General features: G+C 45.1%; 86 protein-coding genes, 1 tRNA gene, 1 other RNA gene and 1 other annotated feature. Of the genes, 56 read left to right on the top strand and 32 right to left on the bottom strand.

Annotation, left to right across the window (positions count from 1 at the left end; all coding sequences use genetic code 11):
• Positions 1-139: 139 nt before the first annotated feature.
• The 5 genes from AB6D07_RS07540 to rpsU form a co-directional block, all read right to left on the bottom strand.
• Positions 140-215 (bottom strand) — tRNA-Ile (locus AB6D07_RS07540).
• Between the two features lie 163 nt (positions 216-378).
• Positions 379-2,223, bottom strand: coding sequence for an RNA polymerase sigma factor RpoD (gene rpoD, locus AB6D07_RS07545; protein WP_009847799.1), 1,845 nt, complete (start codon positions 2,221-2,223; stop codon positions 379-381).
• A gap of 99 nt (positions 2,224-2,322) precedes the next feature.
• Positions 2,323-4,074 carry a DNA primase gene (gene dnaG / locus AB6D07_RS07550; RefSeq protein WP_017102947.1) on the bottom strand — a complete coding sequence of 584 codons (1,752 nt, stop codon included), beginning with the start codon at positions 4,072-4,074 and terminating at the stop codon, positions 2,323-2,325.
• A 119-nt stretch (positions 4,075-4,193) separates the two neighbouring features.
• Positions 4,194-4,637, bottom strand: a complete 444-nt coding sequence (locus AB6D07_RS07555) for a GatB/YqeY domain-containing protein (protein ID WP_009847797.1) — start codon at positions 4,635-4,637, stop codon at positions 4,194-4,196.
• 25 nt (positions 4,638-4,662) lie between these two features.
• A complete protein-coding gene (rpsU, locus tag AB6D07_RS07560) occupies positions 4,663-4,878 on the bottom strand; it encodes a 30S ribosomal protein S21 (protein ID WP_004396009.1) in 216 nt (71 codons plus the stop codon).
• A gap of 258 nt (positions 4,879-5,136) precedes the next feature.
• Between rpsU and tsaD the strand changes: the two genes are divergently transcribed.
• Together tsaD and AB6D07_RS07570 are read left to right on the top strand one after the other, a co-directional pair.
• Positions 5,137-6,153 carry a tRNA (adenosine(37)-N6)-threonylcarbamoyltransferase complex transferase subunit TsaD gene (gene tsaD / locus AB6D07_RS07565; RefSeq protein WP_009847795.1) on the top strand — a complete coding sequence of 339 codons (1,017 nt, stop codon included), beginning with the start codon at positions 5,137-5,139 and terminating at the stop codon, positions 6,151-6,153.
• 124 nt (positions 6,154-6,277) lie between these two features.
• Positions 6,278-7,093 (top strand): alpha/beta fold hydrolase, encoded by an 816-nt coding sequence (locus AB6D07_RS07570; RefSeq protein ID WP_012603182.1) that lies wholly within the window; start codon positions 6,278-6,280, stop codon positions 7,091-7,093.
• Between the two features lie 91 nt (positions 7,094-7,184).
• Here the strand turns inward: AB6D07_RS07570 and plsY are convergent, their stop codons facing one another.
• Entirely contained in the window at positions 7,185-7,781 is a 597-nt protein-coding gene (gene plsY, locus AB6D07_RS07575; RefSeq protein WP_009847793.1) for a glycerol-3-phosphate 1-O-acyltransferase PlsY, read from the bottom strand.
• A gap of 138 nt (positions 7,782-7,919) precedes the next feature.
• On the opposite strand from plsY, the gene folB reads away from it, so the two are divergent.
• The 3 genes from folB to AB6D07_RS07590 are packed head-to-tail and all read left to right on the top strand — an operon-like array spanning position 7,920 to position 9,577.
• Positions 7,920-8,279 (top strand): dihydroneopterin aldolase, encoded by a 360-nt coding sequence (gene folB, locus AB6D07_RS07580; protein ID WP_004735969.1) that lies wholly within the window; start codon positions 7,920-7,922, stop codon positions 8,277-8,279.
• Positions 8,276-8,758, top strand: a complete 483-nt coding sequence (gene folK / locus AB6D07_RS07585) for a 2-amino-4-hydroxy-6-hydroxymethyldihydropteridine diphosphokinase (protein ID WP_017102948.1) — start codon at positions 8,276-8,278, stop codon at positions 8,756-8,758. The genes folB and folK overlap by 4 nt, the downstream gene beginning before the upstream one ends.
• 15 nt (positions 8,759-8,773) lie before the next feature.
• Complete coding sequence (locus tag AB6D07_RS07590) at positions 8,774-9,577, top strand: undecaprenyl-diphosphate phosphatase (RefSeq protein ID WP_004735967.1); 804 nt, start codon at positions 8,774-8,776, stop codon at positions 9,575-9,577.
• A 100-nt stretch (positions 9,578-9,677) separates the two neighbouring features.
• Here AB6D07_RS07590 and AB6D07_RS07595 read toward each other — a convergent pair whose 3' ends face one another.
• Positions 9,678-10,994 carry a multifunctional CCA addition/repair protein gene (locus tag AB6D07_RS07595; protein WP_017102949.1) on the bottom strand — a complete coding sequence of 439 codons (1,317 nt, stop codon included), beginning with the start codon at positions 10,992-10,994 and terminating at the stop codon, positions 9,678-9,680.
• A gap of 36 nt (positions 10,995-11,030) precedes the next feature.
• Here AB6D07_RS07595 and AB6D07_RS07600 point away from each other — a divergent pair, with 36 nt between their 5' ends.
• Together AB6D07_RS07600 and AB6D07_RS07605 are read left to right on the top strand one after the other, a co-directional pair.
• The gene (locus AB6D07_RS07600) at positions 11,031-12,719 is read left to right on the top strand and encodes an AAA family ATPase (protein WP_372091252.1); all 1,689 of its coding nucleotides are present in this window, start codon (positions 11,031-11,033) and stop codon (positions 12,717-12,719) included.
• Positions 12,719-13,675, top strand: a complete 957-nt coding sequence (locus AB6D07_RS07605; RefSeq protein ID WP_372091251.1) for a general secretion pathway protein GspB — start codon at positions 12,719-12,721, stop codon at positions 13,673-13,675. Before AB6D07_RS07600 ends, AB6D07_RS07605 begins: the two co-directional genes overlap by 1 nt.
• A 169-nt stretch (positions 13,676-13,844) precedes the next feature.
• On the opposite strand, the gene AB6D07_RS07610 is transcribed toward AB6D07_RS07605, so the two are convergent.
• From AB6D07_RS07610 to AB6D07_RS07620, 3 genes are all read right to left on the bottom strand, one after another.
• Positions 13,845-14,456, bottom strand: a complete 612-nt coding sequence (locus AB6D07_RS07610; protein WP_017100421.1) for a TIGR04211 family SH3 domain-containing protein — start codon at positions 14,454-14,456, stop codon at positions 13,845-13,847.
• 205 nt (positions 14,457-14,661) lie between these two features.
• Entirely contained in the window at positions 14,662-15,924 is a 1,263-nt protein-coding gene (locus tag AB6D07_RS07615; protein ID WP_012603189.1) for an inorganic phosphate transporter, read from the bottom strand.
• Positions 15,925-16,052: 128 nt separating this feature from the next.
• Positions 16,053-16,733 (bottom strand): TIGR00153 family protein, encoded by a 681-nt coding sequence (locus AB6D07_RS07620; protein ID WP_010434644.1) that lies wholly within the window; start codon positions 16,731-16,733, stop codon positions 16,053-16,055.
• Between the two features lie 207 nt (positions 16,734-16,940).
• Here AB6D07_RS07620 and AB6D07_RS07625 point away from each other — a divergent pair, with 207 nt between their 5' ends.
• A complete protein-coding gene (locus AB6D07_RS07625; protein WP_017102953.1) occupies positions 16,941-18,458 on the top strand; it encodes an inorganic triphosphatase in 1,518 nt (505 codons plus the stop codon).
• A gap of 39 nt (positions 18,459-18,497) precedes the next feature.
• Here AB6D07_RS07625 and AB6D07_RS07630 read toward each other — a convergent pair whose 3' ends face one another.
• Positions 18,498-19,247, bottom strand: a complete 750-nt coding sequence (locus tag AB6D07_RS07630) for a potassium channel family protein (RefSeq protein ID WP_017102954.1) — start codon at positions 19,245-19,247, stop codon at positions 18,498-18,500.
• A 97-nt stretch (positions 19,248-19,344) separates the two neighbouring features.
• Between AB6D07_RS07630 and AB6D07_RS07635 the strand changes: the two genes are divergently transcribed.
• The 3 genes from AB6D07_RS07635 to hldE all read left to right on the top strand — a co-directional run bounded on the left by AB6D07_RS07635 (position 19,345) and on the right by hldE (position 25,301).
• A complete protein-coding gene (locus AB6D07_RS07635; protein WP_012603193.1) occupies positions 19,345-20,601 on the top strand; it encodes a methyl-accepting chemotaxis protein in 1,257 nt (418 codons plus the stop codon).
• A 254-nt stretch (positions 20,602-20,855) separates the two neighbouring features.
• Positions 20,856-23,705: a bifunctional [glutamate--ammonia ligase]-adenylyl-L-tyrosine phosphorylase/[glutamate--ammonia-ligase] adenylyltransferase gene (gene glnE, locus AB6D07_RS07640; RefSeq protein WP_017102955.1), complete on the top strand. Its 2,850-nt coding sequence runs from the start codon at positions 20,856-20,858 to the stop codon at positions 23,703-23,705.
• 165 nt (positions 23,706-23,870) lie between these two features.
• Positions 23,871-25,301: a bifunctional D-glycero-beta-D-manno-heptose-7-phosphate kinase/D-glycero-beta-D-manno-heptose 1-phosphate adenylyltransferase HldE gene (hldE, locus tag AB6D07_RS07645; protein WP_009848977.1), complete on the top strand. Its 1,431-nt coding sequence runs from the start codon at positions 23,871-23,873 to the stop codon at positions 25,299-25,301.
• Between the two features lie 159 nt (positions 25,302-25,460).
• On the opposite strand, the gene tolC is transcribed toward hldE, so the two are convergent.
• Positions 25,461-26,771, bottom strand: a complete 1,311-nt coding sequence (gene tolC / locus AB6D07_RS07650) for an outer membrane channel protein TolC (protein WP_017102956.1) — start codon at positions 26,769-26,771, stop codon at positions 25,461-25,463.
• A gap of 226 nt (positions 26,772-26,997) precedes the next feature.
• Here tolC and nudF point away from each other — a divergent pair, with 226 nt between their 5' ends.
• The 6 genes from nudF (at position 26,998) to parC (ending at position 33,943) form a co-directional block, all read left to right on the top strand.
• Entirely contained in the window at positions 26,998-27,627 is a 630-nt protein-coding gene (nudF, locus tag AB6D07_RS07655; protein ID WP_009848961.1) for an ADP-ribose diphosphatase, read from the top strand.
• 4 nt (positions 27,628-27,631) lie between these two features.
• Positions 27,632-28,072, top strand: a complete 441-nt coding sequence (locus tag AB6D07_RS07660; RefSeq protein ID WP_017102957.1) for a DUF1249 family protein — start codon at positions 27,632-27,634, stop codon at positions 28,070-28,072.
• Between the two features lie 59 nt (positions 28,073-28,131).
• On the top strand, positions 28,132-28,956 hold the full coding sequence (cpdA, locus tag AB6D07_RS07665; RefSeq protein ID WP_009848963.1) for a 3',5'-cyclic-AMP phosphodiesterase: 825 nt from the start codon (positions 28,132-28,134) through the stop codon (positions 28,954-28,956).
• The gene (gene yqiA / locus AB6D07_RS07670) at positions 28,956-29,561 is read left to right on the top strand and encodes an esterase YqiA (RefSeq protein WP_017102958.1); all 606 of its coding nucleotides are present in this window, start codon (positions 28,956-28,958) and stop codon (positions 29,559-29,561) included. The genes cpdA and yqiA overlap by 1 nt, the downstream gene beginning before the upstream one ends.
• A gap of 239 nt (positions 29,562-29,800) precedes the next feature.
• Positions 29,801-31,681, top strand: coding sequence for a DNA topoisomerase IV subunit B (gene parE, locus AB6D07_RS07675; RefSeq protein WP_017102959.1), 1,881 nt, complete (start codon positions 29,801-29,803; stop codon positions 31,679-31,681).
• A 3-nt stretch (positions 31,682-31,684) separates the two neighbouring features.
• Positions 31,685-33,943: a DNA topoisomerase IV subunit A gene (parC, locus tag AB6D07_RS07680; RefSeq protein ID WP_009848966.1), complete on the top strand. Its 2,259-nt coding sequence runs from the start codon at positions 31,685-31,687 to the stop codon at positions 33,941-33,943.
• 137 nt (positions 33,944-34,080) lie between these two features.
• On the opposite strand, the gene degS is transcribed toward parC, so the two are convergent.
• The 3 genes from degS to zapG form a co-directional block, all read right to left on the bottom strand.
• On the bottom strand, positions 34,081-35,145 hold the full coding sequence (gene degS, locus AB6D07_RS07685) for an outer membrane-stress sensor serine endopeptidase DegS (RefSeq protein WP_009848967.1): 1,065 nt from the start codon (positions 35,143-35,145) through the stop codon (positions 34,081-34,083).
• A gap of 158 nt (positions 35,146-35,303) precedes the next feature.
• Positions 35,304-36,659 (bottom strand): DegQ family serine endoprotease, encoded by a 1,356-nt coding sequence (locus AB6D07_RS07690; protein WP_009848968.1) that lies wholly within the window; start codon positions 36,657-36,659, stop codon positions 35,304-35,306.
• A gap of 126 nt (positions 36,660-36,785) precedes the next feature.
• Positions 36,786-37,241 (bottom strand): Z-ring associated protein ZapG, encoded by a 456-nt coding sequence (gene zapG, locus AB6D07_RS07695; RefSeq protein WP_009848969.1) that lies wholly within the window; start codon positions 37,239-37,241, stop codon positions 36,786-36,788.
• 219 nt (positions 37,242-37,460) lie between these two features.
• On the opposite strand from zapG, the gene zapE reads away from it, so the two are divergent.
• The 8 genes from zapE (at position 37,461) to sspB (ending at position 43,800) form a co-directional block, all read left to right on the top strand.
• The gene (gene zapE, locus AB6D07_RS07700; protein WP_017102961.1) at positions 37,461-38,564 is read left to right on the top strand and encodes a cell division protein ZapE; all 1,104 of its coding nucleotides are present in this window, start codon (positions 37,461-37,463) and stop codon (positions 38,562-38,564) included.
• 247 nt (positions 38,565-38,811) lie between these two features.
• On the top strand, positions 38,812-39,240 hold the full coding sequence (gene rplM, locus AB6D07_RS07705; RefSeq protein WP_010434689.1) for a 50S ribosomal protein L13: 429 nt from the start codon (positions 38,812-38,814) through the stop codon (positions 39,238-39,240).
• 13 nt (positions 39,241-39,253) lie between these two features.
• On the top strand, positions 39,254-39,646 hold the full coding sequence (rpsI, locus tag AB6D07_RS07710) for a 30S ribosomal protein S9 (protein ID WP_004740758.1): 393 nt from the start codon (positions 39,254-39,256) through the stop codon (positions 39,644-39,646).
• A gap of 330 nt (positions 39,647-39,976) precedes the next feature.
• The gene (gene petA / locus AB6D07_RS07715) at positions 39,977-40,567 is read left to right on the top strand and encodes a ubiquinol-cytochrome c reductase iron-sulfur subunit (RefSeq protein ID WP_010434692.1); all 591 of its coding nucleotides are present in this window, start codon (positions 39,977-39,979) and stop codon (positions 40,565-40,567) included.
• Positions 40,567-41,832: a cytochrome bc complex cytochrome b subunit gene (locus AB6D07_RS07720; RefSeq protein WP_009848941.1), complete on the top strand. Its 1,266-nt coding sequence runs from the start codon at positions 40,567-40,569 to the stop codon at positions 41,830-41,832. Before petA ends, AB6D07_RS07720 begins: the two co-directional genes overlap by 1 nt.
• On the top strand, positions 41,829-42,566 hold the full coding sequence (locus tag AB6D07_RS07725; protein WP_009848942.1) for a cytochrome c1: 738 nt from the start codon (positions 41,829-41,831) through the stop codon (positions 42,564-42,566). Before AB6D07_RS07720 ends, AB6D07_RS07725 begins: the two co-directional genes overlap by 4 nt.
• Before the next feature lie 97 nt (positions 42,567-42,663).
• Entirely contained in the window at positions 42,664-43,299 is a 636-nt protein-coding gene (gene sspA, locus AB6D07_RS07730; protein WP_009848943.1) for a stringent starvation protein SspA, read from the top strand.
• 6 nt (positions 43,300-43,305) lie between these two features.
• Entirely contained in the window at positions 43,306-43,800 is a 495-nt protein-coding gene (sspB, locus tag AB6D07_RS07735; protein ID WP_012603204.1) for a ClpXP protease specificity-enhancing factor, read from the top strand.
• 164 nt (positions 43,801-43,964) lie between these two features.
• Here the strand turns inward: sspB and AB6D07_RS07740 are convergent, their stop codons facing one another.
• Genes AB6D07_RS07740 through AB6D07_RS07755 form a run of 4 tightly spaced genes read right to left on the bottom strand, consistent with a single transcriptional unit; the run spans position 43,965 to position 47,382 of the window.
• A complete protein-coding gene (locus AB6D07_RS07740) occupies positions 43,965-44,570 on the bottom strand; it encodes a BON domain-containing protein (protein WP_017098300.1) in 606 nt (201 codons plus the stop codon).
• 16 nt (positions 44,571-44,586) lie between these two features.
• Complete coding sequence (locus AB6D07_RS07745) at positions 44,587-45,177, bottom strand: phosphoheptose isomerase (protein WP_004729817.1); 591 nt, start codon at positions 45,175-45,177, stop codon at positions 44,587-44,589.
• A 2-nt stretch (positions 45,178-45,179) separates the two neighbouring features.
• Complete coding sequence (locus tag AB6D07_RS07750) at positions 45,180-45,578, bottom strand: YraN family protein (RefSeq protein ID WP_017102962.1); 399 nt, start codon at positions 45,576-45,578, stop codon at positions 45,180-45,182.
• Positions 45,565-47,382, bottom strand: coding sequence for a penicillin-binding protein activator (locus AB6D07_RS07755; protein ID WP_017102963.1), 1,818 nt, complete (start codon positions 47,380-47,382; stop codon positions 45,565-45,567). Before AB6D07_RS07755 ends, AB6D07_RS07750 begins: the two co-directional genes overlap by 14 nt.
• A gap of 61 nt (positions 47,383-47,443) precedes the next feature.
• Here AB6D07_RS07755 and rsmI point away from each other — a divergent pair, with 61 nt between their 5' ends.
• From rsmI to AB6D07_RS07865, 22 genes are all read left to right on the top strand, one after another.
• Positions 47,444-48,310 (top strand): 16S rRNA (cytidine(1402)-2'-O)-methyltransferase, encoded by an 867-nt coding sequence (gene rsmI, locus AB6D07_RS07760; RefSeq protein ID WP_009848948.1) that lies wholly within the window; start codon positions 47,444-47,446, stop codon positions 48,308-48,310.
• Between the two features lie 195 nt (positions 48,311-48,505).
• An RNA gene (gene rnpB, locus AB6D07_RS07765) (RNase P RNA component class A) lies at positions 48,506-48,945 on the top strand.
• A 228-nt stretch (positions 48,946-49,173) separates the two neighbouring features.
• Complete coding sequence (gene rsmH / locus AB6D07_RS07770) at positions 49,174-50,124, top strand: 16S rRNA (cytosine(1402)-N(4))-methyltransferase RsmH (RefSeq protein ID WP_009848949.1); 951 nt, start codon at positions 49,174-49,176, stop codon at positions 50,122-50,124.
• 3 nt (positions 50,125-50,127) lie between these two features.
• Entirely contained in the window at positions 50,128-50,445 is a 318-nt protein-coding gene (ftsL, locus tag AB6D07_RS07775) for a cell division protein FtsL (protein ID WP_009848950.1), read from the top strand.
• Entirely contained in the window at positions 50,442-52,199 is a 1,758-nt protein-coding gene (locus AB6D07_RS07780) for a penicillin-binding transpeptidase domain-containing protein (protein WP_009848951.1), read from the top strand. The genes ftsL and AB6D07_RS07780 overlap by 4 nt, the downstream gene beginning before the upstream one ends.
• An 18-nt stretch (positions 52,200-52,217) precedes the next feature.
• On the top strand, positions 52,218-53,702 hold the full coding sequence (murE, locus tag AB6D07_RS07785; protein WP_017102964.1) for a UDP-N-acetylmuramoyl-L-alanyl-D-glutamate--2,6-diaminopimelate ligase: 1,485 nt from the start codon (positions 52,218-52,220) through the stop codon (positions 53,700-53,702).
• On the top strand, positions 53,702-55,075 hold the full coding sequence (gene murF, locus AB6D07_RS07790; protein WP_017102965.1) for a UDP-N-acetylmuramoyl-tripeptide--D-alanyl-D-alanine ligase: 1,374 nt from the start codon (positions 53,702-53,704) through the stop codon (positions 55,073-55,075). The genes murE and murF overlap by 1 nt, the downstream gene beginning before the upstream one ends.
• Positions 55,072-56,154: a phospho-N-acetylmuramoyl-pentapeptide-transferase gene (gene mraY / locus AB6D07_RS07795; protein WP_009848954.1), complete on the top strand. Its 1,083-nt coding sequence runs from the start codon at positions 55,072-55,074 to the stop codon at positions 56,152-56,154. Before murF ends, mraY begins: the two co-directional genes overlap by 4 nt.
• Before the next feature lie 58 nt (positions 56,155-56,212).
• Positions 56,213-57,529: a UDP-N-acetylmuramoyl-L-alanine--D-glutamate ligase gene (gene murD, locus AB6D07_RS07800; protein WP_017102966.1), complete on the top strand. Its 1,317-nt coding sequence runs from the start codon at positions 56,213-56,215 to the stop codon at positions 57,527-57,529.
• A gap of 22 nt (positions 57,530-57,551) precedes the next feature.
• Positions 57,552-58,748 carry a cell division protein FtsW gene (gene ftsW, locus AB6D07_RS07805; RefSeq protein WP_009848956.1) on the top strand — a complete coding sequence of 399 codons (1,197 nt, stop codon included), beginning with the start codon at positions 57,552-57,554 and terminating at the stop codon, positions 58,746-58,748.
• A gap of 13 nt (positions 58,749-58,761) precedes the next feature.
• Positions 58,762-59,823 (top strand): undecaprenyldiphospho-muramoylpentapeptide beta-N-acetylglucosaminyltransferase, encoded by a 1,062-nt coding sequence (murG, locus tag AB6D07_RS07810; RefSeq protein WP_372091249.1) that lies wholly within the window; start codon positions 58,762-58,764, stop codon positions 59,821-59,823.
• A 13-nt stretch (positions 59,824-59,836) separates the two neighbouring features.
• Positions 59,837-61,297: a UDP-N-acetylmuramate--L-alanine ligase gene (gene murC, locus AB6D07_RS07815; protein ID WP_012603213.1), complete on the top strand. Its 1,461-nt coding sequence runs from the start codon at positions 59,837-59,839 to the stop codon at positions 61,295-61,297.
• A gap of 191 nt (positions 61,298-61,488) precedes the next feature.
• Positions 61,489-62,268: a cell division protein FtsQ/DivIB gene (locus AB6D07_RS07820; RefSeq protein WP_372091247.1), complete on the top strand. Its 780-nt coding sequence runs from the start codon at positions 61,489-61,491 to the stop codon at positions 62,266-62,268.
• Positions 62,261-63,529 (top strand): cell division protein FtsA, encoded by a 1,269-nt coding sequence (gene ftsA, locus AB6D07_RS07825; RefSeq protein ID WP_004729844.1) that lies wholly within the window; start codon positions 62,261-62,263, stop codon positions 63,527-63,529. Before AB6D07_RS07820 ends, ftsA begins: the two co-directional genes overlap by 8 nt.
• A gap of 31 nt (positions 63,530-63,560) precedes the next feature.
• A complete protein-coding gene (gene ftsZ / locus AB6D07_RS07830) occupies positions 63,561-64,790 on the top strand; it encodes a cell division protein FtsZ (protein ID WP_012603216.1) in 1,230 nt (409 codons plus the stop codon).
• A 96-nt stretch (positions 64,791-64,886) separates the two neighbouring features.
• Positions 64,887-65,804, top strand: coding sequence for a UDP-3-O-acyl-N-acetylglucosamine deacetylase (gene lpxC, locus AB6D07_RS07835; RefSeq protein ID WP_009848388.1), 918 nt, complete (start codon positions 64,887-64,889; stop codon positions 65,802-65,804).
• Between the two features lie 388 nt (positions 65,805-66,192).
• Entirely contained in the window at positions 66,193-68,919 is a 2,727-nt protein-coding gene (secA, locus tag AB6D07_RS07840; RefSeq protein WP_009848389.1) for a preprotein translocase subunit SecA, read from the top strand.
• A 354-nt stretch (positions 68,920-69,273) separates the two neighbouring features.
• Entirely contained in the window at positions 69,274-69,672 is a 399-nt protein-coding gene (gene mutT, locus AB6D07_RS07845) for an 8-oxo-dGTP diphosphatase MutT (protein WP_017102969.1), read from the top strand.
• A 92-nt stretch (positions 69,673-69,764) separates the two neighbouring features.
• Positions 69,765-70,589 carry a 4-hydroxy-tetrahydrodipicolinate reductase gene (dapB, locus tag AB6D07_RS07850; protein ID WP_020477212.1) on the top strand — a complete coding sequence of 275 codons (825 nt, stop codon included), beginning with the start codon at positions 69,765-69,767 and terminating at the stop codon, positions 70,587-70,589.
• A gap of 503 nt (positions 70,590-71,092) precedes the next feature.
• Positions 71,093-72,265, top strand: coding sequence for a glutamine-hydrolyzing carbamoyl-phosphate synthase small subunit (gene carA, locus AB6D07_RS07855; RefSeq protein ID WP_017102970.1), 1,173 nt, complete (start codon positions 71,093-71,095; stop codon positions 72,263-72,265).
• A 16-nt stretch (positions 72,266-72,281) separates the two neighbouring features.
• The gene (gene carB, locus AB6D07_RS07860; RefSeq protein ID WP_017102971.1) at positions 72,282-75,512 is read left to right on the top strand and encodes a carbamoyl-phosphate synthase large subunit; all 3,231 of its coding nucleotides are present in this window, start codon (positions 72,282-72,284) and stop codon (positions 75,510-75,512) included.
• 195 nt (positions 75,513-75,707) lie between these two features.
• Positions 75,708-76,487 carry a TSUP family transporter gene (locus AB6D07_RS07865; RefSeq protein WP_009848394.1) on the top strand — a complete coding sequence of 260 codons (780 nt, stop codon included), beginning with the start codon at positions 75,708-75,710 and terminating at the stop codon, positions 76,485-76,487.
• Here the strand turns inward: AB6D07_RS07865 and AB6D07_RS07870 are convergent.
• From AB6D07_RS07870 to gltB (AB6D07_RS07915), 10 genes are all read right to left on the bottom strand, one after another.
• A complete protein-coding gene (locus tag AB6D07_RS07870) occupies positions 76,438-77,283 on the bottom strand; it encodes a LysR family transcriptional regulator (RefSeq protein ID WP_017102972.1) in 846 nt (281 codons plus the stop codon). The genes AB6D07_RS07865 and AB6D07_RS07870 overlap by 50 nt on opposite strands.
• Before the next feature lie 203 nt (positions 77,284-77,486).
• On the bottom strand, positions 77,487-78,104 hold the full coding sequence (locus tag AB6D07_RS07875; protein WP_017102973.1) for a TRIC cation channel family protein: 618 nt from the start codon (positions 78,102-78,104) through the stop codon (positions 77,487-77,489).
• 74 nt (positions 78,105-78,178) lie between these two features.
• The gene (gene btuF, locus AB6D07_RS07880; protein ID WP_017102974.1) at positions 78,179-79,048 is read right to left on the bottom strand and encodes a vitamin B12 ABC transporter substrate-binding protein BtuF; all 870 of its coding nucleotides are present in this window, start codon (positions 79,046-79,048) and stop codon (positions 78,179-78,181) included.
• 1 nt (position 79,049) lies between these two features.
• Positions 79,050-80,003, bottom strand: a complete 954-nt coding sequence (locus AB6D07_RS07885; protein ID WP_017102975.1) for a cobalamin biosynthesis family protein — start codon at positions 80,001-80,003, stop codon at positions 79,050-79,052.
• A 10-nt stretch (positions 80,004-80,013) separates the two neighbouring features.
• Positions 80,014-80,709, bottom strand: coding sequence for a 5'-methylthioadenosine/S-adenosylhomocysteine nucleosidase (mtnN, locus tag AB6D07_RS07890; protein WP_017100512.1), 696 nt, complete (start codon positions 80,707-80,709; stop codon positions 80,014-80,016).
• A 127-nt stretch (positions 80,710-80,836) separates the two neighbouring features.
• Positions 80,837-81,265 (bottom strand): DUF1499 domain-containing protein, encoded by a 429-nt coding sequence (locus AB6D07_RS07895; RefSeq protein ID WP_017102976.1) that lies wholly within the window; start codon positions 81,263-81,265, stop codon positions 80,837-80,839.
• Positions 81,266-81,452: 187 nt separating this feature from the next.
• Positions 81,453-82,865, bottom strand: coding sequence for an FAD-dependent oxidoreductase (locus AB6D07_RS07900; RefSeq protein WP_009848402.1), 1,413 nt, complete (start codon positions 82,863-82,865; stop codon positions 81,453-81,455).
• A 16-nt stretch (positions 82,866-82,881) separates the two neighbouring features.
• A complete protein-coding gene (gene gltB / locus AB6D07_RS07905; protein ID WP_029222923.1) occupies positions 82,882-87,345 on the bottom strand; it encodes a glutamate synthase large subunit in 4,464 nt (1,487 codons plus the stop codon).
• Positions 87,346-87,775: 430 nt separating this feature from the next.
• On the bottom strand, positions 87,776-89,245 hold the full coding sequence (locus AB6D07_RS07910) for a glutamate synthase subunit beta (protein WP_017098322.1): 1,470 nt from the start codon (positions 89,243-89,245) through the stop codon (positions 87,776-87,778).
• A complete protein-coding gene (gene gltB / locus AB6D07_RS07915) occupies positions 89,245-93,792 on the bottom strand; it encodes a glutamate synthase large subunit (RefSeq protein WP_017102979.1) in 4,548 nt (1,515 codons plus the stop codon). The genes AB6D07_RS07910 and gltB (AB6D07_RS07915) overlap by 1 nt, the downstream gene beginning before the upstream one ends.
• Before the next feature lie 529 nt (positions 93,793-94,321).
• Between gltB (AB6D07_RS07915) and AB6D07_RS07920 the strand changes: the two genes are divergently transcribed.
• The 4 genes from AB6D07_RS07920 to AB6D07_RS07935 all read left to right on the top strand — a co-directional run bounded on the left by AB6D07_RS07920 (position 94,322) and on the right by AB6D07_RS07935 (position 100,188).
• A complete protein-coding gene (locus AB6D07_RS07920; RefSeq protein WP_017102980.1) occupies positions 94,322-95,275 on the top strand; it encodes a TIGR01212 family radical SAM protein in 954 nt (317 codons plus the stop codon).
• Positions 95,276-95,367: 92 nt separating this feature from the next.
• Entirely contained in the window at positions 95,368-97,119 is a 1,752-nt protein-coding gene (locus tag AB6D07_RS07925; protein WP_012603234.1) for a diguanylate cyclase, read from the top strand.
• A 230-nt stretch (positions 97,120-97,349) separates the two neighbouring features.
• Entirely contained in the window at positions 97,350-99,737 is a 2,388-nt protein-coding gene (gene arcB, locus AB6D07_RS07930; protein ID WP_009848408.1) for an aerobic respiration two-component sensor histidine kinase ArcB, read from the top strand.
• Positions 99,738-99,744: 7 nt separating this feature from the next.
• Complete coding sequence (locus AB6D07_RS07935; protein ID WP_012603236.1) at positions 99,745-100,188, top strand: hypothetical protein; 444 nt, start codon at positions 99,745-99,747, stop codon at positions 100,186-100,188.
• A 186-nt stretch (positions 100,189-100,374) separates the two neighbouring features.
• On the opposite strand, the gene arcA is transcribed toward AB6D07_RS07935, so the two are convergent.
• Positions 100,375-101,091, bottom strand: coding sequence for a two-component system response regulator ArcA (gene arcA / locus AB6D07_RS07940; protein WP_004741534.1), 717 nt, complete (start codon positions 101,089-101,091; stop codon positions 100,375-100,377).
• Positions 101,092-101,667: 576 nt separating this feature from the next.
• On the opposite strand from arcA, the gene AB6D07_RS07945 reads away from it, so the two are divergent.
• Entirely contained in the window at positions 101,668-102,153 is a 486-nt protein-coding gene (locus AB6D07_RS07945; protein WP_017098326.1) for a putative 4-hydroxy-4-methyl-2-oxoglutarate aldolase, read from the top strand.
• Between the two features lie 29 nt (positions 102,154-102,182).
• On the opposite strand, the gene AB6D07_RS07950 is transcribed toward AB6D07_RS07945, so the two are convergent.
• Positions 102,183-102,659 carry a hypothetical protein gene (locus AB6D07_RS07950; RefSeq protein ID WP_017102981.1) on the bottom strand — a complete coding sequence of 159 codons (477 nt, stop codon included), beginning with the start codon at positions 102,657-102,659 and terminating at the stop codon, positions 102,183-102,185.
• A gap of 317 nt (positions 102,660-102,976) precedes the next feature.
• Positions 102,977-103,095 (top strand) — a sequence feature (Thr leader region).
• A 29-nt stretch (positions 103,096-103,124) separates the two neighbouring features.
• On the opposite strand from AB6D07_RS07950, the gene thrA reads away from it, so the two are divergent.
• Genes thrA through thrC form a run of 3 tightly spaced genes read left to right on the top strand, consistent with a single transcriptional unit; the run spans position 103,125 to position 107,838 of the window.
• Positions 103,125-105,584 (top strand): bifunctional aspartate kinase/homoserine dehydrogenase I, encoded by a 2,460-nt coding sequence (gene thrA / locus AB6D07_RS07955; RefSeq protein WP_012603240.1) that lies wholly within the window; start codon positions 103,125-103,127, stop codon positions 105,582-105,584.
• 17 nt (positions 105,585-105,601) lie between these two features.
• Complete coding sequence (thrB, locus tag AB6D07_RS07960; RefSeq protein ID WP_009848413.1) at positions 105,602-106,558, top strand: homoserine kinase; 957 nt, start codon at positions 105,602-105,604, stop codon at positions 106,556-106,558.
• Positions 106,555-107,838 (top strand): threonine synthase, encoded by a 1,284-nt coding sequence (gene thrC, locus AB6D07_RS07965; RefSeq protein ID WP_017102983.1) that lies wholly within the window; start codon positions 106,555-106,557, stop codon positions 107,836-107,838. The genes thrB and thrC overlap by 4 nt, the downstream gene beginning before the upstream one ends.
• Positions 107,839-107,916: 78 nt before the next feature.
• Here the strand turns inward: thrC and grcA are convergent, their stop codons facing one another.
• Positions 107,917-108,294, bottom strand: a complete 378-nt coding sequence (grcA, locus tag AB6D07_RS07970; protein WP_009848415.1) for an autonomous glycyl radical cofactor GrcA — start codon at positions 108,292-108,294, stop codon at positions 107,917-107,919.
• Between the two features lie 326 nt (positions 108,295-108,620).
• On the opposite strand from grcA, the gene nfo reads away from it, so the two are divergent.
• Positions 108,621-109,529: a deoxyribonuclease IV gene (gene nfo / locus AB6D07_RS07975; RefSeq protein ID WP_017102984.1), complete on the top strand. Its 909-nt coding sequence runs from the start codon at positions 108,621-108,623 to the stop codon at positions 109,527-109,529.
• The last annotated feature ends 363 nt before the right edge of the window (positions 109,530-109,892 follow it).

A 109,892-nucleotide genomic window follows, 5' to 3' on the forward strand; every position in this document is an offset into this window, starting at 1 on the left:
ATGGGTTCTGTGGTGATTAGGTGGAGTGTTTCACTGGCGCTAATGGAATCGTGCTTACAGGAAGTAATCGAAGACCGGATATGGAAAGGACTAGAAAAGATAAAGGCCCATGAATTTCTTCATGAGCCTTATCGGAATTTGGTGGCCCCTCCCAGATTTGAACTGGGGACCGAACGATTATGAGTCGTGCGCTCTAACCACTGAGCTAAGGGGCCGTAGGGCATAGATTATAGGGGAAGCATTCATTGGTGTCTAGACACTATGAGGGGCAATTCCGCTTACATCTTAGCCACTTAAATCATACAGGTACAAAAAAGGTGAGCCAACGCTCACCTTTTTTATTTTATGCTTAAAAGCTAACCACACTAAAGCGTGTAATTACTCGTCTAGGAAGCTGCGTAGAGTTTCTGAGCGGCTTGGGTGACGAAGTTTACGCAGTGCTTTTGCTTCGATTTGACGGATACGTTCACGAGTAACGTCGAACTGCTTACCCACTTCTTCTAGAGTGTGGTCAGTGTTCATGTCGATACCGAAACGCATACGCAGTACTTTCGCTTCACGAGGAGTTAGGCCTGCAAGAACGTCTTTAGTTGCGCCGCGCAGGCTTGTTGCCGTTGCAGAGTCTAAAGGCAGTTCTAGCGTTGTATCCTCGATGAAATCACCTAGGTGCGAATCTTCGTCGTCACCGATTGGTGTCTCCATTGAGATAGGCTCTTTAGCGATTTTCAGTACTTTACGGATCTTGTCTTCAGGCATTTGCATGCGCTCAGCCAACTCTTCCGGAAGCGGTTCACGACCCATCTCTTGTAGCATTTGACGAGAGATACGGTTTAGTTTGTTGATCGTTTCGATCATGTGAACCGGAATACGGATAGTACGAGCTTGGTCGGCAATCGAACGAGTGATTGCTTGACGGATCCACCACGTAGCGTAAGTAGAGAACTTGTAACCACGACGGTATTCAAACTTATCTACCGCTTTCATCAGACCGATGTTACCTTCTTGGATTAGATCCAGGAATTGTAGACCACGGTTCGTGTACTTCTTAGCAATCGAGATTACTAGACGTAAGTTCGCTTCAACCATCTCTTTCTTCGCACGACGAGCTTTCGCTTCACCGATAGACATACGACGGCTGATATCTTTAATGCTTTGAACAGTAAGAGACGTTTCACGTTCGATGATATCCAGCTTTTGGATAGAGCGACGGATGTCGTGTTCGTTACGTTTGATCTTTTCTGCGTATGGCTTGTCTGAAGCAAGAACTTCGTCCAACCATGCTTCGCTAGATTCATTGCCAGTAAATAGAGCAATGAAAGATTTCTTCGGCATTTTGCCGTACTCAACCGTTTGACGCATGATTAGGCGTTCTTGAGTACGTACGCGATCCATTGAAGTACGCAGTTCGTTTACTAGGTAATCAAACTGTTTTGGCGTCAGACGGAATTCTTTGAACACGTCTTGCATCATTGTTGTTGCAAGCGTTGCTTTCGGGCTTTCGTGGCCGTATTCATTGATTGCTAGTTGACGGTTTTGGTAGCTAGTGCGAAGTGCTGTGAACTTCTCAAGAGCAAGCTCAGGATCAATACCTGTATCTTCCTCTTCTTCTTCCTCGTCGTCTTCTGCTTCTTCTTTGTCTTCGTCTTCTAGATCAGTTTTAGCAAGTTCTGAACCGATGTGAGTCGCCGTTGGCGCAGCTGTGCCATCGTCGTCTGGGTCAACAAAGCCATTGATTAGATCTGTTAAACGAATCTCTTCAGCGAGTACGCGGTCAAACTGTTCCAAGATGTATGGAATAGTGCCTGGGTACTCAGCTACAGATAATTGAACAGTATTGATACCATCTTCAATACGCTTCGCAATGTCGATCTCGCCTTCACGAGTCAGTAGTTCAACTGTACCCATTTCACGCATGTACATACGAACTGGGTCAGTTGTACGGCCAATCTCGCTTTCTACGCTTGAAAGCGCAGCAGCAGCAGCTTCAGCTGCATCTTCATCTATATTGGCATCGTCATCATTAAGTGCTAGATCATCAGCGTCAGGTGCAGTTTCTACTACCTTGATACCCATGTCGTTGATCATTTGAATGATGTCTTCTACCTGTTCAGAATCCACGATTTCTGCAGGTAGGTGGTCGTTTACTTCGGCGTAGGTCAGATAGCCTTGTTCCTTGCCTTTAATAACAAGTAATTTAAGCTGTGACTGCGGATTTTGATCCATAGATGATATCCAACTTCAGGTCTGGTGAAGGACGTTGCATTCTCAAATGCAAACCAATTATGTTAACAAATTTATTAAATGCTGACTAATCAAACAGGGTTACGCTTTTAGATCTAGCATTAAAGCTAGTAGCTCCCTTTTTTCTTCGGCTGATAAACCGACACTTCTTGCTTTGGCCTGCAGGTTTTCAATTTGTTTTTCAACGCACTGGGCAAGGATATTGTCCAATGAGTCTAAAAATATGTCTTCTTGATTGTCTTCGTCGAGGGGGATTTCCCAGCTCGCGAGACGAGACAGAAGCGCCTCATGTTTATTGTGTCGCCAATGCTCTAATAATTGGCCTGTGTTGATATGGGGATGCGCATGGCATTTATCAAGTACTTCGACGAATAAACTTAGTCCAGGCAACTGTAAGCCTTTGACACTTGATAAATCCGGTACCATATCAGCATAGCTCGGATTTTGGATAAGCAAAGCGATAACTTCTCGCATTGGAGTGCGTTTTAGTTCTTTATGCGGTTGAGGTGTCGGGTTCTTAGTATGAACACGAGCTCGTCTCAGTTGGTTATCAAAACCAGTACGCTCATCCAATAATTTTTCGAGCAGTTCTTGGAAATAACTGTCAGGGATTTTGTTAATCAAGGCGCTTGCGTGTGCTCGCAGTGCCGACTTCCCTTCCGTTGTTCCCAGGTTCAACTTGTGTATCTCAATAAGATTATCGAACAAGTAAGTAGAAAGCGGTGTCGCATTCTGTACCAGTTGTTCGAAGGCCTCTTGGCCATTCTCTCTTATATAGCTATCTGGGTCTTCACCGTCGGGTAAAAATAGAAACTTGAGCGTGTTACCTGTTTTCAGGTATTCAAGCGCATTTTCGAGTGCGCGCCACGCCGCTTCTTTACCTGCTCGGTCACCATCGTAACAACAAACCACTGTGCTGGTTTGGCGGAACAACATTTGAACGTGGTCACCGGTTGTCGAGGTGCCCAGTGATGCCACTGAGTAATCAACACCATATTGCGCTAATGCCACGACATCCATGTAACCTTCAACCACAAGTATTTGCGGCGGCTCACGGTAGGCTTGCAGCACTTCATAAAGGCCGTAAAGCTCTTTGCCTTTATGGAAGATAGGCGTTTCTGGTGAGTTCAGGTATTTCGGTGTGCCGTCTTCTAAGACACGACCACCAAAACCAATCACTCGACCTCGACGATCGCGAATCGGGAACATGACACGTCCACGGAATCGATCGTATCGGTTGCCTTTATCATTCTCGATTAACATGCCGCCAGTCACGAGCATGTCTTGGGCTTCTTTTTGTTGGCCAAAGTTCTTACGAACCAAGTCCCATTCATCAGCGACGTAGCCAATGCCAAACTTCTGTACGATTTCCCCAGACAGTCCACGATTCTTTAGGTAATCAATCGCAGGTTTGTTAGCTGAGATTTTTAGCTGAGAGCGGTAAAAATTACTGATGCCGCCCATCAAATCGTAGAGGTTACGTTTTTGTTCGCTGTTAGCTCTTGGCGCCGTGGATATTTCACCGCTGCGCTGTTCTCTAGGAACATCAAGTCCTAAAAATGAGGCCAGCTCTTCAATCGCTTCAACAAAATCGAGACGTTCGAACTCCATAATGAAGTCGATAGCATTGCCGTGTACGCCACAACCAAAGCAGTGATAAAACTGTTTTTCTTGGCTTACGCTGAAAGAAGGGGTCTTTTCGTTGTGAAATGGGCAACAAGCACCATAGTTTTTGCCTTTTTTCTTAAGTTTAACGCGTGCGTCCACAATATCGACAATGTCGAGACGCGCTAGGAGATCATCGATGAAACTACGCGGGATGTGTCCTGCCATAAAACCTTAGAAAAATGCACTAACTGAGAGTGTGGATAATAATAGTTTGAATAGGTTACAGATACAAACAAGCCGTGCGTTCCGAAGGATTGCACGGCTTGTTGCAATTTGATTTGGGATTAAGCGAGTTTAGAACGAACTAAACCACTAACTTTACCCATATCTGCACGCCCTTGAATTTGTGGTTTCAAGATAGCCATTACTTTACCCATGTCTTGCATGCCCGCAGGTTGAGCTTCTGCAATTGCGCTATCAAGTAGTGCAATAACTTCTTCTTCAGTTAGCGGTTGAGGCATAAAGCCTTCAAGTACCGTAATTTCTGCTTTTTCCACGTCAGCAAGATCTTGACGATTTGCCGATTCATATTGAGCAACAGAATCGCGACGTTGCTTAACCATTTTAACTAATATAGCAATAATGTCGTCGTCGTTCAGAGTGATCCGTTCGTCAACTTCACGTTGCTTAATTGCTGAAAGAGCTAAGCGGATAGTGCCAAGGCGCGGTTTGTCCTTGGCTTTCATCGCTAATTTTTGCTCTTCTTTGAGTTGTTCAATAAGAGCCATAACTCAGTCCTTATGGATTAAGTTATTAGTACAGACGAACGCGACGTGCGTTTTCGCGAGCTAGCTTTTTAGCGTGACGCTTTTGAGCTGCTGCTTTAGCGCGTTTGCGAACTGTAGTTGGCTTTTCGTAATGCTCACGACGACGCACTTCAGAAAGGATACCTGCTTTTTCACAAGAGCGCTTGAAACGACGTAGTGCAACGTCGAACGGTTCGTTTTCACGTACTTTAACTATTGGCATATGCCTTTCACCTCAGGGGTTATTCATTATCGCTGGTTATTCAGTACCAAATCAGAGAAGTTACCCATCGAGCTAACTCTCTATTCGCGTTTGGTCATTAACCAGCTTGATCAAAAATGGTGCGGAATTTTAATCCGATCACAGTGGCTTTGTAAAGCACTTTGTCGATTATAGTCTGTACAATATTTGTTTGAAGAGCTTAGGCAGGGTAATATTGCGCTAATTTCCCATTTTAGACGAAAGCGTGCCGAGAAAATTATGCGCATTATTGGTATTGAAACCTCTTGTGATGAAACAGGAATCGCAATTTATGATGATGAGCAAGGGCTGCTTTCTCATCAGTTATACAGCCAAGTAAAGCTGCACGCCGATTACGGTGGTGTGGTACCTGAGCTAGCGTCGCGTGACCACGTAAAAAAAACCATTCCACTGATTAAAGCGGCATTGGCAGAAGCGAACCTAACGTCGAAAGATATTGATGGCGTGGCTTACACGGCTGGCCCTGGTTTGGTTGGTGCATTGCTTGTGGGCGCAACGATTGGTCGCAGTATTGCTTATGCGTGGGGCGTGCCTGCTGTGCCAGTGCACCATATGGAAGGTCACCTTCTTGCGCCAATGCTAGAAGACAATCCTCCACCATTCCCATTTGTTGCTCTGCTGGTGTCTGGCGGTCATACCATGATGGTAGAAGTGAAAGGCATTGGTGAATACCGAATTCTTGGTGAATCGATTGATGATGCGGCGGGTGAAGCGTTTGATAAAACCGCGAAGCTAATGGGCTTAGATTACCCGGGTGGTCCACTGCTATCTCGACTCGCAGAAAAAGGCACGCCAGGTCGTTTTAAGTTCCCACGTCCAATGACCGATCGTCCGGGTCTAGATATGAGCTTTTCGGGCTTGAAAACGTTCGCGGCAAATACCATTCGTGCTAATGACAATGATGACCAAACTCGTGCTGACATCGCTTATGCGTTCCAAGAAGCGGTTTGTGCGACCTTGGTAATCAAGTGTAAGCGTGCGTTGGTAGAGACGGGTATGAAACGTATCGTGATTGCTGGCGGTGTGAGTGCCAACAAACAACTACGAGTTGAGCTTGAAGCATTAGCCAAGAAAATCGGTGGAGAGGTGTACTACCCACGCACTGAGTTCTGTACAGATAACGGTGCGATGATCGCTTATGCGGGCATGCAGCGCCTGAAGAATGGTGAAACGGCTGATTTATCTGTCCATGCCACACCGCGTTGGCCAATTGACCAGCTAGAGCCGATTGTTTAATCATAACCAATCGCCAAATAAACCATAGTATTTCGATAAACGGTCGCTGAGTGCGGCCGTTTTTATATCCTAGCTTACCGACTGTATGTCGATAAATAATTGCTGATAGAGATTAGGGAAGAAAATGAACAAGTTCACAGTAGACAATCAATCGATGGCGTACCTAGATGAAGGTCAAGGCCCTGTTGTTGTATTAGGCCACAGCTACCTTTGGGACAGTGCAATGTGGAAGCCGCAGATCGATGCATTAAAAACTCAGTATCGCTGTATTGTTCCAGAGCTTTGGTCTCATGGTGAATCACAAGCCGCGCCGAGCTCGATGCGCAACTTAAAAGATTACGCTCAACACATTTTGGATCTACTTGATCATTTAGAAATCGAAGAATTTTCCGTAGTAGGTTTATCGGTTGGCGGTATGTGGGGAACCGAGTTAGCGGAACTTGCACCTGCACGTATTAAATCTTTAGTTCTAATGGATACCTTTGTTGGTTTAGAACCAGAAGTTGCTCATGCTAAATACTTCAGCATGTTAGACACCATTACTCAAACCAAGATGGTTCCTCAACCGATTGTTGAAGCGGTTGTTCCATTGTTCTTTGCAAATGATGCTCAAACAAACACGCCAACTTTAGTGGAAGGCTTTACTCAGAAATTATCGGCTCTTAAGGGTGAGAACGCTGAAGAAGTGGCTCGAATCGGTCGAATGGTCTTTGGACGTCGCGATATGATTGAAGCAGTAGAGAGCTTTGCACTGCCGGTTTTGATCGCTGTAGGGCAAGAAGACAAACCACGTCCGGCACTTGAGTCGTACCTAATGAACGATTGTATTACGGGCAGTGAGTTAGTGGTGATTCCTGGTGCTGGTCATATTAGTTCGCTAGAGCAACCAGAGTTTGTGAACACAATGCTGAAGACGTTTTTAGATAAACATCTGCTGTAAGCTTTAGATATTGAATAGTATTGCTCGACAGAGATTTACGTTGGTTTAAACGTATCTCAATTTAAAAATGGATCGGCTTAGACATGACAGTTTAAGCCGATTTTTTTTGCCCGAGTTTTGGTTCGCTGCCATCGAGTAGGCGGCGGATATTCTGATGGTGACGTAGGACGATCAAACAACACAACATGGCCACAGGCAGTGTGTATTGAGGTTTGACTAACCAAGCGTAGAAAGGTGCGAGCAACACAGTAACCAGTGCAGCTAAAGAAGAATAACGAAACAAAAATGCCACAACTAACCAGGTCGCCATGATCATGCCCGTTAGATCGAATCCAATTGGGGCGATAGCTCCGAGTGCGGTTGCGACGCCTTTACCACCTTTAAAGTGGAAGAATATTGGATACATATGACCAAGGCAGGCTGCGATCGCCACAACACCTAAAATGATGGGATCGATCTTGAGGTAGTAGCCAAGCCAAACAGGAATGGTGCCTTTAAGCATGTCACAAAGCAGGACGGCCGCAGCGGCGCCTTTGCCACCCACGCGAAGCACATTGGTGGCTCCGGGGTTATTGGACCCCACAGTTCTTGGGTCAGGAAGTCTTAAGACTCGGCATATCAAGACCGCACTAGAGATTGAACCTAGTAAATAGGCAGCAATAATCATGATGAGTGCCAATGGGGTCATGTTTTTCCTTAAACAGTTATAAGTCTAACGATGGGAAAATAATGCTCAATCTAAGAGTAATTGATATCATATCTGGAATTACGCAAATAATACGTTTTTTTCCCCGGTATGGGTATCCGACCTCTAAAAGGACAAGTCATGGCACTGGATAAAGTTTTCATTGAACAGCTAGAAGTAATTACAACGATCGGTGTTTACGATTGGGAACAAGAGATTAAACAAAAACTTGTGCTTGATATTGAAATGGCTCATGACAATCGCCCAGCAGGTAAGAGTGATGATGTTGTCGATGCTTTGGATTACTCGACAGTCAGCACTGCCGTACTTGACCACATTGCGAATGGCCGATTCCTATTGGTTGAGCGTGTGGCAGAAGAAGTCGCTGAATTGATTATGACTCAGTTCTCAGTGCCTTGGATTAAAATTCGTCTAGCGAAGCCTGGCGCAGTACCACAAGCAAAAGCCGTGGGTGTGATCATCGAAAGAGGTCAAGCATGACAATAGCCTATGTTGGTGTTGGCACGAACATAGACCGCGACAAGCATGCAAGGGTGGCATGGACAGAGCTTCAATCATTAGGGACTAACCTTAAATGCTCTAAGATCTATCACTGTGAGCCTGTGGGGTTTAAAAGCCACTCGTTTTATAACTTTGTGATTGAGATCGACACATCACTCTCATTGACTGAATTTTCACAGCAGCTCCGTAAAATTGAGTTTAAATGGGGTCGCCCTCAAGATGCCCATAAGCTTCAAGATCGAAAGCTCGATCTTGATATTGTGCTGTTTGGAGAGGTGGTTTCTGAGAGCGATCCAGAATTACCACGCAGTGATATCTATAAATATCCTTTTGTAACACAACCACTTTATGATCTTTGTCCTGCGAGAGTGATCCCGCAAGATGGAAGAACCGTCAGTAAAATATGGCAGAAGATGCAGCAATTAGATACGCTCTCTGTCGTTGATATAACACTATAATTTTTAAGGTAAGTAATGAGTTATTTTGAAGCGTTTATGTTGGCGTTGGTGCAAGGTTTTACTGAGTTTTTACCTATTTCCAGTTCTGCACACTTAATCCTTCCTTCGGCTGTTTTAGGTTGGGAAGATCAAGGTTTGGCTTTTGATGTGGCGGTCCATGTCGGTACTCTGGCTGCCGTCGTTATCTATTTCCGCAAAGAAGTGGTCTCTCTGTTGAGCGCATTTTTTGGTTCAGTTTTTAAAGGCGATCGCAGTAAAGAAGCAAAGCTCGCGTGGATGATCATTCTCGCGACGATTCCTGCGTGTATCTTTGGTTTGTTGATGAAAGATATTGTTGAGCTTTACTTGCGCAGTGCGTGGGTGATTGCAACGACCACGATTATCTTTGGTCTGTTGCTATGGTGGGTGGATAAGAACTCAAGCCTGCGTGATGACGAATACCAAGCGGGTTGGAAAAAGGCGCTGTTTATTGGTCTTGCTCAAGCAATGGCTATCATCCCTGGTACGTCTCGTTCTGGCGCGACGATTACCGCAGCACTTTACCTTGGTTTCACACGTGAAGCGGCGGCTCGATTCTCTTTCTTGATGTCTATCCCAATCATCACTCTGGCTGGTGGTTATTTGGGCCTGAAGTTAGTGACCAGTGGTGATCCAATCCATGTTGGTACTTTGCTAACGGGAATCGTGGTTTCTTTCATTAGTGCTTATATCTGTATTCACTTCTTCTTGAAGCTTATCTCTCGTATGGGTATGACGCCGTTCGTTATCTACCGCCTGATTTTAGGTTTTGGTCTATTTGCTTTCTTGATGATGCAGTAGCGCTCGACTTACGAAGACAAATGTTTCGTCCTACAGATTGAAACGGAAAAACCCGCTTAGTCGCGGGTTTTTTAATGCATGGTAACCAGTGTTATTACGATCAATTATCAGCGAGTTCTAATAGGGCAATCTCAATCGCGGCAGCTCTGCGCTTCTCTTGTTCTTCTCGAATGTCTTTACCTTGAAAACCATCGGCAATAATCGCTTTAACTTCGACTTGAAGTGCTGCTTGGTAAGCCACTTCAAAACGCGCTTTTTGAGGATACGGCTGATTTTCTAATCCTTTTCGGCCTGCGTGATCGGCCTGGCAGCAAAGCAGTATATCGTCGAGTCTATCTGGCTTACGCCAAACATCGAACTTGTTGAGAACCTTGAGGAAGGTGGTTGGCTTTAGCTCGCCTGCACGATGGATATTGGAATGCTGCTCGCACACTAACAACGCGAGGTCTCTGAATTCATTAGGCACTCTGACTCTTTCACACAGCTTCTTGATGATCTTCAAGCCAGTATGACAATGCATTTTGTGGCTTGGCCACTCGCTTTCTGGTGTGACGCCTTTACCTAAGTCATGCACTTGAGCGGCAAAGCGTACTGGTAACGATGGGCTTAGTAGTGCAGCTTGTTGAGCCACCATTAGCGTGTGAATGCCCGTGTCGATCTCAGGGTGCCATTTTTCAGGTTGAGGGACGCCAAATAGAGCGTCAATCTCAGGTAATACGACTGCCAATGCACCACACTCTTTCAATACAGAAAGGAACACTTCAGGGTGGGGAGTGCTAAGAGATTTATGCCATTCCTGCCAAACTCGTTCGGCAGTGAGGTGTGCCAGTTCACCGGATTGCACTATCTCACTCATCATCACCATGGTTTCAGGTGCAACCGTAAAGTTGAGGTGATGGAGTTTAGCGGCGAAGCGAGCCACACGCAGCACACGAAGAGGATCTTCAATAAAAGCGTCCGAGACATGCCTTAGAATGCGGTCAGAGAGATCTTTTTGGCCATGATAAGGATCGTAAAGTTGGCCTTTGTCATCTTGAGCGATGGCGTTGATCGTTAGATCGCGGCGCATCAGATCTTCTTCCAAACTCACGTCTGGAGCGAAGTAACACTCGAAGCCTGTGTAACCTGAACCTGATTTTCTCTCAGTACGAGCCAGTGCGTGCTCTTCTTTGGTTTTTGGGTGTAAGAATACAGGGAAATCTTTTCCGACAGCTGTAAAGCCAAGGCTTTCCATCTCTTGAGGGGTACTTCCTACCACGACCCAATCTCTATCATAACTGTCAATATTGAGCAGCTTATCGCGTACCGCTCCACCGACTAGATAGCGCTGTAGTCCATTGTCTTTTGGTAGGCTATCGTATATTTGCAACTTATCACCTCGAAATGTTTTATCACTGCTGGACTTTACTGCGAGCAATGGTACTTTCCATTAATCGTAATTATAGGGCAGCACATGTATAAGGAATATTTTGGCTTCGTTGAGATGCCATTTTCGATTGTACCAAATTCTCGCTATTTGTTTTTGAGTCAGCGTCACCAAGAAGCGATGCAGAACCTACAAGCCGGTTTAGGCGAAGGTGGGGGCTTTGCGATGCTTACTGGTGAGGTCGGTACAGGAAAAACAACGGTCGCCAAAGCGATGTTGTCATCACTCGATCATCAGACTCAAGCTGGCCTTATACTCAACCCTACGTTTTCCAATTCAGATTTACTTGAAGCTATCTGCGATGAGTTTGAGGTCGAATACCCTGAACAAGCGTCGTTGAAACAGCTGAGTCAGGCAATTCATCACTTCCTGCTTGATAGCCATGCTGAAGGCATTCAAACCTTATTGGTGATAGATGAAGCCCAACACCTTGCAGCTGATGTGTTGGAGCAGCTACGCCTTCTGACCAATTTAGAAACCGATAGTCGTAAGCTATTAAAGGTGCTGTTGGTTGGACAACCTGAATTACAGCAACACTTACAAACCACACAGCTACGTCAACTCGCGCAGCGGATTACAGGTCGCTATCACTTATTACCTCTTAATATCGAAGAAACGGGTAAGTACATCGCGTTTCGTTTGGAAACGGCTGGTGGTGAGCAGATGTTGTTTTCGAATCGTTCAATCAAGCTTATCTCCCCATATACCCATGGTATTCCGAGGCTCATTAACTTGGTGTGTGATAAAGCGCTGCAATTGGCTTTCCATGATGGTGATAAATCACCGAGTAATGAAACGGTTAACCGAGCTTGTCAGCAGATCATGGCCTTTCAGGCTGATGTGTATCACGTCGAGAAAACTCGTGCTACTCATGTAGCCCCAAAATTACTCCAATACGCGGGGATTGCCACATTAAGTGTCGGCCTTGCAATCGCGACCTTTAACTTCGCCCCAACCTATATTAGTTCATGGATGCCTGCAGATACTTCCAGTGAAGTGAAAACGGAAGTAGCGGCGAATACTCAACGATCATTTGTGGCTGAAACACCGATATTGGATGATAAATCTATACCGGTTCAAGATCTCAAGACTTCGAAGTTTGCACTACCACAAGATGTTCAGAATCACTTAAAGCAAGGGAATAATCAAACGCTTGCAATTAGGGACCTATACACGCTTTGGGGGTATGAATCTTCGCTTCGTGATTGGCTATGTTTGAGTGAACAACAAAGTGTATTTGTATGTGAGCAACATCAAGCCAATTTAGAATATTTGATTGAATTTGGAGTTCCCGTGGTTCTTAATCTGGAATTAGGTCAAGAACCTGTGTTTGCTGTACTTTATGGCGCGTCTGAGGAGTCTGTTGAGCTCCTAGTCAACGAAAAGCTATTGGTGATGCCTAAGCGGACCTTAAAGCAAATTTGGCAAGGTGATTATGTCGCGATTTGGAAACAGCCGCTAAGAGAGACCCTGAAAGAGGGTTATCAAGGTGAGGCGGTTGCTTTACTTGATCTATTGCTTTCAGAAGTCTTGGGTGAAGACGTATCGGGCAGTGATGTATTTGACTATGAATTGAAAATGAAAATCGAAGCGTTTCAAACTTGGCAGGGTATGTCTGTTGATGGCATCGCAGGTAAGCGCACCTTAGCAAGGTTGCAGAGATTAGCTCAACTCGACTCGCCTAAGTTGATGTCATTAGAAGGAGGCGAAAGCTAATGTCACGTATTATGCACGAGCTTAAACAGTCTTCTAATCATAAACCTAGCTTTAAAGGTTACCAAAACCATCACGTGCCTAGCTCTGTTAGAGGGATTAGCAACAAACGAGGTTCATCGTTAACAATGGGACTGATCCTTGTCTTGGTGCCTTCATTATTGGTGGGCGGCGTTCTGGCTTATCAGTCGTATAATCAACAGCAGCAAGGCTCGGCTAGCCCCGTTTCCTCCGGAGTTCTGCCTGAATCAAAGCTTCAATCAGACCTTGAGCCTCAAATTGCCGGTGCTGGCATTGCCAGTGTGGATGCAGTGTCAGTGAATGCAGTGTCAGTGAATGCAGACGATGAAGCATTATTCTCTGTTCGCTCGGCCCCGGTAAGCCAGTTTTTGAAAGCACTACCGCGTCAAGAGATACATGCAAAGATGGGCACCGACATCGGTAATATCGCTAGTGGCTCAAAAGCGATCATGGAAAATGTAGATAATAGTAATCAAGCAGCAACGAATTTAGAGCCATTATCTATTGAACCGTCAGTTAAACCTGGAACGAATAATGATAATGCCACGCTGCAATCGGACCGTGATTTACTGAAAGGGTTAGACCTCACCGAGTTGTCACCCGATTTAGCGTTGAAGCTTGAATCAATGATGGGAGAGCCGTCGGTTTCACCTGAACCGATGGATTCTAGACCTGTGGGGGATATGGATTCTCAGGTCATCGGTTTAGAAACACATGGCAATAGATTGGCTGGTGTATTACCTAAATTAGACTTACAAACTCACATGTACTCGAGTAGCGAAACTAAGCGTTGGGTAAAAGTGAATGGACACGAAGTTGCTCAAGGGGAATGGATCGAGCGGGGTATTCAGTTGCTTGAGATTAAACCACAATCGGTAATCATTGAATTCAATCAGCAGAAAATAGAAATCCCAGCTTTGTATGAGTGGAAAGGTTAGTACTATCGATATTACTACTTACTGTGATTGATGTTAGCGCTGTAATAGGTATTAGCGCTGTGACTTGAATGATAAATCCAGACAAATAAAAAGGAGCACTTCGGTGCTCCTTTTTGATCTTCGATACTGAACCTACTAGCGATACTGAACCTACTAGCAAATGCGAGGCTTACGCCCAGCCGTTTGGTGACTTTCTACGACGAGGCATGATGTGTGGCAGAACAAGGCCAAGAAGTAGACCAATACCAGCAACACCACCACCGTACATGAAGTACTTCAATAGTAAGTCATCTTTTTGAGTATCTAGCTTAGCGCGTAGTTCACGGTTCTCTGTTTGAGAGCTCGTTAGCTGTTGGCTAATCTCACTGTAGTTCTGCTCTAGTTCAGCAATCTGCTTGTTACGAGAGTCTAGAGAGCTTGCGAGACCTGCTTTTTCGCTATCAGCACTTTGGCGAGCATTTGCCAGCTTGCCTTTTACTTCAGAGAGTTCTTTCTCTAGCTTAGGCATGCGCAGTGCCATACTTTCTTTCGTGCTTACGAACTTACTCTCAACCCAACCTTTGCGTCCTCGGTTATCTTGAACCTGAGTGTAACCCGTGCTCTTGTTCGTTTGCAGGTAGGTGATTTTCTCACCGGCATCAATACTACCTATGATACGGAAAGTATTGTTTGGGCCAGAGTGCATATAAGTAAATAGTTTGTCAGCAATATAACGGTCTTGAGCAAAGGCAGCTGGAGCCGCAAGCATTGCGAACAAAACTAAGCTAATCAGTTTTTTCACAGTAAATCCTTTAACGATTCAAATTGGGTAGGCGTATGAGTCAGCCTCAATGAGCAAATAATATTTAGTTTTTTTATATGGTGCAACAAAGAAGGGAGGCAAAGCCTCCCTTTCTGTGCGTTTGAGTCAATAATGACATGGTATTTACATATCTTTACTGAAGCTCACCGTTTTCTGACGCTAATATTGACTAGCGTCAGGGCTATTACATAGTAAACATAGCCTGAATTGCGTAGAAGAATACAACAGCAAGTAGAGCACCTGCAGGTAACGTCACAATCCAAGAAGCTACGATGTTACGCACAACGCCTAAGTTTAGAGCTGCGATACCACGAGCAAAGCCTACACCTAATACCGCACCAACTAATGTTTGCGTGGTTGAAATCGGAAGGCCAGTACCAGAAGCAAGTACAACCGTACACGCGGTCGCTAGTTGAGCTGCAAAGCCACGGCTAGGAGTTAGTTCTGTAATACCAGTACCAACGGTTGCCATTACTTTATGACCCATTGTTGCAAGACCAACAACGATACCAATACCACCTAGTGGAAGAATCCACCATGCGATAGTACTCTTGCCTGAGATTTCGCCCATGTGCTCAACTGTTGAAACAACCGCTGATAGTGGACCAATCGCGTTGGCAACATCGTTTGAACCGTGTGCGAATGCCATTGCACAAGCTGTGATAACCATTAGTACGCTGAAGATACCTTCTACGCCAGTAAAACCGTGGTCTTCTTCGCGGTTAGCAAACTTCTTCTGAATGTATAAGTAACCGCCAATCATGACGACAGCAGAAACACCTGCAGCCCATAACCATGCTTCAGTACCGGTTAGATGAAGGCCTACGTGCTTAAGACCTTTCTTGATCGTTACAAGTGCAATGACCATTGTAGTAATGAACATGTATACCGGTACAAAACGCTTCGCATTGAATAGCGGGTTTTCTGTATCGAATATCAGTCGCTGGGCACTGACAAATATGAGATAGGCGAAGATACCGGAAATCAATGGTGTGACAATCCAACTTCCCACAATGCCTTGGACACTGTTCCAATCTACAGCTTCAGTACCCACAGACACACAAGCAAAACCGATGATTGCACCGATGATTGAGTGAGTCGTTGATACTGGCCAGCCCATGTATGAAGCTAGAAGTAGCCATGTACCAGCAGCGAGTAGTGCAGACATCATACCGTACACAAGTACGTCAGGTTGATCTGCAAACAGAGATGTTTCGATAACACCTTTACGGATCGTGTCTGTTACTTCGCCGCCCGCAAGGTAAGCACCTGCGAATTCAAAGATCATTGCGATAATGATCGCTTGTTTAACGGTTAGAGCTTTAGAGCCTACTGAGGTGCCCATTGCGTTCGCAACGTCATTTGCACCAATACCAATAGCCATCAAGAAACCGAAAGCTGCTGCAACAATAATCAGGACAGTGCCGTAGTTAGCAAGGATATCCATCGTAATACCTAGTTGTTTGATAACAAGCGGAACAAATTTAGACGCAAAAAACCGCTCAGCGAGAGAAATACTCAGCGCATAAGTGGTTTGTTCAAAAAATGCTCTTCGTTATATGGTTAACGTATGATTTAAGATCGAGAAAGCATTACTTCAAGACGAGCGCCTACACGCTGTGCTTGATCTGCAATACCACCAACCCATTCAAGAATTTTGTATAAGAACATGATATCAACTGGATTCAGATCGCCTTCAATTGCCATTAGTTGTTGGCGTAGTTCGATCTGCATCGCATCCGTGTCATCTTCAATTACATCTAATTGATGAATCATTTCGGCAACGAGTGTTACTTCACGGCCTTTAAAGCCAGTTTCAAGTAATTCGTCTAATTCATTGATTACGTTTTGTGCTTGGTTCGCTGCATCTAGACAGCGTTTAACGTAAGCGATGAAGTTTTCTTGCATTGGAGCAGGAATGACAAGTTGACGACCATATACACGGCCAGCAATGTCTTTCGCTAGGTTTGCGAGTTTGTCTTGTTGCGTTAATAGCTCCAACATATCGGTGCGATCAACTGGCATAAACAAACCACGAGGAAGTTTAAGGCGAATTTCACGTTTTAGTACGTCAGCTTCTTTCTCAAGGTGAGAAATTTGAGCTCGAATTTCTGATGCTTTTTCCCAGTCACCTTTTGAAGAAACTTCAAAGAAATTAACTAGGTGAGAACAACATTCGTTCACGCATACTACGTGACGCTGCAAAGGTTTAATTGGGGACTTTGCAAATAACCCCATAATTGTATTTACTGGCATGGTCATCCAACCTAATAAATAATAACCTTAAAACAACATACACCATATTCATGGTGAAATGTTAAGCGATGGCTACAAAGTCGCGCATGTTAACCTAATCAATCTCTCATTAAAACTGTTTTAGATCATCATAAGGGCGATATTTCTGACTTGCCGACTTTTCAAATTGGCAATATCCTGTCCCTATCTTCACAGAAAGGTATAACTATGGAAACCGAGATAGAACTGAAGTTTTTTGTTTCTCCTGAATTTTCAGAGACTTTACGCAATAAAATTGCTGAAACTAAAGTACTTCAGCACAGTTGTCGTGAGCTAGGTAACATCTACTTTGACACCGCTGACAACTGGCTACGTAAGCACGATACAGGCTTACGCATTCGACGCTTTGATGACGTATTTGTACAAACCGTAAAGACTGCTGGTCGTGTGGTTGCTGGCCTGCACCAAAGGCCTGAATACAATGCAGAGCACGACAGCAACGAACCTAAGCTAGCCTTGCACCCAGAGGATATCTGGCCAGCAGGTAAAGACATCGAAACGCTGCAAGCTGAGCTGACTCCTCTGTTCTCTACTAACTTCACGCGTGAGCAGTGGTTGATTGGTATGCCTGATGGTAGCCAAGTCGAGGTCGCATTCGATCAAGGCTTTGTTGAATCAGGCGACCTGCAAGAACCGATTTGCGAAGTTGAATTGGAACTTAAATCCGGTCAGACGGATGCACTATTTACATTGTCTCGCCAATTCTGCGAACAAGGTGGTATGCGTTTGGGTAACCTAAGCAAAGCAGCTAAGGGTTACCGCCTTGCTCAAGGTTATCAAGGAGATGAAGTCACTCCTTTGACCTTAGTTGATACTGACAAAAGTGATACCGTTGAATCGTGTTTCATTCAATCTTTAGAGCATGCTCTCGCTCATTGGCACTATCACGAGCAGATCTTCACCGAGCGCCAATCGATTGAAGCGCTGCATGAGATCAGTCACTCGCTGAGTTTTATTCGTCAAACCTTCACTATCTACGGTGGCATTGTCCCAAGACGCGCGAGTGCTATTTTACGTCAAGAGTTGAAATGGCTTGAGCAAGAGCTCGACTGGCTGAAAAGCTATGATCACTTCGAAGACTTGCTGGAAGATAAAGGACACGTACTACGTAAACTCGATGCGCGTAAGTTCTTAGTCGCTGAGCTTAAAGAGATGCAAGAGCAACTGCCAGATCGTGAAGATCTGCTTACCTTGCTGAGCTCTGCTCGTTACACCGGTTTATTGTTGGATCTGAGCCGTTGGATCTTGTCTCGTGGCTGGCAGCCTTTCTTAGATGAGAAAGCGCGTGAGCAAATGGGTCGTGGTATCGAATGGTTTTCCGTGCAGCAACTCGATCGCACATGGGCAGACTTGATGGAAGCTTTCCCGCCAGAGCGAGTGATGACCAGCCAAGCGTATATTGAGCAGCAATACCGTTTGATGCGTAATCTGTATTCTGGTGTTGGTTTCGCGAGTTTATATGATGACGCTGAGCGAAACAGTTTCCGCTTGCCATGGGCCGATATGGTGCAAGGCATTGATGACTTGTTGGCACTTAAAACACTGGAGCCTTTGACTGAGAAGTTAGAAGGCGATGAGAAGGTTCAGCTAGAGCGTTGGTTAGCTCGTCAAGAGGTGTCTATTCTGCATGCGATGGAACAGACACGCCAAATAAGTGTAGAAGTTGAGCCGTATTGGCAAGACTGAGTTTCATAACAACATGAAATTGAAAATAGGGCTTCGGCCCTATTTTTTTGTTTGTTGTTCCAGATTTTCTAGTCGTTCGAGAATTTTCTGTTGTTGCTCAATGATCTTCTCAAGGTGCTTCTCTTTGTTTTCAGCTCGTTGATTGTCATGGCGAGTTGGAGAGGTGATCAAAGAAGTAATCAACCCTGAAATCATACCAAAAACACCCACACCACAAATGATCACCAGAGAAGCGACTAACTTGCCTGAGCTCGTCACTGGATAATGATCGCCGTACCCCACGGTACTAATCGTTACGAAAGCCCACCATAAAGCATCTTGGCCAGTGGTAATATTGGCATTGGGATCCTTGTGCTCTAGCAGCAGTATTGTTCCTGCACCTATGGTCAGGAGAATAACCAATAGCAAAATAATTGAGGCGAGTGTCGTTTCTTTTCGATTGCTAAACAGCTCCCTGAAAACACGTTTTCCTGACCGAAGAACGAGAATCACGCGCAAGATCTGAAAAATGCGAGCGAATCGAAGTGGCTCGACCATAGGGATGCTTGCCAAGAAATCGATCCAGTGTACTTTTAGATATTCTTTCTTATTTTGTGATCTGAATAGATCAATAGTGAGCTGAAAAAGAAAAACGCTACAGATTATAAAGTCCAGGCCGATAAGAACTTGTTTCGATTCTTTATCAATCGGTGCAAACAATAAGCCTGAGATCACAAATAACGCTAAGAAAGAGAGAATCAGTGATAATAAGCTCATCGGCTTAGTGGTGTCTTTGATACTATTTAACATTCATACGAGGCTCAAAATAAATCGCGAACTTTGACTGACATAGCCATCTCGCGGATATAGAAGCCATCAATATATAAGAGTTAATGGAGAACTGACAATGACTAAACTGTCATTCAAGCCGTGGGAAAGGATTATCTCGGACATCCGTCTCGTTCCAAAAATGATCATGCTGATGGTTTTCAGCACTATCTTGATTATTTCGAAGCAGCTATGGGACGCAAGTGCGTTTTACGATTCATTACTTGCAGTCACTAACAATGCACAAGTTGCACAGCAGCATTACGAGACTTACCTAGTTCAAGTGGCTTGGCAAACAGCCTTGATGATCATTGTGTTTGTGGTTCTTCTATTGGCGGCAGCGCGCGTTATGCTTCGCCAAACTCAATACCTCAATGACGCCATTAAAACGATGGCCGATAAGAACCTATCAGTGCCTATTCATATGGATTGTAAAGATGAATACGGTGATGTGGCACGAGAACTCGAAAAAACTCGAGTCCAGTTGAATGACATGATCAAAACTCAGGTGGCCTCTTCTGATGAGTTGTTTGCCCTGACGGAAGTGATGACCATCAGCATGTCCGAAACCAAAGATTCAGCTCAGGAAGAATTTAACGAAATCGACCAACTAGCGACAGCAATGAGCGAGATGACGTCTACTGTGCAAACTGTGGCTGAGCACGCGCAAAGTGCTTCTTCTCTTACTGAGCAAGCATCAGGTCAAGCACTAACAGGTCAGAAGTTCGTTCAAGGTTCTGTTTCTAAGATGAGTGAGCTTTCTTCGGACATCGCAGCCTCTGCAGCAGCGGTAAACCAAGTAGAAGAGCGCGTAGACTCGATTGGCAGTGTGGTTGGTACTATCCAAGGCATTTCAGAGCAAACCAACCTATTGGCTTTGAACGCAGCGATTGAAGCCGCGCGTGCCGGTGAAGCGGGACGTGGTTTTGCGGTTGTTGCCGATGAGGTTCGTAACCTTGCGCAACGTACTCAGCAAGCGACAGTAGAAATTCAAGATATGATCAGCCATCTACAAAGCAGTGCTAACTCGGCTGTAGAGCTGATGGAAAAGAGTGTTGTTGAAGCGGCTGAAGGCGTAGACCTAGTGACTAACGCTGGTTCTGAGCTTGATGGCATCGTAAGTCAGGTAAACCAGATTAATGATATGAACTTCCAGATCGCGACTGCTGCGGGCCAACAAACTAGTGTGGCGGAAGAGATGAGTGTCAATCTGACCAATGTTCGTGAGCTTGTTGAAGCCTCCGTAGTGGTGGTGGGTGAGCTTCTCGAGACTTCTGAGATCATGGAAAGCAACGCACAAGAGCTAGACGGTAAGATTAAGCAGTTTAAGGTTTAACCCCCAGTTCTCGGTCTTGAGCTCTAGTTCGTAAGATCTAAAGGTCTATTCCTAGAGGTTTGGCCACAGAAACTTGTTATTAGAGATAAAGGCTTTACTTGATAAGTTCACTGATAAAACGCCCACATTGCTAATGTGGGCGTTTTTTATTGGCAGAACTTTGGTATAACTAATCATTAGTTTTTAGAACTCGTTATTGAAGAACTGAACCGACAAGCCAATTGTTCGGTGCGCAGCTTACACAAGGAAGAAACATGCCATTGCCTTCTCTACTCGTCACTCATTCCCAGTCTGCTTTTGAGCAATTATTAGAGCATCAAAGTGACGCCATTAACACTTGGCCTGAGTCACTGATTGCCGAGCTCAAGCGTGTATTAGGCTTGAGCTGTTTTGTTGGTGATTGTTTACAGCGTGACTCGATTTTATCCAGCACCTTGCCAGAGATGCTGAGATGCCAAGAGCGTGCGGAAGGGTATCGTAAGCGTTTGGCCGAGTTACTTGCTGGTTGTGTTGATGAAATGAGCGGTCAACGTGTGCTGCGTCAATTCCGTAATCGAGAGATGACCTACATTGCTTGGCGTGACTTTATGGGCTCATGGGATCTAGAACAGAGCTTAAATCATTTGTCGATGCTAGCAGAGGCGATGATTTTCGAGACCTATCAATGGCAGTACGATATTTGTTGTAAAGAGTGGGGCACACCTTGTAACGAGGAAGGTGAAGCGCAGCCGATGTTGATCATAGGTATGGGCAAGTTAGGTGGCGGTGAGTTGAATTTCTCTTCCGATATCGATCTAATTTTTACTTACCCTGAGAATGGTGAAACCCAAGGTGCAAGAAGAAGTATCGCCAACGCGCAGTTCTTCACGCGTTTGGGGCAACGTATTATCAAGGCGCTTGATCAGCAAACCTTTGACGGATTCTGTTATCGAGTCGACATGCGCTTGCGTCCATTCGGGGAGAGCGGCCCTTTGGTCATGAGCTATGCTGCTCTTGAAGATTACTACCAAGAACAAGGCCGTGACTGGGAACGCTACGCAATGGTTAAGGCGCGTGTGATGGGCAGCGAAATGTATCCTGAGTATCAAGAGCTCCGCCAGATGCTGCGTCCGTTTGTTTTTCGTCGTTACATTGATTTCAGTGCCATTCAATCTTTGCGTCGAATGAAGTCGATGATCAGTAGCGAAGTGCGACGTCGTGGCTTATCAAACAACATTAAGCTTGGCTCTGGTGGTATTCGTGAAGTCGAGTTTATTGCTCAAGTCTTTCAACTGATTCGTGGTGGACGTGAACCGAGCCTTCGTGGTCGAGGTTTGTTGGAGACGTTAAGTGCGATTGAATCTCTTCATTTATTAGAAGCAGAAGAAGTCGGTCACTTGCGTGAGGCATACCTGTTTTTACGCCGCCTTGAGAACCTATTACAAGCGATGGCTGACAAGCAAACTCAAACCTTACCTGATGGCGATTTCGAACAATTGCAACTTGCTGTCGCCATGCAGTTTGCAGATTGGGATGGTTTGATTGATGCGACCCGTGTTCATATGGCGAATGTCCACACCGTATTCGAAGACCTAATTGGGGTTGATGAAGATGATGCTAACCCAATCGCGAGTCACTTTAGTGAGTTGTGGGATATGGCTCATAAGCAAGATGTGATTGAGCAGGTTCTAGAGCATGACATCGCGATTGCTAACCCGCAGCAAGCGGCGAAAACCATTATCCAATTCAAAGCTGATTTGGCTAAGAAAACCCTTGGCCCTCGTGGACGTGAAGTACTCAATCGATTAATGCCCAAAGTGTTTCAAGCGCTCTACACCGCCAAGGATGCTGAATTTGGTTTGTCTCGAGTGCTGCATCTGTTGCAAAAAATCGTTACGCGCACCACGTATCTTGAGCTATTGGATGAGCACCCAGCGGCCCTCACTCAACTCGTTCGCTTATGTACAGCGAGCCCGATGATCTCGGAGCAGTTGGGTCGTTACCCAATTCTGCTAGATGAACTTATTGATCCGCAGCAACTCTATAATCCCGTGCCTTTAGAGTCTTACAAGACCGAGTTACGTGATTATCTAGCCCGTATTCCTGAAGATGACATGGAACAACAGATGGAGGGGCTGCGTCAGTTTAAGCAGACTTGTATCTTGAGAATTGCAGCCGCTGATATTGCGGGCGTTTTGCCTGTTATGAAGGTAAGCGACCATCTAACCTATTTAGCAGAAGCGATTGTTGAGGCCGGCATTAATCAAGCTTGGTTACAAGTGACAGCCAAGTTTGGGGAGCCTACCCACGTTAAAGATCGTGAAGGCCGTGGCTTCGCCGTGGTTGGTTACGGCAAAGTCGGCGGTTGGGAGCTTGGTTATAACTCCGATCTCGATATCGTATTCATGCACGATTGCCCGGTACACATCTATACTGATGGTAAAAAAGAGATCGACGGACGCCAATTTTATCTGAGATTGGCGCAGCGCATTATTCATATTTTCTCGACCAGAACTGCTTCTGGTATTTTGTACGAGGTCGACACTCGCTTGCGCCCTTCAGGTGTCTCTGGTCTATTAGTGAGTCCAACCGATGCTTTTGACGAGTATCAGCACAATGATGCGTGGACTTGGGAGCACCAAGCTTTGACTCGCGCTCGTATGATTTATGGTGATGACTTATTGGCTTCGGCATTTAACAAGACTCGCCATGAGATTTTGTGTTTGACTCGAGATGAAGCTGTACTTAAAAAATCTGTGGTCGATATGCGTGAAAAAATGCGTGGGCACCTCGGTGGAAAAAAAACCGATCGATTCATGCTGAAACAAGATGCGGGTGGTATCACCGATATTGAGTTTTTGGCGCAATATTTAGTACTTCGATACAGTAATGAAAAACCTAAGTTGACTCGTTGGTGTGACAATGTACGAATCTTTGAAAGTCTGTTGTCACAAGGAATTATGGACGAACAGCAAGGCATGGCATTAACTAGTGCCTATACAGCATTAAGAGATGAAATCCATCACCGCAACCTACTCAACCTTGATGCGGACGTGGCGATTGATAAATTTAAAATGGAAAGGGAACATGTTGTTCAAGCATGGAAGCAATGGATGGAAGCGTAACGGAACTATTTCTTAACGGTTACGTCATTATCATTTAGTGATCGCTTATCGACTTCTTAGCTACTAGAGTATCTATCGAGTTAGGCTTTCACTCATTTTTCTATGGTTTAGCCACTGTAATCAGTGTGCTAGACTCTAGCCAGATTCGATTTTTGGAGATCCACAATGAAACCAATTCTACCTGACTACAGCCAATCAGGCGTTCTTGTTGTCGGTGATGTAATGCTTGACCGTTACTGGTATGGCCCTACTGGCCGTATTTCACCAGAAGCACCTGTGCCCGTTGTTAAAGTAGAAAATAACGAAGAGCGCCCTGGTGGTGCTGCCAACGTAGCAATGAATATTGCCTCTCTTGGTGGTCATGCTCATATCGTTGGTTTGACTGGAAAAGATGAGCCAGCTGAGGTGTTGAAAAATACCTTGGGTGCATTAAAGGTTAAGTGTGATTTTGTTGAGTTGGACGATTACCCGACCATCACAAAATTGCGTGTCATGAGCCGTGGACAGCAGTTGATTCGTCTTGATTTTGAAGACAAATTTGAGAACACGGATCCTGAGCTTGTTTTATCTCGCATGGAGCAAGCACTGCCTAATGTACGCTCGGTAATCTTATCTGATTATGCGAAAGGTGCTTTGGAGCATGTGCAGAGCTTTATTCAAAAAGCGCGCGCAGCGAACGTTCCGGTGTTTATCGATCCTAAAGGTGCAGATTTTGAACGCTACCGTGGTGCGACATTACTTACGCCAAACATGGCGGAGTTTGAGCTGGTTGCCGGAAAGGTTAAGTCTGAAGATGAAATGATCGAAAAAGGGCTCGCGTTAATCGAAGAGTTTGATTTTGAAGCCTTGTTAGTGACTCGTAGTGAGCATGGCATGACATTGCTCCGCAAAGGCGTAGAACCATTCCACTTACCGACCCAAGCGAAAGAAGTGTATGACGTTACTGGTGCTGGTGATACGGTTATTTCAGTATTAGCAGCTTCAGTTGCTGCAGGTAAGCCACTTGATGAGGCGTGTGCATTAGCAAATGCTGCAGCTGGCGTGGTAGTCGGCAAGCTAGGTACATCGACGTTGTCTACGATTGAGTTAGCGGAAGCGATTCATGGTAGCCAAGATACTGACTACGGTGTGATCTCTGAAGCTGCCCTAGTTGAAGCGGTGAAACGTGCTCGTGCGAAAGGCGAGAAAGTCGTTATGACTAATGGCTGCTTTGATATTCTGCATGCGGGACATGTCTCTTACATGAACCATGCTGCTGAGTTGGGTGATCGTTTGATCGTTGCTGTGAATACGGATGAATCAGTGAAACGCTTAAAAGGCCCCGGTCGTCCTGTGAACCCAACCGATCGTCGTATGGCGGTACTGGCTGGTTTAGGTGCGGTTGATTGGGTTGTTCCGTTTTCTGAAGATACACCGCAACGTTTGATCTCTGAAGTTCTTCCAAGCATTCTTGTGAAAGGTGGTGATTACAAACCTGAAGAGATTGCTGGTGGTGCAGAAGTGATTGCGGCTGGCGGTGAAGTTAAAGTACTTAACTTTGAAGATGGTTGCTCTACGACTGAAATCATTAAAGCGATTAAAGGTGGTCGAGGCTAACTCTTAGTCTTCTAGCTTTCTCGTCTCAAGGCTTAACCTTTGGGTTAAGCTGAGATCAACAGATAATAAAAATGCCGCTCATTGAGCGGCATTTTTGTAGCGGTAATCTAGTCACTTTATTAAAGACTCTGGTTAGAGTATTTAACTAGGATTTAAGCATTACTTACTTGCGACTTTTAGACCTGCGTTTACATCAACAATGTCTTGTTCGCTTAGCGTGCCAACAGCTTGACGAAGCTGAAGTACACTTAGGATGTAGTTGTAACGAGCATCTGAAAGGTTCTTGTTGGCATCGTATAGACGACGAGTTGAATCTAGTACGTCAACGATAGTACGAGTACCTACATCAAAACCTGCTTCTGTAGCTTCTAGAGCCGACTGAGCAGAAACAACAGACTGTTCGTAAGCGCGTAGCGCACCAATTGAGGCACTGATGTTGTTGTTGAATGCACGAACGTCTTTCACAACGCTACGGTAAGTTGCCTCTAGGTCTTCACTTGCTGCAACGTAGTTGTATTCAGCCTGTTTAGTCAAAGAAGTTGTACTACCACCTGTGTATAGAGGCACAACTAAATTTAAGCCGACGTTTAGGTTATCTTGGTCGTAATCACTAGGGCTGCTTGATTGATCGGCAAGAGAGTAGCTACCGTCCAACGTTAGGCTAGGTAGATGACCTGAGCTTGCTAGCGTGATGTTATCTTTAGCGATGTCTTGATCAATACGTGATGCCAATAGCTTCAGATTTTTCTCTTGAGCTTGCTCAACCAGTGCAACAGCAGATTCAGAAGACTTGCTTGCTGAGAAGCGGTCTGTATCTAAGATGTTTAGGTTAGAGTGCTCTTGACCTGTGATTTCACGTAGACCTTCGTAGTTATTAATCAGAGTGTTCTCTGCTAAAACTTCATCAGCCAAAACACCATCGTACTGAGCTTGCGCATCATGCACATCGGTGATTGCTGAAAGGCCAACTTCAAAGCGCTGCTTAGTTTGTTCCAGTTGACGAGCAACTGCGGCTTTTTCAGCACGAACAAACTCTAGGCTATCTTGAGCACGAAGTACTTCGAAGTAAGCGGTAGCAACACGAAGGATCAAAGCTTGTTGCTCTGCTGCGTATGAAGAATCAGCTTGGCGAGCTTTTTTCTCTGCTGTATCTAGCGTGATCCAAGAAGAGCGCTTGTACAGCTCCTGAGAAAAGTAAATTCCAGCTCCCCATTGATTGCTGTCATTATTTACATCACTTCGCTCACCACGGTTGATGTCGTAGTTAGCTCTCAAGTCAATTTGTGGTAGCAAGTCACTACGGTTTGACGTTACTGCTTCAAAAGCGGCATCGCGCTTCGCTGCTGAACGAAGAAGTTGAGGATCGTTCTGTTTTGCTTGGTCGTAAACCTCAGCTAGCGTATCAGCGAAAGCTGACGAACTCAGGCTGCCAATTGCTGCACTGATAAATAGTGGAAGCAGTTTTTTCATTTTCCTATTCCTGCCTTTAATGGAATTTTCTTTAAAAGAGTTTAACCCAGTTTGGTGGTAATTTACTCGAAACTTTGCACTTTTTTACAGTTAACTGTCCACTTGTGCAATATTTATTTTTTAAAACTTAACTTTAATTATAAGTTTTATACTAAAAGTTGAACCTTATCCTTGGTAGTTAACTCGGACAATGAGTAAACTATAAGATCACTTAGTGAGGTATCAAATGCAACAGTATGACAATCAACGACATGAGTTTACTCCGCAAGATGTGGAAATAGTCTCAAAAGAGACGCTGTTTCGTGGTTTTTTCAAAATGGTTAAGTACACATTTAAACATAGACTGTTTGAGGGCGGCTGGAGCCAACCAATCGAGCGTGAGATGTTTGAGCGTGGACATGCTGCCGCTTTGCTACCTTATGATCCTGTGCGTGATGAAGTGGTGATCGTCGAACAGATCCGTGTCGGTGCTCTAGAGCATGAGAACCCGTGGCAATACGAAATTGTTGCGGGGATTATTGATACCGATGAATCACCACAAGATGTTGCTCGTCGTGAGGCGATGGAAGAAGCGGGGGTCGACGTCGGATCTGTATTGCCTATTACTTCGTATTATCCTTCATCCGGCGGTTGCTCAGAAAAGCTCGACGTCTTTGTTGGTTGTGTTGACGCCACGACAGCAAAAGGGGTTCACGGATTGGATTACGAAGGTGAAGATATTCGCGTGCAAGTGATGAGTCGCGAAGCCGCTTATCAGTTAGTAAAAGACGGTGTGTTTGAAAATGGCGCCACGATCATTGCGCTGCAGTGGCTACAATTGAACTACCAAGAATTACAGTCAGAGTGGATAGATTAACGTCATGCCAAATATAGCAGTCAAAAAAACGTATCATGTCGATTTGGCTGAATTGATGCGAGTTTACGAGACTAACTATGCCAAACTTAATGCTCTGTTACCGGTTGAGCATGAGGTTGGTGACGTTCGCTGTTACCAAGCCGTTAATATGGTGTATCAATTGACAGTGAATGAGGTCACAAAATACACCACATTAATAGATATATGTCAGAGTGACGCGATGCCAGTGTTTCCTTTGCCAAAAATGTCTGTCAGGCTATATCACGACGCTCGAGTTGCAGAAGTGTGCGCTAGCGGGGATTTTTCGCGAGTCAAAGCAAAATATGACTATCCCAACACAAAACTTCTGCAAAAGGATGAGAAATTTCAATTGAACAAATTTCTTGGGGAATGGTTAACGTTTTGTTTAAAAACAGGTATCAGCCGAACCCCAGTTTCTTTTTAATTGAGCCTATTTAAAAACACTTTTAAAGTCTAAACAGTAACGTATCTGGATTTGTTATTTTGGAATTATCACACACTTCAAAATTTGATGAGAGCAGTATTAAGCTTGTACAGCTAACGGACACGCATTTATTTGCGCCGAGCAATGGCAGCTTATTAAGCATCAACACTCAAGATAGCTTTCGTGCTGTAGTCGATGCCATTGTTAGTCAGGGCTTTGACTATCAAGCGATTTTAGCAACCGGTGATATTTCTCAAGATCACAGTGCTGAGTCGTACCAAAAATTTGAGTCAGGAATTCAACCTTTGGATAAACCGTGTTACTGGTTGCCAGGGAATCATGACTTCAAACCGAATATGGGCAGTGTTTTACCATCACCACAAATACAATGCGTTGAGCATGTTTTGCTAGGTAATAATTGGCAGATGGTGATGCTGGACTCGCAAGTGGTTGGCGTGCCTCACGGACGTCTCAGTGATCAACAGCTTGATCTACTAGAACAAAAGCTAACCGAATTTCCCGAACGTAATACCTTGGTTCTGCTGCACCACCATCCACTGTTGGTTGGCAGTGCATGGCTGGATCAACATAATCTGAAAGATGCTGATCAATTTTGGGAAGTGGTTCAACAGCACACCAATGTGAAAGCGGTACTGTGTGGTCACGTTCATCAAGACATGAATCGAGATCATCATGGTGTACAAGTCATGGCAACACCGTCGACTTGTGTGCAATTCAAACCTAACTCAGATGACTTTGCGGTTGATACTTTGTCGCCTGGTTGGAGAGAGATTGAATTGCATCAAGATGGATCTGTGAGCACGCAAGTTCGCCGTTTACCTCATGGACAATTCTTACCTGATTTTGAAGCGGCAGGTTATTGATGTTTGATTCTGAACAGCAAGCCGCTAAGCCGCCACTGCTTCTCTATATTCACGGTTTTAACAGTTCATCACGTTCTCACAAAGCAACGGTGATTACTGACTATTGCGCGGAGCATCGTCCTGATATCAAGGTGATGACACCTCAACTGCCGAGTTTTCCTCAGCAAGCGGCCATTTATTTGCAGCAACTGGTGGAGCAATATAAAGAGCAATATCAGATAGCGTTGGTAGGTAGCTCGTTGGGTGGCTATCTTTCAACATGGCTGAATACTCACTATGGCTTTAAAGCTGTGGTTGTGAATCCAGCCGTTAAGCCGTATGAGCTTCTTGCTGACTATTTAGGTGAACAAGTAAATCCATACACAGGAGAGCGATATGTTCTGGAAACAAAACATATCAATGAACTGAAGGCGTTAGAGGTTCCGGCTATCGCTCAGCCGAGTGACTTCTGGTTACTTCAGCAAACGGAAGACGAAGTTCTGGATTACCGACAAGCGGTAGAGAAGTACCAAGGTGCAGTACAGACAGTAGAAGAGGGCGGGGATCATAGCTTTGTTAATTTTGAACGCTACCCCCAACAAATCATCACCTTTCTAAATCTTTAATCTGTTTCAGCAATCAAGTAATTTTCTCTTGTTTGACTGTTATTTCATCTATCAGTGGTGAAATATCATAGTTTGATGCCTTAGTTTTTGAACTAGCTTGACATCATTACTCAGCTTCCAGACTATATTCCCCAATACTTCGCTCGTTCGCTCTACTATGACGGTTCATAGTAATGATTTCGCTTTAGTCAAACTAGAGCCAGCGAACTGACGCAAACTTTTTGAGTAAACTCCGTATTATGACTGAACAATATAATGCAAAAGACCTCGAGGTACTTGAAGGTCTCGACCCCGTGCGACATCGCCCGGGAATGTATACCGAGACAGAAAGACCAAACCACCTTGCCCAAGAAGTCATTGATAACTCGGTTGATGAAGCACTAGCGGGACACGCTAAGAAGATTAAAGTCGTGTTGCATGCTGACCAATCGTTAGAAGTGACGGATGATGGCCGTGGTATGCCTGTTGATATCCACCCTGAAAAAGGGATCTCAGGTGTTGAGCTGATTTTAACTAAGCTCCACTCTGGCGGTAAGTTCTCGAACAATAACTACAAGTTTTCAGGTGGTTTGCACGGGGTAGGTATCTCGGTGGTGAACGCGTTGTCAAAACGTGTTGAAGTGACGGTTCGCCGTGACGGTCAGGTACATGAAATTGCCCTTGAAGGTGGTCATGCCGTAACGGATCTTATTGTTACAGGTACTTGTGGTCATCGCAATACCGGTACGACGGTACATTTTTGGCCAGATCCAAAATATTTCGATAGCTCTAAGTTCTCTGTTTTACGTCTTATCAATAACTTGCGCGCTAAAGCTGTACTTTGCCCTGGTTTAGAAATCACCTTTGTCGACAAGGTTGGCGGTGAAGAACATAAATGGTTCTATGAAGATGGTCTAAAAGACTACCTTGCAGAAGGTGTGAAAGGTTACACCTTACTGCCTGAGGAACCTTATGTCGGCGAATTCGTTGCTGAAACAGAAATGGCGAACTGGGCGATTATTTGGCAGCCAGAAGGCGGTGATATGATCACCGAGAGTTACGTGAACTTAGTACCAACTAAGCAAGGTGGTACACACGTAAACGGCCTTCGACAAGGTCTGCTTGATGCAATGCGTGAGTTCTGTGAATTTCGTAACCTTCTACCGCGTGGCGTTAAGTTAACGGGTGACGATATTTTCGATCGTTGTTCGTACGTATTATCGGTGAAGATGCAAGATCCGCAATTTGCTGGTCAAACAAAAGAACGTCTTTCTTCTCGTCAAACCGCAGCGTTTGTGTCTGGGGTGGTAAAAGATGCCTTTAGCTTGTGGTTGAACGAAAAACCACAACTGGCAGAACAGTTAGCTGAAGCTTGTATTGCGAATGCTCACCGTCGCATGCGCGCAAGCAAAAAGGTTGTGCGTAAGAAGATTGCTTCAGGCCCAGCACTGCCGGGTAAGCTAACCGATTGTTCGGTTCAAGATTTAAGTCGTACCGAAATCTTCTTCGTGGAAGGGGACTCGGCGGGTGGTTCTGCTAAACAAGCACGTGATCGTGAGTTCCAAGCGGTTATGCCACTTCGCGGTAAGATCCTAAATACATGGGAAGTGTCAGCGGACCAAGTATTGGCTTCACAAGAAGTACATGATATTTCGGTTGCTTTGGGTATCGATCCTGATAACGATGACTTGTCAGGCCTGCGTTACGGTAAGATCTGTATCCTTGCCGATGCGGACTCGGATGGTCTTCATATCGCGACACTGCTATGTGCACTATTTACTCGCCATTTCCATGCATTGGTTGAAGCGGGTCATATCTATGTGGCAATGCCCCCTCTGTATCGTATCGATTGCGGTAAAGAAGTGTTCTACGCACTTGATGATGCAGAGAAAGATGGTGTGCTTGAGCGACTGTCGCAGAAGAAAGCTAAGATCAACGTGCAACGATTCAAAGGTCTGGGTGAAATGAACCCACTTCAGTTACGTGAAACCACCATGGATCCGAACACTCGTCGTCTTGTTCAATTAACGATTGATGACAACGAAGCGACCAACGAGATGATGGACATGCTGCTTGGTAAAAAACGTGCAGATGATCGCCGTACATGGCTACAGACTAACGGTGATATGGCCGAGGTATAATGGATGTCTAACGAAATTACATATGATGGCGTTGAACAGCTGCCAATGCGCAAGTTCACCGAAGATGCCTACTTAAATTACTCAATGTACGTGATCATGGATCGTGCATTACCGTATATCGGTGATGGCTTGAAGCCAGTACAGCGTCGTATTATCTACGCGATGTCTGAGCTGGGCTTATCAGCTGCATCGAAATACAAAAAATCAGCACGTACCGTTGGTGACGTATTAGGTAAGTATCACCCACACGGTGACTCTGCTTGTTACGAAGCGATGGTATTGATGGCGCAGCCTTTCTCTTACCGCTACCCATTGGTAGACGGTCAAGGTAACTGGGGTGCTCCGGACGACCCGAAATCGTTCGCTGCGATGCGTTATACCGAAGCGAAATTATCTAAGTTTGCTGAGGTTCTTCTAGGTGAACTAGGTCAAGGCACCGTTGATTGGCAACCAAACTTTGATGGCACCATGAAAGAGCCTCAAATGTTGCCAGCACGTCTACCTCATATCTTACTTAACGGTATTACTGGTATCGCGGTAGGTATGGCGACGGACATCCCGCCTCACAATGTCCGTGAAGTGGCGAACGCAGCGATTCACTTGATTGATACGCCGAAAGCTGAACTTCCAGATGTGATGGGTTTCATTCAAGGCCCTGATTACCCGACAGAGGCTGAGATTATTTCGCCGAAGTCGGACATCGAAAAGATCTACCGTACAGGCCGTGGCAGCATCAAGATGCGCGCGGTTTGGCACAAGGAAGGCTCTGATATTGTTATCACTGCTTTACCTCATCAAGTGTCAGGTGCGAAGTTACTTGAGCAAATTGCTAACCAGATGCGCGCTAAGAAGCTGCCAATGGTTGACGACTTGCGTGACGAATCGGATCACGAGAACCCAACTCGCATCGTTGTCGTTCCTCGTTCAAACCGTATCGACTGTGACCAATTGATGAGTCACCTATTCGCTTCGACGGATCTAGAGAAAAACTTCCGGGTTAACTTGAACATGATTGGTTTAGACAATCGTCCTCAAGTTAAAGGCCTAGTTCAAATTCTGAAAGAGTGGATTGAGTTCCGTCGCACGACCGTTCGCCGTCGTTTGCAGTACCGTTTAGATAAAGTACTAGCACGTTTGCATATTTTAGAAGGTTTGCTTGCTGCTTATCTTAATATCGATGAAGTGATTGAAATCATTCGTACAGAAGACGAACCATGTCCTGTATTGATGAGCCGTTTCAACATTTCTGAAATTCAAGCCAATGCGATTCTTGATATTAAACTTCGTAACTTAGCTAAGTTAGAAGAGTTTAAAATCCGAGCGGAACAAGAAGAGCTTGAAGCTGAACGCGAAAAGCTTGAAAAGCTACTCGGTTCAGAGCGTCGCTTGAATACGTTGATCAAGAAAGAAATCCAAGCAGATGCAGATAAATACGGCGATGATCGTCGCTCACCTCTGATTGAGCGTGCTGAAGCGAAAGCGCTAACAGAACGCGACTTAGTACCAAGCGAACCAATCACGGTTGTGTTGTCTGAGAAAGGTTGGATTCGTCATGCTAAAGGGCATGAAGTTGATGCTGAAGGCTTGAACTACAAATCTGGTGATAAGTTCTTAGCGAGTGCTAAGGGTAAGAGTAACCAACAAGCGGTGTTCCTTGGCAGTGATGGCCGAAGCTACTCCCTTGAATCTCATTCATTACCGTCGGCACGTAGCCAAGGTGAGCCAATTACAGGCCGCCTGAACGTCAGTCCGGGTTCTTCGATTCGCCAAGTGGTGATGGGAGAGAATGAACAGCTATGGTTAGTCGGTTCTGATGCTGGTTATGGCTTTGTTTGTAAGGGTAGCGATCTGCTGTCTAAGAACAAGAGCGGTAAAGCGTTAGTTAACTTGCCACAAGCTTCTGAAGTGATGTTGCCAAGCCCTATTGCAGACTTGGACAGTAACCAGATTCTGGCGATTACTAACCAAGGCCGTATGTTGTTGTTCCCTATTAAAGACCTACCTCAGCTGAGCAAAGGTAAAGGCAACAAGATCATCAACATCCCTTCTGCGAAAGCAAAAGAGCGTGAAGAGTTTGTATCGCATCTGATGGCTATTCCAGAGAATGCAACGCTGACTATTTACGCGGGTAAACGTAAACTTGGCTTGAAACCTGCGGATCTTGAAAACTTCCGTGGTGAGCGTGGTCGTCGTGGTGGTCTGCTCCCAAGAGGTTTGCAGCGTGTGACTCGCATCGATATCGATGAACCTAGTGACGCCTAGTTTTGATTGAGTTTATCATTAGCTTTGATTGATAAAAGAAAACCCAGCTTAAGAGCTGGGTTTTTTGTATCTATACTTTTTGTCTCTGTAATTGGCGGTTTGAGTTACTCGCTATTAGCAATCAAACTAAATAAAGACTACAGGCGTGTGTCTTCGGTAATGGTGACCTTGAGTGTCTTGTTTTCACCTTTGCGCAATACACCAACATCAATGATAGTACCCGGGCGAAGGTCAGTAACAATGTCCATTACGCTCTGTCGTCCGCTAATTTGGGTGTTGTTGATGCTGATAATGATATCTTGTGCTTCAAAGCCGGCATCGGCTGCAGGACCATTCGGGTCAATGCCTAAGACAACAATACCACCGATGTTCTTAGTACCGAGCAAGCGTGATGTCACCGAATTGATGTCTTGTCCGTCGATACCAATATAACCACGAATGACACGACCATCGGCGATGATCTTCTCCATGATTTTATTAGCAAGTGAGTAGGGGATTGCAAATGAGATCCCGTAGGTTTCCATGTCGGTAGCTTGTTGGAAAGAAGCCGTGTTGATACCGACGAGCTCACCTTGTGAGTTAACCAGTGCACCACCTGAGTTACCTTCATTGATTGCAGCATCAGTCTGGATAAAGGCTTGGTGACCATCTGCACTGATCGAAGAACGACCTGTTGCAGAGATAATGCCAAAGGTTGTCGTTTGCCCTAGGTTGTATGGGTTACCGATAGCCAGCACCACGTCGCCGACATTTGCTTTGTAATTCGGGTTCAGTGGAATAACAGGTAAGTTGTCACCGCTGACTCGGAGTATCGCAATATCGGTGCGTTTGTCTGAGCCGACAAGTTGTGCGGCCGCTACTCGTCCGTCTTGAAGTGCCACGACTATTTGGTCAGCTTGAGCAACAACATGGAAGTTGGTAATGATGTAGCCTTTCTCACTAACAATCACCCCTGAACCTAATCCTTGAGTTAGTAGCTTGTTGCGATCGCTTTCTGCGTATTTACGACTATAAATATTGACCACAGCGGGTGCAGCTCGTCGCACCGCTTGGTTAAATGAGATCTGAAGAGGGCCAATATTATCGACTTGAGGGTTCGTGACGTCTGCAACAATCGCCGGCCTTAAACTCGGGAATGCGAGAAGAATAAGCGCCGCTGAAACGAGTCCAAGGGAAATAGAACGAAATAGAAAGGACAGCATGTTTCCCTCTTCAACAAGTAAGGTATGAAGCATCCGTCAATGGATGACTGACTTGATTATCAGTGAAGCATAGCATTTTGATTGATCTAAAGAAAAGGGAGACTGAGTAAGTTTAAAGCAAACTTACCGAGCCCCCCTGTAATTACGCTGACGTATGGCTATCGAATAACTAGATAGATAGTCCTATCGTCTCGCTGGATATTAAGTGCCAATACGCCAGGTTGTTTTTCAAGAATCTTTCTAAATTCAGCAAGGTTCTTAACTGGTTGTCGGTTTACCCCGATGATGATGTCATCTTTAAGAAGCTGATAAGCTTCTGCTGGCGAACCTTGAGCGACACTTGATACCTTGACGCCTGTCGCTGAATCGCTGTCGGTTGTGTTGGTGAGCTCTGCACCGGCAAGTCCTTCATGGAGCTTTTCAGCTTGTGTCTTACTATTTGTGGATTCACCCAGCGTGACGTCAAAGGTCTTATTCTTACCGTCACGCACCACGCCTAACTCGATCTGTTTACCTGCACCTAGGGTGGCTACTTTGGCTCTTAACTCACTAAAAGTATCAATACGCTTACCGTTAATGGAGATAATGACATCGCCCGCTTTCAATCCGGCTTTGTCTGCAGCACTGTCGGGTACAATTTGGCTAACAAAAGCACCTTTGCTGGACTCATAACCAAGCGCTTCAGCCAATTCCGAGGTGACCTCTCCACCTTGGACACCAAGCATGCCACGTTTTACTTCACCGAAATCGAGAATCTGTTCAGTCAGGTTTGTCATCATATTGGATGGAATGGCAAAGCCGATACCGACATTGCCGCCGTTAGGTCCTAGGATGGCCGTGTTGATACCAATCAGTTCACCGTTAAGATTCACTAACGCACCTCCAGAGTTACCACTGTTAATCGCGGCATCGGTTTGAATGAAGTTTTCGAAGTTCTCTAGATTGAGACCGCTACGTCCTAACGCTGAAACGATACCGGATGTTACGGTTTGACCAAGCCCAAATGGGTTGCCGATAGCCACACTGAAATCGCCGACTCTCAATTTGTCGGAATCTGCGACTTTTATCTGGGTAAGGTTTTTGGCTGTTTCGAGTTTTAATAGCGCGATATCAGACATCTGGTCGCCGCCGATGAGCTCTGCATCGTACTCTCGACCATCATGCAGTTTTACTTTGATATCGTCGGCACCATTGATGACATGGTAATTGGTGACAATATGGCCTTTCTTGGCATCAATGATCACACCAGAACCTAGCCCGCGGAATGGGCGTTCTCGTGTTTGTTCTGGACCAAAAAAGAATTGAAATTGTTCAGGGATTTGCTGACGTTGTACCTGTTTGCCTTCTACGGCAATACTAACCACAGCGGGGGTTACTTGTTCAAGCATAGGAGCAAGGCTTGGTAATTGTTCATTACCCACACTTAATGGAAGTGCGGCTGTAGCTTGAATGGGGGTGATGATTGAACTTAAGCTTAAAGTCAGTACTGATAAAGCAAGCAAAGGTTTTTTCATCATAAACTCCTCTCTAGTTAAGGTCTTAACCCTCTTATACGTTTAATAAGTATGAGAAGTTTCAAATGACCTGAGTGAAAGGTATGACTCAAAAACCTTTGTAAAGTTCACAGAAGTGTTAAATGTTTACGATGCTTTTGCTGTAACGACATCGGGAGCATCCATGATTTCTTTCTTCTGCTCGGTAAATAAACCGGTTGCGCCATTAGCGTAATCTTTCGGTTGTTCTTCAAGCGTCGACTCTTTAACTGAAGACTTATCTTGTGGCTTATCCGAATGAGCAGCGGCTGTTTTCACAAATGGGTTGTCTTGCTCTGGCAGGTTAGGGAGTAGCTCTGAGCTTGTTTTTTCCATGTGTTGGTAAAGCTTTGTATAGTCCTTACCTAAGGTGTCCAACATTTCTGCTGATTTCGCAAAGTGGTCAGCTAGCTCTTGTCGCTGCTGTTCCAGGGCAAACTTTGCGCTATCTAATTCTTTCTGTACGTTCTTTTGTTTTTTGTATTCAGGTGTCATGAGACGAGAAATAGCGACCCCTAAAATAACTCCGACTAGTAAACCGGCAACGGCATACATCCAAGGCATAACAGCTCCTTATTATTGTTTTTTAACATGTTTGTTACTGCTTAGTTACACGTGATACAGCTCCATGGTACTATGAGAAAGCCGCAGTATAAAGAGAAATGCGTGTGCGCTAGTTAGCAGTTTGATGCTGCATTATTCACCGCATAGCGACATGTCTCATACTGTTTGGGCTCATTTTTATTTGCTGTCTGATATCGCTTTCATTGTGGAAATGTCGTCATGAATCCCATTAAAAAATACGAACAAGATATAAAAGAACATGGATTTCAAAGAGATCCAGCACAAGAGCAAGCCGTTAAATCTTTAGATGAACTCTTTCATCAATTCCAAGATTACATGAATGCCCCTATTCCTCAACTGACTCGATTCCAAAAGTTAATGGGCAAAAAGCCAGAACTGCCACTGCCACCAAAAGGCCTCTATTTTTGGGGCGGCGTCGGGCGCGGTAAAACCTATTTAATGGATACGTTCTACGATGCCTTACCGACCACAAAAAAAATGCGCGTTCACTTTCACCGCTTTATGTATCGAGTCCATGATGAGCTAAGGGCGCTAGGTAATGTTAGCGACCCGTTGCCTTTAGTGGCAGATAAGTTGAAAGAAGAAGCGGATATTATTTGTTTTGATGAATTCTTTGTTTCAGACATTACCGATGCCATGATCTTAGGAACTTTGTTCCAAGAGTTATTCGCTCGAAACGTTATCTTGGTTGCGACCTCTAATATTCCACCTGCGGATCTGTATCGCAACGGGTTACAGCGAGCGCGTTTCTTACCCGCTATTAAGCTCATTCAAGATAACTGTCATATTCTTAATGTTGATAGCGGAATTGATTATCGTCTGAGAACCTTAGAGCAGGCTGAGATCTACCATTACCCACTGGATAGCCAAGCGAACATTAACCTCGAAACATATTACGCGCAGCTTGTTGGTGAAGATAAAGAGAAGCTTAAGCAGATAGAGGTTAATCACCGTCAATTAGATGTAGTCGAAGCGAGTGATGGCGTGCTGCATGGTACTTTTGCTCAGCTTTGTCAGTCGGCTCGTAGCCAGAACGATTATATTGAGTTGTCTCGGGTTTATCACACGGTTCTATTGGCTGATGTGTTGCAAATGGGCGCGACTTCCGATGACGCTGCTAGACGCTTTATTGCGTTAGTTGATGAGTTCTATGAGCGCAATGTGAAACTGATTATTTCAGCGGAAGTGGAGCTAGAAAAACTATACACCCATGGTCAACTAGAGTTTGAGTTTAAACGTTGTCAGTCGCGTTTAATTGAAATGCAGAGCCATGAGTATTTGGCAAAAGAACACTTAAGTTAGCTTTGATTATCTCGAATAAGAAAGAGAATTAAAAAAATCGTGATTTTGTTCAAAAAGAGGTGATTTTTTCTTCGCTCTTCTCTATAATCCTGCGACCTACCGTTACTGCGGGCCTCTAGCGATGAGTAAAATCACGTTATGCCAAGAGTTTTCCAACACTCGAAGGGGTGATGAATGGTAACTCTTAGACAGTGGGAATACGCGAGTATTCCTTAAGTGTAAATTTTTTAAATAGGTAATTATTAGCATGAAAACTTTCGTTGCTAAACCAGAAACTGTAAAACGCGACTGGTATGTTGTAGACGCTGAAGGCAAAACTCTTGGCCGTCTAGCAAGTGAAATCGCTTCTCGCCTACGCGGCAAGCACAAAGCAGAATACACTCCTCACGTAGACACTGGTGATTACATCATCGTTGTTAACGCTGAGAAAGTTGCTGTAACTGGTAACAAAGCTAAGGGTAAGGTTTACTACCGTCACTCTGAGTTCCCAGGTGGTCTTAAAACTATCACTTTTGAAAAGCTAATTGCTAAGAAACCAGAAATGGTTCTTGAACTAGCAGTTAAAGGTATGCTTCCACGTGGTCCACTAGGCCGCGCGATGTACCGTAAGCTTAAAGTGTACGCTGGTACTGAGCACAACCATGTTGCTCAACAGCCACAAGTACTAGACATCTAAGGGGATTAAGACAATGGCAGAGAATCAATACTACGGCACTGGTCGTCGCAAAAGCTCAGCAGCTCGTGTTTTCATCAAACCAGGCTCTGGTGAGATCGTAATCAACAAGCGCAGCCTTGATGTTTACTTCGGTCGTCCAACTTCTCGTATGGTTGTTAAACAACCTCTTGAGCTAGTTGAACTAACTGAGAAACTTGACCTTTACATCACTGTTTCTGGTGGTGGTATTTCTGGTCAAGCTGGCGCAATCCGCCACGGTATCACTCGTGCTCTTATGGAATACGATGAAACTCTACGTCCTGCTCTACGTGCAGCTGGCTATGTTACGCGTGACGCTCGTTGCGTTGAACGTAAGAAAGTTGGTCTACGTAAAGCACGTCGTAAACCTCAATTCTCTAAGCGTTAATTTTTCTTTACGAAAAAGTACACGCTCCCAGTTTTTCGACTGGAATTGTGGTTCAAAGCTCGGCTATATGCCGGGCTTTTTGTTTTTATGCCCCCTCTAAACGCTTTCCCTCCCTCGTTTTATTTCCAAATTCTTATATTTTGAAAGCTTTTGTAACCCAATGTGCGCTTTGCCTCATGATTGTTACAAAAAGGTAGCTTTATCTTGTCAAAAAGTAGGGTTTTATTTATCATTTGCCGTCAATAAATAGAACTAAATACATATTTTGTTAGCCATGCTCTTTATTCGGAATTATTTCAATCCATAAGGAGCAAATGGGAGAATGTTTGGATGAGCAACGCGCCTTTAAATAACGGTCGCAGGCGTTTCTTAACCGCAACAACAGCCGTTGTTGGTGGTTTAGGAGCAGCTGCTGTAGCCGTGCCTTTTATTAAATCATGGAACCCGAGTGCCAAGGCGAAAGCTGCAGGCGCACCGGTGGAAGTGGAAGTCAGTAAGTTAGAGCCGGGACAAATGGTTCGTGTCGAGTGGCAAGGTAAGCCTGTATGGGTTGTACGCCGTGCTGAATCGGTGCTAGAGAATCTAAAAGCGATCGGTGGTCAACTTCGTGACCCTCAATCTGAAGCTGAACAACAACCAGAATACGCGCAGAACGAGTTTCGTTCAATTAAGCCGGAATTCTTCGTTGCTGTTGGTTTCTGTACGCACTTAGGTTGTTCTCCAACTTACCTGCCAGATTCTTTTGCAGAACAAGTTCAGGGTGTTAAGTCTGGTTTCTTCTGTCCTTGCCATGGTTCAAAGTTTGATATGGCAGGTCGAGTATTCCAAGGCGTACCGGCTCCATTGAATCTTGTTGTACCAAAGCATATGTATTTGAGTGACACTAAGATCATGATCGGTGTGGACGAGGGAGACGCGTAATGCAAGGATTGCTTGATTGGGTAGAGAAACGTCTACCCGCGATGAATGCTTACAAGAAGCATTTATCTGAATACCCAATGCCTAAGAACTTTAACTTTTGGTACCTTTTTGGTTCTTTAGCAATGTTAGTACTGGTTAACCAAATCCTTACGGGTATTTGGCTGACAATGAACTATGTACCGTCTGGTGAGGGTGCATTTGCTTCTGTTGAATACATCATGCGTGATGTGGAATACGGTTGGCTACTGCGTTACATGCACTCAACAGGTGCATCGGCATTCTTCGTTGTGATCTACCTGCATATGTTCCGTGGTCTAATCTACGGTTCTTACCAAAAGCCTCGTGAGTTACTTTGGATCTTCGGTATGTTGATCTTCTTAGTGCTTATGGCTGAGGCTTTCATGGGCTACCTACTACCATGGGGTCAAATGTCTTACTGGGGTGCTCAGGTAATCATTTCTCTGTTTGGTGCGATCCCTGTTATAGGTGATGACCTAACGCTTTGGATCCGTGGTGACTACATCATCTCTGGTGCAACGCTGAACCGTTTCTTCGCACTGCACGTTATTGCTCTGCCAATTGTACTTCTGCTGCTTATCGTACTTCACGTACTGGCGCTGCACGAAGTGGGTTCGAACAACCCAGACGGTATCGAAACTAAGCTTCCTAAAGGCACAATGGGCGACGACTACAAAACTCAGTTCCCATTCCACAAGGATTACACTAAGAAATACGACATCATTGACTCTATTCCTTTCCACCCATACGGGACGGTAAAAGATATGGTTGGTGTTGCTGGTTTCCTATTCTTGTTCTGTTACGTGCTGTTCTTTAACCCAGAAATGGGTGGGTACTTCCTTGAGCCGCCTAACTTTGAAGCTGCAAACCCGCTGAAAACACCTGAGCATATTGCTCCAGTTTGGTACTTCACGCCGTTCTACGCTGTACTTCGTGCTGTTCCAGATAAGCTGTTAGGTGTAGTTGCAATGGGCGCTTCAATTGTTGTGCTATTCCTACTGCCATGGTTCGACCGTTGTAAAGTGCGTTCTTACCGTTACCGTAGCAAACTGCATTTGATTAACATCATCCAATTCACAATAAGCTTTATTGCGCTTGGTGTACTTGGTGCGCTTCCAGCAACGCCTACATACACGCTATTAGCTCAAATCTTTAGCTTAGGTTACTTCATGTTCTTCGTTCTGCTGTGGTTCTACAGTAAAAATGAAGCGACGAAACCATTACCAGAAAGGGTGACATTCAAATGAAAAAGTGGATTGTAATTTTATTTGCTATGTTGCCGTCACTAGCGATGGCAGCGGGTGCAGGCGTACCATTAGACAAAGCAAACAATGATTTAACAGACAAAGCTTCATTGCAAAATGGCGCTAAGATGTTCATGAACTACTGTTTCGCTTGTCACTCAACGCAGTACCAACGTTATGAACGTGTTGCGAATGATTTGGAGATTCCTTTAGACCTAATGAAGGAAAACCTGATCTTCGATCCTGAAGTGAAAATTGGTAGCTTGATGGTTAACGCTATGCCTTCTGAGCAAGCTGCTAGTTGGTTTGGTGCTCCACCACCAGATCTAACATTGGTTGCTCGTGTTCGTGGCGCAGATTGGCTATACACGTACCTTCGTACTTTCTATGAAGATCCGTCTCGTCCATTTGGTGTGAACAACCTGGTTTTCCCAAGTGTTGGTATGCCGCATGTTCTTGAAGAGCTACAAGGTATCCCAACGCCAATCTACGATACTCACATGGTCGATGGTGAGGAAGTTAAGGTTGTTGTTGGCACTGAAACGGATGGTTCTGGCGAATTAAGTGCTGGTGAGTATGACGAAGCAGTTCGTGACCTCGTTAACTTTTTGGTTTACTCGGGCGACCCTGTTCAACTTGAGCGTCATGCTATGGGTTGGTGGGTAATGGCCTTCTTAGTAATCTTCACTATCATCGTGATTTTGCTGAAGAAAGAGTATTGGCGTGATGTGCACTAATTGTGCTATAATACCGTGCTAATTCCCAAATTATGTTAATGTTCAATGGAGGCTTTAGGCCTCCATTGTTTTTATTTAAAGTGTACTGGAGGGCTCCATGGCTGTAGCTGCCAATAAACGTTCTGTAATGACTCTTTTCTCAAGTGCTTCTGATATGTATAGCCATCAGGTGCGCATTGTTCTTGCTGAAAAAGGCGTAAGTGTTGAAGTTGAGTTGGTTGATGAAAAAAATCTACCAGCAGAGCTTGTTGAACTGAACCCGTACAAATCAGTACCTACTCTTGTTGATCGTGAGCTTGCTCTATATGACTCTAAGATCATCATGGAATACCTAGATGAGCGTTTCCCTCATCCACCATTGATGCCTGTATACCCGGTTGCTCGTGGTAACAGTCGTCTAATGATGTACCGAATTGAGCGTAACTGGTATTCAGTTGCAGAGAAGATCGTTAAAGGCAACGCTGAAGAATCTGAAGCAGCTCGCGTGAAATTACGCAACGACCTATTAACTCTTGCTCCTATCTTCGCTGAGTATGAATACTTCATGAGCGAAGAGTTTAGCCTAATTGATTGTTACCTAGCTCCGCTACTATGGCGTTTACCTGAGCTTGGTATCGAACTGATTGGTCCTGGTTCTAAAGAACTTAAGATTTACATGAACCGCGTATTCGAACGTGATTCATTCCTAGCTTCTCTAACGGAAGCTGAGCGCGAGATGCGACTCGTTCGCTAAGCGTTTATGGATATTTCAAATATGACTCCACGCCGACCATACATGCTTCGTGCATTTTATGAATGGCTGGTTGATAACGAACTGACTCCACACTTGGTTGTTGAAGCAACATTGCCGGGTGTGAGAGTTCCAGACGAGTTTGTTCAAGATGGTCAGATCATTCTGAACATCGCGCCTCGTGCGGTTGGACAACTTGAACTGGGTAACGAAGCTGTGACGTTTAGTGCTCGCTTTAGTGGTCGTCCACACTCTGTGATCGTTCCGCTATACGCAGTACAAGCAATTTATGCTCGTGAGAATGGTGCTGGTACCATGTTTGAACCTGAAGAGGCTTACATGGAAGCGTTTGAAGAAGGAATTGAAGAAAGTCCTTTTGAAGAACCAGAAAAAGGCCCATCTTTGAGTGTTGCAACAGCAGACGTAGATGCTGAAGAGTCTGACTCAGAACCTGAGCCATCTCGTCCAGCGAAAGGTCGCCCAAGCCTTCGTGTTATCAAATAGCGTTATTTTTTAAATAACTCCAAATACAAAAAAAGCAGCGATTTATCGCTGCTTTTTCTTTTTGTGCTAACTGATTTTTAGTTGCTAGACTCATTTCGTTAGGCTTTACCAGCCAACCAACCAGCTAATAAGCAGCTAAGTTGGCTAAGTAAATTCAGAGGGTGTTAGTTTACCGAATTGTCATCTTCACCATATTCAAACGCTCGAATCACCTGCTTCACACCAGAGATATTACGCGCAACTTCTGTCGCGATATCAGCGTGTTCTCGAGAAACTAATCCAAGCAGAAATACTTCTGAATCTTCAGTAATGACTTTGACTTTGATACCGTTAAGCTCAGACTTGGCAAGTAGGGCAGACTTCACTTTAGTGGTAATCCAACTGTCTTTGCTGATAGCACTAACAGACAGTGGCTCTTTCACTCGGATCTGGTTGTGTATACTTTCAACCCCCGTTACTGCTTTAGCTTGGCTTTCAAAAGCACGACGTTCAGCATCTGTCGTTGCTTGCCCCATCAGAACTACTGAACCACGGTAAGAGCTTGCTGTGATACTGACATTGCCGCGAAATGGCGGTTTATTAGTCATAGCTGCAACTTCAAATTCGATATTATTGTCGCTCCAAATCTCTTTGGTGGTTCGTGTATCGGTGACTAGATTTGCAGTAGTTGCTGCACCAGCAATGAAAAGACCAGCACAACCAGATAACGACAGTGTAAGTAGCGAAACACTAATCAGCTTAAGCAGCTTCATAGAAGTTAATGATTTCATCGTGATGCTCCGTATATCACTCTTCGTGAGCTGGGAAGAGTACTTGATCGATTAGGTCACATAAGCAGTGTAGTGTCACCATGTGTACTTCGTGGATACGTGCTGTACGGTGTGAGGGAATACGAATTTCTACATCGTGCTCACCAAGCAGGCCAGCCATTTCACCACCATCTTTACCAGTAAAGGCGATGATTGTCATATCACGTGTTACCGCAGCTTCCATTGCTTTGATGATATTTTTACTGTTACCACTAGTAGATATAGCCAGTAAAATATCACCAGTTTGACCAAACGCACGTACCTGCTTAGAGAAGATCTCTTCATAGTGGTAGTCGTTTGCCACAGCCGTTAGCGTAGTGTTGTCAGCAGTGAGAGCCATTGCCGGAAGACTAGGGCGCTCGGTTTCAAAGCGATTAAGTAGGCAAGAGACAAATTGCTGAGCATTCGATGCTGAACCACCGTTACCACAACAAAGAATCTTGTTTCCGTTAAGCAGGGTTGCAACCATTGCTTGAGCGGCATGCGTGATTGCGTCTGGCAGAGCTTCTGCCGCCGCAATTTGGATTTGAATACTTTCTGTAAAACTTTCTTTGATGCTGTCTAGCATGTTTATCCTTGGGTAATCGCGTTTTGAATCCAGTCGATAGTGTCATTCGGCCCTTCGATGGCAATGATATCAAACCTGTAATCTGTAGAGTGTACCGACAAGCCTTGCTGCATAAGCCAAACATTGGCTGTTTTGAGTAGCTTTTGTGACTTTTTGGCTGTCACCATTTCAGCGGCATGTCCGTAGCGTGTTTGCTTGCGGTATTTTACCTCAGTAAACACAACCGTATTGTTATGGCGCATTATAAGATCAATTTCGCCACACTTTGCTATGAAGTTTTGTTCAATTAACGATAAACCGTGGCGAACTAAATAACTCTTTGCCACGGTCTCGTATTTATCACCCACTTGTTTGTGGGTGATTGTTGGCTTGGATAGGAACTTACGGCTAAAAAGCCCCATGCTCTGCCCAGCTGATTTCACGTTGAACAACACAGTTGTTGTCGATGGTTAATACGCCGGTTTCACCTGTAATGCTGTAATCTTGTACGGCTTTCATCTGTGGTAGTGCATCCATTAGATAGTATGCATCCATTCCTAGAGCTTGTAGACGCTTTTGGCTGTTCGAGTGTGAGGGCCATAGGTCATTAAGCGCTTTGTTAAGCTCGTTTTTGTTCTCGACCAATAGCGGGATATCGCTGTAGAAGACACCCGTTAGGTCTTCATATTGCTTGTCACCGCTGTTGCTGCGTGAGTTTGAAAACAGTGCAGGTTGTCTAGCATCTGGGTTAATTGCAACTTCAATGAAGGGCTTGATGAGTGTTAGCTCTGAGTTCTTAGCGACAATGTAGACAGAATCGATATCACGACGACTGCGTGGTTCTGTTTCTAGGTCTAGGTTAAGTAGTCCATCCATTTGAGCGATACGTTGTTGGCTCTCTTGTAAACCGAAAATCTGATTCACATTACGCTGCAGTTGGCGTTTGTCAGAGAAGAAGCTGATTGCAACGTCGTTGTTGCTGTATTTCTGCCACTCTTCGTTAAATGCTTGCTTAACGCGGTCACCTAAGCGTCCTTTGGGTGCAAGAATTAGTGGGTACTTATAGCCTTGTGCAAAAAGGTGTTTCGCAGCCTGAGCGACTTCTTGTTCTGGCGATAAAGCGAGATAACAAATATTAGTATCTGGTTCTAGCTGAGTTGGAATATTAAGAGCTAATGCTGGAATCGAGTTTTCGTGGTTTTTCTGCGCTTGTTGAAGCTTGGTGATATTGCTCTTAATCAGAGGGCCAACGATGAAATCAACGTTATTCTCTTCCAGTTTCGCTTTAATTTCAGCGGCACTTTGTACGTTGGTATCCATTACCGTCAGAGTTGCATCTTCTTCACGCTCTTTGTCATTCATCATCGCAAAGATGAAACCATCACGCACAAGTTGTGCTTGCTTACCGTACTTACCTGTTAGCGGCAGCAGCAGCGCAGTGCTGGTTGGTTTGCTGATCTCTAGTGCCAAGATGTCGGTGATCGCTTGAGGTGTGTAAGTAGCCGCAGGGTGCTGAGGATTCTCGGCTAACCAATCAGCCAGGGTTTCCTGTAGGTTTGGAAGGTTCGAATTCAGCGTCTTCATGTAGATAGCCAGTTGCAACCAACCTGAAAGCACATCTTCTGTCGGCGATGTTTTCAGTTCTAGAATCTCGTATTGAGAGTAGCTATTCAGGTTCTGCCAAATACGGTCGGCCGTTTGCTGTTGGCTTTCGTCGCTAGCGTCCAGATATTCAGAATAAAGGACTAACTCACGGCTCGCTTCGAAATACTCATTCTGTATTTCAGAAATGTTGGCGCGTAACTCGTGATAATCTTTCCATTGCTCGTTCGGAAGCGTCCACCAAGGCTGAAAGTTCAGTTGGCTGTACGCTTGCTGTGGTTGCGAGTTATTCACCAGCAGTTGAGCGCGAGCTAGTTGCCATTCTGCTTGTTGAACTTCACTCAGCTCTTGTTTGGCTAAGCGTTTGATCAGCAGAGTCGCTTGATCGGTTTTTCCAGCTTGCACAGAAGCCTTAAGCGCCATGATTAACCAGTCGTTTTGTAGACTTCCTTTGCTACTATCCGCCTGCATCATGTAACTTTCAGTTGATTGCGCTGGATCTAGTGTAATATCAACACGCGTTGGTGCTTGAGGACCTGAAGAACAAGCCGCCAATGTAATTGCTAATGCAATTGGAGTGAGTAAGCGTGGTACACTGAGTCTCTTATGGTTCATCGTTGCCATGAGTTCTTTAAATTCCGTATAAATTTGTATCTATATTAATCGTTGAAGTGATGGTAAACAAATGACAGATAACAAAACCTTGCTCACAGAGAGCCCAACTCTCTATATTGTGCCAACCCCAATCGGAAATTTGGGAGATATCACTCAAAGAGCAATTGAAATTTTATCAAGTGTCGATGTTATTGCAGCCGAAGACACACGCCACACGGGTAAGCTGCTTGCTCACTTCAATATATCAACCAGAACGTTCGCTTTACATGATCATAATGAACAAACTAAAGCACAAGTTCTAGTCGAAAGGTTATTAGAAGGTCAGTCTATCGCATTAGTCTCTGATGCGGGTACTCCTTTAATCAGTGATCCAGGTTACCATCTTGTCTCACAATGTCGTCAAGCGGGTGTGAGAGTTGTGCCACTTCCTGGTGCTTGTGCTGTGATTACCGCACTAAGTGCGTCTGGTTTGCCGTCTGATCGTTTCAGCTTTGAAGGTTTCTTACCGCCAAAGAGCAAAGGTCGTAAAGACAAGTTCTTAGAGATCGCAAAAGCAGAGCGCACATGTATTTTCTACGAATCTCCGCACCGTATTACTGATTCTCTACAAGACATGCTAGAGATCTTAGGCCCTGACCGTGAGGTTGTGTTGGCGCGTGAGCTAACCAAAACCTTCGAAACCATCCAAGGTCTGCCACTTGGTGAACTTATTGAGTGGATTGAAGAAGACGCAAACCGTAAACGCGGTGAGATGGTATTGCTAATTCACGGTCACCGTGAAGAAGCGAGCACAGAGTTGCCAGACGAAGCGACTCGCACGCTGGGTATTCTAACCAAAGAACTGCCACTTAAAAAAGCAGCGGCGATGACGGCAGAAATCTACAATCTGAAAAAGAACGCTTTATACAAATGGGGCTTAGAGCATCTAGACAACTAGATGGCTCTTTATAGACTAGATACCTATTTATAGAGTAGCTAACCTGTATTGAAAAGCTTATGAGGAGTGATGGTAATACCGTCGCTCCTTTTTTTGTGCTTGGATTGTGTGAAATTCGTTCACTTGCTTAATGGTTTGCAGCATATTTGTGATCTCGCTAGACACTGCACACTAATCTCTATACAATCCGCCCTCGGAGTTGAACGGGTAATCGCTGCTTTGCTGATGTCCTTCGGGAGACTGACGTTGAGGTCCTTCGGGAAACTGACGTTGAAGTCCTTCGGGAGACTGGTAGAGGGGAGGAACGTCCGGGCTCCATAGAGCAGGGTGCCAGATAACGTCTGGGGGGCGCGAGCCCACGACAAGTGCAGCAGAGAGAAGACCGCCGATGGCCTCATTTCTTCGGAAGAGGCACAGGTAAGGCTGAAAGGGTGCGGTAAGAGCGCACCGTGCGACTGGCAACAGTTCGTAGCAAGGTAAACTCCACCCGGAGCAAGATCAAATAGGCCCTCGCATTGCGCTGCTCGCGTATGGGGGCGGGTAGATTGCTTGAGCCTGTGAGCGATTGCAGGCCTAGACGAATGGTTACCGCCGCGCAAGCGGAACAGAACCCGGCGTATGTGTCAACTCCACCTATATAAAGAACCCATCATTACTTAACGGTAGTGATGGGTTTTTTGCTTTATATTGACGTTAATTATTTAGATTTCCTTAGAATCCATCATCTTGATATGAGCTTGGGTCAAAAATTCCCAAAGCCTATACACAATATGGTGGAGATACGGCGTGAAATCAGTAAACTAAAACGTTAATAGAACATATTATTGCCGAACTAATGGCTCAATCCATTCACTGAGAAGACTATGACAGAAGCATTCAAACATATTTCAGTATTGCTTAACGAATCTATTGACGGACTTGCGATCAAACCTGACGGTACCTATATCGATGGTACTTTTGGCCGTGGTGGTCACAGCCGTACAATCCTGTCTAAACTGGGCGAGAATGGAAGACTCTTTAGTATCGACCGCGATCCACAAGCGATTGCCGAAGCACAAAAGATTGATGACCCTCGTTTTACGATTATTCACGGCCCGTTCTCAGGTATGGCTGAATATGCAGAGCGTTATGACTTAGTCGGTCAAGTGGATGGCGTATTGCTGGATTTAGGTGTCTCTTCACCACAGCTGGATGATGCTGAACGTGGCTTTAGCTTTATGAAAGATGGCCCGCTTGATATGCGTATGGATCCAACAACCGGCATTCCTGTTTCTCAGTGGTTGGTTGAAGCTGATCTTGATGACATCACATGGGTTATTCGTGAGTTCGGTGAAGACAAACACGCTCGTCGTATCGCGAAAGGCATCATTGCTTATCAAGAGAATGAAGAGAACGAACCGTTAACGCGCACTGGTCAACTGGCTAAGCTTATCTCTGATGTCGCTCCAAAAAGCTTCAAAGAGAAAAAACACCCAGCAACACGTGCTTTCCAAGCATTCCGTATCTACATTAACAGTGAATTGGAAGAGATCGATACCGCACTGAAAGGCGCGGCAAGCATCCTTGCTCCTCAAGGTCGTATCTCTGTTATCAGTTTCCATTCACTTGAAGACCGCATGGTGAAGCGCTTTATCCGTAAAGAGAGCCAAGGTCCACAAGTACCACATGGCCTGCCACTAACTGAAGAGCAGATCAAAGCGCTAGGCAGTGCTGATCTGAAACCAATTGGTAAAGCAATCAAGCCTTCTAAAGATGAAGTGGATGAGAATACTCGTTCGCGTAGTTCGGTACTACGAATCGCAGAAAAGCTATAGTCAATGAAGACCTCCAAACCTAACTTAGCCAAGATAATATTTTTTGATTTGATCTCTGTGGGTAAAGTCCCATTGGGGCTTCTTATCTGCATCTTTGCGAGTGCGATGGGGGTCGTTCTTACGACACATGTATCACGTCAGGCGATTACGCAAAAAGACATGGCATTGGTGGAGCGGGAACAACTTGATGATGAGTGGCGAAATTTAATGCTTGAAGAGACGGCGCTAGCAGAACACAGCCGCGTTCAAGCATCGGCAAAAAGAGAGCTAGACATGAAACGTCCAGACTCCGACAAAGAAGTTGTGATCACACTGAAATGACCGGTAAAAAGGAAAAAACACCCGCAAAAACCGTTAATGAATCAACGAAAGAGCGAGTGAAGAGCGAAAAGGATTCGGATCCAATTCTTATTAAATGGCGTTTCAACGTTGTTATTGCTTTCGTGTTTCTAGCCTTTGCTGCACTCGTTGGCCGTGTGGCTTACATCCAAATCATTGAACCCGATAACTTAATTCGCCAGGGCGATCTTCGCTCAGTGCGTGTTAAGGCTATTCCTTCTGCTCGCGGTATTATCTCTGACCGCAATGGCGAGCCGCTTGCTGTGAGTGTTCCCGTTGAAGCAGTATGGGCCGACCCAAAAACGATTTTCGATAAAAATGGCATGGCCCAGATTGATCGTTGGTATGCGTTAGCCGATGTACTTGGCCTACAGCGACAATCGATGATCGATAAGATCTCTAGCAATAAATCCCGTCGATTTATTTATCTACAAAGACAAGTTAGCCCTGCGATGGCTAAGTATATCCGTGAACTTAAGCTGGTGGGTGTGGGCCTAAAAGCGGAATCTCGACGTTACTACCCTGCTGGTGAAGTCAGTGCACACCTTATCGGTGTGACCGGAATTGATGGGCACGGCCTGGAAGGGGTTGAACGCAGTTACGATAAATGGCTTACGGGCGAAGCAGGCAAGCGAACGATTCGTAAAGACCGCTACGGACGCGTTGTCGAAAACATTGCGTTAGAAGAACGCGAAGAAGGCAAACCACTAGAACTCACCATCGATCAACGATTGCAGGCGATAGCCTATCGAGCGATTAAGCAAGCGGTGGCCGATCATAAAGCGACCTCAGGCTCTGCAGTATTACTCGATGTGAAAACGGGCGCTGTGTTAGCCATGGTCAATGCACCATCTTACAACCCGAACAACCGCTCTGATTTACAAAGCTTTAAAATGCGAAACCGCGTGCTGACCGATGCTATGGAGCCCGGCTCAACAGTGAAACCTTTTGTGGTGCTCGCCGCATTAGAAAATGGTACAGCTGATGCGAAATCTATTATTGATACGGGTAATGGCATCATGCAAATTGGAGGTAGCCGAGTACGTGATACCTCTAAAGTGGGCAAGGCTGATTTAGCCTTGATCCTTAAAAAATCAAGTAACATCGGCGTTGCGAAATTAGCGCTTGATATGCCGCTTGAAGCGTTACTTGGTATGTACAGTTCGGTTGGTTTAGGCGAAATGTCTGGGCTAAATCTCGTGGGTGAAACGAGTGGTATTTTTCCTAACCGTCGCCGTTGGTCCAAGTTCGAAATCGCGACGCTATCCTTTGGTTATGGCTTATCTGTGACCCCGCTTCAGTTGGCTCATGCTTACGCAACGTTAGCCAACAAAGGCATGTATGAACCGATTCATATCATTAAAAGCAACGACCAAGATTTCTCAAAGCAGATCATCAAACGTGAAAATGCAGAGATGGTATTGCAAATGTTAGAAGGCGTGACTCAAAAGGGCGGAACTGCAACCAGAGCCGCTGTTCCGGGTTATCGAGTTGCGGCAAAAACGGGTACATCTCGTAAAGCTGCTGCGGGTGGCTATAGTGATGAGTATATTGCTATAACGTCGGGTTTTGCTCCAGTCAGCGATCCAAGAGTAGCTCTGGTTGTCGTAGTCAATGAGCCGCAAGGTGACCTTTACTATGGTGGTTCAGTTGCTGCCCCCGTTTTTTCTGAAATCATGAAGGGTGCACTGCAAATACTCAATGTCCCTGCTGATGAAAACAAGTTTCAAGAATAGAGCCAATCAGGATTCAATATGAGTAATAGCCTCACGCTGTCATCTTTACTTTCTCCTTGGGGGGACTTTAGTTCACTTGAGCTAGATGCGATTGCTGTTGAGCAATTGGAGTTGGATAGCCGTACCATCAAGGAAGGCGATATTTTTGTTGCCATTGTTGGACATGCCATTGATGGTCGTCGCTTTATCGACAAAGCCGTCGCTCAAGGTGCGAAAGCTGTCATTGCACAAGCGAGTGATGACAAAGCTCATGGCTTGGTTGAGTGGTTAAATGCAGTTCCTGTTGTTTATGTCTCTGAGCTAAATTCAATTCTCTCCGAACTGGCTGGCCGAGTTTATTCTTCTCAAGCGACTAAGTTGATTGGTGTTACCGGCACCAATGGCAAAACCACCATCACCCAATTGATTGCTCAGTGGCTTGATTTGGTCGGCCAGCGTTCGGCGGTAATGGGCACCACGGGTAATGGCTTCTTAGATAACCTAAAAACAGCGGCTAATACCACAGGCAGCGCGATTGAAATACAACGTACACTGAGCGAGTTGGCTGAGGAAAGTGCAGTTTATACCGCGATGGAAATCTCTTCTCATGGTTTGGTTCAAGGCCGAGTAAAAGCATTGGATTTTGAGGTTGGTGTGTTCACTAACCTGAGTCGTGATCACCTTGATTACCACGGCACGATGGAAGAGTACGCATTGGCTAAGAAAAGCCTGTTTACTCAACACAAATGCAAACATGCAGTGATCAATGTGGATGATAAAGTCGGCAAAGCGTGGATGTCAGATTTGTCCAATGCAATAGCTGTTTCATTGCTTCCGTTGTCTGGTTACCAACAGTCGGTGTGGGCATCTGATGTCGCCTATGCAGAAACTGGGATTAAGCTCTCTTTCGATGGTAGCTGGGGGCAAGGTGATCTTTCGGTTCCATTGATTGGTCAGTTCAACGCATCAAACGTACTGGTTGCTTTCGCGACTTTGCTTTCATTAGGCATCGACAAGCAAACCTTGGTCGACACCGCGTCTCAGCTTCAACCTGTTATTGGTCGTATGGAACTGTTTCAAGTTCCGAGCAAAGCAAAAGTCGTTGTCGATTACGCGCATACGCCCGATGCGCTAGAAAAAGCATTGGCAGCATTGCGTGTACACTGCTCTGGAAAGCTGTGGGCTATCTTCGGTTGTGGTGGCGATCGCGACACAGGTAAGCGCCCAATGATGGCAGTTACAGCAGAGCAGTTTGCCGACAAAATTATTATTTCAGATGACAACCCTCGCAGCGAAGAGCCTGCACTGATTGTTAAAGACATGCTAGCTGGTTTAAGCGAACCTGAATCTGCATTCGTCGAGCACGACCGCTATCAAGCGGTTAAGTTTGCCCTAGAACAGGCTGGCAGTAATGACATTATTCTTTTGGCTGGTAAAGGCCATGAGGATTACCAAGTATTGAAAGACGAAACGATCCATTACTCAGATCGAGAGTCTGCGCTACAACTTTTAGGTATTTCATAATGATTGATGTATCACTCGAGCAGATTTGTTCAGCGGTGAGCGGTCAGCTGATTGAGGCTGACAAGTCGAGCAATAGTGTTATTAATGCGGTTTCTACTGACACTCGAACCGTTGAAGAGGGTGCACTGTTTGTTGCTCTTGTTGGCGAGCGTTTTGATGCGCATGACTTTTGTCATCAAGCGGTAGAGGCTAATGCGAGCGCGTTGTTAGTCGAACGAAAACTTGACCTAAATATTACTCAGGTGGTTGTTGAAGAAACTAAACTTGCTTTAGGTCAGCTAAGTGCTTGGATCCACAAACAGTGTAACGTGCCAACCATGGCGATTACAGGCAGTTGTGGTAAAACGACGGTTAAAGAGATGGTGGCAAGCATTCTGCAGCAACGTGGCAAGGTGTTGTTTACCGCAGGTAACTTCAATAATGATATTGGAGTGCCATTGACCTTGCTGCGCAGTGAAGCAAATGACGACTATGCCGTGATAGAACTGGGCGCGAACCACATTGGTGAAATTGCCTATACCACGCAGCTTGTGAAACCACAGGTGGCGTTAGTTAATAACGTAGCTGCAGCGCACTTAGAAGGCTTTGGGTCTATCAATGGTGTGAAACAAGCGAAAGGTGAAATCTTTCAGGGGCTTGCTGCTGATGATACTGCTATTGTTAATCTAGAGAGCAACGGTGGTGACTTTTGGAATGACGTGCTTGCAGATAAAAGCGTGCTGACATTTTCAGAAAGCGACAGCAAGGCGGATTATTTTGCCAAGAATATTTGCATCAATGAGCAAGGTGAAGCGTGCTTTGATATGCAGACACCTCAAGGGGCCATATTTGTTGAGCTTGGTATCATCGGCCAACATAACGTAGCGAATGCATTAGCAGCTGCAGCGTTGAGCATCCAATTTGGAGCCTCGCTTGATGAGGTGAAAAATGGTTTAGCGAATCTGATCTCTGTCAAAGGGCGAGTTGAGGTTCAACAATTAAGTCAGAATATCAAACTCATAGATGACAGTTACAACGCCAGCGTGCCAGCAATGAAGGCGGCAGCGAAGCTACTCTCGAGCTTCAAAGGTCAACGTTGGTTAATTTTAGGTAATATGGCTGAATTAGGCGATGAAAGCCTTGCACTTCACCGTCAAGTCGGTGAATATGCTGCCCCATTCGCTTTTGAGCATGTACTTACTTACGGTGATGATACCAAGGTGATTAGTGAGGTCTGTAATGGTACCCACTTTACAACGCATCAAGCGATGATCGCGCACATAGAGCAGCACCTAAGCTTGCCAGAAAGCGTGTCACATACCTTATTGGTAAAAGGCGCGAATAGTGCAGGAATGAGTAAAATAGCCGCTGCTTTAAAGGAGAACTTTTCATGATAATTTGGCTTGCAGAGCTACTACAGCCACACTTTTCTTTTTTCCGTTTGTTCGAATACTTATCGTTTCGTGCAATCGCGAGTATTTTGACGGCGTTATGTCTGTCACTGTGGATGGGACCTCGTTTAATTGAGCGTCTGCAAATGCTACAAATTGGCCAAGTTGTTCGTAATGACGGCCCTGAATCTCATTTCAGCAAACGTGGCACGCCAACCATGGGCGGTGTGATGATCCTTGCTGCGATCATTATTACGGTATTGATGTGGGCTGATCTCTCGAATCCTTATGTTTGGGCTGTATTAGTTGTACTTGCTGGTTATGGCGCGGTTGGCTTTGTTGATGACTACCGTAAAGTCGTTCGTAAGAACACCGATGGTTTGATCGCTCGCTGGAAGTACTTCTGGCAATCAGCAATTGCGTTAGTCGTGGCGTTTGCTCTGTATGCTCACGGGCACGATACTGCAGCAACTCAATTGGTTGTTCCTTTCTTTAAAGATGTGATGCCACAACTTGGTTTACTGTATATCGTACTAACTTACTTTGTTATTGTGGGAACCAGTAACGCGGTAAACCTAACAGACGGCCTAGACGGCTTGGCCATTATGCCAACGGTTATGGTTGCGGCTGGTTTTGCTGTAATTGCTTGGGCGACCGGTAACGTTAACTTTGCGTCATACTTACACATTCCATACATCCCATACACCTCCGAGCTGGTTGTGGTATGTACTGCTATCGTAGGTGCTGGACTTGGTTTTCTATGGTTCAACACTTATCCTGCACAAGTATTCATGGGCGATGTTGGCTCGCTAGCGCTTGGTGGTGCTCTGGGTGTGATCGCTGTGTTAGTTCGCCAAGAGTTGGTATTGGTTATCATGGGCGGTGTGTTTGTAATGGAGACTTTGTCAGTGATACTGCAAGTTGGCTCTTACAAATTGCGCGGTCAGCGTATTTTCCGCATGGCACCAATTCACCACCACTATGAACTGAAAGGTTGGCCGGAGCCACGTGTCATCGTGCGTTTTTGGATCATTTCAATGGTATTAGTACTGGTTGGCTTAGCAACGCTGAAAGTTCGTTAATCCTATCTGAGCCTCTTAATGAGAGGCTCTTTAAAACTATTAAGAGCATCTTGTTTAAATGGAACATTGGCAAAATATTCAAAATGTAGTGGTTGTGGGGCTCGGTATTACCGGGCTCTCTGTCGTTAAACATCTCGTAAAATATCAACCTCATACGCATGTGAAGGTAATTGATACGCGAGAGCTACCACCAGGAAAAGAATCTTTGCCTGAATCGGTAGAGCTGCATTCTGGAAGTTGGAATAGCCAATGGTTAGCGGAAGCTGATTTAGTGGTTGCTAACCCAGGTATCGCCTTAGCGACGCCTGAAATACAAGATGTTATTCAAGCGGGAACTCCGGTTGTTGGCGATATTGAACTGTTTGGCTGGGCGGTAGACAAACCTGTTGTGGCTATCACGGGTTCCAATGGCAAGAGCACAGTGACCGATCTAACGGGTGTACTTGCAAAGGCTGCTGGTCTTAACGTTGGTGTTGGTGGCAACATCGGTATTCCTGCCTTAGACCTTCTTGAGCTTGATGCTGATTTATATGTCCTTGAGCTTTCAAGCTTTCAGCTAGAGACAACATCCAGTCTAAACCTTGCAGCGGCGGCCTTTTTGAACTTGTCAGAAGATCATATGGATCGCTATCAAGGCATGGCCGATTACCGTGACGCCAAATTAAGAATTTTTAACAACGCTCAGTACGCGATTGTAAACCGCGAAGACAAAGAGACTTATCCTGACCACAGTATGCCATTAGTGACATTCGGACTCGACGACCAAGAGTTTGGTGTGGTGACGATTGATGGTACTGAATGGCTAACGGACAACGGCAAGCCTGTACTTCCTAGCCAAGATTTAACATTGGTTGGACGTCATAATGTGGCGAATGCTTTAGTCTCTTTAGCACTACTTAAGCAAGTCGGTATCGATTACAGCAAAAGTCTTGAAGCTTTGAAAGCCTACAATGGTTTGACGCATCGTTGCCAAGTAGTGGCTGACAAACGCGAAATTAAATGGGTTAACGACTCGAAAGCGACCAACGTAGCCAGTACATTAGCGGCTCTGTCGGGATTAGAATACCAAGGTACTTTGTATCTCTTAGTCGGAGGTGTGGGCAAAGGTGCTGACTTTAGCGAGCTTAACCCCGTGTTGGCGCAACTAGACCGCGTACAACTGTGTTGCTTCGGTGAAGATGCTGCGCAATTTATGCCATTACATCCATCGGCTAAGACGTTTGATACCATGCGTGACATCATCGAGAGTATCTCTGCACAATTGGTGTCGGGTGACATGGTGATGTTGTCTCCTGCATGTGCAAGCTTCGATCAATTTAATAACTTCATGGCGAGAGGTGATGCGTTCACTGAACTTGCTCATGAGTATGCCTAACGTGTTGAAGGACTAACATTCAGTGCAAAGAGTGAAAGAGATTAATCAATCTATTTGGCAATGGCTTAACCGTGCCACACCAGAGGCGCTCTACGATCGTCAGTTGGTATGGATTGCTCTTGGACTGATGCTGACGGGCTTGGTAATGGTAACGTCGGCTTCGTTCCCAATCAGTGCTCGTTTAACCGATCAGCCGTTTCACTTCATGTTCCGCCACGCCATTTTCCTGGTGTTAGCGTTAGGTGTATCCAGCGTAATATTACAAATCCCGATGAAACGCTGGTTTCAATACAGTATGTACCTATTGGGCTTATCCTTCTTTTTGCTAGTGGTGGTGTTAGCCGTCGGTAAGTCGGTTAACGGTGCCTCACGTTGGATTCCTCTCGGGCTGTTTAACTTACAACCTGCTGAAGTCGCTAAGTTATCTCTGTTTATCTTTATGGCGGGCTATTTGGTACGTAAACAGGATGAAGTGAGAAAAACCTTCTTCGGTGGTTTTGGTAAACCGATCATGGTGTTCGGTGCCTTTGCGGTGTTGCTACTTGGCCAGCCCGATTTGGGTACCGTTGTCGTAATGTTGGTTACCTTGTTTGGCATGTTGTTTATCGCAGGTGCTAAGCTGTCACAATTTATAGCCTTAATGGTGGCAGGTATTGCTGCCGTTGTGGGATTGATTGTTATTGAGCCTTATCGTGTTCGACGTGTTACGTCATTCTGGGAACCTTGGAGTGACCCGTTTGGTAGTGGTTATCAGCTAACTCAATCATTGATGGCGTTCGGTCGTGGTGATTGGATGGGGCAAGGGCTTGGTAATTCAATTCAAAAACTCGAGTACCTACCTGAAGCACACACCGATTTTGTTTTTGCTGTACTGGCTGAAGAGTTGGGTTTTGTTGGCGTAACCTTAGTGTTGATGCTGATCTTTAGTTTGGTTTTTAAAGCTATTTTTATTGGCAAAAAAGCTTTCGAAAACGACCAAGTGTTCAGCGGTTATCTGGCGTTTGGCATTGGTATTTGGTTTGCTTTTCAGACGCTTGTTAATGTCGGTGCCGCTTCAGGTATTGTTCCGACCAAGGGGTTAACCTTACCGCTGATCAGTTACGGTGGCTCAAGCCTTATCGTGATGTCAGTAGCGGTTTCTATGCTGCTGCGTATCGATCATGAATGCCGAGTGCAACAGAAAGAACAAGCCGACAATCAAAACGAATTAGTAGAATAAGAATCATAACGTTATGAAACAAAACAAAAAACTTTTAGTGATGGCTGGTGGTACTGGCGGTCACGTTTTCCCTGGGTTAGCGGTGGCGAAAAAGCTTCAGCAACAAGGTTGGGAAATTCGCTGGTTAGGAACTGCGGACCGAATGGAAGCGGATCTGGTGCCAAAGCATGGTATTGAGATCGACTTCATTAAGGTGAAAGGCCTGCGTGGTCAAGGCATTAGCAAGCTAATTAAAGCGCCGTTCCAGATTATTAATGCCATACTTCAAGCCAGACGACATATTAAAGCATGGCAACCTGATGTGGTGCTTGGCATGGGTGGTTACGTCAGTGGCCCGGGTGGTATCGCGGCTTGGTTATCTGGTATTCCAGTGGTTCTACATGAACAAAATGCAGTGGCAGGTTTAACCAACCAATGGCTGTCTAAGATTGCTAAAAAGGTTTTCCAAGCTTTTCCTGGTGCGTTTTCTACCGCAGAAGTGGTGGGTAACCCAGTACGCGAAGATGTTGTTGCCTTAGCTGACCCCGAGCAACGCATGGCTGAGCGTGATGGTGACATCCGCATCTTGGTTATGGGCGGTAGTCAGGGAGCAAAAATCCTGAACGATACCTTGCCAGTAACGATGGCGCAGCTTGGTGAAGGCTTCACTGTGGTGCATCAAGCAGGTAAGAACAATCAACAGCAAGTGATTGAACAATACAAATCACATTCTGTAGATAATTTTCAAGTGACTGAATTTATTGATGATGTGGCGCAAGCTTATGAGTGGGCAGATCTATTAGTGTGTCGCTCTGGTGCATTAACCGTATCTGAAGTGTCTGCTGCTGGTGTAGGTTCTATTTTCGTTCCGTTTATGCACAAAGACAGACAACAAGCGTTGAATGCCGATCATTTAGTCGAATGTGGCGCGGCGTTAATGATTGAACAGCCTCAACTAACGGCTGATAAACTCGCGAACACTATCGCGCAGCTTGATAGAAATGAATTAAAAATGATGGCAACAAAAGCTCGTCAAGCCGCCAAGCTTGATGCTGATGTGACTGTCGCTGAAGCGATCAAAGCTTTAGCAAAATAATGAGATTGAATTGATGACGATTGAACATACCCAAGACTTAGCGCAAATCCGTGCAATGGTGCCAGAGATGCGCCGTGTTAAATCTATCCACTTCATTGGTATTGGTGGTGCCGGAATGAGCGGGATTGCTGAAGTCTTGCTTAATGAAGGCTACCAGATCACAGGTTCTGATATTGCTCAAAATCCAGTGACAGAACGCTTAGTTAGCAAGGGGGCTACTGTTTACGTTGGTCACCAAGCAAGTAACGTTGCCGATGCAAGTGTGGTGGTGGTTTCAACCGCTATCAACGAAGAAAACCCAGAAATTATTGCTGCTCGTGAAGCGCGCACACCGATCGTTCGTCGTGCAGAAATGCTGGCTGAGCTAATGCGTTTTCGTCACGGTATTGCTGTGGCAGGTACACACGGTAAAACAACCACGACTGCGCTAGTGACACAGATTTACTCTGAAGCAGGCCTAGATCCAACCTTCGTAAACGGTGGTTTGGTGAAAAGTGCAGGTACTAACGCACGTTTAGGTTCGAGCCGTATTCTTATCGCTGAAGCCGATGAGAGTGATGCTTCATTCTTACATCTGCAACCAATGGTTAGTATCGTCACTAACATCGAAGCGGATCATATGGATACTTACGGCGGCGATTTTGAAACGCTGAAGCAGACGTTTATTGATTTCTTACACAACCTACCATTCTACGGTCAGGCTGTGATGTGTGTTGATGATCCTGTAGTGCGTGAGCTTATTCCTCAGGTTAGCCGCCAAGTGATTACTTACGGTTTCTCAGAAGATGCGGATATTCGTATTGAGAACTACGTGCAAGAAGGCCAGCAAGGCAAGTTCACGGTGGTACGTGAAGGTAAAGCTAACCTTGATATCACGTTAAACATTCCGGGTCGTCACAATGCATTGAATGCCTCAGCAGCGATTGCTGTTGCAACAGAAGATGACATCAGCGATGAAGCGATTCTAAAAGCGATGGCGGGAACCGAAGGTACGGGTCGTCGTTTTGATCATCTAGGTGAGTACGAAACAGGTAAAGGCGTTGCAATGCTGGTCGATGATTACGGTCATCACCCAACCGAAGTGGACGTAACCATTCAAGCAGCACGAAGTGGTTGGACTGATAAGCGTCTTGTTATGATCTTCCAACCGCACCGTTACAGCCGTACTCGTGATCTATATGATGATTTTGCGAATGTTCTTGAGCAAGTTGATGTACTTATTCTATTAGATGTTTATTCTGCAGGTGAGAAACCAATTGCAGGGGCTGATGGACGTTCATTAAGTCGAACTATTCGCGGGCGTGGTAAGATAGATCCAATCTTTGTTGCCGATATCAACGCACTGCCATCGGCTTTAGCCAACGTAATTCAAGGCGGTGACCTTGTTTTAACGCAGGGTGCAGGCGATGTTGGTCGAGTAGCGAAGCAGTTGGAATCGTTACAGTTAGACATTAATAAAATGCAGAACGCGTAACAGAATACTGTCTACAGACTGTGGTCAATCGCTCACTTCTTGCGATTGACCTAAAATTGACCAAAAATCTTATTATCAACGTTTGATAGTTTAATTTTGCTCAGTATAATTCATAGGTTAAAGTAAGTGCTTTTACCTCTATTACGAAGATAGGGAATAGAATTGCGAACCAACGACAGGGAATGCGGGCTTTGGTAGAAAGTACTTTTAGCGAAAACCGCCACCTATTCAGTTTACCGTCGCTCAAGAAACACGCCTTAGGCGGGTCTTTTTTTGTCATGGTATTGCTATTCATTGGATTTCTTTTCTATACCACACTGACTTGGATGTGGGACGATCAGCGATTGCCTCTCTCGAAAATAGTACTGCAAGGCGACTTAACTTATGTAACCGCTGGTGATGTTCAACATGCCTTTAGCGAGCTAGAGCATATTGGAACATTCATGTCTCAAGATATTGGCGTGTTGCAACACAGTTTAGAAGCGTTGCCTTGGGTTTCTGTTGTCTCGATTCGTAAGCAGTGGCCAGACACAATAAAAGTATTTTTGACTGAGTATCATGCGACAGCTATCTGGAATGGCAATATGCTGTTGAATGAAGATAGTCAGGTGTTTAATGGTGATATTGGCCTTTTGAAGGGTGATAGAGTTAAACTTTACGGTCCAGATGGCACTAGCCAACAAGTGATTGAAAAGTGGCGACAGATAACGCCTTTAATTAACAGCCTAGGGTTAACCGTTACCTCGCTCGTTCTCAATGAGCGTCGCGCCTGGCAAATCATTCTAGACAACGGTATTCGTTTAGAATTAGGTAAAGATTTTTTAGATGAGCGTGTTGAGCGCTTTATTTCGCTTTACAACGAATTAGGTAGTAAGGCGAATCAAGTGAGCTACATCGACCTCAGGTACGATACGGGAGCCGCTGTAGGCTGGTTTCCAGAGCAAGAGTTAGAAGAGAGTACAGATGACTAAGACCGCAGATGACAACATAATCGTTGGTCTTGATATAGGCACTGCGACCATATCAGCTCTAGTTGGTGAAATATTGCCTGATGGTCAAATCAATATCATTGGTTCTGGGCAAAGCCCATCCAGAGGTATGGATAAAGGTGGTGTAAACGACCTAGAGTCGGTAGTTAAGTCGGTTCAGCGAGCGATTGATCAAGCAGAGTTGATGGCGGAATGCCAAATCAGCAATGTATTTATCTCGCTATCGGGTAAACATATCGCAAGCCGAATTGAAAAAGGCATGGGCACTATCTCTGATGAAGAAGTGTCTCAAGACGATATGGATCGAGCGATCCATACCGCGAAATCAATTAAAATAGGTGATGAGCAGAGAATTCTGCACGTGATCCCTCAGGAATTTACCATTGATTATCAAGAAGGGATTAAGAACCCACTTGGTTTATCTGGTGTTCGAATGGAAGTCAGTGTTCACCTAATTTCTTGCCATAGCGACATGGCGAGAAATATTATTAAAGCTGTTGAACGATGTGGTCTCACTGTAGAACAAATCGTGTTTTCAGGACTTGCCTCAAGTAATGCGGTAATTACTGACGACGAGAGAGAGCTTGGAGTCTGTGTTGTTGATATTGGTGCTGGTACGATGGATATCTCCATTTGGACTGGCGGCGCACTGCGACACACAGAAGTCTTTTCTTACGCAGGAAATGCAGTAACCAGTGATATTGCCTTCGCTTTTGGCACGCCAGTGAGCGATGCTGAAGAGATAAAAGTAAACCATGGTTGCGCTCTGAGTGAACTCGTAAGCAAGGATGATTCTGTTAACGTCCCTAGTGTAGGTGGCCGTCCATCGAGAAGTTTGCAAAGACAAACTTTGTCGGAAGTGATTGAACCACGTTACACTGAACTTATGGGGCTCGTTAACCAAACTATTGATACGGTTCAATTACAGCTACGAGATGAAGGTATTAAACACCACCTTGCAGCTGGCGTCGTTCTCACTGGTGGAGCGGCACAAATTGACGGATTGGTAGAGTGTGCGGAACGTGTTTTCCGCAATCAAGTTCGAGTTGGTAAGCCGTTAGAAGTTAGTGGTTTAACCGACTATGTTAAAGAGCCGTATCATTCTACGGCGGTTGGTTTACTTCATTACGCAAGAGATTGTCAGATCAGCGATGAAGGTGATTACAGCGAACCTAAGCGTTCAGCACCTTCTATGTCTGGTTTATTTGGTAAATTGCGTAATTGGATACAAAAAGAGTTTTAACCTGAGTTGCAGGAAAAAACGGAGATAACACATGTTTGAACCGATGATGGAAATGTCTGACGATGCAGTAATTAAAGTCGTTGGAGTTGGTGGCGGTGGCGGTAACGCTGTTGAGCACATGGTGCGTGAATCAATCGAAGGTGTAGAATTCATCAGTGTTAACACTGATGCACAAGCACTTCGTAAAACAAGCGTTAGCAGCGTGATCCAAATTGGTGGTGATATCACTAAAGGTTTGGGCGCTGGTGCAAACCCACAAGTAGGCCGTGATGCAGCTCTCGAAGATCGAGAAAGAATTAAAGAAGTTCTAACTGGCGCCGATATGGTATTTATCGCAGCTGGTATGGGCGGTGGTACGGGTACAGGTGCTGCTCCAGTTATTGCTGAAGTTGCGAAAGAGCTGGGTGTGCTAACGGTTGCTGTTGTAACTAAGCCATTTAGCTTCGAAGGCAAAAAACGTTTAGCGTTTGCTGAGCAAGGTATCGAAGAGCTTTCTAAGCATGTGGATTCTTTAATTACGATTCCAAATGAAAAGCTACTTAAGGTACTTGGCCGCGGCGTCACTCTGCTAGAAGCTTTCGCAAGTGCAAATGATGTACTTAAAAATGCTGTACAAGGTATCGCTGAGCTAATTACTCGCCCAGGTATGATTAACGTCGATTTCGCGGATGTTCGCACCGTAATGTCAGAGATGGGTCATGCAATGATGGGTAGCGGTATCGCAAAAGGCGAAGACCGTGCTGAAGAAGCTGCTGAAACGGCAATTTCTAGCCCACTACTAGAAGACATCGACCTAGCTGGCGCTCGTGGCGTTCTTGTGAATATCACAGCAGGCCTAGATATGCGCTTAGATGAATTCGAAACAGTAGGTAATACAGTTAAGGCATTCGCATCTGATAACGCAACAGTTGTGATTGGTACTTCTCTAGACCCTGATATGACGGATGAAATCCGTGTAACTGTTGTAGCAACAGGTATCGGCACAGAGAAAAAACCAGACATTACATTAGTTGCTGGTGGTAAAGCTAAGGTTGCACCAACTCCTCAACCACAGGTCGCGGCTCAAACTGCACCAAAAGTGGAAGATAAAGTGGCACAACCATTGCAAGAAAAAACTGAGGTAAAACCTCAAGTTAAGCCGCAGCCAACAACGTCACCTGTTTCTTCAGGTACAGGCGCTAGCCAAAGTGCAGCACCTAAAGCTGAGAAAGAGAGTGGATACTTAGATATTCCGGCATTCTTACGACGTCAGGCTGATTAACAAATACCCAAAGTTTGACTATCGTCGAATTAATGGTAAAATTCGCGGTCGGTAAATACTGACCGTGATTTGTAGCACTGATAACGAGGCAAGCAGATGATCAGACAACGTACTCTGAAAGAAATTGTGAAAACAACTGGTGTGGGTCTCCACTCTGGTCGTAAAGTCACACTTACTCTTCGCCCGGCAGCTGCAAATACAGGTATTGTTTATCGTCGTACAGATGTAAATCCACCTGTAGATTTCCCAGCTGATCCAGCGTCAGTTCGTGACACTATGTTATGTACTGCTCTTGTTAATGACGAAGGCGTACGTATCTCTACAGTGGAACACCTTAATGCAGCTCTAGCGGGTATGGGTATCGACAACATTATTGTTGAAGTCGATGCACCAGAGATCCCAATTATGGATGGTAGCGCAAGCCCATTCGTATACTTGCTACAGCAAGCGGGTGTAGAAACACTGAATGCAGCGAAACGTTTTATTCGAATCAAAAAGCCAATCCGTTTTGAAGATGGCGATAAGTGGGCAGAGTTTGTGCCATTTAACGGCTTCCGTATGGACTTCGAAATCGAATTCAACCATCCAGCAATTGAATCTGATGAACAGCACCTGTTGTTTGATTTTTCTTCACAAGGCTTTGTGAAAGAAATTTCTCGTGCTCGTACCTTCGGCTTCATGCGTGATATTGAATACCTACAATCACAAAACTTGTGTTTGGGTGGTAGCTTTGATTGCGCAATCGTACTAGACGAATACCGAATTCTTAATGAAGAAGGTCTACGTTTCGAAAACGAGTTCGTAACGCATAAAGTGCTAGATGCGATTGGTGACCTTTACATGTGTGGACACGCTATTATCGGTGAGTTCCGAGCATACAAATCAGGTCACGGCCTAAATAATCAACTACTACGCGCAGTACTTGCTGATGCAGAAGCTTGGGAATGGGCAACATTCGAAGAAGAGGTTGGCTCTCCTGTTGCGTTTGCTGAACCAGGAATGGTTCTAGCGTAATTGTTGTTTACGACAATATAAGATTTTGAAAACCAGGTCATTGACCTGGTTTTTTTGTATCTATTTTCCAGATACAGTGTCGTCAGTATTTAAAAGTTGCCTAGTATTTGGCTACAGTCTGGCTAATCCATCAACAATTAGAAAGAAAAGTACCAAGCACATCAAACAAATGGGGTTATAAATGGTCGTTGGTGTGAAAATTACTTACACTAGAGGGCATTAATTTTAACTGAAGCCTTGAAAACTCTACTCTCAAGTACAATATCAAAGATACTAGATTTATCTCAGTATCCTTGGTTAGTAACTAAAGACTAGTTTATAGCTAGTAGAGACTGACGGCATTTAAAATAGATCGCGGACGATCTGAGAACGAAGAGATTCCAAGCACATGATTACTAAGCTGCTGACAAAGGTAATTGGCAGTCGCAATGACAGAACACTGCGCCGCCTTAGAAAAATTGTAAAAGAAATTAATAACTTCGAACCAACGTTTGAAGCTCTTTCAGACGATGAACTAAAAGCAAAAACGGTTGAGTTTCGTGAGCGCTTAGATAAAGGTGAATCGTTAGATCAACTTCTACCTGAAGCATTCGCTACGGTACGTGAAGCGTCGAAGCGTGTTTACGGCATGCGTCACTTTGACGTGCAAATGATTGGTGGCATGGTTCTAAATGCTGGCCAAATTGCAGAGATGCGTACTGGTGAAGGTAAGACACTTACCGCAACCCTACCAGCTTATCTAAACGCGCTACCAAGCAAAGGTGTTCACGTAATAACGGTGAACGATTACCTAGCGAAGCGTGATGCGGAAACAAACCGCCCATTATTTGAATTCCTTGGCATGACTGTTGGCGTGAATGTGGCAAACATGGCTCCGCCAGAGAAAAAAGAAGCGTACCAAGCTGACATCCTATACGGAACAAACAACGAGTTTGGTTTTGATTACCTTCGTGACAACATGGCTTTCCGTGCTGAAGACCGAGTTCAACGTGAGCGCTTCTTTGCTGTAGTCGATGAGGTTGACTCAATCTTAATTGATGAAGCTCGTACTCCGTTAATTATCTCTGGCCCCGCTGAAGATAGTTCTGACCTTTATACGCGCATTAACACTCTAATTCCTTCTCTAGAGCGTCAAGATAAAGAAGATTCAGAAGAGTACCGTGGTGAAGGTCACTACACCATGGACGAAAAATCAAAACAGGTTCACCTGACTGAAAACGGTCAAGAGTTTGTAGAAGAACTAATGGTCAAAAACGGCTTGATGGAAGAGGGTGACACACTTTACTCTCCAACCAATATCAGCCTATTGCACCATGTGAATGCTGCGCTTCGTGCACACGTATTGTTTGAGAAAAACGTCGACTACATCGTTACTGAAGAAGGCGAAGTGGTTATCGTTGATGAACATACTGGTCGTACTATGCCAGGTCGTCGTTGGTCTGAAGGTTTACACCAAGCTGTTGAAGCTAAAGAAGGTGTGAAGATTCAAAATGAAAACCAAACATTAGCATCGATCACATTCCAGAATTTCTTCCGTCTGTATGAAAAACTGTCAGGTATGACAGGTACTGCTGATACAGAAGCGTTCGAATTCCAGTCTATCTACGGCCTAGAAACGGTGGTTATCCCAACCAACAAGCCTATGGTTCGTAACGATATGCCAGATGTGGTTTATCGTACTGAAGAAGACAAGTTCAATGCGATCATTGAAGACATCAAAGACCGTGTAGCGGCTGGTCAGCCATCACTGGTTGGTACAGTTTCTATCGAGAAATCTGAACTGCTGTCTAACGCATTGAAAAAATCAAAAATTAAGCACAACGTTCTAAATGCTAAGTTTCATGAAATGGAAGCTGAGATCGTTGCACAAGCTGGTATGCCTGGTGCGGTAACTATCGCAACTAACATGGCCGGTCGTGGTACCGATATCGTGCTAGGTGGTAGCTGGCAGGCACAACTTGAGAAGATAGAGAACCCAACCAAAGAGCAGATCGAGAAGATCAAAGCTGATTGGAGAATCATTCACGATAAAGTACTTGAGTCAGGTGGTCTGCACATCATTGGTACTGAGCGTCATGAATCTCGCCGTATCGATAACCAGCTACGTGGTCGTTCTGGTCGTCAAGGTGATGCGGGTTCTTCTCGTTTCTACCTATCAATGGAAGATTCTCTACTACGTATATTTACGTCTGATCGTATGGCTGGTCTTATCCAAAGTGGTATGGACGAAGGCGAAGCGATTGAATCTAAGATGCTGTCTCGCTCAATTGAAAAAGCACAACGTAAAGTGGAAGGTCGTAACTTCGACATCCGTAAGCAGCTTCTTGAGTACGATGATGTAGCCAATGACCAACGTAAGGTTGTTTATGAGCTACGTGATGAACTGATGAGTTCAGATGACATCAGTGAAATGATCGAACACAACCGTGAAGATGTACTGGCGTCAGTTATTGATGAATACATCGCTCCTCAGTCTCTTGAAGATATGTGGGATATTGCGGGTCTGCAAGATCGTCTGAAGAATGACTTCGATCTAGACTTTGACATTCAAGGTTGGTTAGACGAAGACGACAAGCTTTATGAAGAAGCATTGCGTGAGCGCATTCTTGGTATGGCGGTTGATTCTTACAAACAGAAAGAAGAAGTGGTTGGTGCTCAAGTACTGCGTAACTTCGAGAAGTCTGTGATGCTACAAACGCTAGACGGCCTTTGGAAAGAGCACTTGGCTGCGATGGATCACCTTCGTCAAGGTATCCACTTACGTGGTTATGCTCAGAAGAACCCGAAACAAGAGTATAAGCGCGAGTCGTTTGAACTGTTTGAAGGCCTACTAGATGTACTGAAAACAGACGTTGTGACCATCCTTTCTAAAGTTCGTGTTCAGCAACAAGAAGAAGTTGAAAAGATGGAAGCTCAACGTCAAGCTCAAGCTGAACAAGCGGCGCGTCGTGCACAAGCACAACATGCAACGGCTGAAAACCAGCTAGCTGACGATGAAGCGGATGCGGCATCTCCACAAACGGTAGTACGCGATGAGCGTAAAGTGGGTCGTAACGAACCATGTCCATGTGGAAGTGGTAAGAAGTACAAACAGTGTCACGGTAAAATAGACTAAGTTTGGTGAACCTTCGCTGTAACGGATAATTGCAGTGTCGGAGGTACTCACTTACTAACGTAAGCTCCGTGCCTCCTCCTTGCACTTAACGCGTTACAACTTAGCTTCACACAAACTTATTGATAAAAAGAGTCGCTTAGGCGGCTCTTTTTGTATGTAAATTTCATGACTTATCTTTTTGTCGAAAGGAAAGTCGTCATTCCCTATAGCGAGGAACGAGCGCAGTAGGGAATCTTGTTTGATAGTTTGGCTTAAGGTTGTTGTATTAGCTTCCCAACTCAGTCGTTACTCCTTCTTGAGGATGACGTATTCAGGGGCTGCTTGAGCGAAGCGTTTATTAAGGAACATCATCATATGAAAAGAATCCATATTGTCGCGGGTATTATCTTCAACCAAGATAAGTCACAGGTCTTTATTACTAAACGCCCAGACGACAAGCATAAAGGCGGCTTCTGGGAGTTTCCTGGAGGTAAGGTTGAAGTGGGTGAAACCATTGAACAAGCAATGGCTCGTGAGCTTGATGAAGAGATTGGTATTAAGGTGACAGAACAGACTTTGTTTGAACACCTTGAGTTTGACTATACGGATAAGTCACTTAAGTTTGATTTCATCCTTGTGACCGAATTCGAGCAACAGCCTTATGGTAAAGAAGGTCAACAAGGTGAATGGGTCGATCTTGAATCATTGAGTCAATACGCCTTCCCCGAAGCAAACGTGCCAATTTTAGAGCGAGTAATAAAAGAGTTTTCGTAATTGCTAGCCTGAGTTTGAGATTGTTGTTAGTTTAAAGAGATTAATCGATTGAACGTTGCTGCAAGAGATAAGTGGCAACGGTAACCAAAACAATGGAGATATTCGCAGTGGTAAGAATTGCAATTGCAGGAGCAGCTGGCCGTATGGGTCGTAACTTGGTGAAAGCCGCTCACCATAATTCAGAAGCAAGCGTTGGTGCTGGTTCAGAACGTCCAGAATCATCTTTGGTCGGTGTTGACGTCGGCGAGTTATGCGGTGAAGGTCGTTTTGATGTGGCTCTAGTTGATGACCTTTCGAAAGCGATTGAACAGTTTGACGTGATCGTCGACTTTACCGCACCTGTAAGCACATTAGCGAATATTGAACTTTGTAAACGTCACGGTAAAAAACTGATCATCGGCACTACGGGTTTCTCTGAAGAAGAAAAGCAGGTTATCGATGCGGCTTCAAAAGAGATGGCTATCGTAATGGCACCGAACTATAGCGTTGGTGTGAACTTGGTTTTTAAGCTGTTAGAGAAGGCTGCTAAAGTGATGGGCGATTACTGTGATGTTGAAATCGTAGAGGCTCATCACCGTCATAAAGTCGATGCACCGTCAGGTACTGCGATTGGTATGGGCGAAGCGATCGCTGGTGCGATGGGCAATGAGCTAAACGATGTCGCTGTATGGTCACGCGAAGGCATTACGGGCGAGCGTACCAAAGATGAGATTGGTTTTGCGACAATCCGTGCCGGTGACATCATTGGCGAGCATACCGCAATGTTTGCTGATATTGGTGAGCGCGTTGAAATTACCCATAAAGCAACGGATAGAATGACCTTTGCTAATGGTGCGATAAAGGCAGCTGTTTGGCTAAATGATAAGCCAGCAGGCTTTTATACCATGACAGACGTCCTTGGTTTAAACGATCTATAAATAGATATTTATGCGCTGGCAATTGCCGGCGCTTTCTTTATTTGGTGGCTTTTCCTTAATAATCTCTCTTCTACAATCTTCCTTCTACTTTCTTCTTATCGCCATTTTCCCTCTATTTTTATGCTATTTATGCAGGCCTTAGTGTGTTTTTTGTTTTAGATCTTTAAATTATTATGTTTTCTCTTGGTATTTATCGATTGCGTTTTGTCGCTGATATTTTTGGCACTCTATGGTTAGCTAAAATGACGGGTGAAAATTAGAAAATCGTAATATTCCTATTAATTGAGTATGAAAGTTGAACTTTTGAAGCTTTGGTAAAGGAAATTGAATTAGTTCTTACAAATGTTTAATTTCTTTTGCGTTAAATGTTGACACGTATCACGCAGATCACTAAAATACCGCCAATTTGTCTAATTTCCATAAACACGCAGTTTTTGGTGTTGCAGGAAGGTAGATTTGCAAATTAAATCAATTTTAATGCATTTTTATTTCTGGAGGTTGTCTTGAAGAAGTCAGCACTACTCGTCCTAGAAGATGGGACAGTATTTCACGGTGAAGCCATTGGCGCTGTAGGTTCTGCAGTTGGTGAAGTCGTTTTTAATACCTCGATGACGGGGTACCAAGAAATCCTCACTGATCCTTCCTATTCTCAACAAATCGTTACCCTTACTTACCCTCACATTGGCAATACCGGAACCAATTCCGAAGACGAAGAATCTTCTTCAATCCACGCTCAAGGCCTTGTGATTCGCGATCTCCCTCTAATCGCTTCTAACTTCCGTAATGAACAATCCCTTTCTGATTACCTTAAGTCGCAAAACGTTGTTGGTATCGCTGATATCGATACTCGTAAGCTGACGCGTATTCTTCGTGAAAAAGGCGCACAGAACGGTTGTATCGTAGCTGGCTCTTCAGTAAACGATGGAAATTTAGACGAAGCTTTGGCTCTAGCTAAAGCAAAAGAATTCCCTGGCCTGAAAGGTATGGACCTTGCGAAAGAAGTTACAACAAAAGAAGCGTATCAATGGAAACAAGGTTCGTGGACGCTTACGGGTGGACTTCCTGAAGCGAAAGCAGACTCTGAATTGCCATACCACGTTGTTGCTTATGACTTCGGTGCAAAACGAAACATCTTACGAATGCTTGTTGACCGCGGCTGCCGCCTAACGGTTGTTCCTGCTGAAACTTCTGCTGAAGAAGTACTTGCTCTGAACCCAGACGGTGTTTTCCTTTCAAATGGCCCTGGTGACCCAGAACCATGTACTTACGCAATTGAAGCAACAAAAGTGTTCCTAGAAAAAGGTTTACCAATCTTTGGTATCTGTCTAGGTCACCAGATTCTTGCTCTTGCGTCAGGCGCTAAGACAGTGAAAATGAAGTTTGGTCACCACGGTGCAAACCACCCGGTTAAAGATTTAGATCGTGATGTTGTGATGATTACTTCACAAAACCACGGCTTTGCTGCTGACGAAGATACGCTTCCAGAGACATTACGAGCGACTCATAAGTCTCTATTTGATGGTTCTCTACAAGGTATCCACCGTACAGACAAACCAGCATTTAGCTTCCAAGGTCACCCAGAAGCAAGTCCAGGTCCAGAAGATGCGGCGCCGCTATTCGACCACTTCATTGAATTAATTAACCAGTCTGTTGCAAACAAACAAGACACAGCGTAATCCGGAGTAGTAGATAATGCCAAAACGTACTGACATTAAAAGTGTTCTAATTCTAGGTGCTGGTCCGATTGTTATCGGTCAAGCATGTGAGTTTGATTACTCTGGTGCTCAAGCTTGTAAAGCACTTCGCGAAGAAGGTTACCGAGTTATTCTTGTAAACTCGAACCCAGCGACAATCATGACTGACCCAGACATGGCTGATGCGACTTACATCGAACCTATCCAATGGGAAGTGGTTCGTAACATCATCGCTAAAGAGAAGCCTGATGCAGTTCTACCGACAATGGGCGGCCAAACTGCACTTAACTGTGCGTTAGATTTAGAAAAATACGGCGTACTTGAAGAGTTCGGCGTAGAGATGATTGGCGCAACTGCTGACGCTATCGATAAAGCTGAAGACCGCTCTCGTTTTGATAAAGCAATGAAAGCTATTGGTCTTGAGTGTCCAACGGCTGATACCGCGAAAACGATGGAAGAAGCTTACAAAGTTCAAGAAATGGTTGGTTTCCCTTGTATCATTCGTCCATCGTTTACGATGGGTGGTACAGGCGGTGGTATCGCTTATAACAAAGAAGAATTTGAAGAAATTTGTCGTCGTGGTCTGGATCTTTCTCCAACCAACGAACTTCTAATCGATGAGTCACTTATCGGTTGGAAAGAGTACGAGATGGAAGTGGTTCGCGACAAAAACGACAATTGCATCATCGTATGTGCGATTGAAAACTTCGACCCAATGGGTATTCATACGGGTGACTCAATCACCGTAGCTCCAGCACAAACGCTGACAGACAAAGAATACCAACTAATGCGTAACGCTTCTCTAGCAGTACTTCGTGAGATTGGTGTTGAAACAGGTGGCTCAAACGTACAGTTTGGTATCAACCCGAAAGATGGCCGTATGGTTATCATCGAGATGAACCCACGTGTATCTCGTTCTTCTGCACTTGCTTCTAAAGCAACAGGTTTCCCAATCGCTAAGATTGCAGCGAAACTGGCTGTTGGCTTTACGCTAGACGAGCTAATGAATGACATCACTGGCGGCGCAACGCCAGCATCATTCGAACCAACAATCGACTACGTAGTAACTAAGATTCCTCGTTTTAACTTCGAGAAGTTTGCAGGTGCTAACGACCGTCTAACGACGCAAATGAAGTCGGTTGGTGAAGTTATGGCTATCGGCCGTAACCAACAAGAGTCTCTACAGAAAGCACTTCGCGGTCTAGAAGTTGGCGCAACTGGTTTTGACGAAATGGTCGACCTAGATGCACCTGACGCTCTAACGACGATTCGTCATGAGCTTAAAGAAGCGGGTTCTGACCGTATTTGGTACATCGCAGATGCTTTCCGTGCTGGTATGTCAGTTGATGGTGTATTCAACCTAACGCAAATTGACCGTTGGTTCCTAGTCCAAATCGAAGACATCGTAAAACTAGAGCAAGAACTTAAAGCGAAAGGCTTTGCTGGTCTGAATAAAGACGAGCTAATGAAGCTTAAGCGTAAAGGTTTTGCTGATGCTCGCCTGTCTAAGATTCTAGGTGTGGCTGAAAGTGAAATACGTCGTCTACGTGACCAATACGATATTCACCCTGTCTACAAGCGCGTAGATACTTGTGCGGCTGAGTTCTCTTCTGATACGGCTTACATGTACTCATCTTACGATGACGAATGTGAATCGAACCCAACAGACAAAGAGAAAATCATGATCTTAGGCGGCGGTCCAAACCGTATCGGCCAAGGTATTGAATTCGATTACTGTTGTGTACATGCATCTCTAGCATTACGTGAAGATGGCTACGAAACAATCATGGTTAACTGTAACCCTGAGACAGTTTCGACAGACTACGATACGTCTGACCGTCTGTACTTTGAACCAGTAACTCTGGAAGACGTACTAGCAATCGTTCGTGTTGAGAAGCCAAAAGGCGTTATCGTTCAGTACGGTGGTCAAACTCCACTGAAACTGGCTCGTGAGCTTGAAGCAGCTGGCGTACCAATCATTGGTACTAGCCCTGACGCCATCGACCGTGCAGAAGACCGTGAGCGTTTCCAAGTTGCTGTTGACCGTCTTGGTCTTCTACAACCAGAAAATGCGACAGTAACAACAATGGAGCAAGCGGTAGAGAAATCTCGCGAAATCGGCTTCCCATTGGTTGTTCGTCCTTCTTATGTTCTTGGTGGTCGTGCGATGGAAATCGTATACGACGAGCAAGACTTACGTCGCTACTTCAACGAAGCAGTAAGTGTTTCAAACGAATCTCCAGTACTACTTGATAGCTTCCTAGATGATGCAATTGAAGTAGACGTTGATGCGATTTGTGACGGTGAGCGCGTTGTTATTGCGGGTATCATGGAGCATATCGAGCAAGCGGGTGTTCACTCAGGTGACTCAGCATGTTCTCTTCCTGCTTACACGCTAAGCCAAGAAATCCAAGACGTAATGCGTGAGCAAGTTGAAAAACTAGCGTTCGAGTTGGGTGTTCGTGGTCTAATGAATACGCAGTTTGCTGTTAAGAACAACGAAGTGTACCTAATCGAAGTTAACCCTCGTGCAGCACGTACAGTACCGTTCGTATCAAAAGCAACAGGTGCAGCTGTCGCTAAGATTGCAGCTCGTGTTATGGCGGGTCAATCGCTAGAGTCTCAAGGCTTTACGAAAGAAATCATCCCACCATACTACTCAGTGAAAGAAGTTGTTCTTCCGTTCAACAAATTCCCTGGTGTTGACCCACTATTAGGCCCAGAAATGCGCTCTACTGGTGAGGTTATGGGTGTTGGTGCAACATTTGCTGAAGCATACTCTAAAGCTGAATTGGGTTGTGGCAACATCTACCCAGAAGGCGGCCGTGCACTTCTTTCTGTTCGCGAAGGCGACAAAGAGCGTGTTGTTGACCTAGCATCTAAGCTATCTAAGCTTGGCTACCAGCTAGACGCAACACACGGTACTGCAGTTATCCTTGGCGAAGCGGGTATCAACCCACGTCTAGTAAACAAGGTACATGAAGGTCGTCCTCACATTCTTGACCGTATCAAGAACAACGAGTACACGTACATTGTGAACACTGCGGCTGGCCGTCAAGCGATTGAAGATTCTAAAGTTCTTCGTCGTGGTGCATTGGCTGAGAAAGTGAACTACACGACTACGCTAAACGCTGCATTCGCGACTTGTATGGCGCACACTGCAGACGCGAAAACGTCAGTAACTTCAGTTCAAGAGCTACACGCACAAGTTAAAGCTTCTCAAGCTTAATTGACTCACGTGTATCGCTGTTAAGCGGATATAAATGCTCAAAGCCCACTCTTCGGAGTGGGCTTTTTTATGTCTGTTATCTGGTGATGGCTAAATGATGAAAATTTGGAATAGGTTACAATCTTGTGTTTCGTTGTTGATTGTTTGCTCACGGTGGTAAGTTGTCGCTACACGAGAATTTAAGGCGTTGGGTATATGGAAATCACTCTAGAAATATTGGCTATCTTGTTTGTTGTTGCAACGGCGGCAGGCTTTATTGATGCAATGGCTGGCGGCGGTGGATTGCTGACTCTACCTGCATTGCTAGCGGCCGGAGTGCCACCAACGCAAGCACTGGCAACCAATAAACTTCAAAGCTCATTTGGTAGTTTTTCTGCCAGTTGGTATTTCGTGCGCAACGGCATCGTTAGTATTAAAGAGATGCGCCTCGCGATCTTTTGTACTTTTATTGGCTCTGCAATTGGTGCCGAGTTAGTCCAGCACATTGATGCGAGTTTACTGACTAGCGTGATACCGCTGCTGCTTATCGCTATCTCTCTCTATTTCCTGTTAGCACCCCAAACTAGAGCGTCTGAAGGAAAGCAGAAGATCTCTGAGGCGATGTTTGCTTTGTGTATTGGTGGCGGAGTTGGCTTCTACGATGGCTTTTTTGGCCCAGGAACAGGTTCAATTTTCACGGTATGTTTTGTCGCTATCGGTCACTTCTCTTTAGTGGATGCAACGGCACGCACCAAGATACTTAACTTCACATCGAATATAGCCGCATTGATCTTCTTTATTTTAGCTGGCTTGCCAATTTGGGAATTAGGATTAGTGATGGCAGTTGGTGGTTTTATGGGCGCTCAACTTGGCGCTAAAGTCGTGGTGACAAAAGGGCAGAAATGGATTCGCCCTCTTGTGATCGTGATGTCGATGTTAATGGCGTCTAAACTGCTTTGGGAACAGCATCAACAATGGATTCTATCAGTATTTTAACTCGCGGAGATTGATAGCTATTCGGCCTTACACAGATATGAATAGGTCGAATTAATCCCTCTAACTCTGGAAAGCTAAACAGGTATTGAGGCTCAATATTGAGTGTCTTTACGATAGAGAGCGGGATCAAAGCCGGCCCCGTTCCTCCCAACGCTAGCTGGGCTGCTGCGGTGTAGGCATCCATCTCCATCAAGGGTTTGATGCCGAACTTTTCAAGCACAGATAACTGATAAGAGTTGGCTGGATTGGTCATATCGTTAGTGATGACCATTGGAGGAAGCTCCGTTAGCGGCGACTTACTTACTATGTAAAACGGCTCATCAAACAGGTGGAATGTCATCAATCCATGATGCGGCGGCAGTAGACCAGCACACAACCCCAAGGTCGCCTTACCAGACTGCACTCGCTCGATAATTCTTGGTGTATGATTAGTGGTGATGGTGATGTATTTATCTTGCTGGATAAATTTCCCCATCATTTCACCTAGATAACCTGCGATCAAAGATTTAGAGCTATCTAAGGTAATAAGGGTGGTGTCTTCCAACTCTTGTTGCTCGTAGATAAGCCCTCTAAGTTCATTGAATGCTGGGCCAATACTTTCGATGAGCGCGATTGCATCCGGCGTCAGTTTTATCTGTCGGCCACTCGGTTCTATGAGTTTCTTACCTAACTTCTTCTCTAAATTTGCAATCCGTTTGCTGACCGCTGATTGGCTGATATAAAGCAAACTGCCGGTTCGGCTCATGGTTTTAGCTTTACTTAAAACCAATAGAGTTTCGATTCCTTCTAGTAACATTGAGTGATATTCATGAAAGTTGGGAATGATTGAACCAAGTTACCTTAAACGTCATTCATTCTCTAGATTTGAAATTAAAGGTTTGAACTCAGTTAGGTATTTTTAATTGTGAACGCAAAGTGTCACGAGAGCATTAGAATGGATTGCAGAGCGAGCTGGATTAAAAAAGACTCCTTTGCGGAGCCTTTTAGTCATCGTCCTATCTATTTGATAGCGAAAGTCGGCAGTGATAAGTGCCAGCGAATGGCGCCAAGCCTAATCAATAGTGTCGTGAACACGCCGGCCAAAAAGGCGGTTTCTGAGTCGTGTCCCATGTTGAGCGCCATGGTATGGAAAGCGCCGCCAATGATACAAGCAGTTGCGTAGACTTCACTTCTTAGGATCATTGGGACTTCACGAGCAAGTACGTCACGGATAATGCCGCCACCACAGCCGGTGATCACACCCATGATAATGGCCACTAATGCCGAGTCTTGATAAATCAGTGCTTTTTCTACACCAATACCAACAAACACCGCTAAGCCGATCGCATCACATACCGGCAATATCCACCAAGCCAGACGCTTTGGACGTCTTACTATAATCATGGTCAGCAAACAGGTGGTGATGATAACCCAAAGGTAGGTGGTATCGGTGATCCAAAACACGGGAGTTGCTCCTAGTGCCATGTCACGAATAGTACCGCCGCCAATCGCGGTTACACTGCCTAGAACGGCTACGCCAAAGGGATCCATCTTAAGACGGCCAGCGACAAATACGCCTGAGACGGCAAAGATGGCGGTACCAAATAAATCGATAATATAAAGCAGCATGGAGTCCATGATACTGGTGCTCTTATAGTTAAAATTGTAGGGACAGGTCGGTGGCGAATTGTACGAAAAAACGCTGCAAATAGTTAGTGATTTTGCCTAGCTCTATCGAAGAAATCGCATACTTGTTGGATCGCTTTCAAAGTTCTCGTCGTCGGGCGATTAATCCAGTCAGAATTAAGTGACCAAATCTGATGTTGAGCGACTGCTGGGATCTCATCTTCCCAAGTTTGCCACATGGTTCCATTCTCAATCGCGTGCTGAGAAGTGAAGATCACTTGCGGCTTCCTTAACACAACTTGTTCAATGCCAACTTGCGGGTAAGGGGAAGCACTGTCTTCGAAAATATTGTGGCCACCACAAAACTCAAACACCTCACTTGGCCAGTGCCCTTGAGCAACAGTGATGATCGGCTTCTCACTGAGTTGGTAGAAGTAGTTTACTGGCTCGGCATCTTTGTATTTTAGTCTCAACGCGTTGAGCTGCTCTCTGTATTGTTGAGCGTTATTTTCGCCAATACTTGGATCGCTTGCGAATTGGCTAAGTTGCTTAATATTGGTCGCGATGTTATCTAGGCTCTTGGTTTTTGAGTAGTAAATATTAAAACCAAATTGCTCCAGTTTCGCGAGTTCTCTTGGTGGGTTTCCCGCTGGCCATGCAAGAATCAAGTCAGGCTGTAGGGCGATGATCTTCTCAACCTTGATGCCTTGGTAATTCGCCACTTTCTCTAGCTTGCCAGCTTGTGGTGGATAATCACTTCGCTCACTCACCGCAACAAGCTTATCACCTAAACCAGCGCTGTATGCGAGTTCAGTGGCATGAGGAGCAAGGCTAACCACACGTTGAGCAGGTTGAACTTTTTCTGAAATCAGTAATGTTTCTTCTGCAAATGATAAAGGCAGCCATAAGCTGGAAGACAAAATAGTAAGGCTTGTAACAAGTGCTGATGGTTTCACTCTAAATCCCTTGGTGAACAAATAGTAAGATTAGGCTTTGTAAAAATATCCAGATAGCGATGCGACCAAACAGCAGTTTTTGAACTTGAGACAAGTGCAGGGCTGAAGGGGCGATTCTGCCGCCTAATTTTGCTCGAATAGCTTTGGTGTTGTCGTAAATCGCAGGGCCGCCCAGTGACAGCTCAAGCTTGTTGCCGACAGCAGTAATCAACCATGCTGGGCCGGGCAATGGCCAAGATCGACTCTGAACGAGCATCATCTTGAATGTGTGAGACGCTTTATCACCACATACAATCATTAAGGCAAACAATCGCATCGGTATAAATTCTAAGATAGCGACGATCTTGATTGCCGTTGATCCAAATGGAGAGAACTGCTTACGGCTTGGTGACCATGCACGCGCTAACTCAACAATCAGGCGATACATTAACGCGGCGATTCCACCACCAATGGCGTACCAGAATAAAACACAAACCACATTACGAGCGTAACCCATGATGATAGTTTCAGCCGCGGCTTTGCCAAGTCCAAGTGATGACAGTGATTCAGTTTGACGGTTAACAATCGGAGCCAATAACTGGCGAGCCGCGGCTTTATCTTCTCGGCCAAGTGCTTTGATCAACTGATTTGCCAACTTTTCATTGTTACGCCAATCAATAGCGAGTAACAACAGCGCTAATTCAAACAGTTGTGATTGCCAAACCAGTGGCTTCAGTGCCAATAGAATAACCAGAGCAGGCAAGACCATTAACCCCCAAGCTAAAGTGCCTGAGATTAAGCTTTGGGAATAATTTTGATTGTTATTAACCTTGGTTGCTAAAAGTTCAGCAAACTTATGCCATAAGGTCGTGGGATGTGCGGCATGGGGGATAGGTAAAATCAAATGAAAAAGCAGTGCTCCCCACATTACAAGGAGCACGCCATTTGCAAATACCTGATCAAACAGTGTTTGCATGTCTAGTCGCTTACTTTAGTAGGGCAACCATCTTGATAACCATCTCAGAAGAGCTTTGCGCTGCAAGTGGCAGGAACTCTTCGAAGCTCATTGGTGATTCTTTGTCTGCAACGTCAGAGATTGCACGAACAACCACGAATGGTACTTGGAATTGGTGACAAGCTTGAGCGATAGCCGATGCTTCCATCTCTACAGCAACTACTGATGGGAAGTGCTTGCGGATGAACGCTTGGCGTTCTGCTGTGCAAACAAATGCGTCGCCAGTACAGATAAGACCGCGAACGGCGTGCTTATCTTCCATTTGTGCTAGAGCTTGTTCAGCAACAGCCATCAGTTTGTCGTCAGCTTTGAACGCTGCTGGTTGACCAGCCATTTGGCCGATTTCGTAACCGAAAGCTGTTACGTCAGCATCGTGGTGACGAACTTCAGTAGAGATAACCACATCGCCAAGGTTTAGCGTTGAATCAAAACCGCCAGCAGAGCCAGTATTTAATACTACATCTGGTTGGTATTCGCTTAGCAGGATTGAAGTACCAACAGCCGCTGCTACTTTACCAATGCCTGATTGAAGCAAAACAACGTCAACACCATTTAGCTGACCAGAGAAAAAGGTACAACCGCCTTTATTAACTTCAGTAATGTCTGAAATTGCTGCTTTTAGGATCGCAACTTCTTGCTCCATTGCGCCAATGATGCCGATTTTCATGTGTAGTCTCTTAATAAAAATTATTTAAACAGTAGAGCGAAATTGTAGCATGGAAGAGAAGTGTCGAGCGACTGCCCAGAAGCACTTCTCATCCGAATACAGGCGATTTATCTGTGTATTCTTTTATCTATTTGATTAAGCCTTCGCTTTTCAAGCTAGCACGAAGTTGTTCAGCACGTTTTCGGTTGACGCCAAAGTCAGAATGGCCAGTGCGAGACTCTGAACGCACGATCAGTTTGCCATCAGTGACTTTAAGTTCTAAGTCATCGACAAAGCGCATGATGCGAGAAGTACATTCAACACGCAGGTAATCTTCGGTTTTACTGGCTGTTTTTGCGCCTGGTAAGGTTAGGGCAACTTGTTCAATCTGATCGAGAGTTACAGACTTTGAGAGGTCAAACTCTGCTAGAGCATGTTGTTCACGGTCATCTTGAGTTGATACGCAGTTTGGTTTGTCTCCACAAGGTGATGAAGTTCTGTCTTTCATGTCCGTGATTCCTTGGCTGCAAGCGGTTAAAGTCAAAAGAGATAGAGAAAGGAGAGCGGCTTTTTTCATAGTGTGTCCTATGGCGTTGTTTTTAATTCTAATTGTAGTTATCGGTATTGGCTTATTTGTAATTGTTTTACGTATTTACGTATTTACGTATTTACGTGATGCTTGTGATAAACGAATCTAATCCAAAAAAGGATCCATAATTGGATCCTTTTTTATAGTAACGAACTGAGTAATAAAGGAAACCCAATCACACTTCTAGGTAATCCAATATCCCTTCTGCGGCTTTACGGCCTTCATCGATAGCGGTTACCACTAAGTCAGATCCTCGAACAGCATCGCCACCAGCGAATATCTTGCTGTTGGTGGTTTGGTATTGAAACTCTTGTTTGCCGGGAGCCTTGATGCGCCCCCATTGGTCGAGCTCTACACCAAATGGTTCTAGCCATTCCATTGCATGAGGTTGGAAACCAAATGCCATGATCACGGCATCAGCCTCAAGAACATGCTCACTGCCTTCAACCGGTTCAGGACGACGGCGGCCTGCCTCATCCGGTTCACCCAAGGCTGTTTTCACCACTTTAACGCCAGTCACATGACCGGATGAATCGGTTTCCAGTGCTAATGGTTGAAGGTTGAACATGAACTTCACGCCTTCCTCTTTCGCATTTTTCACCTCACGGCGAGAGCCTGGCATGTTGGCCTCATCACGACGATAAGCGCAGACGACGTTAGCAGCATGCTGGCGAATAGACGTTCGGACACAGTCCATCGCGGTATCACCACCACCAAGCACAACCACTTTTTTGCCCTTCATGTCGATAAACGGCGTTGGGTTATCCAGTTCCATGACCTTATAAGTATTGGAAACAAGGAAGGGTAGGGCATCATAAACCCCCGGTGCTTCTTCGTTGTCTAACCCAGCACGCATATTTTTATAGGTGCCGACACCTAAGAAAACGGCATCATAATCATCGACCAATTGTTGCAGCTGAACGTCTTTACCGACTTCGGTATTCATTTTAAATTCAACGCCCATTCCACTAAAGATACGGCGACGATTTTCCATGATGCCTTTCTCAAGTTTGAACGATGGGATACCAAACGTCAGCAGGCCACCGATCTCCGGATAGCGGTCAAACACAACAGCTTTTACGCCATTACGGACTAGGATATCAGCCGCCGCTAGACCTGCGGGCCCTGCGCCGATGATAGCGACCTTTTTGTCGGTCCATTCAACGTGAGACATGTCTGGCTTCCAGCCCATCTCAAACGCTTTGTCATTGATGTATTTTTCAATGTTGCCGATGGTTACTGCGCCGAAATCGTCGTTGAGGGTACAAGAACCTTCACATAGTCGATCCTGAGGGCAAACTCGCCCACACACCTCCGGTAAGCTGTTGGTTTGGTGGGACAGTTCAGCCGCTTCGATAATGCGTCCTTCATTGGCAAGCTTGAGCCACTGAGGGATGTAGTTATGAACTGGACATTTCCATTCACAGTAAGGATTACCACAGTCTAAACAACGGTCTGCTTGTGCTTTGGCTTGTTGCTTAGTGAAAGGTTCGTAGATCTCTACAAACTCAATCTTACGTATCTTGATTGGCTTCTTCGCTGGGTCTACGCGATTCACATCAATAAATTGGTATACATTCTGGCTCATTATTGGCTCCTTCCAATTATTGCGCTTGAACACGAAGTTCAGCAGAGCTACGGCTTTGGTGACCGAGCAAGGTGTTAAGATCCGCCGTCTTTGGCTTCACTAGGTAGAACTTCGGAATCCATTCATCAAAGTTCGCCAGAATAGCTTCAGCGTGCACTGAGCCAGTCTCTTCTAAGTGCTCTGCAATTAAGCCACGCAGATGTTCTTGGTGGATAAATAGGTCAGACAGAGAAAGAGCTTCGACTGATTCGTTGTTCACACGACCTTGGAAGTCTTCGTTCTTATCCATGACATAAGCAAAACCACCTGTCATACCCGCGCCGAAGTTGACGCCAGTTGCCCCAAGAATGGCAACAATACCGCCAGTCATGTATTCACAAGCGTTGTCACCCGCGCCTTCAATTACGGCAACGGTACCTGAGTTACGCACGCCAAATCGCTCGCCTGCAGTACCCGCAGCGAATAGTTTGCCTCCGGTCGCACCATACAAGCAGGTATTGCCGATGATGGTCGCTTCGTTACAAGTAAACGCTGTGCCTTGGTGAGGTTTGATCACTACTTTGCCGCCCGCCATACCTTTGCCGACATAGTCATTGGCATCACCAGTTAGATACAGCTCTACGCCGCCAGCGTTCCAAACCGCAAAGGATTGGCCTGCCGTGCCATCGAGATACAACTTAATTGGTGAACCGGCCATGCCTTGGTTACCGTAACGTTTGGCAATTTCACCAGAGATACGAGCACCAATCGAGCGATCGGTGTTGATCACGTTGTAGTAAAGGCTGGTGGATTGACGTTTCTCAATCGCATCGATTGCGTCATCAAGGATCTGTTGGTTGAGCTGAGCCTTATCAAACGGTGCGTTTGGCTCTGTCCAAAACCGTGGGTGACCTTCTGGAGATACCGGAGCTTCCAATATCGAAGAGAGATCGAGCTTGCTTTGTTTCGCCGTGAGGCCTTGAACGGCTTCAAGCAAATCAGTACGACCAATCAGATCAGTAAGTTTCTCTACGCCAAGTTCTGCAAGGTACTGGCGAACTTCATCGGCTAGGCCAGTAAAGTAGTTCACCACCATGTCTGGTAGGCCTTTGAAGTATTCGCGGCGTAGGGTTTCATCTTGAGTCGCCACACCTGTCGCACAGTTATTTAGGTGACAAATTCTTAAGAACTTACAACCCATTGCGACCATTGGTGCAGTACCAAAACCAAAGCTTTCAGCGCCTAGAATAGCGCCTTTAATGACGTCGAGGCCGGTTTTCAGACCACCATCGACTTGCAGGCGGATCTTATGACGAAGCCCGTTGGCGACGAGTGCTTGTTGAGTTTCGGCTAAGCCAAGCTCCCAAGGACAACCTGCGTATTTCACTGAAGTCAGCGGGCTTGCTGCAGTACCACCGTCGTAACCGGAGATCGTAATCAAGTCGGCATAAGCTTTCGCTACACCTGTGGCAATGGTGCCTACACCCGGTTCAGATACTAACTTCACTGAAACCAAGGCTTTAGGGTTAACTTGCTTAAGGTCGAAAATCAGCTGCGCCAGATCTTCGATAGAATAAATATCGTGATGTGGAGGAGGGGAGATCAATGTTACGCCTTGAACTGAGTATCTCAGCTTGGCGATTTCTGCTGTGACCTTATGACCTGGCAGTTGACCGCCTTCTCCTGGCTTCGCACCTTGTGCAACTTTGATTTGTAGAACATCCGCATTGGTTAAGTAATGTGGCGTCACACCAAAACGACCAGAAGCTATCTGTTTGATTCGTGAGTTGCGATCAGTCCCAAAGCGTCGTGGATCTTCACCGCCTTCACCAGAGTTAGAATAACCACCCAAGCGGTTCATCGCCATGGCTAGCGCTTCATGAGCTTCTGGGCTCAAGGCACCAATCGACATGGCCGCCGAGTCGAAGCGCTTAAAGAGCTCGCTACTTGGCTCGACTTGTTCTAGAGGTAGAGGTTGATCGGCTTTTTTGAGGCTCATTAAGTCGCGCAGCATAGCAGCAGGACGAGCATTAACTTGCTTCGCAAAAGATTGATAATCCGATGTTTCACCTGTCTTTACTGCGGTTTGCAAGGTGCTGACTACGTCTGGGTTGTAGGCGTGGTATTCGCCGCCATGTACGTATTTGAGTAAGCCACCATGTTCCAGTGGTTTACGCTTAGTCCATGCTTTGCGAGATAGATTATAGATATCTTGTTGGAAGTCGCTAAAGCTAGCGCCTTGGATACGAGTCGTTACGCCACGGAAACACAAATCAACCACATCGGTATGTAAACCGACTGCCTCAAATAACTGCGAGCAGCGATACGAAGCAATTGTCGAGATACCCATCTTCGACATGATCTTATACAGACCTTTGTTGATGCCGTTTTGGTAATTTTGCAATGCAGTGCGATAGTCTTTATCTAATGAACCATCGTCCAACATTTTGCCCAGAGCTTCATAAGCGAGATACGGGTAAACTGCGGTGGCGCCAAAGCCAAGCAGCACTGCAAATTGGTGCGGGTCACGTGCGGTTGCTGTTTCAACCACTATATTGGCATCACAACGTAGGTTGTTGTCTGCGAGTCGAGTTTGCACCGCACCGACCGCCATGGCTGCTGGAACGGGTAGCTTACCTTTCTCTAAACCTTTGTCTGAAAGCACAACCAAAACGGCGCCGTCACGTACATCTTGAACCGCACGATCACACAAGTCGTTGATGGCTTGTTCGAGCTCTTTTTCTGCTGGGTCATAGTGCATGCTAAGAATCGTATGGCCATAATGCTTTTGATTTAATTGCAGAAGTTGCTGCATATCAGAATAAAGCAGAACGGGCGAATCAAACGTCACACGGTAAGCATGCCCATCGGTTTCACAGAACACATTCATCTCTTGGCCGATACTGGTTGCCAGAGACATAACGTGTTTTTCACGCAAAGGGTCAATTGGTGGGTTGGTGACTTGAGCAAACTTCTGACGGAAATAGTCGGTGATTAGGCGCTCTTTAGAAGACAGCACTGCCATTGGCGTATCGTCGCCCATAGAACCGACCGCTTCTTGTCCCATGTCACCGAGTACACGCAGTACTTGGTCTGACTCTTCGTTGCTCATTGCAAACTGTTTTTGATAGGTCTTTAGGGTGTCATCATCAAAATTACGCTTACCGACTTGGTCATCTGCTAGTGCGGAAAACGGTGTTAATTTGTGAACGTTCTTATCCATCCACTCTTTATATGGGTGACGGCCTTTAAGATCATTGTCGATCTCGTTCGACTGCCATAGCTTACCGCGACGCGTATCAATAACGAGTAATTCACCAGGGCCAACACGTCCTTTCTCTGCCACTTCGTCTGGCGCATAATTCCAGATACCGACTTCAGATGCCAAGGTGATTAGGTTGTCTTTTGTGATCACATAGCGAGCAGGGCGTAAGCCGTTTCTGTCGAGGTTACATGCAGCATAACGGCCGTCAGACAGTACGATACCGGCAGGGCCATCCCACGGTTCCATGTGTTTTGAGTTGAAATCGTAAAAGGCACGAAGCTCAGGATCCATGTCTGGGTGGTTTTGCCAAGCGGGCGGCACAAGCATACGCATCGCTCGGAACACATCCATACCCCCAGCAAGGAACAGGTCGAGCATGTTATCTAGGCTTGATGAATCTGATCCTGTCTCATTCACAAAAGGTGCAGCCGTTTGTAAATCGGGCAGCAGCGGTGAAGAGAATTTATAGGCGCGAGCCTTAGCCCATTGACGGTTGCCTTCAATGGTATTGATCTCACCATTGTGCGCCAAATAACGGAATGGTTGAGCAAGTGGCCAACGCGGCTGAGTGTTAGTTGAGAAACGCTGGTGGAACAGACATATTGCTGATTCCATACGTAAGTCTGCAAGATCGAGGTAAAATCGCGGAAGATCGGCGGGCATACACAAGCCTTTGTAGACCATGACTTGAGTCGACAGGCTACAAATATAGAAATCTTTGTCTTCGGTGATCTGCTTTTCAATTCGACGACGAGCGATATAAAGGCGTCGTTCAATATCGCGTTCACGCCAACCCGCAGGGGCCGAGATAAACACTTGTTGAATATTGGGAACAGAATCTTTGGCGATTGGGCCTAAAACATCGGTGTTGGTTGGCACGACACGCCAGCCAGCTACGGTTAAAGTCTCTTGAGCGAGCTCTTTATTGACGATGTCTTGTGCCGATTGTGCTTTGATTGGGTCTTGGCTGAAGAAAATCATGCCGACAGCGTATTGCTTGCCGAGCTTGAAGTTATTCTCTTCAGCAATAATTCTGAGATAAGAGTCGGGCTTCTGTAGCAATAAGCCACAGCCATCTCCGGTTTTACCATCCGCGGCGATACCACCACGGTGTGTCATGCGGTCGAGGGCTGAAATAGCAGTTCGTACCAACTTATGACTCGGTTGGCCTTCCATTTGCGCTATTAAACCAAATCCACAGTTGTCTTTTTCAAGACTAGGATCATATAGAGCCATTGCAATTCTCCCTTTTGCTTCGCTGTCATCCAGACAGTAAATGACTAACTATTCATGTACTTGTTATTTTTTATGAACTTATAGTTTGTTTTTAGCTAGCTAAAACGTTATTGGTTGTGTTAACAAAACCGATTGGTTTTATTTTCATCAGCTTTACAACGTATAGCTAATTGTGTTTAAGGTCAAGTTCATGGTTAATTATCATGTGTAAACGCGATTAGCCACGTAATAATCTAAAATAGTCGATGAAGATCAATGACATATAAAAGTCAGATGTTAACGGGATTTAACATATGCAGTAGGAGTGATTGAGAAAGAGTGAAAGGCTAGATAGAAAAAAGGCTAGCATCGAGTGCTAGCCAAATATAAAAGTTAGGAAGGGTGTTGCTTTTTCCCTAGGCTAACGTCAACGACATTAGCCCGAGAAATATTATGCGGAAAGCATGAGTGAATCAGCTTTCGCTTCTAAGTTTGAGTTGCCCATTAAGAAGTCATCAATGGCAATTGCACATTCACGACCTTCGTTAATACAACGTACAACCAGAGACTGGCCAGTACGCATATCACCAGCAGCGAAAACGCCTTTCTGGTTGGTCGCAAAGCCTTCAGAAGCAACGTTACCGCGCTCGTCCAGTTTAATGTCTAGCTGAGCAAGCACGCCTGTTGGCTCTGGGTGTAAGAAGCCCATTGCAAGGAATGCCATGTCACACGGAATAACACGTTCAGAGTTCGCTACTTCATCAAAACCTGGACGTTCGCCTGGTTTTGCGTCTTGCCAAACGATGTCAGCGATACGAAGTCCGGTTACATTACCGTTATCGTCAGAGATGAACTCTTTAGTCAGGATGTTCCAATGACGTTCACAACCTTCTTCGTGAGAAGTGGTGGTCTTCATGATCATTGGGTACTGAGGCCAAGGCATATTAGCAGGGCGCTTCTCTGGTGGGATCGGCATGATCTCAACCTGAGTAATGCTTGCTGCTTTATGACGGTTTGATGTACCCACACAGTCAGAACCCGTATCACCACCACCGATAACCACAATGTGCTTATCTTTAGCGTGAAGCTCTTCTGTTTTTAGGTCTAAGTCGTTGGCACGGCGGTTGTTTTGACCAAGGAATTCCATGGCAAAGTGAACGCCTTTCAGCTCACGACCTGGGATTGGCAAGTCACGTGGAACCGTAGAACCACCCGTTAGCAATACCACATCAAACTCTTGGCGCAACTGTTGAGCATTAACATCAACACCGATGTGTTGGTTCACTTTAAACTCAACACCAGCTTCAGCCATTAGGTTGATCTTACGATCAATCACGTCCATACCCAGTTTGAAATCTGGGATACCGAAACGCAGTAGGCCACCGACTTTCTCGTCACGTTCAAATACCGTCACAGAGTGACCAGCGCTGTTTAGTTGCTCAGCTGCGGCTAAGCCTGCAGGACCTGAACCGATAACCGCGACAGTTTTACCTGTACGAGAGCGTGGTGTCTTAGGCTTTGCGTACCCTTCACGGTACGCAGTTTCTACAATCGTTTTCTCGATATTACAGATAGTGATTGGGTCTTGGTTGATGCCAAGAACACAGGCACTTTCACAAGGAGCAGGACAAACACGACCTGTAAACTCAGGGAAGTTGTTGGTAGAGCTTAGAATGTTCCAAGCCTCTTCCCAGCTGTCACGGTAAACCGCGTCATTGAATTCTGGGATGATGTTACCAATCGGACAGCCGTTGTGACAGAAAGGTACGCCACAGTCCATACAACGAGATGCTTGAGTACTGATCTTTTCACCAAACTCTTCGTTAAGTACGAACTCTTTGTTGTCTTCAATTCGAACTGACGGGTCGAGCTTTTTTGGAAGCTCACGACCGTGTTCTAAAAATCCAGTAGGCTTACCCATTATACTGCCTCCACTTCTTCCGTTTGTGCCTGTTGTGCTTCAGCTTTACGCTTCTCAAGAACTGCTTTGTAGTCGCGAGGCATTACTTTAACTAGTGATGCGACACTTACTTCAAAGTTGTCTAGGAAAGACTGAGCAACTTCACTTCCTGTGAATTCAACATGCTTCGTTAGCATATCTAGTAGAAGATCTTTATCTTCTTGTTCAATTGGATCTAGGTCTACAAGTTCTGCGTTGAGCTTGGTTTCGAAGTCGCCTGCTTTATCCCAAACATAAGCGACACCGCCACTCATACCTGCAGCAAAGTTACGCCCCGTTGAGCCAAGGATAATTGCCGCGCCACCTGTCATGTATTCACAACCGTGGTCACCAACACCTTCAACTACAACCTTCGCACCTGAGTTACGAACACAGAAACGTTCGCCAGCCATACCGCGAATGAAAGATTCACCAGAAGTGGCACCGTAGAAACATACGTTACCGACCACGATATTATCTTCCGCAACGATAGATGATTTCGCATCTGGGTACAGTACCAATGTACCGCCAGACAGACCTTTACCCCAGTAATCGTTCGCGTCGCCTTCTACTTCGAATTTTACGCCTTTCGCAAGGAACGCACCGAAAGATTGACCTGCACTACCGTGGAACTTAACGTTCATTGGCTGTGGTAAACCTTGGTCTTTGTAAACCTTCGAGATTTCGTTCGACAGCATCGTGCCTGCTGAACGGTCCGTGTTGATGATAGGGAACTGAGCGGTAACCGCTTCACCTTTCTCAAGCGCTGGGATTGCAGCCTGAATCAACTTACGGTCTAGAACGTCTTCAAGATTATGATTCTGTGTTGTCTGGTTGTAGATACCATCTTCTGCACGAGCCTGCTCAATGTGCAGTACTGGTGTTAGATCTAGGTTCTTGTACTTCCAGTGACCGATGTCATCACGAACTTTAAGTTTGTGCGATTGACCAACCATCTCATCAATAGAGCGGAAGCCAAGTTCAGCCATTACTTCACGTAGACCTTCAGCCATGTATTGGAAGAACGTTACTACGTCTTCTACGCGGCCGTCGAAACGCTCACGAAGAGTTTTGTTTTGTGTTGCGATACCAACAGGACATGTATTCTTGTGACACTTACGCATCATGATACAGCCTTCAACAACTAGAGCAGCTGTTGCTACGCCCCATTCTTCAGCGCCAAGTAACGTTGCGACTGCAAGGTCACGTGGTGTTTTCATCTGACCATCAGACTGAACAACGATACGGTTACGTAGGCCGTTTTTCAGTAGTGTTTGGTGCGTTTCTGCTAGACCCAGTTCCCAAGGCAGACCAGTGTGACGGATAGAAGACATCGGAGATGCACCCGTACCACCATCAAAACCTGCGATAAGTACTACGTCAGCTTTCGCTTTTGCTACACCCGATGCAATCGTACCTACGCCAGCTTCTGATACTAGCTTCACGTTGACACGGCCGTTACGGTTCGCGTTTTTCAGATCGTAGATCAGCTGAGCCAAATCTTCGATTGAGTAGATATCGTGGTGTGGCGGTGGAGAGATAAGACCTACGCCCGGAGTCGAGTGACGTGTTGCACCGATCCAATCATCAACCTTATCACCAGGTAGTTGACCACCTTCGCCAGGTTTCGCTCCTTGAGCCATCTTGATTTGAAGCTCATCAGCGTTAGATAGGTAGTAAGACGTTACACCAAAGCGACCAGAAGCCACCTGTTTGATTGCTGAACGTTCCCAGTCACCGTTTTCTTTGCGTTCGAAACGTGCTGGATCTTCACCACCTTCACCTGAGTTTGATTTCGCGCCAATGCGGTTCATTGCAACAGCCAGTGTTGAGTGAGCCTCATGTGAGATTGAACCAAAGCTCATTGCGCCAGTTGCGAAACGCTTAAGGATGTTCTCGATGGGTTCTACTTCTGCAAGAGGAATAGAGCCAGCAGGATTCTTGATGAAGTCCAGTTGACTACGTAGCGTTGCTGCGTTGTCGCCTTGGTCATCAACTGCTTTTGCGTACTTCTTGAATTGACCGTAATCTTTGTTACGCGTCGACTCTTGAAGTAGAGAAATCGTTTCAGGGTTGAATAGGTGCTTCTCGCCACGTTGTTTCCACTGGTAAACACCGCCAACATCAAGGATCTGAGCTGGGATTTCACGAGCTGGGTAACCAACACGGTGACGAACTAGCACTTCTCGTGCGATATCATCGATCGTTAGACCTTGGATACGAGAAACAGTACCAGTGAAGTATTTTTCAACCACTGACTTGCTTACACCAAGTGCTTCAAAGATTTGCGCACCGTGGTAAGACTGTAGCGTAGAGATCCCCATCTTAGAGAAGATCTTCAGTAGACCGCCGTTGACACCTTTACGGTAGTTATCGAATAACTCACGTGGGTGTACGTTTGGATCTAGCTTCTTCGTACGTTGCAGTTCAACAATCGTTTCAATAACTAGGTATGGGTTAACTGCGTTCGCACCGTAGCCGATTAGCGTTGCAAAGTGGTGTGTCTCGCGAGCATCGCCCGTTTCAACAACAATGTCACACTTAGCTCTTAGACCTTTACGGATAAGATGGTGGTGAACCGCGCCAACTGCCAGCATTGCTGGAATAGCGGCGTGGGTAGAGTTAACCGCACGGTCTGTCAGTAGGATGATAGAGTAGCCATCAATCACAGCGTCTTCTGCGTATTGGCAGATACGCTTAAGTGCGCGCTCTAACTTACCGTTGTCTCCGTTTGCTTGGAATACGATATCCAGCGTCTTCGCTTGAAGGTGCTCGTTATCGATTGCACGTAGCTTCTCTAACTCAGAGTTAGACAGAACTGGAGACTCAAGTTCTACTTTTTGACAGTGTTCAGGCGTTTCAGCAAGTAGGTTCTGATCCTTACCTAGGTAAGTGTTCAGAGACATAACCATACGCTCACGAATCGGATCGATTGGCGGGTTTGTTACTTGTGCAAATAATTGCTTGAAGTAGTTTGAAAGGTGCTGCGATTGATGAGAAAGAATCGCTAGCGGCCAGTCAGCGCCCATTGCAGAAAGTGGCTCGTAGCCTGTTTTTGCAAGAGGTAGAATGATTTCGTTTACTTCTTCAGAGCTCACACCAAACGATTGTTGTTTATGAAGCAACTTTTCTGGAGAAGGTTGGTTAAATTCGTTGTTCGCATCAGGTAGCTTTTTCAAGCTCAGAAGGTTCTCTTCAACCCATTTTTCGTAGGGTTGTGCTTTAGCAATACCGTCTTTCACTTCTTCGTCAGAAATGATGCGGCCTTGCTCAAGGTCAGCAACGAAGATACGACCTGGTTGTAAACGACCACGGTATTCAACGTTTTCGGGAGCGATCTCAACAACACCAGATTCAGACGCCATCACTAGGAAGTCGTCTTTCGTTACTGTGTAGCGAGAAGGACGCAGACCGTTACGGTCAAGCGTTGCACCAACTTGAACACCATCAGTGAAGCAGACAGAAGCTGGGCCATCCCATGGTTCCATTACGTTCGCGTGGTACTGGTAGAACGCACGACGAGTTGGATCCATGTTTTTGTTTTCTTGCCATGCTTCAGGGATCATCATCATTAATGCGTGTGGCAGAGTACGACCTGAAAGAACAAGTAGCTCAAGCGCCATATCGAAGTTTGATGAATCCGAGCTACCTTCCTGACAGATAGGAAGCAGCATGTCGATTTCAGCTTGTGTAAACAGATCCGACTCTAGGATTGCTTCACGTGCTTTCATCCAGTTTAGATTGCCGCGAACCGTATTGATTTCGCCATTATGCGCTATGTAACGGAAAGGCTGAGCCAGACGCCAACGAGGGAATGTATTGGTAGAGAAGCGAGAGTGTACCAGTGCTAGAGCTGTCACCATAGTTGGGTTTTGCAGGTCTAGGAAGTACTGAGGAACTTGTTCTGTTGTTAGCTGACCTTTGTACACCAATGTCTTGTAAGACATAGAGTTGATGTAGAAGTCGTCACCGATGTATGACACGCTTTCTAGGCATACACGAACAGTGTAGTTACGTAGAACATACAGTTTACGCTCAAGCTCTTCTGGTGTGATACCAGGGCCGCCAGAAATAAATACGTGTTCAAATTGAGGTTCAGTGCTTAGTGGGTCAGCACCAATCATTGAATTGTCAGTTGGAAGTTCTCGGTAACCGATCACTTCTAACTCAAGGCGCTGTGCATTGCGTTCTAGAATGTCACGACACTGTGCACGTTTGTATTCATCCTTAGGGAAAAGTACAACACCAACACCATATTTTTCAAAAGATGGCAGTTTAATTCCAAGCTTTACGGCTTCTTCTAGTAAGAATTCGTGTGGCTTCTGTAGCAGGATACCTGCACCATCACCAGAACACGGATCACAGCCTTGGCCGCCACGGTGTTCCATACGTGCAAGCATATCGAGTGCTTGAGTTACTACATCATGAGATTTGCGATTCTTAAGATGAGCAACAAAACCGATACCACAAGCGTCATGCTCCAATTCAGGAGTATACAGACCCTGTGAGTTCTGCTCTTGATCTACCATAGATACATCCTTCCAGTTAAATCTAGGCGCAACTTATTTGTATAAAGTCAGCCTTGTCCTTTTATATTTATGGGTCTAAACCTGCCTATGCTGGCGGTTTGAATCCTTTCCGTATCTCGCAGGAAAAGTATTGCGAGAAAAACAATCCTTAGTGATACCTGTTTATTTTTAACCACAAACTAGTGGTTTATATAGGTGGGAGTTAGATATCACCGACTTATTGGCAAGTTTTCGATGTAAGTAAACACTCAGAAATAGCCAATATGTGTAAGTATCCTACAATTTTGTCTAGGCGAATTGCAATGAAAGTTAACCGATGTAGACCATTTTTTTCGTTTTGTTTTGAATTTAATGCCTAACAAATGTGCAACATTAGGCAAATAGAGCTTATTTTTGGCATGTTTATTGATATTTGATAGGTTGCTCGCAAAAATCCTTGCGTAAACTAATTGGTCGAATTTTGCAGGGATGTAATTTTTTTTCAAAAAAGACTGATATTCATTCTTATTTACTTGAGTGCTTTGAAAATATGCAATTACACGAGTTAGTTAATACTATCGGCCAAGATCTCCAACGTCGTTATGGCGAGAAGGTTCACAAGCTGACACTTCACGGTGGGTTTAGTTGCCCAAACCGAGACGGGACAATTGGCCGTGGCGGTTGTACCTTCTGCAACGTAGCTTCTTTTGCCGATGAACAAACTCAAGTTCAAAGTATTGCTGATCAATTAACAGATCGTGCGGGTGAAATCGCTCGTGCCAAGAAGTATCTTGCTTATTTTCAGGCGTACACCAGTACTTACGCTGAGGTGCAGGTACTCAAGAATATGTATGAAGAGGCTCTAAAAGCACCCGGAGCAGAGATTGTTGGCCTTTGTGTTGGCACGAGACCAGACTGCGTGCCTGATGCAGTACTGGACCTGCTCGCGGAGTACGTTAAGCAAGGTTACGAAATTTGGCTAGAGCTCGGCCTGCAAACAGCCAATGATAAAACCCTCAAGCGAATTAACCGCGGACACGATTTCACTGTGTATGAAACGATCACCCAGCGCGCACGTGCTTTAGGAATCAAGGTATGTACTCACCTTATTGTCGGCCTGCCCAAAGAAACCAAAGCGGATAACCTTGAAACTCTAGAGAAGGTATTAGCAGCTGGCACTGATGGTATCAAGCTTCACGGGCTTCATATTGTTGAAGGCAGTACTATGGCTAAAGCCTGGAAGGCAGGAAAGCTAGAAGCATCAAGCCTTGAGGAGTACATTGATATCGCGAGTGAGATCATTCAACGCACACCAGCGGACGTGGTTTATCATCGTGTATCTTCTGCGGCGAGACGCCCGACACTACTCTCCCCTTTATGGTGTGAGAACCGTTGGTTGGCGATGACTGAGATTGGTCGTTCGCTTGATAAAACCGGCGCACAAGGCATTAAAACAGGCTTTGCATTCGAGTACACGCAACCTGTTTTAAACGCGACCAATTGATAGGGATGGGTGACTGTAGGTAACAGCAGATAAAACCAACAAATAGTGGTAACATTTCCCTCACAGAATTTATAAGTATAGATTGAGAGCAGATGGAACTGGTAATGACTTGGTTATGGGATAGGGCGTATGGCTACGGTATATATATCGTTGTTCTATTGCTGATAGGTCTCATCTGCTGGCATATTTATTTACGTTACCAGTCATATATTGAACAGCTTCTTCTTGCTACACCTTCACCTCTTTATTTTGTTGACATCCGAAGTGGCGAGATCTTGTACGCCAATCGCCAAGCCATGCAGTTGCTTGGTATCCGCCAAATAGGTACTCACTTTCGTTTTCCAACAGTGGAAGCTGAGAATAGTTTTCGTCATTACCTCACTGATCACATCAACTCTCGAACGTTTGAATATCTCTCGTCTTGGGTTCTTTCTGAATTTGAATCTTTTAAGATCAACTTGGTGGGTCGTAAGATCCACTTTAGAAGTAGAAAGGCTTGGATGATACATGCTTCCCCTTATAAAAGTACCAACGAAGAGATTTCCCAAGAGGTTCGTGATCTCAATGTTGCTCGTACCGCTTTGGATTCTTTATCTGAGTTGGTCTATGTCATCGATCAAAAGGGTGAATTGGTCGCGAGTAATCGAGCGTTTAAAAAGTTTTGGCATGGTCGCCCTGAAGAGGGCACTTTAAGTGTGTCTAGTGGTGCCTTAAAAGGTCGTGTCAGTGAGCGCTCATGGACCACAGACCAAGATGGTAAGGGGTGTCTCCTTGAAACCTATCAAAGTGTTTTGCTCTCGCAAAGTGGGGAAACCATAGGTACGCTCTCGATAAGTCACGATGTGACGGATTGGCATGACATGCAGCAACAACTGCGTGGGGAAATGGAAAAGCGTAAAGATACTGAAGTTGCACTTGCACAACGTGACACCATTTTACAAAACATCTTGGAAGCGAGCCCTGACTCGATTGGTATCTTCAACGAAAATATGGTTTACCAGGCGTGTAATAAGCCATTTGTGGCAGCGTTGGGTATTTCTGAAGTCAGTGACTTAGTGGGTAAACGTCTACAAGACGTAGTACCAAATAGCATTTATATGCGCGTATCAGAGAGTGATCACCAAGTACTTCATCAAGGTAACTCGTTGCGTTACATCGACAAACTGGTTTCAAGTGATGGAGAGTTTACTTGGTATGATGTAGTGAAGTCGCCTTTTAGAGACCCTGCATCGAGTACCAATGGTGTACTGATCATGGCACGTGATATCACAGAACGTTACCTCGCCGAGCAGAAACTTGAAGAAGCTAATTTAGAGCTTGAGCGCCTCAGTTTTATGGATAGTTTAACTCAGGTATCCAATCGACGTCGCTTCGATGAGCAGCTGTCTACATTGTGGCATCATCATGTGCGTGAGAAGTTGCCGTTGACGATCATGCTGTGTGATATCGACTTCTTTAAAGGCTATAACGATTTCTATGGACACCAACAAGGAGACGATGCTTTGATTCAGGTTTCACAAGCCTTTAAGCAGGTGTTGAATCGCTCTTCGGATTGCGTGGCTCGGTACGGTGGTGAAGAGTTTGGCTTTATTCTCCCAAACACAACCACAGAAGGTGCGCTTATGGTCGCTCGTCGAATTCATGATGAAGTGCAAAAACTAGGACTCGCTCATGAGAAGTCTACAGTGTCTGACTCCATCACGGTGAGTATTGGTATTGTCTCTTATATACCAACACCTGATGACGAAATGGAGTCTGCTGTTGCCTTGGCTGACAGTGCGTTGTATCAAGCGAAATCTGATGGTCGAAATCGTTCGATAGTGCATCCATACTCTATTCACTAACTTTATAGAATGGGTAACTTAGTGACTCCGTCTTTGTCTTATTTAGCATTTATATTACTTGGTTAATATTTATGTGGCTTGGCTAGTATTGATATTGCTTGGTTAGTATTAATATTGGTTGATTAACCTTCGATATTACCGCTAATCTCTTGCTGCGTGTGATGTAGCTAGCTTACCTACTATCTTCAAACAAGGTAGAATGTTGCTAGTCTTATCGCGTGGAGCGCTAAATGAAACCCATGAAAAATCTTGCCCAGTATTACGTGGATCTGCTCGTAAAATTGGGGATTGTCCGCTTTTCTATCTTACTCGCCCTAGCGCTTGTTGCCCTTGCTGTTGTTGTACAAGTCGGTATCACCCTCGCACTCAAAGGTAATGTTGATGATATCGACATTGTCCGTTCGGTTTTCTTCGGTTTAGTGATCACACCTTGGGCGGTCTATTTTCTCTCAGTCGTGGTCGATCAACTGGAAGAGTCTCGCCAAAGGTTGGCTAAATTGGTCTCTAAGCTGGGTGACATGCGAGAGCGAGATCAAGAACTCAACAATAAACTGCAACTCAATATCGAAAAGCTCAACCAAGAAATTGAAGATCGTGAAAAAGCAGAAGAAGCGCGTGCAGAAGCAATGCATGATCTTGAGAACGAAGTGTTTCAGCGTGAGCGAACTCAGCTTGAATTAGCAGAACGTACGGCGCTGTTGCGTTCGTTTATCGATGCCTCGCCTGACCTCATTTATTATCGCAATGAAGATGGGGTGTTTTCAGGTTGCAACCGAGCGGTTGAAGAACTCACGGGCAAAACAGAAAAAGAGCTAGTTGGTTTGACGCCTTGGGATGTCTACAGCAAAGAGGTAGCCCAGCAAGTTGTTGAAACCGATAAGAAAGTCTTTGCTGACAACCAAGCTTTGACCTATGACCAATGGCTTGAATACCCCGATGGACGTAAGAGTTACTTCGAGCTGCGTAAGGTGCCTTTCTACAGTAAAGATGGTCGCCACCTTGGCTTGGTTGGTTTTGGTCGTGATATTACCGAGCGTAAAGAGCACCAAGAATCACTAGAGAAAGCCAGTCGCGATAAGACCACCTTTATCTCAACCATTAGCCACGAGTTAAGAACACCGCTCAATGGCATCATCGGCTTGAGCCGCATGTTATTGGATAGCCAGCTGACGACCGAGCAGCGTAAGCAGATGCAAACCATCAAGGTGAGTGCGGTGACACTGGGTAATATCTTTAACGATATTATCGACATGGATAAGTTCGACCGCCGTAAGCTTGAGCTATTCCCAACCCCTATCAATTTTGAAGATTTCGTTGTTGAGATCGAAAGCATTTCTGCGTTAATGGCAGAGCAGAAAGGGTTGAGGTTTGATCTAGAAAGATTGTCCGATCTCCCATCTGCAGTTGAGGTGGATGGTACTCGTCTTAGACAGGTATTGTGGAACCTTGTAAGCAACGCGATGAAGTTCACCAAAGATGGTGGTGTCGTGATGACGGTCAGCGCTGAAATTGATGGCGACTTTGCCAACATCACGATGGAAGTAGAAGATACCGGGATTGGTATCCCTGAAAGCGAAATCGAGAAGATCTTCGCGATGTACTATCAGGTAAAGTCGGGAACAGACAATTTACACGCTGTCGGTACCGGAATTGGTCTTGCTGTATCTCAACAGCTGATCAATATGATGGATGGTCACATTGAAGTCACCAGTGAAGAGGGGTTTGGTAGTACCTTTACGATTTCGATTCGAGTTCCAGTTAATCACGATACTCAGGCTTTGATTAAAACGCCAAGAAAGCAGTCCAACCTTAAGATTTTCATGGTCGAAGACATTGAGCTCAATATCACAGTAGCTCGTTCTTTACTTGAAAGCCTAGGGCATGAAGTGACAGTCGTAATGACGGGTAAAGAGGCACAAATCGTTTTCAACCCGAAAGATTATGACTTGGTATTACTGGATATCCAGTTACCAGATATGACTGGTTTCGACATTGCCCAATACTACCGCGAGAAATATAGCCAATTGCCGCCTTTGGTGGCATTAACCGCGAATGTATTAAACAATAAGCAAGAGTATTTCCAGAAAGGCATGGATGAAGCGATCAGTAAACCACTGTCGGTTCGTGCAATCCAGGATGTCATCAGCGAGTTGATTGAGGATGCCCCAGAGGTTATTGAGAAAGCCGAGGGCATTGATACAGTAAAGGATGTTGAAAAAGTAGCAGGTGTTGAGAAAGTAACAGCGAGTAAGCCGGCTCTTTCAACGATTGATACCACTTTGCTTGATATTGATATGCTAGAGTCTTATGTTGACATTGTCGGGTCGAAACCTGTTTTGGATAGTATCGTGATGTTTGAAGATATGATGCCGGAATATATGGAAATATTGAATTCCAATATGGTTGCGAAAGATCAAGACAGTATCGTTTCTGAGGCACACAAGATTAAAGGTGCAGCAGGTTCCATTGGCCTGAAACGCATACAGCAAGTTGCTCAGAAAGCTCAATCTCCAGATATGCCTGCGTGGTGGGAGAACATTTCAGATTGGGTTGATGAAATAAATAACGAATACCAAAATGATATTGAAGTCTTAAAGAGTTGGTTAAATCAAAGGTAGAAGAATGATGAAAAAATTAGCATTTGCCGCATGTGTAGTAGCATTAGCGGGTTGTTCTGCGCCACAAGTAGAATGGCAGCAAGATAATCAAGTCGAAGTATCTGCAGCGACAGTCACAATGAAAAGCAACCTGTGGCACAACAAAATGCCTACGATTGGGGAGGCTCAAGATAAGACTTTGCATGGTGCTATCTACCTAGAGTCTGACTCACAATTACCAGCAACACTTGCGGTTGAGAGTGTGACGGTTAAACAGGGTGCAGATACCTTGTTGGTAACTGCTGACGATCTAGATTTAAGAACACATAGTGAAACGCAGTGGGAAGTCGCTTTTGTATGGCAGTTAGAGATCGACAGTGATAAGCCTGTTGATGTTGCGATTGAACTCAAAGATGGCGAAACCGTGAAGTGGTTAGTCGAGAAAGACGTGAAGGTAGATACGGTTTACTAAAACCTTAGCGAACAATGAACAATAAAAAAGGGAGAATGCGTTGGCATTCTCCCTTTTTAATAACGATTGTTCACGCTTCGATTGCTAGAAGTACTAACTGTTTATAAGTACTAACTGGTTAGAGTGCTATCGGTTTAGAAGTGCTAATCGACGGCAAGAACTAAACGGCCAGAAGCGCGAATCGAATTAGTCTTCTAGGTCACCACAAAAGCGGTAGCCTTCACCGTGAATCGTCGCGATGATTTCTGGTGTACCAGAAACAGATTCAAAGTGCTTACGAATACGACGGATTGTTACGTCTACAGTACGATCGTGTGGCTTAAGCTCACGGCCAGTCATCTTTTTAAGAAGGTCTGCACGTGTTTGGATCTTACCTGGGTTCTCACAGAAGTGAAGTAGAGCACGGAACTCTGAACGAGGTAGCTTGTAGCCTTCGCCATCTGGGCTAACCAGAGAACGACTGTTGATATCTAGTACCCAACCATTGAACTCGTACTTCTCAACGCTACGCTTTTCTTCTTGAACAGAGCTTGTGCTCATTGAACGGTTAAGAAGGTTACGTGCACGGATAGTCAGCTCACGAGGGTTGAAAGGCTTAGTGATGTAGTCATCAGCGCCGATTTCTAGGCCAAGGATCTTATCAACTTCATTATCACGACCAGTTAAGAACATAAGCGCTACATTTGCTTGCTCACGTAGTTCACGCGCAAGTAGTAGGCCATTCTTACCTGGAAGGTTGATGTCCATAATTACAAGGTTAACTTGGTTATCAGATAGCACTTGGTGCATCTCTTCACCGTCGCTAGCCTCAAAAACAGCATATCCCTCTGCTTCAAAAATACTCTTTAGAGTGTTACGAGTTACTTGCTCATCTTCAACGATAAGAATCTGCGGGGTTTGCATTTGGCGGTACCTAAATTTGTGACGAAACTGTGCTAATAGAATAAATTCTAGGCAAAACATAACATACAGGTAATGTATTTTTGATGATAACTTAAAGTTTTCAAAAAAACACTTACTTCCAGCTATCTGCCTTCCTTGAAGTATTGCCCAATAACGTAGATCCAGTACGCCTTTCAATCATTCTTTTAGTGATTTAAGAGGATTCTATAATGTTAACAGCATGCTAACAACGCGAGAATGTTAATTCCATTCACTTTGTTGATTTACATCAATTGCCGTATCGCAACAAACTTTAATAGTATGGCTACAACTTAACCAATGTTATGGTGACTATTTAGCACCAAAATAAGAATGATTATTCGAGATGTTTCGCACATCTTGCTTGCTAAAGACTGGACTATGAACCAAGGAAGCTGAAAGCTATCCTTAGAGTCTAGTAGATAAATATGCTCAATCAACTTTTATTTCGTATTAAATTGGGCATAGAGCAATGAAAACAAAGGATTAATTTTAATAATATATAAAAGCATAGAGGCTCACCTGACTTAATAGGTTTGCCTTACTCACGGAGGATATATGCACGATATAACACCTGACTTATGTGATGAGTTTGAAAGCAAAGTCACGCTACTGAATATGCCATTACAGAACTTCGGCCAGCGTGGTGCGTTCTGGGGAAAAATTGTAACAGTTCGTTGTTATCACGATAATTCCAAGGTTCGTGAGGTTTTAGAGACCGATGGCTGCGGCAAAGTACTCGTTGTAGACGGTAATGGCTCGTGTCAAAAAGCGTTACTTGGCGACCAATTGGCTATTCTAGCCATAGAAAATGGTTGGGAAGGCGTCATTGTGAATGGTGCGGTGCGTGATGTTGCGATGATGGCGCAGATGGATCTTGGTATTCAAGCTCTCGGAGCCTCTCCATTTAAAACCGAGAAGCACGGTGTTGGGCAAGTGAATGTGACGCTCTCTATACACAATCAACTGATTCAGCCCGGTGATTACATTTATGCCGATTGGAATGGTGTGTTAATTTCAACGGAATTGTTGATTGAATCTTAACGGGCTTATCAATCAAGAAGTGAGATAGATTAGAAACGAAAGCCCAATCCCACTTCAACACCGCGTTGCCACTCTTCATAATCAAGGGTGGCATGCATATCTAGATTGTCGGTTAGTTGCACGCGGCTGGAAAGCTCTGCGGCTACCGATTTCTCACTGTCTTCGGTTTCATTGTTATAGGTGTGTAGAGAGCTGTTGAAAGAGACTCTTTCGGAAAACTGATAACTAACACCACTCAAGAATCCACTCTCATATTTCAGTGCAGCAGTGTTGATTCGTGTACCGACATAAAGATCCACATCAGAAAACAAGCTATAAGAATAACCACTGTCTACTGTCCACGTATCAAAGCTTTCACTCGATGTACTTTGCGTGGAGATAAAAAACTTATGGGCAGAGCTATCGATTTGACTGGGGAGCAAAGGCAAACTGCTCAGTAGCGGTAAACTGTTCGCTGAACAAACGACAGGCATAGCAAAGACTAAAAGAATAAGTAATCTCTTCATTTCCCACTCCTGATGTCATTATTATTGTTTTTCGAACGTTATTGTTCAATTAAAGCACAGGACTTGTATGTTCGCTGTACTATCGATAGAGCATTTTGTTATGACTGCATATGCAACTAATTACTTCTGTTTGTTTGATGAGTTAATCCAGTCTCAGAATGGCAGGTTGATGCAGGGTGTTTTATCTCTTAAATGAAGGTTTGCTCTGAAAAACGGTGTGAATGTAAAAAAAACGCAACTTTTCATTGACGCATAGTAGTAAAAATTGATACACGTAGAGTAAAGCACAAGCAGAGAATTTGATATGCAGCATGTAAGCCACCTAGTAATGACCACCACCATTATTATTACCGACATTCACATTGTTGGGGCAGGCTGCTAAGTAACGGATTTTAAAAAAAAGGCCTGTATCCAACAAGATACAGGCCTTTTTTTGTACCATTTTTATGACTTATGGAGAAAGGGATGCGCGTTTTAAAGTTTGGAGGTTCATCATTAGCTGATGCAGATCGTTTTTTACGAGCGGCTGATATCATCGCTAATAATGCCCAGCAAGAAGAGCTAGCCGTTGTACTATCGGCTCCAGGAAAAACAACCAATAAGTTGGTCGCTGTTATTGAAGCTGCACTGAAAAACGGTGAAGCTGACACACAGATTTCAGAGATCGAATCATCATTTTCTGCACTGTTTGCAGAGATTCAAGCGGTATTGCCGTCAGTAGATGGCTCTGCGTTTCAAGAGCAAGTCGATACCTCTCTTGCTCAACTTAAGCAGTTCGTGAATGGTATTAACCTACTGGGCATGTGCCCGAATCACGTAAATGCTCGTATCATTAGTAAAGGTGAGCGAGTTTCAATCCAGTTAATGAAAGCGGTACTGGAAGCGAAAGGCCAACCAGCAAGCCTGATTGACCCTGTGGAATATCTCTATGCTCAAGGTGATCATCTTGAAGCTATGGTGGATGTGGATGTTTCAACTCAGAACTTCCGCCAATCACCGCTTCCTAAAGGTCACGTAAATATCATGCCGGGCTTTACTGCTGGTAATGAAAAAGGCGAGCTAGTAACGCTTGGCCGTAACGGCTCTGACTACTCAGCTGCAGTTCTAGCGGCATGTCTACGTGCTGATTGCTGTGAGATTTGGACTGACGTCGATGGCGTTTACAACTGTGACCCACGCTTAGTGGATGATGCTCGTCTTCTTAAATCACTTAGCTACCAAGAAGCGATGGAGCTTTCTTACTTCGGTGCTTCAGTTCTACACCCGAAAACAATCGCACCTATCGCACAATTCCATATTCCATGTCTGATCAAAAACAGCTTCAACCCACAGGGTGCAGGCACTTTGATTGGCCAAGACACTGGCGAAGATAACCTGGCGATCAAAGGTATCACTACGCTAAGTGACCTAACGATGGTTAACGTATCAGGCCCAGGAATGAAGGGCATGGTAGGCATGGCGAGTCGTGTATTCGGCGCGATGTCTTCTGCAGGCGTTTCTATTGTCCTTATTACTCAATCTTCTTCTGAGTACAGCATCAGCTTCTGTATTGAATCGGCTGACAAAGTGAAAGCGAAGCAAGTGTTGTCAGACGCGTTTGAACTTGAACTTAAAGATGGCCTATTAGAGCCTGTTGAGTTCATGGATGATGTTGCGATTGTGACGCTGGTGGGTGACGGTATGCGTACTTCACGTGGTGTCGCTTCTCAGTTCTTCTCTTCTTTAGCGGAAGTGAACGTTAACATCGTCGCTATTGCTCAAGGCTCTTCAGAGCGCGCTATCTCTGCGGTTATCCCGGAAGATAAAATCTCAGAAGCAATCAAAGCGTGTCACGAAAACCTATTTAACTCTAAGCACTTCCTTGACGTCTTCGTTGTCGGTGTTGGCGGTGTTGGTGGTGAGCTTGTTGACCAGATCCAACGTCAACAAGGCAAACTGGCTGAAAAAGGCATCGTGATTCGCGTATGTGGTTTAGCAAACAGCAAAGGCTTGCTGCTAGACAGCGATGGTCTACCGCTAGAACAGTGGCGTGATCGTATGTCGAGTGCGACAGAAGAGTTTAGCCTAGCGCGTTTAGCTGCACTTGTTCAACGTAATCACATCATCAACCCTGTGTTGGTTGATTGTACGTCTAGCGAAGGTATTGCAGGACAATACGCAGATTTCCTAGCGGCTGGTTTCCACGTTGTAACACCAAACAAAAAAGCCAACACAGCAAGCATGGCTTACTACCATCAGCTTCGTGAAGTGGCGCGTAACTCTCGTCGTAAGTTGATGTACGAGACAACAGTAGGCGCAGGTCTACCGGTAATCGAAAACTTACAGAACCTAATCTCTGCAGGTGATGAGCTTGAGAAGTTCAACGGTATTCTTTCTGGTTCACTGTCTTACATCTTCGGTAAGCTGGATGAGGGTATGACACTCAGCCAAGCAACCAACATTGCTAAAGATAACGGCTTCACTGAGCCGGATCCTCGTGATGATCTGTCTGGTATGGACGTTGCGCGTAAGCTGCTTATTCTTGCTCGTGAAGCGGGTATGGCACTTGAGCTTGAAGATGTTGAAGTTGACCAAGCATTGCCACCGGGTTTTGATGACTCAGGTACAGTTGACGAGTTCATGGCTCGCTTGCCAGAAGCGGATGCATACTTCAAAGAGCAGTCAGCTATCGCAGCAGAAGAAGGCAAAGTACTTCGTTATGTGGGTGAGATCGCTGAAGGTAAATGTAAGGTTCGTATCGCAGCTGTTGATGGCGATGACCCAATGTTTAAGATTAAAGATGGCGAGAACGCTCTGGCATTCTACAGCCGTTACTACCAGCCAATCCCACTCGTTCTGCGTGGCTACGGTGCAGGTACTGAAGTTACAGCAGCAGGCGTATTCTCTGATGTGATGCGTACTCTTGGTTGGAAATTAGGAGTTTAGGAATGAGTTCAAGTGATATGGATGTTGTTGTTTATGCTCCTGCATCAATCGGCAATGTCAGTGTAGGGTTTGATGTGCTGGGGGCCGCTGTGTCTCCAGTGGATGGCACATTGCTTGGTGACCGAGTAATGGTTAAAGCCGGTGATGAACCATTCTCGCTAAAAACAGCAGGCAGCTTTGTTTCTAAGCTGCCAACTGAAACCAAAGAAAATATTGTCTATGACTGCTGGGTTGTGTTCTCTCGCGAGTTAGATAAGAAAGGTATCTCAGTTAAGTCTCTTGAGATGACGCTAGAGAAGAACATGCCTATCGGCTCTGGTTTAGGATCAAGTGCATGTTCAATTGTCGCGGCGCTTGATGCCTTGAACCGTTTTCATGGCCAACCGTTGAATGAAACTGAACTGCTTGCTCTGATGGGTGAAATGGAAGGTAAGATTTCAGGTGGCATACATTACGATAACGTAGCGCCATGTTACCTTGGTGGTGTGCAGCTTATGCTTGAAGAATTAGGTATTATTAGCCAAGAGGTTCCATGTTTTGACGATTGGTATTGGGTAATGGCGTACCCGGGCATCAAGGTTTCAACGGCTGAAGCGCGAGAGATCTTGCCTTCTCAGTATCGCCGTCAAGATGTGATTGCCCATGGTCGTCATTTAGCGGGCTTTATTCATGCTTGTCACTCTGGTCAGCCGGAGCTAGCCGCTAAGATGATCAAAGACGTGATTGCTGAACCATATCGTGAGAAACTGCTTCCAGGGTTTGCTGATGCACGTAAATATGCAACGTCAGCAGGAGCATTAGCTACTGGAATTTCTGGTAGTGGCCCTACGCTATTTAGCATTTGCAAAGAACAAGATGTCGCCGAGCGTGTTGCACGCTGGTTAGAACAAAACTACGTACAAAATGAAGAAGGATTCGTCCACGTTTGTCGCTTAGATAAACAAGGTTCGATCGTTACAGGAAGTGAGTTATGAAGCTGTACAACATCAAAGAAAACGATGAGCAAGTCTCTTTTGGCCAAGCCGTTCGTCAAGGTCTAGGTCGTAATCAAGGTCTATTTTTCCCATCAGAGCTGCCTAAGTTCGATGACATCGATGCACTACTTGCAGAGGACTTTGTCCCTCGTAGTTCAAAGATTCTTTCTGCTCTAATTGGTGATGAGTTACCAAAAGAACAGATTGATCAACTAGTGGATGCGGCATTCCAATTCCCAGCACCGATCAACCAAGTGAAAGACGGTGTTTACGCACTTGAACTGTTTCACGGTCCAACGTTAGCATTTAAAGATTTCGGTGGCCGTTTTATGGCTCAATCTTTGGCTGCGGTTTCTGATGGCGGTCAAATCACAATCTTAACGGCTACATCGGGTGATACTGGCGCTGCGGTTGCACACGCATTCTACGGTATGGAAAACATCAATGTTGTTATCCTGTACCCGAAAGGCAAGATCAGCCCACTGCAAGAAAAGCTATTCTGTACGTTAGGTAAGAACATCCATACTGTCGCGATTGATGGCGATTTTGATGCGTGTCAGGCATTAGTAAAAGACGCGTTTGACGACGCTGAATTGCGTAAAGAAATTGGCTTAAACTCAGCAAACTCAATCAACATCAGCCGTTTGATGGCTCAGATCTGTTATTACTTTGAGGCGGCTTCTCAGCTAACCAAAGAGCAACGTGAAAATCTGGTTATCTCTGTACCAAGTGGTAACTTTGGTAACCTAACTGCGGGTCTATTAGCGAAAGCGCTAGGCTTACCGGTTAAACGCTTCATTGCAGCAACCAACGAAAACGACACGGTTCCCCGTTACCTAGAAACAGGTCAATGGGATCCAAAACCAACGGTTGCGACAACATCGAACGCGATGGACGTGAGCCAACCAAACAACTGGCCACGTATCGAAGAGCTTTGCCAACTGAAAGGTTGGGGACTGGATACTTTGGGTAAAGGTAAAGTATCTGATGAGCAGAGTGCTGAATCAGTACGTGATCTAAAAGCTCAAGGTTACCTGTGTGAACCTCATGGTGCGATTGCTTACCGTCTATTGGAAGAGCAACTGCAAGAGAACGAAACTGGTCTGTTCTTGTGTACTGCACACCCAGCGAAATTCAAAGAAGTGGTTGATGATATTTTAGGTACGGATATTGAACTGCCAGGCCCGCTAGCAAAACACGCGGCGATGGAGTTGTTATCTGAAGATCTTGATAATGATTTTGAAGCGCTAAAAGTAGTGCTTCGTCGAGTTCAACCGTAACGTACATCTGTATTGTTGAACAAATAAAAACGGCGCTCAATGAGCGCCGTTTTTGTATTCTAATTCAAGCTCTAAAAATTATAGAGACTCAGTGAACGTACGTGCGATAACGTCACGTTGCTGTTCAGTCGTTAGAGAGTTGAAACGTACAGCGTAACCCGATACACGGATAGTTAGCTGTGGGTAGTTCTCTGGGTGAGCAACAGCATCTTCTAGCGTTTCACGCTTAAGAACGTTAACGTTTAGGTGTTGACCACCTTCGATGCGTGGTGCTGCTTCGATAGCAACTTCACGGCTTTCGTACTCGCCTAGGTCTGCAGCTGAGATAACTTGGTCAGCTTCGAAACCTGAAGTAGCAACAACACAACGAGCTTCGTTCTTCTCGCTGTCTAGTAGCCAGATTGAGTTTAGTAGGTCGTCGTTTGCTGCTTTAGTAATTTGAATACCTTGGATCATAACTATCTCCTAGTCCACTTTATGTGGTTTGATTATGGTGTTAACTTTCGAATTTTATTGAGCTGAGTAATATATACCTAGTTTGTGGTAGTTTAATATTGATTTAAGTCAAAAAACAACCAAAAACCTCATTTTTTTCAAGGTGATTACTTTGAGTTAAATCAATAAAACCTTTGAAAACAAAGTAATTACAAAATATTTTAAAGTATAAAAAATATTTAACAGTCTTATTTGTTGTAAGTTTACTACATTTGTTGTGTTTTTATTGAACGACAAACGATACGACCCTTTATTTATTAAGCATTCTGAAAGTGTAAAGTGATTTAATGACAAACAATAATTCATCCTCAAAACCTCAAACCAATATTAAGTTTATTGGTGCTCATGTGTCTGCTGCTGGTGGTGTTGATCAGGCGCCAATGCGCGCAAGAGAGATCGGTGCCAATGCTTTTGCGCTGTTTACCAAAAACCAAAGACAGTGGGCAGCAAAGCCGCTGGAAGCGAAAACCATTAGTGCGTTTAAAGCCAACTGTAAGATGTTGGGCTTTAGTGCTGAGAATATTCTTCCTCATGACTCCTACCTTATTAACTTAGGAGCACCAGAAGAAGAGAAGCTAGAGAAATCACGTGCGGCTTTTATTGATGAAATGGAGCGTTGTAACCAACTAGGACTCACGCTTTTGAATTTTCATCCTGGGAGTCATTTGAAGAAAATCTCAGAAAGCGAATGTTTGGCCAAGATCGCTGAGTCTATCAACTTGGCTCACCAAGCGGTGCCTGATGTAATTGCCGTGATTGAGAATACCTCAGGGCAGGGGACTAATCTGGGTTGGAGATTTGAGCACCTAGCAGAGATCATCGACCAAGTAGAAGATAAGTCACGCGTCGGCGTGTGTTTAGATACTTGCCATACTTTTACAGCCGGTTATGACCTACGAACAAAAGAAGCATGTGAGCATACTTTTGCTGAGTTCGACCGCATTGTCGGCATGCACTATCTAAGAGCAATGCACATCAATGATTCAAAAGCTGAGTTCGCGAGTCGAGTCGATCGACATCATTCTTTAGGAAAAGGCGAGATTGGCTGGGATTGTTTTGAGTATATTGCCTCGGATTCTCGCTTTAATGGTATTCCTCTTATCTTAGAAACCATTGATTCGACTATCTGGAAAGAGGAAATTCAACAACTTAGGATGTTCCATCGCTCAGCAACACTAGCGAGCGAAGAAGCGTAATAATAGAGGGAATAATTAATTTCCTTCTACTCCTAAAAATTGGCACCTTTCTTTCATAGTATTAAAGTGAATATGTAGTTCACGATGTCTTAGAGGAGGTGCCTTTATGTATTCACAAGCCCAAACTTCAACTGTTTCTGCTGCTCGCCGTTTACCAACCCCAAACCGTCATGTGCATAACCACGGTCACCACCGTACACAGCAGAAAAGTGGTTAATCGAGATAAACACAACTTGAACTGATTATTATGATTCATCAACAAGTGAACCCTACACATCATGTTTATTGATAGCTGTATGAGGTATAAATAGGGCGTGTTGATCTTTCGAGCTGATTTTTGCAGCGAGTTGCTGGGTATTTATA

This window comes from Vibrio sp. 10N.239.312.C11 (assembly GCF_041466065.1).
Lineage (GTDB): Bacteria > Pseudomonadota > Gammaproteobacteria > Enterobacterales > Vibrionaceae > Vibrio > Vibrio tasmaniensis_A.

Coding starts and splice junctions, on each gene's coding strand:
- AB6D07_RS07555 (WP_009847797.1), bottom strand. CDS start 4,637: ATGGCTCTTATTGAACAACTCAAAGAAGAGCAAAAATTAGCGATGAAA.
- gltB (WP_017102979.1), bottom strand. CDS start 93,792: ATGGTAGATCAAGAGCAGAACTCACAGGGTCTGTATACTCCTGAATTG.
- AB6D07_RS07625 (WP_017102953.1), top strand. CDS start 16,941: ATGGAAACCGAGATAGAACTGAAGTTTTTTGTTTCTCCTGAATTTTCA.
- rplM (WP_010434689.1), top strand. CDS start 38,812: ATGAAAACTTTCGTTGCTAAACCAGAAACTGTAAAACGCGACTGGTAT.
- sspB (WP_012603204.1), top strand. CDS start 43,306: ATGGATATTTCAAATATGACTCCACGCCGACCATACATGCTTCGTGCA.
- AB6D07_RS07780 (WP_009848951.1), top strand. CDS start 50,442: ATGACCGGTAAAAAGGAAAAAACACCCGCAAAAACCGTTAATGAATCA.
- ftsA (WP_004729844.1), top strand. CDS start 62,261: ATGACTAAGACCGCAGATGACAACATAATCGTTGGTCTTGATATAGGC.
- folB (WP_004735969.1), top strand. CDS start 7,920: ATGGCACTGGATAAAGTTTTCATTGAACAGCTAGAAGTAATTACAACG.
- tsaD (WP_009847795.1), top strand. CDS start 5,137: ATGCGCATTATTGGTATTGAAACCTCTTGTGATGAAACAGGAATCGCA.
- AB6D07_RS07885 (WP_017102975.1), bottom strand. CDS start 80,003: ATGCAAACACTGTTTGATCAGGTATTTGCAAATGGCGTGCTCCTTGTA.
- parC (WP_009848966.1), top strand. CDS start 31,685: ATGTCTAACGAAATTACATATGATGGCGTTGAACAGCTGCCAATGCGC.
- grcA (WP_009848415.1), bottom strand. CDS start 108,294: ATGATCCAAGGTATTCAAATTACTAAAGCAGCAAACGACGACCTACTA.
- carB (WP_017102971.1), top strand. CDS start 72,282: ATGCCAAAACGTACTGACATTAAAAGTGTTCTAATTCTAGGTGCTGGT.
- rsmH (WP_009848949.1), top strand. CDS start 49,174: ATGACAGAAGCATTCAAACATATTTCAGTATTGCTTAACGAATCTATT.
- zapG (WP_009848969.1), bottom strand. CDS start 37,241: ATGCCTTGGATGTATGCCGTTGCCGGTTTACTAGTCGGAGTTATTTTA.
- AB6D07_RS07605 (WP_372091251.1), top strand. CDS start 12,719: ATGTCACGTATTATGCACGAGCTTAAACAGTCTTCTAATCATAAACCT.
- thrB (WP_009848413.1), top strand. CDS start 105,602: ATGGATGTTGTTGTTTATGCTCCTGCATCAATCGGCAATGTCAGTGTA.
- dnaG (WP_017102947.1), bottom strand. CDS start 4,074: ATGGCAGGACACATCCCGCGTAGTTTCATCGATGATCTCCTAGCGCGT.
- dapB (WP_020477212.1), top strand. CDS start 69,765: ATGGAGATATTCGCAGTGGTAAGAATTGCAATTGCAGGAGCAGCTGGC.
- murD (WP_017102966.1), top strand. CDS start 56,213: ATGGAACATTGGCAAAATATTCAAAATGTAGTGGTTGTGGGGCTCGGT.
- mtnN (WP_017100512.1), bottom strand. CDS start 80,709: ATGAAAATCGGCATCATTGGCGCAATGGAGCAAGAAGTTGCGATCCTA.
- ftsZ (WP_012603216.1), top strand. CDS start 63,561: ATGTTTGAACCGATGATGGAAATGTCTGACGATGCAGTAATTAAAGTC.
- petA (WP_010434692.1), top strand. CDS start 39,977: ATGAGCAACGCGCCTTTAAATAACGGTCGCAGGCGTTTCTTAACCGCA.
- AB6D07_RS07865 (WP_009848394.1), top strand. CDS start 75,708: ATGGAAATCACTCTAGAAATATTGGCTATCTTGTTTGTTGTTGCAACG.
- murE (WP_017102964.1), top strand. CDS start 52,218: ATGAGTAATAGCCTCACGCTGTCATCTTTACTTTCTCCTTGGGGGGAC.
- AB6D07_RS07660 (WP_017102957.1), top strand. CDS start 27,632: ATGCCAAATATAGCAGTCAAAAAAACGTATCATGTCGATTTGGCTGAA.
- parE (WP_017102959.1), top strand. CDS start 29,801: ATGACTGAACAATATAATGCAAAAGACCTCGAGGTACTTGAAGGTCTC.
- degS (WP_009848967.1), bottom strand. CDS start 35,145: ATGCTGTCCTTTCTATTTCGTTCTATTTCCCTTGGACTCGTTTCAGCG.
- AB6D07_RS07950 (WP_017102981.1), bottom strand. CDS start 102,659: ATGAAGAGATTACTTATTCTTTTAGTCTTTGCTATGCCTGTCGTTTGT.
- murC (WP_012603213.1), top strand. CDS start 59,837: ATGACGATTGAACATACCCAAGACTTAGCGCAAATCCGTGCAATGGTG.
- AB6D07_RS07920 (WP_017102980.1), top strand. CDS start 94,322: ATGCAATTACACGAGTTAGTTAATACTATCGGCCAAGATCTCCAACGT.
- AB6D07_RS07750 (WP_017102962.1), bottom strand. CDS start 45,578: ATGGGGCTTTTTAGCCGTAAGTTCCTATCCAAGCCAACAATCACCCAC.
- AB6D07_RS07895 (WP_017102976.1), bottom strand. CDS start 81,265: ATGAAAAAAGCCGCTCTCCTTTCTCTATCTCTTTTGACTTTAACCGCT.
- folK (WP_017102948.1), top strand. CDS start 8,276: ATGACAATAGCCTATGTTGGTGTTGGCACGAACATAGACCGCGACAAG.
- nudF (WP_009848961.1), top strand. CDS start 26,998: ATGCAACAGTATGACAATCAACGACATGAGTTTACTCCGCAAGATGTG.
- AB6D07_RS07900 (WP_009848402.1), bottom strand. CDS start 82,865: ATGAGCCAGAATGTATACCAATTTATTGATGTGAATCGCGTAGACCCA.
- zapE (WP_017102961.1), top strand. CDS start 37,461: ATGAATCCCATTAAAAAATACGAACAAGATATAAAAGAACATGGATTT.
- mutT (WP_017102969.1), top strand. CDS start 69,274: ATGAAAAGAATCCATATTGTCGCGGGTATTATCTTCAACCAAGATAAG.
- rpsU (WP_004396009.1), bottom strand. CDS start 4,878: ATGCCAATAGTTAAAGTACGTGAAAACGAACCGTTCGACGTTGCACTA.
- AB6D07_RS07590 (WP_004735967.1), top strand. CDS start 8,774: ATGAGTTATTTTGAAGCGTTTATGTTGGCGTTGGTGCAAGGTTTTACT.
- rpoD (WP_009847799.1), bottom strand. CDS start 2,223: ATGGATCAAAATCCGCAGTCACAGCTTAAATTACTTGTTATTAAAGGC.
- AB6D07_RS07910 (WP_017098322.1), bottom strand. CDS start 89,245: ATGGGTAAGCCTACTGGATTTTTAGAACACGGTCGTGAGCTTCCAAAA.
- nfo (WP_017102984.1), top strand. CDS start 108,621: ATGACAAACAATAATTCATCCTCAAAACCTCAAACCAATATTAAGTTT.
- murF (WP_017102965.1), top strand. CDS start 53,702: ATGATTGATGTATCACTCGAGCAGATTTGTTCAGCGGTGAGCGGTCAG.
- AB6D07_RS07740 (WP_017098300.1), bottom strand. CDS start 44,570: ATGAAATCATTAACTTCTATGAAGCTGCTTAAGCTGATTAGTGTTTCG.
- mraY (WP_009848954.1), top strand. CDS start 55,072: ATGATAATTTGGCTTGCAGAGCTACTACAGCCACACTTTTCTTTTTTC.
- AB6D07_RS07725 (WP_009848942.1), top strand. CDS start 41,829: ATGAAAAAGTGGATTGTAATTTTATTTGCTATGTTGCCGTCACTAGCG.
- AB6D07_RS07615 (WP_012603189.1), bottom strand. CDS start 15,924: ATGGATATCCTTGCTAACTACGGCACTGTCCTGATTATTGTTGCAGCA.
- murG (WP_372091249.1), top strand. CDS start 58,762: ATGAAACAAAACAAAAAACTTTTAGTGATGGCTGGTGGTACTGGCGGT.
- AB6D07_RS07720 (WP_009848941.1), top strand. CDS start 40,567: ATGCAAGGATTGCTTGATTGGGTAGAGAAACGTCTACCCGCGATGAAT.
- rsmI (WP_009848948.1), top strand. CDS start 47,444: ATGACAGATAACAAAACCTTGCTCACAGAGAGCCCAACTCTCTATATT.
- rpsI (WP_004740758.1), top strand. CDS start 39,254: ATGGCAGAGAATCAATACTACGGCACTGGTCGTCGCAAAAGCTCAGCA.
- AB6D07_RS07600 (WP_372091252.1), top strand. CDS start 11,031: ATGTATAAGGAATATTTTGGCTTCGTTGAGATGCCATTTTCGATTGTA.
- thrC (WP_017102983.1), top strand. CDS start 106,555: ATGAAGCTGTACAACATCAAAGAAAACGATGAGCAAGTCTCTTTTGGC.
- thrA (WP_012603240.1), top strand. CDS start 103,125: ATGCGCGTTTTAAAGTTTGGAGGTTCATCATTAGCTGATGCAGATCGT.
- AB6D07_RS07620 (WP_010434644.1), bottom strand. CDS start 16,733: ATGCCAGTAAATACAATTATGGGGTTATTTGCAAAGTCCCCAATTAAA.
- AB6D07_RS07925 (WP_012603234.1), top strand. CDS start 95,368: ATGGAACTGGTAATGACTTGGTTATGGGATAGGGCGTATGGCTACGGT.
- AB6D07_RS07945 (WP_017098326.1), top strand. CDS start 101,668: ATGCACGATATAACACCTGACTTATGTGATGAGTTTGAAAGCAAAGTC.
- AB6D07_RS07630 (WP_017102954.1), bottom strand. CDS start 19,247: ATGTTAAATAGTATCAAAGACACCACTAAGCCGATGAGCTTATTATCA.
- lpxC (WP_009848388.1), top strand. CDS start 64,887: ATGATCAGACAACGTACTCTGAAAGAAATTGTGAAAACAACTGGTGTG.
- ftsL (WP_009848950.1), top strand. CDS start 50,128: ATGAAGACCTCCAAACCTAACTTAGCCAAGATAATATTTTTTGATTTG.
- AB6D07_RS07690 (WP_009848968.1), bottom strand. CDS start 36,659: ATGAAAAAACCTTTGCTTGCTTTATCAGTACTGACTTTAAGCTTAAGT.
- AB6D07_RS07745 (WP_004729817.1), bottom strand. CDS start 45,177: ATGCTAGACAGCATCAAAGAAAGTTTTACAGAAAGTATTCAAATCCAA.
- gltB (WP_029222923.1), bottom strand. CDS start 87,345: ATGGCTCTATATGATCCTAGTCTTGAAAAAGACAACTGTGGATTTGGT.
- sspA (WP_009848943.1), top strand. CDS start 42,664: ATGGCTGTAGCTGCCAATAAACGTTCTGTAATGACTCTTTTCTCAAGT.
- arcA (WP_004741534.1), bottom strand. CDS start 101,091: ATGCAAACCCCGCAGATTCTTATCGTTGAAGATGAGCAAGTAACTCGT.
- secA (WP_009848389.1), top strand. CDS start 66,193: ATGATTACTAAGCTGCTGACAAAGGTAATTGGCAGTCGCAATGACAGA.
- arcB (WP_009848408.1), top strand. CDS start 97,350: ATGAAACCCATGAAAAATCTTGCCCAGTATTACGTGGATCTGCTCGTA.
- AB6D07_RS07875 (WP_017102973.1), bottom strand. CDS start 78,104: ATGGACTCCATGCTGCTTTATATTATCGATTTATTTGGTACCGCCATC.
- yqiA (WP_017102958.1), top strand. CDS start 28,956: ATGTTTGATTCTGAACAGCAAGCCGCTAAGCCGCCACTGCTTCTCTAT.
- AB6D07_RS07635 (WP_012603193.1), top strand. CDS start 19,345: ATGACTAAACTGTCATTCAAGCCGTGGGAAAGGATTATCTCGGACATC.
- AB6D07_RS07870 (WP_017102972.1), bottom strand. CDS start 77,283: ATGTTACTAGAAGGAATCGAAACTCTATTGGTTTTAAGTAAAGCTAAA.
- plsY (WP_009847793.1), bottom strand. CDS start 7,781: ATGACCCCATTGGCACTCATCATGATTATTGCTGCCTATTTACTAGGT.
- hldE (WP_009848977.1), top strand. CDS start 23,871: ATGAAACCAATTCTACCTGACTACAGCCAATCAGGCGTTCTTGTTGTC.
- AB6D07_RS07755 (WP_017102963.1), bottom strand. CDS start 47,382: ATGGCAACGATGAACCATAAGAGACTCAGTGTACCACGCTTACTCACT.
- AB6D07_RS07935 (WP_012603236.1), top strand. CDS start 99,745: ATGAAAAAATTAGCATTTGCCGCATGTGTAGTAGCATTAGCGGGTTGT.
- tolC (WP_017102956.1), bottom strand. CDS start 26,771: ATGAAAAAACTGCTTCCACTATTTATCAGTGCAGCAATTGGCAGCCTG.
- glnE (WP_017102955.1), top strand. CDS start 20,856: ATGCCATTGCCTTCTCTACTCGTCACTCATTCCCAGTCTGCTTTTGAG.
- AB6D07_RS07570 (WP_012603182.1), top strand. CDS start 6,278: ATGAACAAGTTCACAGTAGACAATCAATCGATGGCGTACCTAGATGAA.